This is a genomic window from Roseateles sp., from assembly GCF_965229315.1.
In the GTDB taxonomy this organism is placed as follows: Bacteria; Pseudomonadota; Gammaproteobacteria; order Burkholderiales; family Burkholderiaceae_C; genus Pelomonas.
The window spans coordinates 898,495-1,008,333 of sequence record NZ_CBDDJA010000001.1; the positions used below are offsets into that span (position 1 = coordinate 898,495).

Consider the following 109,839-nt stretch of genomic DNA (forward strand, 5'->3'; position numbering starts at 1 on the left):
AGCTTGACGACCAGCGTGGTCTTCTCGGCCAGCGGCTTGGGGCCGCGCGTCAGCAGCGCGATGACCACGATGGCGATCAGCAGCAGCACGAGCAGGTTCATCAGCGCGCGGCGCGTGCCGTCGAGCAGCCACCAGGCCTTGGAGAAGAGCCAGCCGATGCCGGAGAACAGGGATTTCATCGGGCGTTACCTTGAGGGTTGATGCCCGGCGATTGTGCGGCGCTTCCGCCGTAGCATGCGCCGATCACGGTTTGACGAGACTGCCCATGCTTGCCTGGCCCGGCTGGACGCGACGCATCAACGAGCATTTCCCGCTGCGCTACCTGACCTGGGCGCTGTGCGGCGTGCTCGCACTGTTCTTCGCGCTGAGCTGGACGGCCGGCCTGACCGACGGGCTGCTCGCGGTGCTGTTCCTGGCACTGACGCTGCTGGGCCTGCGCGACGCTTGGCAGCCCCGCCACTCCATCCTGCGCAACTACCCGGTCATCGGGCACCTGCGCTTCCTGTTCGAGTTCATCCGCCCCGAGATCCGCCAGTACTTCCTGGAGGGCGACAACGAGGCCGCACCGTTCTCGCGGGCGCAGCGCTCCATCGTCTACCAGCGTGCCAAGGGCGACCCCGACCAGCGCCCCTTCGGCACCCAGCTCGACGTGGGCGCGCGCGGCTACGAGTGGATCAACCATTCGCTCGCGCCCACGCACCTGACCAGCCACGACTTCCGCATCACCATCGGCGCCGGCCGGCCGCAGCCCTACTCGGCCAGCGTCTTCAACATCTCGGCGATGAGCTTCGGCGCGCTCAGCGCCAACGCCATCCTGGCGCTGAACAAGGGCGCCAAGATCGGCGGCTTTGCGCACGACACGGGCGAAGGCTCGATCAGCGCACACCACCGCGTGCACGGCGGCGACCTGATCTGGGAGATCGGCTCGGGCTACTTCGGCTGCCGCGGCGACGATGGCAGCTTCAGTGCCGAGAAGTTCGAGGCCGCGGCGCGCGACCCGCAGGTCAAGATGATCGAGCTCAAGCTCAGCCAGGGTGCCAAGCCGGGCCATGGCGGCGTGCTGCCGGGGCCGAAGGTGACCGAGGAAATTGCCGCCGCGCGCGGCGTGCCGGCCGGCGTGTCATGCATCTCGCCGTCGCGGCACAGCGCGTTCTCCACACCGGTGGAGATGATGCTGTTCATCGAGCAGCTGCGCACGCTGTCGGGCGGCAAGCCGACCGGCTTCAAGCTCTGCATCGGCCACCCGTGGGAGTGGTTCGCGCTCGCCAAGGCGATGCTGGAGACCGGCATCACGCCGGACTTCATCGTCGTGGACGGCGCCGAGGGCGGCACGGGCGCGGCGCCGCTGGAGTTCACCAACTACGTCGGGGCGCCGCTGCAGGAAGGGCTGCTGCTGGTGCACAACACGCTGGTGGGGCTGAACCTGCGCGACCAGATCAAGATCGGCTGCGCCGGCAAGGTCACCACCGCGTTCGACATCGTGCGCCTGATGGCGCTGGGCACCGACTGGTGCAACGCGGGGCGCGGCTTCATGTTCGCGCTGGGCTGCATCCAGGCCCAGGCCTGCCACACGGGCCACTGCCCCACGGGCGTGACGACGCAGGATGCGCAGCGCCAGCGCGCCCTCGTCGTGCCCGACAAGGCGCAGCGCGTGGCCAACTTCCACCAGAACACGCTGAAGGCGCTGAAGGAACTCGTCGAGGCGGCCGGCCTGTGCCACCCGCGCGAGATCACGGCGCAGCACATCGTGCACCGGCTGGACAAGCACGAGGTGCGGCTGCTGGCCAACCTGCTGCCCTTCGTCGAGCCCGGCGCGCTGCTGCGCGGCGACCTGCCGCACAACACCTTCCGCATCTACTGGCCGCTGGCCAGCGCGCACAGCTTCGCGCCCCAGGGCGCCATCGAACGCACGCCCTCCTGACCGTCTGGCAACCGCCCGCTTGAGGGGGCGCCGCCCAGGCAGGGGCTATGGACTGTGGATGAAAGGTCAAAGCGCGCACAATCCGCTCCGCTTCCTGTCCGCCATGCCCACCGTCTACCTCCTCCGTCAGAGCGCGCCGACGCTGCAACGCACGCGCTCGCTGCTGCTGCAGGCGCCCGGCGTGGAGCTGGCCGGCAGCAGCCATGTGCTGGCCGATGCGCTGACTGAGATCGCGACCCTGGCGCCCGACATCGTCGCGAGCGACCTGCGGCTGGTTGACAGCCATGCGATGCGCGTCGCGCTGGAACTGGGCCGCATGCCCGTGCGCCCGCAGCTGCTGCTGCTGACGCCCACGGCGGACGACCTGCAGCTCTTCGCGGCGCTGAGTGCCGGTGCGAACGCGTACCACGTGGACGACGGCAACGGCCCGGGACTTGTCCAGGCGTTGACGCGGCTGCATGACCGCCGCGCGATGCTCAGCCCGCAGCTGTCGCGCCAGGCGCTGGCCGCCTTCGGCATCGAGCGCAGCCCGCTCGCCACCGCCCGCCAGGCCCCGGCCGCGCTGGACGCCAGCCCCGCCGGCCGCCAGATCGACCAGGCCAGCCGGCATCTGCTGACGCTGCTGTCGCAAGGCCTGCTGCTGGCCGAGATCGCCGCGCTGTGGACGCTGGAAGCCGCCGAGATCGAGCGCCGCGTGTGGCGCCTCGTACGCCTGCTGCACGTGCGCTCGCGCGAACTCCTGATCGCCTGAGCCGGCGGCGCGGCGCCCGGCCCGGGGGGATCAGGCGGCGATGGGCGCCGTGTCGATGAAGCTCTGGCGCAGCGACAGCTTGTCCATGTGGCGCGCCAGGTTCGGGTGCGCCTCGCGCCAGTGGATCTCCGGGAAGCGGAACGCCAGCCAGCCCAGTGCGCAGCCGACGGCGATGTCGGCCAGCGAGAAATGGTTGCCCGAGCACCAGGCCTTCTCGCCCAGGCCCTGGCTCATCGCGGCCAGCCCGGCCGTGACCTTGGTCAGGTGGCGGTCTATCCACGCCGGGCTGCGCTGCTCCGGCGTGCGGTGCGTCCAGGTGCGCTCCAGTCGCACCAGGATGGCGGCGTCGACGATGCCGTCGGCCAGCGCCTCCCAGGTGCGCACTTCGCAGCGCTCGCGGCCGCGCTCGGGGATGAGCCTGCCCACGGGCGACAGCGTGTCCACGTATTCGACGATGACGCGCGAGTCGAACACCGCGCCGGTGATGGAGTCCTGCCCTTCCATGACCAGGCAGGGCACCTTGCCCAGCGGGTTCATCTTCAGGATGGCGTCGCTGCCCCAGACGTCTTCGAGCACGAACTGGTAGTCGAGCTTCTTCTCGGCCATCACGATGCGCACCTTGCGCACATAGGGGCTGGTGAGAGAGCCGATCAACTTCATCGCGGTCATAGATCAACAGGGGTTACGAATGGCGACGATTCTAGCCAGCGCCCCCTGGTGATCCGCCCTTGAAACCGGCCTGTCGGCTCGTGCCGACAACCGTGCAAGCAGGGGTTGCCAGCGCTGCCCGCGGCGGCGAGAGTGTTGGCCGGTCCGCCGCGACAGACGGCGCCGTTCACAGGGAGATCCCATGCAAGACATCGACGACGCCACGACCGCGGCCGCCCAACCGCCGCCGCCCGCGGCAGCCTCACCATCAGCGGCAGCTGCGCCGCGCGTGCTCTGCATCCGGTTCACCGGCTCGGGCAGCGAGTACTTCCGCATCTGGGCGGTCAACCTGCTGCTCATCCTCGTCACGCTCGGGCTGTACCTGCCCTTCGCCAAGGCGCGGCGCATCCGCTACTTCTATGCGAACACGCGGGTCGATGGACAGGCGCTGAGCTTTCACGGCGACGCCTGGAAGATGTTCCGCGGCTTCATCCTGCTGGTCGTGCTGATGGCCGTCTATAGCGGTGCCGGCCACCTGTCGCCCGCGGCCGCGTTCCCGGCCTTCCTGCTGCTGTGCGCGGTATGGCCGGCGCTGTGGCGGGCCTCGCTGCAGTTCCGGCTGGCCAACACGAGCTGGCGTGGGCTGCGCATGCGCTTCGACGGCTCGCTGGCCGGCGCCTACCTGGCCTGCGCACCCAGCTACCTGCCGGCCATCGCGCTGGTCGGCGGCGCGGCGTTGATCGGCCAGGGCAGCGCAGCCGCCGGGTCGGCAGAGGCGGCCGCCGGGCTCACGCCGGCGATGGCGGTGTATACCGTCGGCGCGCTGTGCCTGGTGTTGTTCACGCCCTGGTCGCTGACGCTGTTCAAGCGCTACCAGCACGACGGCTACCGCATCGCCGGCCAGCATGGCCGCGTGAAGCTGTCGGTCGCGAAGATCTACCTGCTGTCGCTCAAGACCCTCGGCGTGGCCGTGCTGCCCATGATCGTGGCGGGCCTCCTGGTCGCCATGGTGGTCGCGCTGACCCGCGGCGAAGGCGGCCCGGAGCGCGCGCTGCTGAGCAACGTGCTGCTCGGCGTCGGCGTGGGCCTGGGCTACCTGCTGATGTTCGCCGTCGTGCTGCCTTACGGCGCGGCGCGCATGCAGAACCTGGCCTGGAACGGCACGCGCAGCGAAGCGCTGGCCTTCATCAGCCGGCTGCGCTTTCGGGACCTGTTCACGCTGACGCTGAAGAACTGGCTGCTGACCGCGCTGACGCTGGGCCTGTACCGGCCCTTCGCGGCAGTGGCCACGGCGCGGCTGCGGCTGGAGGCCGTCAGCATCGGCTGCGACGACGACCCGGCCGACTGGGTGGCAGCCGCTGGCGCCGGCCATGCCGATGCCACCGGGGACATCGCCGGGGACTTCTTCGGCATCGACATGGGGCTGTGATGCACGCCTTGCCACCCCGCCTGGCTGCCGACTGGTTCGACGGCCGCAGCGCCCGGGCGCAACCGGTGCAGGTGTGGCTGGACGGCGCCACGCTGCACTTTGGCGACCAGACCGCGCCGCTCGCGCGCCTGACCTGGCCCGAACGCCAGCGCCACGGCCAGCGCCATATCCTGCTGCCGGGCGGCGGCCTGCTCAGCTTTGCCGACGGCACCGCCTTCGATGCCTGGGCCCTCGCTTCGGGCCGCGGCGACAGCGTCGTCGTGCGGTGGCAGCAAAGCTGGCGGCTGGCCGCGCTGTCGCTGCTGCTGCTGCTGGCCGCACTGGCGGCCGGCTACCGATGGGGCCTGCCATGGGCAGTGGACACGGCCGTCGCCGCACTGCCGCGTTCCGCCGAGCGCGCACTGGGCGAGCACGTGCTCGACGGGCTGGACGCCGATTGGCTCAAGCCCACGCGGCTGTCCGCCGAGCAGCAACGCGAGCTGCAGCAGCGCTGGGCCGCCGTCGTGGCACGCGCCCGGGCCGGTGCACCGGTGGCGTTGCCCGAGTACTTCGAGATCCACTTCCGCGACGGCGGCAAGGCGCTGGGGCCGAACGCGTTCGCGCTGCCGGGCGGCGACATCGTCGTCACCGATGCGCTGGTGGCGTTGCTGGCCGACGAGCCTGACGCGCTGATGACGGTGCTGGGCCATGAACTCGGCCATGTGCAGCATCGCCACGGCCTGCGGCTGATGCTGCATGCGGGCGCGGTCAGCGTTGTCGCGTCCGTCATCGTGGGCGACTTCTCGGCGCTGCTCGCCGCGGCGCCGGCCGTGCTGGCGGGCAATGCCTACTCGCGCGACAACGAGCGCGAGGCCGACTTCTACGCCCGCGCGCTGGCGCGGGCGGGTGGCGTGGACGCGTCGCGCATGGCCGTCTTCTTCGAGCGCGTGGCCAAAGGGCACGCCAGTGTCGACAACAACCCGGTGGCCATCGCCATCTCCACGCATCCGGCCGATGCCGAGCGCGTGAAGTTCTTCAGCGAGAACTGACGCGCGCGCTGAAAACTAGAATTGCGGGTTTTCCACGACCCGCCGGCCCGCCATGACCACGCCCGACTTCAACCCGATCAGCGCGCTGTCGCCGCTGGATGGCCGCTACGCCGCCAAGGTGGCCGCCCTGCGCCCGCTGCTGTCCGAGTACGGGCTGATGCACCGCCGCGTGCAGGTCGAGGTGGAGTGGTTCATCGCGCTGTCCGACGCCGGCTTCAAGGAATTCAAGCCGCTGTCGTCCGCCGCGCGCTCGCGCCTGCGCCGGCTGGTGAAGAAGTTCAGCGAGGCCGATGCCGAAGAGATCAAGGCCATCGAGCGCACGACCAACCACGACGTGAAGGCCGTGGAGTACTGGATCAAGCGCAGCTTCGAGGGCCAGCCTGAGTTGCAGGCCGCCGGTGAATTCGTGCACTTCGCCTGCACCAGCGAGGACATCAACAACACCAGCCACGCGCTGATGCTGAAGGCCGCGCGCGACGAGGTCATGCTGCCGGCGCTGGACGGCATCGTCGCCACGCTGCGCAAGATGGCGCACCAGTTCGCCGCCGTGCCGATGCTCTCGCGCACGCACGGCCAGACGGCCAGCCCGACGACGGTGGGCAAGGAGATCGCCAACGTCGTCGCACGCCTCGTGACGGCGCGCGCGCGCATCGCGGCCGTCAAGCCGCTGGCCAAGATGAACGGCGCGGTGGGCAACTTCAACGCCCACCTGTCGGCCTGGCCCCGGCATGACTGGGAGGCCTTCAGCAAGACCGTCATCGAGAAGCAGCTGAAGCTGACGTTCAACCCGTACACCATCCAGATCGAGCCGCACGACTACATGGCCGAGCTGTTCGACGCGTTCACGCGCGCCAACACCATCCTGATCGACTGGTCGCGCGACGTCTGGGGCTACATCTCGCTAGGCTACTTCAAGCAGCGCACCAAGGCGGGCGAGATCGGCAGCTCGACGATGCCGCACAAGGTCAACCCCATCGACTTCGAGAACGCGGAAGGCAACTTCGGCCTGGCCAGCGCTGTGCTGACGCACCTCTCGCAGAAGCTGCCCGTGAGCCGCTGGCAGCGCGACCTGACGGACTCCACCGTGCTGCGCAACATGGGCGTGGGCCTGGGCTATGCACTGCTGGGCTACGACTCGCTGGCCAAGGGCCTGGGCAAGCTGGAGGTGAACGAGGCCGCGCTGGCCGACGACCTAGACGCCGCCTGGGAAGTGCTGGCCGAGCCCATCCAGACCGTCATGCGCCGCTTCGGCCTGCCCAACCCCTACGAGCAGCTCAAGGAGCTGACGCGCGGCAAGGCCATCACGCAGGAGTCCCTCCGCGCCTTCATCGAGGGCCTGGACCTGCCCAAGGCCGAGAAGGCGCGCCTGCTGAAGATGACGCCGGGCTCCTACACGGGCCTGGCGCAAGACCTGGCCCGCCGCGTCTAGAGACTCAACCGGAACACCCGGGAGGGCTCGTTGTAGCCCTCCAGCTGTTCCTGGCCCTGCTCGGCGAAGCCCAGCTTCAGCAGCAGCGCCACGCTGGGCGGGTTGTCCAGGGCCGTGATGGCCATCAGCGTCGTCCAGCCCAGCGCTGACTTCGCATGCGCCACGCAGCCGCGCGCGGCCTCCAGCGCGTAGCCGCGGCCCTCGTGCTCGGCCAGCAGCGCGTAGCCGAGGTCGGGCTCGGGCAGCGCGGCGCGCTTGAACAGGCCGCACATGCCGACCAGCTCGCCGCTGCCGTCATCTGTGCGCCGCTGCACGGCCCAGAAGCCGTGCCCCAGCTCGCGGTAGGCCTTGAAGAGCCGGCCCTCGGCCCAGGCCAGCGCGTCGTCGACGTTGCGCACGCCGGGGTCGTTGATGTTGCGCAGCCAGCCCGGCTCGTTGACGAGGCGCAGCAGGAAGGGGGCGTCTTGCGGTGTGAATTCACGCAGCGACAGGCGTTCGGTGTCCAGGATATGCATGAGACAAGACAATAACCGGTCATGCTCCAATCCGCCGCCAGCTGCAAGACCGCCGCCTCTTAAACACGCCTTCATGAGCCTCGCGCCCGACTCCAGCGACAACCCCGCGCTCAGCCAGGCCCTGCGTGAACTGGATGTCATCCTGGCCAATGCCGGCGTGGGCATCGTGTTCCTGAAGTCGCGCATGGTGGTGCGCTGCAACCAGCGCTACGCCGAGATCTTCGGCTTCGGCAGCCCCGAGGCGGCTGTCGGCACGCGCAGCACCGAGCTCTACGAGACCGAGCAGGCCGCGCGCAGCCTGGGCGCGCGCGCCTACCCGGTGCTGTCGGCCGGGGAAACCTTCCGCGGCGAGCAGATGATGCGGCGCCAGGACGGCTCGCTGTTCTGGGCGCACCTGACCGGCCGGCTCATCCATGCCGACGACCCGGCCGATGGCTCCATCTGGATCGTCGACGACATCAGCGAGCGCCGCCAGGCCGACGCCGCGCTGGCGGACCTGCACGCCGAGCAGCAGCTCATCCTCGACCATGCGATGGTGGGCATCGTCTTCCTGCGCGGGCGCCGCGTGACGCGCTGCAACCGCGCGTTCGAGCAGCTGTTCGGCTACGGGCCGGGCGAGCTGGACGGCGCCCTCTCGCGCACCTGGTACCTCAGCGACGAGGACTGGAAGGCGGCCGGCGACCGCTGCTACGAGCCGCTGTCTCGCGGCGACTCCTTCCAGGCCGAGATGCTGCTGGGCCGCAAGGACGGCACGACGGTCTGGTGCGAGGTGCGCAGCAAGGCCATCGACCGCAGCGACCTGTCGCGCGGCTCCATCTGGATCACGCAGGACATCACCGCCCGCAAGCGGGTCGAGCACGACCTGGTGACCGCCAAGCACCAGCTCGAAGCGCTGGTGGAGCAGCGCACACAGCAGCTCAGCCAGACCGTCGCCGAACTGGAACTCAAGATCGCCGAGCAGCAGGCCGCGGAGGCGCGCGCCGAACGCCTGGCGCTGTTCGACCCACTCACGGGGCTGCCCAACCGCCACCTGCTGGCTGACCGCGCCAGCCAGGCCATTGACATCGCGCGCCGCGGCGACGAACCGCTGGCCGTGCTGTTCCTGGACCTGGACCATTTCAAGAACGTCAACGACTCGCTGGGCCACCGCGTCGGCGACTCGCTGCTGGGCCAGCTCGCCGCGCGGCTGCGCGGTGCCGTGCGCGAGCAGGACACGGTCGCGCGCATGGGCGGCGACGAGTTCGTGCTGGTGCTGCCGCAGACCGACATCGCCGGCGCCGCCCACCTCGCCAACAAGCTGATGGCGCTGGCCAGCGCGCCGTTCCAGGTCGGCCCGCAGGAGCTGAACGTCACGCCGTCCATGGGCATCGCGATGTTCCCGACCGATGGCGACGACTTCGACACGCTGTGCAAGTGCGCCGACGCGGCCATGTACCGCGCCAAGAAGGACGGCCGCAACGCCTACCGCTTCTTCACGAGCGAGATGCAGGCCCAGTCGGCCCGCGCGCTGCAGCTGGAGAACGCGCTGCGCCGCGCGCTGGAGCGCCACCAGCTCAGCCTGCACTACCAGCCGCAGTTCGCGCTGGACGACGGCGGTGAGCCCCGCATCGTCGGCGCCGAGGCGCTGCTGCGCTGGCAGCATCCGGAGCTGGGCTGGGTGTCGCCGGCCGAGTTCATCCCGGTCGCCGAGAGCTCCGGCCTCATCCTGCCCATCGGCGAATGGGTGCTGCGCGAAGCGCTGTCGCAGCTCAAGCGCTGGGACGCCGCCGGCCTGCCCGAGCTGACGATGGCCGTGAACCTGTCGGCCGTGCAGTTCCGCCACGACAACCTGCCCGAACTGGTGGGCCGCGTGCTCGCCGAGCTGCACATGCCCGCCCGGCGCCTGGAGCTGGAGCTGACCGAGGGCGCGGCCATGGACAACCCGGCCGTCGCCATCACCGTCATGAACGAACTGCACGCCCGCGGCGTGAAGCTGTCCATCGACGACTTCGGCACCGGCTATTCGTCGCTCAGCTACCTGAAGAAGTTCCGCGTCAGCAAGCTCAAGATTGATCAATCTTTCGTGCGCGACCTGACGGAAGATTCGGAAGACCGCGCCATCGTCGACGCCGTCATCCGCATGGCCGAGGCGCTGGGCCTGCAGACCCTGGCTGAAGGTGTGGAGACCGAGGGGCAGCTCGCCTTCCTGCGCCACCAGGGCTGCCTGGCTGTGCAGGGTTACCTGTTCAGCCGCCCGCTGCCCGCTGCCGCCTTCGCCGAATTCGTGCTGTCCCGCACCGCGACTTCAGTTTCCGTCCTTGCCCTGACATGAGTTTCATTGCCCAGCTCCAAACCCAGTCCCACTCGCGCCTGTGCGTCGGCCTCGACCCCGAGCCGGGCAGGCTGCCGAATGGCTGGGCGGGCGACACGTCCAAGATCTTCGACTTCTGCGCGGCCATCGTCGACGCGACCCACGACCTGGCCTGTGCGTTCAAGCCACAGATCGCCTATTTCGCCGCCTGCCGCGCCGAGGACCAGCTCGAACGGCTGATCGCGCACATCCACGACGTCGCACCCGGCGTGCCCGTCATCCTGGACGCCAAGCGCGGCGACATCGGCTCCACCGCCGAGCAGTACGCCCGCGAGGCCTTCGATCGCTACCAGGCCGACGCCGTGACGCTGTCGCCCTTCATGGGCTTCGACTCCGTCGAGCCCTATCTGCGCTACGAGGGCAAGGGCGCCATCCTGCTGTGCCGCACGTCCAACAAGGGCGGCGACGACTGGCAGATGCAGCGCCTGGCCGACGTGCCGGGCCAGCCCCGCCTGTTCGAGCACTTGGCCTTCCTCGCCGAGACGCAGTGGAACCGCAACGGCCAGCTGGGCCTGGTCGTCGGCGCGACCTATCCGGCCGAGATCGCCCGCGTGCGCGAACTCGCGCCCACGTTGCCGCTGCTGGTGCCCGGCGTCGGCGCGCAGGGCGGCGATGCGGCGGCCGTCGTGCAGGCCGCGGGCCGCAGCGCGCCGCTGATCGTCAGCTCCTCGCGTGCCATCCTCTACGCCGGCAGCGGCGCCGACTTCGCCGAGCGCGCCCGCGCCGTCGCCGAAGCCACCCGACAGACGCTCACCTGACATGGCCCGCGCCGGCGAAGACCTCAGCAGCCTCGTCGGGCACGCAGCACCGCCCGAGCAGCAGCGCGAGCGCCTGCACAGCAGCATGCGCTGGGCCGCCTCGCGGGTGTTCCTGCTGGCGTGCGCGCCCGTCTTCGTGCCGGTGGCGCTGCTGCTGTGGTTCACGCGCCAGCCCGGCGAATGGATGGACGGCCTGGCGCCGCCGGCGCTCGCGCTGCTGATCTCGGCACTGGCCCTGCTGCGCCTGGCCCTGCTGTCGCGCTCGACGCGCCACGAGGAGCAGCCGCTGATCGCGCTGGGCATGCTGGCGCTGGTGCTGGCGCTGCCGGTGGTGGCCGCCGTGTCGCGCGACCTGGGCCTGTGGTCCCTCAGCCTGCCGCTGATGAGCCTCATCGTCGCCTTCGCGACCGGGTTGCTGGGCCTGGGTGCGGGCCTCGCGCTGGCGGGCCTCGCCGGCGCCGCGCTGGCGGGCCTGGCCGTGGGCGAGATGCTGGGCTGGGCCACGCATCCGTCGGCATCGTCCAGCCTGGTGCTGCGCGTCATCCTGCAGTTCGGCCTGCTCGGGTCGGGCCTGATCGCCGGGCTGGGGCTGCTGAAGATGGTGAAGCGCTCGCTGGCCGAAGCCGACGAGCGCACGGCGCGATTCCGCGGCCTGCTGGGCATGGCCGTGGACTGGTACTGGGAGATGGACCGCGAGTTCCGCTTCACGCACGTGGCCGAGGAGCGGCCGGGCAACTCGGGCCTGGATTTGAGCTGCCGCATCGGCAAGACGCCCTGGGACATCGACGGCATGGGGCTGAGCGAGGACGAGCTCGACGCCCACCGCGCCGACCTGGAGTCGCACCGGCCCTTCCACGGCATGGTGGCGCGCCGCACCGGCATCGACGGCAGCCCGCGCTGGGTGTCCATCAGCGGCGAGCCGCGCTTCGACGCCCAGGGCAACTTCCGCGGCTATTGGGGCGTGGGCCGGGACGTGACGCACGAGGTCGCCGCCGAGCAGACCGTGCACGCCACCGAGACGCGCTACCGCGAGCTGTTCCGCCGCTCGCCCAGCCCGCTGGTGCTGCACCGCTGGGGCCGTGTCGTCGATGCCAACCCCGCGGCCATGGCCATGTTCGGCTATGCGCAGCGCTCCAGCATGGTCGGCCAGGACCTGTTCAGCCACTACGAACCCGGCGACGACGAGAGCGCGCGCCAGCAGGCCGCGCGGCTGGAGGGCCTGGCGCCCGGTGCGATGCAGCCGATGGCGGAGTACCGGCTGCGCACGCTGTCGCGGCGCCGGCGCCTCGTGCAGGCCACCAGCGTGCGTGTCGAGACCGCGTCGGGGCCGGCCACGCTGACCTTCTTCACCGACCAGACCGAGCAGAGTCGCGCGCAGGACGCGCTGCGCCGCTCGGAAGGCCTGCTGTCGCACCTGGTCGCCACCAGCCCCGATGTCATCACGCTGACCGAGGCGGACAGCGGCCGCTATGCGATGGTCAACAAGGCGTTCGAGGCGCTCACCGGCTGGAACAGCACCGAGGTGCTGGGCCGCACGTCCGAGGAGATCGGCATCTGGCACAACCCGGCCGACCGCACGGCGGTGCGCGAGGCCATCCGCCGCGACGGCATCGCCAACAACATGCCCATCAACTTCCGCCGCAAGGACGGCGGCGCCGTCTCCATGCTGGTGTCGGTCGCGCCCTTCGAGATGGACGGGCAGAACTACCTGGTGCTGTACGCCCGCGACGTGTCGGAGAGCGAGCGCACGCGGCTCGTGCATGGCGCCATCCTGGAGAACGCCTCCATCGGCATCGCGCTGACGCGCGACCAGCAGTTCGTGCTGGCCAACCCGCGCGTGGAGGCGATGTTTGGCTGGGCCCGCGGCACGCTGATCGGCCAGCACGGCAGCGTCGTCTGGCCGACCGTGGAGGACTGGCAGGCCGTCGGCCGCGACCTCGGCGCACGGCTGGCCGCCGGCGAGCAGGTCGAGGTCGAGCGCACGATGCGCCGCCGCGACGGCTCCACCTTCCTCGCCCGGCTGCTGGCGCAAGTCGTCGACCCGGCGCACCCCAGCCGCGGCGGCACGATCTGGATCATCGAGGACGTGACCGAACGGCGCCGCGTCGAAGCGCAGCTCGCGATGGCCAAGGACGAGGCCCAGGCGGCCAGCCGCGCCAAGAGCGCCTTCCTGGCCAACACCAGCCACGAGATCCGCACGCCGCTCAACGGCCTGCTGGGCCTGGGGCGCCTGGCGCAGCAGCCCGACCTGTCCGAGGCCCAGCGGCGCGACTACCTGGACCAGATGATGGACAGCGCCGAAAGCCTGTCCGGCCTGATCTCCGACATCCTGGACCTGTCCAAGATCGAGGCCGGCCGCCTGACGCTGGAGACCCAGCCCTTCTCGCTGCGCGAGCTGCTCGCGTCCATCCGCCTGGCCTACGTCACGCTCGCGCAGGCGCGCGGCCTGGCCTTCACGCTGGAGATCGACCCGGCGCTGCCCGGCTGGGTCTTCGGCGACCCCCTGCGCACGCGCCAGATCCTGTCCAACTACCTGACCAACGCGCTGAAGTTCACGGCCCATGGCGGCATCACGGTCAGCGTGAAGGCGCTGGCCGTCAACAGCCAGGGCAGCGCCGGCGAATGGGTGCGCGTGGAAGTGCACGACACCGGTGCCGGCATCGCGCCGGAGCAGCAGGCGCGGCTGTTCCAGCCCTTCACGCAGGCCGATGAGTCGAGCACGCGCCGCTTCGGCGGCACGGGCCTGGGGCTGTCCATCTGCCGCGAGCTGGCCACGCTGATGGGCGGCGAGGTCGGCATGCACAGCGCGCCCGGCGAAGGCTCCACCTTCTGGGCCGAGCTGCCGCTGCCGGCCGCGCCCGCGCCGCTGACGCACCAGCCGCGCGAGGCGCGCTCGCCCAGCCCGCCGCAGGAGGCGCTGCACGGCCTGCGCGTGCTGATCGCCGAGGACCACCCCGTCAACATGCTGATCGCCGTGGCCCAGCTGGAGCAGTGGGGCATGGAGGTCGCGCAGGCCAGCGACGGCCGCCAGGCCATCGAAGCCGTGCTGGCGGCGGCCAGCGTGGGCAAGCCCTTCGACATCGTGCTGATGGACGTGCAGATGCCGGTCATGGGCGGGCATGACGCGACGCGCGAGCTGCGCAAGCACTACTCGGCCGAGCAGTTGCCCATCGTCGCGCTGACCGCGGCGGCGCTGGTCTCCGAGCGCGACGACGCCTTCGCGGCCGGCATGAACGACTTCCTGACCAAGCCCATCGACACGCCCAAACTGCACCAGACGCTGCTGCGCTTGACCGCCAAGCGCTGACAATGCCGGCTCCACCGAGGAGACCGCGCTTCATGAACGCTTCCGCGCCCCGCAGCTTCAAGTACTACGACTTGATCATGGCGGCCTTCGTCTGCGTGCTGCTGTGCTCCAACCTGATCGGCGCGGCCAAGGCGGCGCAGCTCACGCTGCCGGTCATCGGCACCGTCACCTTCGGCGCGGACCTGTTCTTCTTCCCGATCAGCTACATCTTTGGCGACATCCTGACCGAGGTCTACGGCTACGGCCGTGACCGCCGCGTCGTCTGGGCCGGCTTCGGCGCGCTGCTGTTCGCGGCCTTCATGGCCTTCGTCGTCGTGCACCTGCCACCGGCCAACAACGACTTCATGGCCGTCTACCAACCGCAGCTGGAGGCCGTGTTCGGCAACACCTGGCGCATCGTCGCCGGCTCCATGGTCGCGTTCGCCTGCGGCAGCTTCGCCAACAGCTTCGTGCTGGCCAAGATGAAGGTGGCGACGAAGGGCCGCTACCTGTGGGCGCGCATCGTCGGCTCCACCGTCGTCGGCCAGTTCGTGGACACCAGCCTCTTCTTCCTGATCGCGTTCTCGGGCATCTGGCCCACCGAGCAGCTGCTGGCCGTCATCGTCACCCAGTACCTCTTCAAGACCATCTGGGAAGCCGTCATGTACCCCGCCACCGCCAAGGCTGTCGCGTTCCTGAAGCGCGTCGAGGGCGTGGACCACTTCGACAGCAGCACCAACTTCAATCCGTTCAGCCTCAAGGTTTGAGCACGCCGCCCAGGCTCGCCTGCTGAACGCGGGCCAGCTTGGGGGCCGCCCGGCGCTCGGCCCGCAAATTCAGACCACGACGAAGGGCACTCGGTACCCTTTGTCGTTGACGGTTAGTTGGCTTACAGCCCGCCTCCGCCGCAACCCCTGGACAGGTAGTCGCTGATCAGCTTGAGCTGGTCGGCGTTGGTCTTGCGCGTCCACGCGGGGCCGTGGGCGTAGTCCTTCAGCACGTGGTATTCCACCGGCTTGCCGGCGGCCTTTGCCTTGTCGACGAACAGTTCCGACTGGATCAGCGGCACGGTCTGGTCCCGGTCGCCGTGGTAGACCATGATCGGGATCTCGATCTTGTCGGCCTTGCTCAACGGGCTCAGGCCACGCACGGTGGGCTCCTGCCCGGACTGGAAGTACGGGTTGGTGAAGAACTTCGCCCAGATGCGCTCGATGTCAGACACGCCGGCTCCGGCGATAGCGCATTTGTAGAGGCCGTTGGGTCGCACCGAGGCAGCGAAGGCCGCGTAGCCGCCATACGAGAAGCCGAACATGGCGACGCGCTTGGGGTCGGCCAGTTTCTCGCCGACCAACCATTTGACGCCGTCGTCCTTGTCGTCTTGCATCTTGCCGCCCCACTCGCGGTCGCCTGCGAACCACAGCGTGCGGCCCCATCCCTGCGAGCCGCGGTACTGCGGCTGGAGCACGACGCGACATTGAGACACCAGCATCGGCACCCAGCCCGAACGGTCGTAGTCCATCGTGTCACGCGCCCATGGGCCACCGTGTGGATGGATGACCGTGGCGTAGGGGCCTGGTCCACACAGCTGCGGGTTGGGCACCGTCAGGTAGGCGGGGATGTTCAGGCCGTCGCGTGCCTTGTAGTAGACGAGGCGGGCGGTGCCGAGGGCGCGCCTGTCCACTTCCGGGAACTCCTTGGCCAGCAACTGGATGTTCTGGCCGCGCAGCAGGTAGTGTTCGGTCGGGTAGGTCGAGCCGCTGACGCGGATCAGGTAGGTCGGCGTCTCGCCGGCCACGTACTGCACCACGCGCACGGACACGCCGTCGAAGGAGCGGATCTCAGCGCGGTCGTTGCTGCCCACGCTGCGCAGTTCTTGCTGTATCTCCTTGATGCCGAGTGCTTGAGCGATGCCGCGCACGGCGGACTCCATCTTCGGATTTTCCCAGTGCTCGTCGTTGCCCTGGTGACCGTCCAGCGCGAAGCCGTCGAAGCCCTCGTCATTGGGGGCGTCGTCGTTGCGGAACGAGCGCACGCCGGTCGCGTCGAAGAACTTGTGCTCGAACAGGGTCTCTGCCACCTTGCGGGCGGCGATGTCGTATTCGTACAGGCCGGTGACTTCCCGGCCGACGTTGCTGCGGATGATGGCCGTGCCCGCCTTGGCGCCTGGGGCGACGACGTCGACGACGTCGCGGTTCTTCACATAGCTGCGGAAGTGTTCCTCCCACGTACCGTCCTTGCTGCGGAAGTCGATGGCCGTGAACGCGCCCTGGCCATCGCTGCCCAGGCGCTGCTTGGCCCAGACCAGACCGGCCGAATTGACGAACACGCGAGCATCGGACTCGCTCAGCCGCATGATGCGCGAGGCCTTGGCGGTGCGCAGGTTGTAGCGGTAGATGTCACGGCTGTCGCCGCGCGTGTCGCTTTCCAGGATGACGCTGTCGGGGTCGCCAAGCAGGCGGTTCAGCACCGTGGGGTTGGCCAGTGCCGCCGCCTTCTTGGCGATCTCGGAGCGGGCGATATCGGCAGACGCCATCGGCTCGATCCAGTTCTTGCCCTCGAGGTCGGTGAACAGCAGCTTGTTGATGAAGGTCTTGGTGACCTCGTTGGCGCGCAGGTCGTAGGGCTGCGTCATCTCGACCTGCAGCATGTCGTTCTTCAGGAACGACGCGCTGCGAATCTGCATGCTCGTGGAGCCGATGACCGTCGGCCTGCCCGCCAGCTCGGCCAGCTTCCAGACGACGATGGTGCGTGTGTCGCCCTGGCTCTGGAGGGCGAGCATGTGCTTGCCGTCGGGCGAGATGCGAAAGCCCGTCATGCTGGGGAATTGCGCCAGCGTCTCGAGAGTCGGAACGCGGATGGGCGGGTCGGCGGCCTGCACGGTGTGGCAGGTCGCCAGCGCAGCACCTGCGACGGCGATCAGCCGGCTCAGGGTGTTCAAGTAGCTTTTCATGCGAATCACACTTAAAAAAAAGCCCCGGCAACCCACGGGCTGCCAGGGCATCAGAGCGCTAGGCGATTAGAACGTCTTGGAGACGTTCATGAAGAAGCGGCGACCCAAGTAGTCGTAGCCGCTGTACAGAGGCGCATTGCCGACGCGGTTGGCGAAGCCTTGCGAGATCGTGGGCGGCGTCTTGTCACCGATGTTGCGCACACCAACCGTGGTCTTCCACTTACTCACCGAGTCGCTGTAGGACAGCGACAGCGAGTGCAGGAAGTAGTTGGGCGTGCGCATCTGGTAGATGCTCGTGGCAGGGTCATACGTCGCCGCCTGGGCAGCCGACGTGCTGCGGCGTTGGTAGTACTCGTAGCTCGAAGTCTTACCGACCCATTCCATGCCGTAATAGGCCGTCCAACCCTTCACGGCATAGTTGACGTCAAAGGCACCGGACCAACGCGGGATGCCGACGCGGCCGTTGCTCTCGGTCAGCGGGTCGGTAGTGAACAGCCTGCTGGCTTGCGAGTGGTACTCGGTGGCCGACAGATTCACACGCAGCTTGCCAATGCCAACATCGTTCGTATAGCGGATGTTGTATTCGTAGCCGCGCGCGACGTCGGTCGACAGGTTGATGTAGCTGTTGTTGACCGACAGCGCGTTGGTCGTCGCGTTTCTCGTGACCAAGTTGCAGTAGCCGCCACCCTTGCGGAATGCCGGGTCGTCATAGCACAGAGCCAGGATGCTGGCGGTGCCAATCTGCGCAACGCCGTTGTCGACCTTGACGTCGAAGCGGTCCAGGGCGATGGACACGTCACCCCAGCCGGTCGGCAGCGTCGGTTGCAGGATCACACCCCATGAAGAGTTCTTCGAGGTTTCTGCGGCCAGGCCCGAATCGCGACCACCCTTGGTGATCGAAGTGATGCTCTGGGTTTGCGAGAACGTGGCCGGCAGACCTTCGCTGGCGCAGTTCGTGGCGCGAACCGAGCCCGGGGTGGGCGTGTTGCAGGGGTCGCCCGACTGGTTCAGGAAGCCCGTCGTCGCACCCACGAACTGCTCGAACAGCGCAGGCGCGCGGTAAGAAGTACCGTTGGTGCCGCGCAGCGAGATCCAGCTGGCCGGCGCCCACAGTGCACCGATCTTGTAGGTCGAGCCCGAGCCGTAGGACTTGTAGTCCGCACGGCGCGCGGAGCCGTTCAGCGTCAGGTCCTTGGCCAGCGGCAGATCCTTCAGCAGCGGCACTTCGATTTCGGCGAACACGTCGGTCGCGTTGTCGCTGCCACGGGTCGGCGTGGAAGACGTGAAGTTGTAGATGTTGGCGGTCTGCTGGTCGACGGACGGGGTGTCGTCGATGGACATGCGGCGGAATTCAGCGCCGATGGCGCCCTTCACGTCGCCGTAGGGCAGCTTGAAGAGTTTGCCGGTCGTTGATGCCGACACGATGTCTTCCTTGTACTTCGTCATGCCGGTGAAATTGTCATAGACGAAGCCCAGCCAGGCGGCTGGCAGCTGGCCACCCACGACGGCCGACGTCAGTGCCGGTGCGGCGACGCAACCGTTGGCCGTGTTGGCGCAGGCGAAGCTGCTGCCGCTGGCCACGACATTCATGCTCTGCGACAGGCGGTCCGTGCGGAAGCCGTCAAACACGTACTTGCCCTTGCTTTCGGCGTGCTGGACCGAGATGTCATAGTCCCAGTTGATCTTGGCGAACGAGCCACGCAGGCCGGCCACGGCGCGCGTGAAGTCCACGGCCTGGCTGGAATAGCTGTTGCCGGCGCCGATGAAGGCGCGCACACCGGTGGCTTGGCCGTTGGTCATCAGCGAACCGCCAGCCGCCAGGAAGGTGCTGAACTGCAGGTTCGCCGGGATCAGCGGGCTGCCCTTGGTGTAGTCCATCGACAGCTGGCGGAAGCCGACCTGCGACGAATCGCGCCGGTTGAACAGCAGTTCCCAGTAAGCTTCTGCATCGCCGCCCAGCGCGGGCACGTCGAAGGCGCCTTGGGCGTACAGGTTGTGGTTGCGCACCGGCGACATCACCGTGTTGTTCATCACGCGCGGGTCGAAGGTGTCACGGACGTTCAGGTTGTTGCTGCCGCCGCCCACACCTTCCCAGCCGGCCAGACCAGTGGTCACGGCCGAGTTCGGACGCCAGCGGTTGAAACTGGTGCCCACCGAGCCCGCAGCGCCGACGCCGGTGGTCGTGGCGGTGCCCAGGGTGTTGATGGTCACGCCGTTCGAGCCCGTGCCCGTGATCGGGTAGCACTTGGCCTTGCCGGTCTGCGGGTCGATGAAGTCACCGCTGCCCCAGGCGCCGACGACACCGTTCACGCTGGTGCGCAAGGAATCGGTGTTGCAACGCGTCCAATCACGCTGACCCAGGGTCATGCGCGTGTTCTCGTTGAAGTTGTATGAGACCAGGAAGCGCGAATGGTCGTTGACCATGCCGCCTGCGGCAGAGAAGTTGTAGGCGTTGCCGCCGCCATGCTCGGTCTGAGAGAGCGAGGCGTCGAGGCGGATACCGGTCAGGTCCTTCTTGGTGATGATGTTGATCACACCGGCCACGGCGTCGGAGCCGTAGATGGAGGACGCGCCGTCCTTCAGCACTTCGATGCGATCGACGATGGCGTTGGGCAGCGTGTTCAGGTCAGCCGCGCCAACAGAACCGCGCGTGCCCGAGGGCGACATGCGGCGACCGTTCAGCAGCACCAGCGAGCGCGTCGGGGCAAAGCCGCGCAGGCCGACGGTGTTGGCGCCGGGGCCGCCATCGGTGACGTAGCCGCCGAAGGCGTTGTTGATCTGACCTGCGCCGCCCGTCACTGACGTGCTTTGCAGGATTTGTGCCGTAGAAGTGAAGCCTGCCAGCGCCGCATCTTCATTCTTGATAACCTGGATAGGTGCAGGGGAACTGAACACATCTCGCTTGATGCGAGAACCGGACGTAACGACAACGGTATCCAGCTTCTGCGTGGCTTCATTTTCGCGCGCCGGAGACTCGGCTACCGTAACCGGCTTATTTTCAGCAGCAGTCTGCTGGGCTGCCGCGTTTTGCGTGATGATCAAACCGAGAACAGCCAAGGCGACAGGTTTGCGCACAGGCTTGTAACTGGAGAAATAGTTTTTCATAAAGGCTCCAACAAAAAGAGGCTGCTGAGATGCTTGTGCGCTTCGTTTCGAAGGACGGCAAACCTCAGCAACGAAACTTCATGCTAGGGGGGTGGATCGACCTGAAACTTGCTGTTCCTTGAACATGAGGACATCTCCGGGGCTTTTTGCTCCCAATGCGGGGTCAAATTGTTGCGAAACAGCAACGATCTGCTCTCTCGTACGCGGGCAGCCTTGCGGCTCAGCAAATGAGCTTGTTTCATCATCCCAATAGAAAAATGAAATTTTGTTTCTCATTGCGCGTCTGAAATCTATCCGTAAAAAGCAGGCGCGCACATCGTTGCGATGTCACTGCACATCGCTGAAATCAAGGCATCGAGCAACAAGAAATTCAATATCGGCGTCAGATTGAAGCGACACTGAACTTACGCCAGATGGCGTTGCGTTTAGAGCTCGAAGCCTTGAAGGTAAAAACCTCTAGCTCGCGCGTGAGCAGTGCTGATCCCGAAATTGGCGTGTGATCCAAGTCTCAGATCAGGTCGTCGCTGATGTAACGCTCTGCGTGCCTCGGTTTCTTCAATGCGGCCCAGGTACAGATGGTTGTGGTTTGTGCAGACGTTCCTTTACTTCGAAAATATCGGGATGAGTTTCAATCCTGCATCCGATCTTCTCTTCGCGCTGCTGCCCGACAGCGGCATCGCGCCCGACGGTCCCGACACCGTGGCGCCGCTGGCCGCCGCGCTGCATGCGCAATACCCCAACGCAGTCACGCTGACGCTGCACCCGCCGCTGCGCGACGCCGAAGGCCGCTGCCGCTGGTGGGCGGGCGACGCACCCAGCGCCGACGGCCTGGCTGCCGCGCTGCCGCACCTGAGCCAGCGGCTGCGCGGGGAGGCCGCCAAGCTCGGCCTGCCCTGGCAGCGCGTGGCGCTGGCCGGTGTGGGCGACGGCGCGCTGCTGGCGCTGGAGGCGGTGCAGGCCGAAGCCGCGCTGGCGGGCCGCGTGCTGGCCTTTGCCGGCGGCTATTTCGCCCGTCCCGAGCACGCGCCGCAGGACGTCTGCGTGCACCTGCTGCACGGCCTGGCAGACGAGCGCTTCCCGTACCGCCATGTCGTCGATGCCGCGCAGACGCTCGTGGACCTGGGTGCCGACGTGACCGCCGACCTGCTGCCTCACCTGGACCACGGCCTGCACCCGGCACTGATCGACAAGGCCATGGCGCAGCTGCGCACCTTCATCCCGGCGCGGCTGTGGCGCGAGGCGGTGATCGCGGCGCAAGAGGACGAACGGGCGGCGAGCTGACCCGGCCCGCCGCCGGGTCGATGCCGGCCGCGCCAGCAGCCGGCGCCATTGACGATTACCCTTGGGCCATTGCAGTCAGGGACACGTCAACGGATGGACAACCTCGATCTCAGCGTGCTGCGCACGGCCGCCGGCTGGCGGGCCGAATCGCGCGGCGTCGTGCTGGGCACGATCACGCGCACCTGGGGCTCGGCGCCGCGGCCGGTGGGCTCGCTGGTGGCCGTGCGGGACGACGGACAGATCGCCGGCTCGGTATCGGGCGGCTGCATCGAGGACGACCTGGTCGCCCAGCTGCGCGCCGGCAGCCTGGCCATCAGCAGGCCGACGCCGCTGCGCTACGGCGTCGGCGCGGAGGAGGCGCGCCGCTTCGGCCTGCCCTGCGGCGGCACGCTGGAGCTGATGCTGGAGCCGCTGGGCCCGCAGTCGGCCGTGGACGAGCTGCTGGTGCGGCTGACGCGCGGCGAGCGCGTGCGCCGCACGCTGGACCTGGCCACCGGCGCGGCGACGCTGGCCGACGCGCAGCCCGGCGCGGACATGCTGACGCTGACCGCCACCGAACTCGTCAGCCACCATGGCCCGCAATGGCGGCTGCTGGTCATCGGTGCCGGCCAGATGACCGACTACCTCGCGAAGATGGCGCTGGCGCTGGGCTACGGCGTCACCGTGTGCGACCCGCGTGCCGAGTACGCCGACGGCTTCGACCTGCCCGGCGTGACGCTCACGCGCGACATGCCCGACGACGTGGTCACCGCCTTCCGGCCCGATGGCGCGACGGCCATCGTGGCCCTCACGCATGACCCCAAGCTCGACGACCTGGCGCTGATGGAGGCGCTGGGCAGCCCGGCGTTCTACGTCGGCGCCATCGGCTCGCGCATCAACCAGGGCAAGCGCCGCGCGCGGCTGGCCGAGCATTTCGGCCTGACCGGCGCGCAACTCGACCGCCTGCACGGCCCGGTGGGGCTGGACATCGGCGCGCGCACGCCGCCCGAGATCGCCCTGAGCATCCTGGCCGAGATGACCGCCGTGCGCTACCGCGCCGCAGGCGCGACCGCCGAGACCGGCTGCGCCGTCTGACCGGCCGACGCCGGCGGCGGCGCCGTCACTTCATCGTGTACCCACGCCCATCCATGCAGGCCTCGACGGCGCGGTTGAAGATGCTGGCATCGGCCTGCGCATTGGGTTGCGTCGTGGCCCAGCGGTTGCAGTCGCGGCGGTCGTTCTCCAGCTGCTCGGGCGACTGGCCGTTGCGCGGGTAGATGACCGGTTCGGGCCGCGGCGGCGGGGCGGGCGGTGCCTGCACAACCTGCGCCGTGGCCGCTTCGGGCGGCGGCGGCGCCACCACGTAGCCGTCCGGCACGGGGCGGTAGTACACGCCGTTGGCGTAGTAATAGGGCAGGCCGCCGAGCGTCAGCGTCACATAGGCCGGCGGCAGCACCGGGATGATGAGCCCGAACGACGGCTGCACGACGCGGTAGCTGGACCCATACGGCCGGTACCAGACGCCGCCGTGGAACCAGTAGCGGCCCGGGCCGGCGCCGACGATCGTCGCGCCGTAGGGCACGGCCGGCGCGACGTAGCCGGGCGCAGGGTAATAGTGGTCGTGGTGGTAGCGGCCGTCGAACACCATGCCGATGTTGACGCGGGCGCGCACGTCGGCGTGGGCGGCCGGCGCGGCCAGTGCGGCGCCCAGCGAGAGCAGGGCGGCGGCGGTGCAATGGAGCAGTGTCTTCATCGTCTTCAACCGGAAGCGGCAGATGGTTTTCCAACGCCGCCAGACTGGGCCGCGTGGACTGCGGCGGCGTTGCGGCAACGTAAAGTTCCGGCACCGTCCCCGCCACCCCGCCGCCGCCCATGATCGAACTGCACTACTACCCCAGCAACGCCAGCTTCGCGCCCCACCTGCTGCTGGAGGAAATGGGCATCCCCTACACGCTGCGCGAGGTGGACCGCGCGAACAACGCGCACAAGTCGCCCGAGTACCTGAAGCTCAACCCGAACGGCCTGATCCCGACGCTGGTGGACGGCGACCTGGTGCTGTACGAGACAGCCGCCATCCTGATGCATCTGGCCGACTGCCACCCCGGCTTTGCGCCTGCACCCGGCACGCCGCAGCGCGCGCAGTACTACAAATGGATGGTGTGGCTGACCAACACGCTGCAGGCCATGCTGATCCACTATTTCTACCCGGACCGCATGGCCACGGACGCGGCCGAGGTGAAGGCCCGCGCGGAGGCACAGGTCGCCCCGATGCTGGACCAGCTGGACGCCGAGCTGGCGCGCCACGGCGGCGACTGGTTCCTCGGCGCGCACTTCACGGCCGTGGACCCGCTGGTGTTCATGCTGTGCCGCTGGACGCGCATGCAGGCCAGGCCCGCCAAGACGCGGCCGGCGCTGGGCGCCTACCTGAAGCGCGTGCTCGACCGGCCCGCCACGCAGCGCGTCGTGGCCAAGGAAAAGCTGGCCGACCCCGTCTACTGAAGCTTGGCGCGGGCCGCCGCGCCAGCTCGCAGCGCCGCCCACGCTCAAGGCCAGTGGCGCTGAAAGATCGCGGCCACGTCGGAGTGCTGCTCGACCTGCAGCAGCTTCGCGAAGAACGCCGGCCGCTCGGCCTGCAGGTGGGGCCGCGAGCCTGACCATTTGGACACCACCGCCGCCAACAGTTCCAGCGCACCCGGCGCCGCAGCATGGAAGCCGGCCTCGAACTGGTCCGCGAACAGCCGCCAGTGGTGATGCAGCCGGGCACGCGTGCCGGCGCGGATGCGGGCCTTGTCGTCATCGCTGCAGGGCTCGCACCAGCGCTCGGGGTAGTCGATGACGCTGATGGCCGCGTAGCAGTTGGCGGCGATGTAGACCAGGCCGCGAATGGCCGTCGCGCGGCCTGCGGCGTCCGCGGGCAGCAGGCGGCCGGGCGGCGCCGCGAGGCCCAGGTGGATGAGGATGGCCGCGCTTTCCGTCAACACCAGGCCGTCGTCGAAGACGAGTGTCGGGATCTGGCCCAGCGGGTTCACGCGCAGCAGTGCGTCACGCCCCGGGCCAGGGTTCCAGGATGCCGCGTCGACGGGCTCGAAAGCCTGGCCGGTGCGGGCCAGCGCCGCCTCGACGGCGGCCGACCCCGAACCGCGGGTGCCATACAAAGTCAACATGTCACTGCCTCCCTGTTCGAGCGTGCAAAATCGTCCCACAAGACCATGAGCCCCACGCCTGCCCTGCCGCCACCGCGACGGCCCAACCCCAAGCCGAGCTTCGGCCGTGTCAGCGTGGGCGTGCAGGGCCGCGTGATGGTGTCCATGGCCGAGGGGCCGTTCGACGTGGCGCTGATGGCCGCCGTCAAGCGCGCCATCATGCTCGCCGGCAAGCGGCTGCCGGCCGACCGCCGCTTTGCCGACCTGCTGGAGATCCGCGGCAGCCTGCAGATGGACGTCGACGCGCTGGCGCAGTTGCGCGAGAGCATCGATGCCTTCGCGTCGCGCGGCGTCGTGTCAGTCTCCACCGTCTTCCTCGTGCGTCCGGGCATCGCCGGCATCGAGCGGCTGCCGGCGTTGATGGACATCTGGCGCGCCAGCCGCCCGGTGCGCCGGGCCAGCGATTTCGCCAGTGCCTGGGCGCTGGTCAACGCCGACCTGGCTGCCGCCGGCCTGCCCACTCAGCCGCCGCCGCCCCACCATTCATGACGGCAGTCGCCGGGCTCGGCGCTCGCGGGGGCGTTGGCGATGACCAGCTCATGGCGGTGCCCTTCAGAAGGGCCAGCGGCGTTGGGCGGGGCGCAACTGCTCCCATGCGGCGCCCAGGGCCAGCACGCCGGCATCGTCGAAGCGCCGGCCGATGACCTGAAGGCCGATCGGCAAACCGCCTGGCGTGTAGCCCGCGTTGATGGACAGCGCCGGCTGCTCGCTCATGTTGAAGGGCAGCGTGAACGCGATGTGCTCGAAGGGCCGGGACGGGTCGTGCAATGGGCTGGCGCGATGGGCCGGATAGGCCGGCATGGGCGCCACCGGCGACAGCACGAAGTCGAACGGCGCGCAGGCCGAGACGGCCGCCTCGCGCAGCGCCTGCATCTGGCTGTAGCCGCGGAACACCGTGCCGCCGTCGTAGCCGGCCGCAGGCGCGACCCAGTCGAGGATGTAAGGCAGCACCTTCTCACGGCGCTCGGGCGCGAGGGCCTGCGTGTCCAGCCACGAGCGCATGCGCCAGAAGCGGTCGATGCCATCGGCCATCTCGCGCGTGCTGAACGGGGCCAGCGGCACGACGACGGCGCCGGCCTGCTCGAACGCACGCGCTGCGGCAACGATCGCGGCCGCCACCTCGGGCTGCACGGCCTCGCCCCAGCCGGCGTCCAGCATCAGGCCCACGCGCAGGCCCTTCAGCGTGATGCCCGGCTGCCACGCGAAGCCACCCGGCGGCAGCTGCGTGGGGTCGCGCGCATCGGGCTGCGCCAGCACCGCCAGCATCAGCGCGGCGTCTTCCACGCTGCGCGTCAGTGGCCCGGCGACGCGGCCTGCATAGCCCGGCTTGATGGGCACGCGGCCGTGGCTGGGCTTCAGGCCCACGAGGCCGCACCAGCCGGCCGGCAGCCGGATGGAGCCGCCGATGTCGGTACCCAGGTGCAGCGGCCCGTAGCCGGCCGCGCCCGCGGCGGCGGCCCCGGCACTGGAGCCACCGGGCGTCAGCGCCGTGTCCCACGGGTTGCGCGCGGGCTCGGCGTAGAGGCTGGACAGGCCCGAGCTCAGCATGCCGTAGTCGGGCATGGTGGTGCGCGCCCACGCGATGGCGCCGGCCTCGCGCAGCCGCGCGGCGGGCGGTGCCTCGAAGTCGGCCACCGCGTCGTCGGCCGTCGCCGCCGTGCCGAAGCGCCAGGCGGCGCCGGGCACGGCGATGTTCTCCTTCAGCGTGACGGGCACGCCGTCCAGCGCCAGCGGCGTGCCGGCGCGCCAGCGGGCCTCGCTGGCCCGCGCGGCGGCGAGTGCGCCGTCGGCATCGACGGCGCACAGCGCATGCAGTTCGCCCTCGCGCCGCTGCGCCTGCGAGAGCACCGCCTGCATCACGTCCACGGGCGACAGCTCGCCCGAACGGTAGGCGGCCAGCAACGCCGCCGCACCGAGCCCCGCGATCACTTCTTGAGCTTCTCGGCGGCCTTCAGCATCGCGTCGATATGGCCGTCGGGGTCCATGCTGGCGTGCACGGCAGCGACCTTGCCGTTCGGCGCGATCAGGTAGGACACGCGGTCGGCCATGGTGCCGGGCACCATCTTCAGCGACACGTCGTAGTCCTTGATGACCTTGCCGCCCGCATCCGCGGCGACGGCGAACTTGTTGCGGCAGGCCTCGACGCTGAACTTCTTCAGCGTGTCGATGTCGTCGTTGGACATGCCGATGACGGTGGTGTCGAGCGCCTTGAACTTGTCGGTGGCCTCGGCGAAGTTGTGCGCCTCCACGGTGCAGCCGCTGGTGAAGGCCTTGGGATAGAAGTACAGCACCACGGGGCCCTTCTTCAGCGCCTCGGCGAGCTTGAACTTGAACGGCTGGCCGCCCACGGCGGCGTCGGCCGTGAAGTCCGGCGCCGGCGCGCCGACGGTGAGCGCGGCGTGCGCGGCGGGCATGAGCAGGGCCGCGGCCAGGGCGGTGAACAGGCGTCGGGACATGGCAGACCTCGAGTGGTGGGATGGCGCAGGATAGCCAAGCCTCAATGGCCTGGCTGGCGGGTGGGTCAGGGCTGGCGCAGCAGGCCGTCGGCCAGCCAGCGCTGCAGCAGACCGACGACGGCGGGCGCGGCGGCGTCGGGATCGCCCAGCTCGGCGGCGGCGCGTTCGCACAGCCGCGCGAACGGTGCGCCCTGCGCGACCTCGGCCAGCAGCGCGTCCTCCAGCGGTTCCAGCGCGCGCCAGCGCGTGCCGTCGGCCTGCCGCCAGGCCAGCAGCGTGTGCGCGTGCGGGGCCGGTGCGTCCACCTCGGGGCTGGGCGTGCCCGCGTCGGGGTCCCATTCGCGAAGCAGCTTCCACGCCGGCTCGACGGCATGGGCCAGCGGCACACGCTGAACGCTGGGGTGCAGATGCAGCACCAGGCCGGCCCAGTCGTCGGCGCCCAGCGCGGCCAGCGTGGCGGCGTCCAGCAGGGGCGCGTCGGCCGCGTCGAACGCGCCGCGCAGCGCCCAGTCCATGCGGGCGACATCGACGAGGCTGGCATGCGGCACGAGGTCGTCGCCGGCCGCCGCCATGAAGCCGGCCAGGCCGTCGCCGAACCAGCGGATGGACGGCTGCCGGCTGGGCCGCGCGGCGATGTAGGCCTGGGCCAGCGCGTCGAAGCCGTCGTCGCCCAGCGCGCGCGCCAGCACGGTGAAGTTGTCGGCCAGCGCCTGCGCCAGACGGGCGCGGTAGGCGTGGCGGTAAACGGCCAGGCCGCGCGCGCTGTCGGCAGTCAGCAGGCCCTGTGGTTCGGCGCCGTCGCGGATGGCGGCGGCGAGCATGTGCTGCTGGGCGGCGAGCGTCATGCGGGCAGCGCTGCGGCGATGCGCCGGGCGTGGTCCAGCTCGGCCAGCAGCTCGGGCAACGGCGGGATATGGTCGTCGCGCTCGATCATCGCCGGCACCGCGCCGAAGCGCTGTCGCGCCTGGCGGTACAGCGCCCAGACCTCGTCGCGCACGGGGTGGTCGTGCGTGTCGATGACGATGTCGCCGCGGTCCTCGTGGCCGGCGAGGTGGATCTGGCGGACGACCTCGACCGGCAGGGCGTCCAGGTAGGCGACCGGGTCGAAGCCATGGTTGCGGCCCGACACGTAGACGTTGTTGACGTCCAGCAGCAGGCCGGCGCCGGTCTGCTTCAGCAGCGCGGCGATCCACTCGGCCTCGCCCATCTCGTCCGCCGCGAAGCGCACGTAGCTGGACACGTTCTCCAGCACCAGCGCGCGGCCGAGCAGGTCCTGCACCTGCGCGACGCGGCTGCCCACATGCGCCAGCGCCTCGCGCGTCAGCGGCACGGGCAGAAGGTCGTGCAGCTGACTGTGCGCGTCGGCGCTCCAGCACAGGTGGTCGGACACCCAGCCGGGCTGCAGCCGGTCGGCCAGCGCCTTCAGCTCACGCAGGTAGGCCGCATCCAGCGGCGTGGTCGCGGCGATGGACAGCGACACGCCGTGCATGACCAGTGGGTAGTCGGCGCGGATGCGCTCCAGGTGCGCCAGCGGCGGGCCGCCGGGCACCAGGTAGTTCTCGGAAATGATCTCCAGCCAGTCGGGGCGGCTGTCGGCAGGCACGCCGGCCTCGAAGTCGGCGTAGTGCTCGACGCGCAGGCCGAGGCCAAAGCCCTGGATTCGGTTCATGTCGATCAAACAAAAGGACGTGTGGCCGCAGGCTCACACGTCATCCAGCGGCACCGGCGGAACTGGCTTTGGCTGCGGCATCACATCGCTGCGCGATATGAGCCTGCACCGGAGCGCAAGCGCTCTGCCAGGCCGCCTGGTGCGCCCCCTGGGGCGCCGGCGTCAGCCGGCAGGGGGTCACTTCTCTACTTTTCCGCCCGCCTTGGTGCACTCGTCGGCCGACTTCTTGCTGACCCAGCCCTGGCCCTTGCAGCCGTTCTGGCCCTTGCAGCCGCTGCTGGCGGTCTTGCACTCGGAAGTGCCCTTGCAGGTGTTGACGCCGGAACACTTGACCATGCCGTCGGCCGCGGCCGCCGTCGTGGGGATGGCGGCGGTGGCGAACAGGGCGGCAGCGGCAGCGGCCAGGCCCAGGCTGTTCTTGAAAGATGCGTTCATGTCGTGGTCTCCAGAAAGAGAGGGTGGTTGAGATCGGGGTTCACCACAGGTCGGTGACGGCGGACCGACATCGACTTGCCAACGTGCGTCGGGGCAGAAGCCTCCGCCCTTACAGCCGGCAGGAAGATTCTGATGACCTGCCGTTATGACTGCAATGGCCCCTGGCATTCGTCATGGGCGGGTGCCAGCCGCTAGAGTGCCGCAGCCCGCATCCTGACTTTCCATGCTGAACACCGAAACCCCGAGCACCCGGCATCCCGACCTGGACACATACGCCACGCCCGCCTTGCTGGATGCGTTCATCGACGACCAGCACGCCGCCGTCGCCGCCGTGAAGGCCGCCGCGCCGCAGCTCGCCGCCGCGGTGGACGCCGCGCTGCCGCGCATCCGCGCCGGTGGCCGGCTGCTGTACGCCGGTGCCGGCACGTCCGGCCGCCTGGGCGTGCTGGACAGCGTGGAGCTGTACCCCACCTTCTCGTGGCCGCGCGAGCGGGCTGTGGCCATCATGGCCGGCGGGCCGGGCGCGATGTTCGTCGCCGTGGAAGGCGCCGAGGATGACCGCGCGCAGGGTGCGGCCGACCTCGCCGCGCTGAACCCAGGCCCGGACGACGTGGCGCTGCTGCTGGCCGCCAGCGGCGGCACGCCCTATGTGCTGGGCGCCATCGAGGCCGCGCGCGCGGCCGGCGCGCTGACCATCGGCTTCGCCAACAACCCCGGCGCGCCGGTCGCGGCGCAGGCCGAGATCGGCGTCATCCTCGACACCGGCCCCGAGGTCATCTCCGGCAGCACGCGGCTGAAGGCGGGCACGTCGCAGAAGATCGCGCTGAACACCTTCTCGTCGGCGCTGATGGTGCGGCTCAACAAGGTCTACGGCAACCTGATGGTGGACCTGAAGGCCACCAACGCCAAGCTCGTGAAGCGGGCGCTGGCGTTGACGGTGCGTGCGTCGGGCGCCAGCGAGGCGGAGGCACAAGCGGCGCTGGCCGCCTGCGACAACCATGTGAAGACGGCGCTGGTGATGCTCAAGCTCGGCGTGGGCGCCGATGAAGCCCGCCGGCGGCTGCAGGCCGTGGACGGCAGCGTGAGCAAGGCCCTGGCGACATGAACCGCTCCCCTTGGGCGTGGATTCCCAGCCTCTACTTCGCCCAGGGCATCCCCTATGTCGTCGTGATGACCTTGTCGGTCGTCATGTACAAGAACCTGGGCATCTCCAACACCGACATCGCGCTCTACACGAGCTGGCTCTACCTGCCCTGGGTCATCAAGCCGCTGTGGTCGCCGCTGGTGGAGCTGTTCGGCACCAAGCGGCGCTGGGTGACGGTGCTGCAGTTCTTCGTCGGTGCCGCACTCGCGGGCGTGGCGCTGACCATCCCGACCGACAAGGTCTTCCAGCTCTCGCTGGCGGTGTTCTGGTTGATGGCCTTCGCGTCGGCCTCGCACGACATCGCAGCAGACGGCTACTACATGCTGGCGCTGCCGCAGCATCAACAGGCCGCGTTCGTCGGCGTGCGCTCCACGTTCTATCGCCTGGCCAACATCGGCGGCCAGGGCGGGTTGGTCTACCTGGCCGGCGAGCTGACCGAACGCACCGGCAGCGTCACGCAGGCCTGGAGCCTGGTGTTCTGGCTGCTGGGCGTGCTGTTCGTCGTGCTGGCGGCGTGGCACGGCATCGTGCTGCCGCGGCCCGCGGCCGACGTGCGCGGTGCCGGCCGGGGAGCCGCGCGTGGGCTGGTGGCGGACTTCTTCGCCGTGTTCGCCAGCTTCTTCAGAAAGCCCGGCATCGCCGTCATCCTCGGCTTCCTGCTGCTGTACCGGTTCCCTGAGGCGCAGCTGCTCAAGCTGGCGTCGCCTTTCTTGCTGGACCCCGTCGACCAGGGCGGCCTGGGCCTGTCGACCAAGGCCGTGGGCATCGCCTACGGCACGGTGGGCCTCACGGCGCTGACGCTGGGGGGCCTGGCCGGCGGCTGGGTCATCTCGCGCGTGGGCCTCAAGCGCGCGCTGTGGCCGCTGGTGCTGGCCATGCACGTGCCCAACGTCGCCTTCCTGCTGCTGGCCATGACGCACCCCACCAGCCTGGCCGTCGTCAGCGCCGCGCTGGCGGTGGAGCAGTTCGGCTACGGCCTGGGCTTCACGGCCTACCTGATGTACATGATCCATGTCGCCGGGGGGCCGCAGGAGCCGGCGACGGGCCGCCCCGAGCCGGCTCAGCCCCCCCGGGGGGTGGCACAGCAGGCGCCTGCGCCTGCGAAGCCTGGGGGTCCATCCACCGCGCACTACGCGATCTGCACCGGCTTCATGGCGCTGGGCATGATGATCCCGGGCATGTGGAGCGGCTGGCTTCAGGACCACGTCGGCTACGTGCCGTTCTTCGCCTGGGTGCTGGTGGCGACGATCCCCAGCTTCTTCATGGCTGCGCTCATCAAGGTGCCCGAGAACTTCGGCAAGAAGGCGGACGACAGCGCATGAAAGACCGGTTGCTCAGCCTCGACGCCTTCCGCGGCTTCACCATCGCGGCGATGCTGCTCGTCAACAACCCGGGCGACTGGGGCCATGTCTACGCGCCGCTGCTGCACGCGCAATGGCACGGCTGGACGTTCACCGACTGGGTGTTCCCGTTCTTCGTCTTCATCGCCGGCATGGCCATGACGATCAGCCTGGCGCGCCGCGCGCAGGCCGGGGCCGACAAGACCGCGCTGCTGCTGCAGACCTGGCGCCGCGCGCTCGTCATCATCGGCATCGGCCTGCTGCTCAACCTCATCCCGAACTTCGACTTCGCCAGCGTGCGCATCCCCGGCGTGCTGCAGCGCCTGGGCCTGTGCACGCTGCTGGCCGCGCCCATCGTGCTGTGGTGCAGTGCACGCGGCGTGGCGCTGTGGGCGGCGCTGCTGATGGCTGTCTATGCCTTCATCCAGCTCTGCGTGCCGGTGCCCGACGCCGACGGCGTGGTCCACACCGGCGTGCTGGAGCGCGGCCAGGACGTGGGCGCCTGGCTGGACCGCGCACTGCTGGACGGCCACCTGTGGAAGCAGGCCAGGACCTGGGACCCCGAGGGCCTGCTGTCCACGCTGCCGGCCGTGGCGTCGCAGCTGCTGGGCGTGCTGGCCGGCTACGTGCTGGCGTCGAAGAAGCAGCCCGCCGAGAAGGCCATGACCTGGGTCGTCGCGGGCCTGGCGTCGCTGTGGCTGGGCCAGGTGCTGGACGCCTGGCTGATGCCCATCAACAAGTCGCTGTGGACGCCCAGCTATGTGTTCGCGATGGCGGGCTGGGCCTTGCTCGTGTTCGCCGTCTTCTACTGGCTGCTGGACGCGATGCCGCAGCCGCTGGCCCGCGCGCGCTGGGCGCGGCTGCTGCACCCGTTCGTCGTGTTCGGCATGAACGCGCTGTTCCTGTTCGCGCTGTCGGGGCTGGTGGCCAAGATGCTGTACACCGTCAAGCTCGCCGACGGCCGCTCGCTGGGCAAGGCGCTGTACCAGCCCATCGTGGAGCTGGGCCTGGCGCCACAGAACGCGTCGCTGCTGCACGCCGTCGTGTTCGTCCTCGCCATGTACGCCTTGGCGTGGTTCATGTACCGAAAGCAATGGTTCATCAAGGTATGAAGCGACGCGACCTCCTCAGCCTCACCGCCGTGCCGCTGCTCAGCGCCTGTGCCACGCCGCCCCAGCCGGCCCCCGTCGCGCAGATGGACGTCTTGCCGCCCGCGGTGCCGCTGACGGTCGGGCCCGACGGCGAGATCTCGCACGCGCCGCTGCCGCTGCCCGTGCCGCCCGCGCGCGAATGGCGTGCCGCGTGGATCGCCACCGTCGCCAACATCGACTGGCCCAGCAAGCCGGGCCTGCCCGCCGCGCAGCAGCAGGCCGAGATCCGCAACCTGTGCGACGTGGCCGTGCGCACGGGGCTGAACGCGCTGATCCTGCAGGTGCGCACCAGCGCCGATGCGCTGTACGAATCGAAACTGGAGCCGTGGAGCGAGTACCTCACCGGCACGCAGGGCCAGCACCCCGGCTACGACCCGCTGGCCGTGTGGCTGGCGGAGGCGCGCATCCGCGGCCTGGAGCTGCACGCCTGGTTCAACCCCTACCGCGCGCGGCACAGCACGGCCAAGTCCGTGCTGGCCGACACGCACGTGGGCCGCATCCACACCGACTGGGTCAAGCGTTATGGCGACCAGCTCTGGATGGACCCGGGCGAGACCGCGGCGGCCGAGCACACGCTGGCCGTCGTGCGCGACGTGCTGGCGCGCTACCCCGTCGACGGCGTGCACATCGACGACTACTTCTACCCCTACCCCATCCAGGACGCGGCGAAGAACGACGTCGACTTCCCGGACGAGCCGAGCTGGCAGAAGTACGTCGCCGGCGGCGGCAGCCTGGCCCGCCACGACTGGCGCCGCTACAACGTCAACCGCCTCGTGCAGCGCCTGTACGCGCTGGCGCACGAGGTGCGGCCCGGCACGCGCGTGGGCGTGAGCCCGTTCGGCCTGCCACGGCCCGACCTGCGCCCGCCGGGCATCACCGGCTTCAGCCAGTACGACAAGCTCTACGCCGACGTGGAGCTGTGGCTGCGCGAAGGCTGGCTGGACTACCTCGCGCCGCAGCTGTACTGGCCGCGCGCGCAGACGGCGCAGGCCTTCGAGCCGCTGCTGCAGGCCTGGCGCGCGCTGAACCCGCTGGACCGGCCCATCCACGCCGGCCTGTTCACCAGCCGCATCGACGCCAGCGACAAGAGCTGGCTGCCGGACGAGATCGTCGGCCAGATCGACAGCGTCCGGCGCCTGTCGCCCGGCAGCGGCCACATCCACTTCAGCATGGCCGCGCTGGCGCAGAACCGCCGCGGCATCGCCGACGCGCTGCGCACGGGGCCTTATGCACCGGTGGCTGCGCCGGTATCCGCACCCACGCCCGGCGCCGTGAACCCGGTGCGCTGAGCCGGCGCGCCGCTCAGGCGTCGGCCGCCCGTCCAGGGGGGCGGCCGAGCTTGCGGTAGATCGTGTTGCGGCTGATGCCCAGCTGCTTGGACGCCGCCGAGATGTTGCCGCCGGCGGCCGCCAGCGCGGCGCGGATCATCGCGATCCCGGCCTTTTCCAGCGTCTGCGGCGTCTGCGGCGGCAGCGCGGCGCTCTCGGCCGCCGTGCCGGGCGAGGCCGGGGCAACCAGGCCGGGCCTGCCGCGCTCCAGGTCCTCGATGAAGTCGTCGGGCAGGTGGGCCACCGTGATCTGCCGCTCGCCGCTGGACATGGCCGCGGCCGTGCGCAGCACGTTGGCGAGCTGGCGGATGTTGCCCGGCCAGGTGCAGCGGCGCAGCAGCGCCAGCACCGGCGGGCTCAGCTCGGGCGTGTCCTGCGGGCGCTCCGCGCGCAGGATGCGGCGCGCCACGGCCTCCAGGTCGCTGCGCTCGCGCAGCGCGGGCAGGCGCAGCGCCAGGCCGTTGATGCGGTAGTACAAGTCCTCGCGGAAGGCCTGCGCCTCGATCATGTCGCGCAGGTTGCGGTGCGTCGCGCAGATCACGGCGATGTCCACCGGCACGGCCCTGGGCGAGCCCAGCGGCGTCACGCTGCGCTCCTGCAGCACGCGCAGCAGCCGCGCCTGCAGCGGCAACGGCATGTCGCCGATCTCGTCCAGGAACAGCGTGCCGCCGTGGGCCTGCACGATGCGGCCGGGCGCGCCCTTGCGGCGCGCGCCGGTGAACGCGCCTTCCTCGTAGCCGAACAGCTCCGCCTCAATCAGCGACTCGGGGATGGACGCGCAGTTGACGGCCACGAACGGCTGGCGCGAGCGCGCCGAGTCGTGGTGCACGGCGCGCGCCAGCAGCTCCTTGCCGGTGCCCGTTTCGCCGAGGATGAGCAGCGGGATGTCGCGGTCCAGCACTTGGCGGATCTTGCCGATGACGGTGTCCAGCCGCGCGTCGCCGGTGCGCAGGTACTGCAGGCCGGAGAAGGGCTGCGCGGCGCGCGGCACGGCGGCGTCGCGGCTCACCGGCGCGGCCTGCGGCGGCTCGGGCGCCGCGTCGTCGGCCGCGCCCAGGCCCAGCGCCATGGGGCGCGACGGCCAGTCGAAGCGCGCGGTGGCGTGGAACGGCCGGCCGTCCGGCACGCTCAGCCGCAGCGGCGCGGACATGGGCGCGCGGAAGTGGTCGTAGACGGCGGCCGGCGTGGTGCCGAACAGCGTGGCCAGGCTCTGCGCGCGCAGCGCGGCGCCGCTCAGGCCCAGCTGCTCCAGCGCGCTGCGGTTGGCGCCGACGATGCGGCCGTCCGGCGCGACGACGAGGATGCCTTCGAGCAGCGTGCCGATGAACTCCGCGCGGCCGTGGAAGTGGATGCGCAGCCGGTTGTTGCAGTCGTCGGAGAGCCAGTGGTTCTCGATCATGCTGGCCGACATGCGCACCAGGCCCATGGTGTGCTGGTGGTAGCCGCGGTGGTCGCCGGTCACGTCCAGCACGCCCAGCATGTTGCCGCGCGGGTCGAAGATGGGCGCGGCCGAGCAGGTCAGGAAGCTGTTGGCGTGCATGAAGTGCTCGTGCGCGTGCACCAGCGTGGGCGCCTGCTCGAACAGCGCCGTGCCGATGGCGTTGGTGCCCTTGGAGTGCTCGGCCCAGTTGGCGCCGGGCGCCAGCGCCACCTTGTCGGCGCGCGCCAGGAAGTCGTCGTCGCCGACCGAATGCAGGATGGTGCCCTGCGCGTCGGTCAGCACGATCATGCTTTCGCTGTTGACGATCTGCTGGAACAGCAGCTGCATCACGGGCGCGGCGTGCAGGCACAGGCGCTGGTTGCGTTCGCGCGCCAGCTGCAGGTCGCTGCGCACCAGCGGGCCCGCGTCGCCCGGCTCGCCGCGCTTGAGGCCCAGGGCGGCGCTGCGGCGGTGCGAGCGCTCGATGCAGTCCACGCGGGACGGCTGCATGGCCAGCGCGGCGACAGGCAACGGCCCGCCCGTGCCACCCGGTTCACGGCTCAAAGCATCCATGGTTCTTTCCTGTGCGCCTGCCGTGCAGGCTTGTCTCCGGGGGTGGCGGCCTGGGCAGCCCCGCCGTGGTCGGCGCATGCTGTGCCAAAGCGTTGCGGCTGTCCAGTTGCAGTTTGTGTCGCCCTCGGGCGCGGGCAGTGGCGCCGGGGCACGGCACCGCCGGGGGGCGCTCTAATCGCCGGTCCGCCCGCCGCAGCCCCGCGGCCGGCACAGCAGGAGTACAGATGCAGCAGCCACCCTGGCACGGCCCGGTGCGCGCCTGCGCGTCGGGGTGGGTGATGGCCCTGGCCGCGCCGGTCGCCGCCACGGCGCAGGCCGACGAACCGCAGCGCCTGGCGCCCGTCGTCGTGACGGCCACGCGCAGCGAGGCGGCCGCGTTCGACGTGCCCGCGTCCATCACCCGCATCGGCGCGGATGAGGTGCGTGACGGCCACGCCCTCGTCAACATCTCCGAGAGCCTGGCCGGCGTGCCGGGCCTGCTGGCGCGCGACCGGCAGAACTATGCGCAGGACGTGCAGATCTCGGTGCGCGGCTTCGGCGCGCGCTCCACCTTCGGCATCCGCGGCGTGCGGCTGTACGTGGACGGCATCCCCGCCACGCTGCCCGACGGCCAGGGGCAGATCTCCAACGTCGAGCTGGGCTCGGTGGGCCGCATCGAGGTGCTGCGCGGGCCGTTCTCGGCGCTGTACGGCAACTCGGCCGGCGGCGTCATCCAGGTGTTCACCGAAGACGGCCGCGGCCCACCGACGCTGAGCTTCAACGCCGCCGCCGGCAGCGACGGCCTGCTGCGCCTGGGCGCCCAGGCCCGCGGCGCCAGCGGCCCCCTCGGCTACGTCCTCGGCGTGAGCCGCCTGACCAGCGACGGCTACCGCGACCACAGCGCCACCGAGCGCCGCCTGGGCAACGCCAAGCTCACCTGGCGGCCCGACGGTGACAGCCGGTTCACGCTGGTGGCCAACAGCGTCGCGCTGCCCGAGGCGCAGGACCCGCTGGGCCTCACGCGCGCGCAATGGGCCGCCAACCCGCGCGGCGTCGATGCCTCGGCGCTGGACTACGACACGCGCAAGACCGTCAACCAGACGCAGCTCGGCGTCGTCTACGAGCGCCGGCTGGACGCCGCCAACGCGCTGCAGCTGACGGCCTACGGCGGCCACCGCGGCACCGCGCAGTTCCAGGCCATCCCGCGTGCGACGCAGGCCAGCGCGCTGCACCCCGGCGGCGTCATCGACCTGGCGCGCGACTACCGCGGCGCCGACCTGCGCTGGACGCTGAAGTCGCAGCTGCTGGCCGCCCCGCTGACCGTCATCGCCGGCCTGGCCCACGACACGCTCGACGAGCAGCGCCGCGGCTACCTGAACTACGCCGGCACGCCCGTGGCCGTGCTGGGCGTGCTGGGCGCGCTGCGCCGCGACGAGACCAACACCGTCACCAGCACCGACCCCTACGTGCAAGCCTCCTGGCAGCCGGCGCCCGACTGGACGGTCAATGCCGGCGTGCGCCGCAGCCGCGTGCGTTTCGATTCGGCGGACCACTACGTCGTCGGCGCCAACCCCGACGACAGCGGCCGGGCCAGCTACGGCGCCACGCTGCCGGTGCTGGGCGTCGTCTACGCGCCCGCCGACGCCGTGCGCCTGTACGCCACCGCCGGCCGCGGCTACGAGACGCCCACGCTCAACGAGCTGGCCTACCGCGCCGGGGGCGGCACGGGGCTGAACCTCGGGCTGCAGGCGGCCACCAGCCACAGCGTCGAGGCCGGCGTGAAGCTGCGCTGGGGCGGCGACGGAGGCAGCGACGGCGACAGCGGCGGCGGCGGCGAGGCGACGGCCGCCGTCTTCCAGACCCGTACCGCCCACGAGATCGTCACGCAGACCAACAGCGGCGGGCGCGCCACCTACCAGAACGCCGGGGCCACGCAGCGGCGCGGCGTGGAGCTGGCGCTCGAGCAGCGCTGGGCCCGGCACCTGCGCGCGCAACTGTCGGCCACGGTGCTGAGCGCGACCTACGTGGACGGCTTCCTGACCTGCACGGCCACACCCTGCGCCACGGCCAACATGCCCATCGCGGCGGGCAACCGCCTGCCCGGCATCGCGCGCGGTGCGCTGTTCGCGTCGCTGGGCTGGCTGCCGCCCACCGGCTGGCGCGGCGGCGTCGAGGCGCGCGCGCTGAGCGCCGTGGCCGTCAACGACGCCAACACCGACGCCGTGCCGGCCCACGCGGTGGCCGCGGCCCACGCGGGCTACGTGCTGGCGGCCGGCGCGTGGGCGCTGGGCGGCTTCGTGCGCGCCGACAACCTGTTCGACCGGCACTACGTCGGCTCCGTCATCGTCAACGAGGGCAACGGCCGCTTTTTCGAGCCGGCGCCCGGCCGCACCTGGCTGGCCAGCGTGTCGGCGAGCGTGAAGTTCTGACCGCAGAACCTCCCCTCCGGCAAAACCGGACATCCGAAACCTCAGGACGTTCCCACCCTTGATCTGCGGGGCGCCCCCAAGTCTTTGGGGTGGGCGGGGCCGGCGTGGGCGCGGCCCAATGCCGTGCATCCCAATTTCACGGACACCGCCATGCGCCGACTCCTCACCGCCCTCGCACTGCTGGCCCTGGGCACCGCCCACGCCGGCACCGTCTACACCTCGCTGTCCGCGTGGCAGCTCGCCGTCAGCGGCCCGGTGCAGACGCAGGATTTCTCCGGCTACCCGGCCGGCACCGACCTCACCGGCACGGCCGTGCTGCCCGGCGTCACGCTGAGCAGCAATGCCGGCGCGGTGCAGGTGTGGGTCGGGGCCACGCAGCCGCGCGCGGCGACGTTCGGCAACGCCGCTCCCGGCACCACCTACTACGACGTCACCTACGCGCTGCCCTACCTGGCCGTGGCGCTGGACATCATGGATTTCGAGTCCGACCCGAACCATCCGCTCTCCACGGCCATCGACCAGGGCCTGCTGACGTTCTTCTTCAGCGACGGCAGCAGCCAGAACCTGGCCATCGCCGGCGGCGACGGATCGGCGATCTTCATCGGCATGGTCTCGGACGTCGCCATCACGTCGGTGCGCTTCTACGAGGCCCACGAGGGCAGCGGCAACAACGAGGAGTCGAGCCTCGACAACCTGCGCGTGGCCATGCCCGGCGCCGTCAACGAGCTGCCCCTGCCCGGCACGCTGCCGCTGGCCATGCTGGCGCTGCTGGCCGTGCCGGCAGCTCGCCGCCGCCGCTGAGCCTCAGTCCGGCGCCGGCAGCGGCGTGATCGGCGCCAGGTGCGGCACCTCGTCGTCCGTCCACAGCCGCAGGTGCGCCACGAAGTGCTGGCCCGAGCCGTCCTCCAGCCCGAAGCTGCCGCTGTTGCCGGGCGCCACGTCCAGCGTCATCTGCAGGCCGGCCAGGTACTCGCACTGCGACTCGCTGGCGTACACGGGCACGCCGCACACGTGGCCGAGCTGGCGGTCGCCGGCGTTCAGCTGCAGCTCGTGCACCGCGAAGCACATGGGCGCGCTGCCGGCGCAGCAGCCGTGCGACTGGTAGAACAGCAGCTCGCCGTGCTGGCGGCGCAGCTGGGCGATCAGCGCCTGCGCGGCTTCGCTGGCCTGCACGCGGGGAATGAAATCGGTCATGGCGGCTCCCTCTCGACCCAGCCACAAAAAAGGGCGGCCGATGCCGCCCTGATCTTCGCAGCTCAGCTCAGAAGAAACCCAGCGCGTTGGGGCTGTAGCTGACCAGCAGGTTCTTGGTCTGCTGGTAGTGGTCCAGCATGGCCTTGTGCGTCTCGCGGCCGATGCCCGATTCCTTGTAGCCGCCGAAGGCCGCATGCGCCGGGTAGGCGTGGTAGCAGTTGGTCCACACGCGCCCGGCCTGGATGCCGCGGCCCATGCGGTAGGCGCGGCTGCCGTCGCGGCTCCACACGCCGGCGCCCAGGCCGTAGGGCGTGTCGTTGGCGATGGCCAGCGCATCGGCCTCGTCCTTGAAGGTGGTCACGGCCAGCACCGGGCCGAAGATCTCCTCGCGGAAGATGCGCATGTTGTTGTGGCCCTGGAACAGCGTCGGCTGGATGTAGTAGCCGCCGGCCAGGTCGCCGCCCAGCTGCGCGCGCTCGCCGCCGATCAGCACCTTGGCACCTTCCTCCTTGCCCAGCGCCAGGTAGGTCTGGATCTTGTCCATCTGCATGGCCGAGGCCTGTGCGCCCATCATGGTGTCGGTGTCGAGCGGGTTGCCCTGCTTGATGGCCGCCACGCGCTTGACGGCGCGCTCCATGAACCGGTCGTAGATGCTCTCCTGGATGAGCGCGCGGCTGGGGCAGGTGCACACCTCGCCCTGGTTGAACGCGAACAGCACCAGGCCCTCGATGGCCTTGTCCAGGAAGGCGTCGTCCTGCGCCATCACGTCCTCGAAGAAGATGTTCGGGCTCTTGCCGCCCAGCTCCAGCGTGGCCGGGATGAGGTTGCTGGCCGCCGCCTGGGCGATGACGCGGCCGGTGGCCGTGGAGCCCGTGAACGCGATCTTGCCGATGCGCTTGCTGGTGGCCAGCGGCATGCCGGCCTCGCGGCCGAAGCCGTTGACGATGTTCAGCACGCCCGGCGGTAGCAGGTCGGCGATCAGCTCGGCCAGCAGCAGGATGCTGATCGGCGTGCTCTCCGCGGGCTTGAGCACCACGCAGTTGCCGGCACCCAGCGCCGGCGCCAGCTTCCACGCCGCCATCAGGATGGGGAAGTTCCACGGGATGATCTGGCCCACCACGCCCAGCGGCTCGTGGAAGTGGTAAGCGATGGTGTGGGTGTCGATCTCGCTGAGCGCACCCTCCTGCGCCCGCACGCAGCCGGCGAAGTAGCGGAAGTGGTCCGCCGCCAGCGGGATGTCGGCGTTCAGCGTCTCGCGGATGGGCTTGCCGTTGTCCACGCTCTCGGCGTAGGCCAGCAGCTCCAGGTTCTGCTCGATGCGGTCGGCGATCTTCAGCAGCACGTTGGCCCGCTCGCCGGCCGGCGTGGCGCCCCACTTCGCCGCGGCGGCGTGGGCGGCGTCCAGCGCGCGCTCGATGTCGGCGGCGCCCGAGCGCGCGGCCTGCGTGTAGACCTTGCCGTTGATGGGCGAGATCACGTCGAAGTACTGGCCCTCCACGGGCGGCTGGAACTTGCCGCCGATGAAGTTGTCGTAACGCGGCTTGTAGGCGAGGGGGGCGCCGGGGGTGCCGGGGGCGGCGTAGATGGGCATGCGGTGTCTCCTGAAGGGTTGCCCGGCGTCGTGGCGTGGCGCGGGTCAGCCAAGTCTGCGCAAGCCCCATGCCAGCCGCGGCGCCCGGCGCGCCTTGCCGGACTGTCCCGAAATGGAACGCCCCAGGCACAACGCCGCGACGTGCTGACACACCCTGCTGCGCGCCGGCACAGGCGGCCGGCGGCCCCTCGCGCCCCGGCTACCAGCCCTCCATCCACGTGGTGAGCTGCAGCATGGCCTTGGCGATGTGCTTGTTCACGGCGCTGATGCTAATGCCGTGCCGCGCCGCGATCTGCTCGTAGCTCATGTCGTTCAGCCGGTGCGACAGGAACACGTCGCGGGTCTTCGGGCTCAGGCGAGCCAGGCCCATGCTCAGGCGCGCCAGGCGCTCCCGGCCCAGCACCACGGCTTCCACCGAGGGGGCGAGGTCCAGCAGCACCACGTCTTCCACCAGCAACTGCTCGCCGTGGCTGATGCGCAGGCGGTAGGCGTCGATGGACAGGTTCAGCGCCGTGCGCATCAGGAAGGCCTCCGGCTGCGCCACCGGCTCGCGCGCCTGCTCGTAGCCCGCCAGCCGCACCCAGGCTTCCTGCACCAGGTCCTCAGCCTCGTGCGGGCTGCGGCCCCGTCGCTCCAGCGCGGCGCGGGCGCGCGCCAGCACCGCCTGCCAGTTCCTGGCGACGCCGCCCGACATGGCCGTCAGGCGCCCTGTGCCAGCGCGGCCACCGCCGCGGCCGCCGCCACTTCGCCGAACCGTGCCGGCCGGCTGCGGTCCCACCAGTCGGCCAGCAGGTCGCGGTCGGCGCGCTGGAAAGCCTGCGCGATGAAGTCCGTCGCGGCCGCGTCGCTCGCGAACGGCCCGTGGCGCTTCACCACGCCCGCCATGCGGCCCTGCATCGCCGCGCCCGCCGCCTCCGCCCACGCGAACGCGCGCCGCATGCGCGGCCCGAACGCGCCCGACGCCGCCAGCCCGGCCAGTGTGGCGCGGCGGCGCCTGGGCCTGAAGCGGGCCATGGCGCCGCGCAAGGCCTTGTCATCCGCCGCCAGGGCCCGGATGCGCTCAAGGCCGCGGTCATGCAGGTCCGCGGCGATCTTCTGCGGGCTTGCCGGCCCGTCGTCCCGCCACGCGCCCAGCACGTGGAAGCTGCCGTCCTTGAACAGGCCCAGCGCCCAGAGCCAGTGCGACGTAGCGGTCACATTGCCTTGCCGCACGCGGACGCGCAGGCGGCCGAATTGAACGACCAGGTAGCGGCAGCACAAGGCGTCGCCGAACCAGGCGGTGGGGTCTCGGAGGATGTAGCGCATCGATCACCTCGCTCGGTGTAACGACTTTCGTGACGACGAATTATGCGTCTGTTACGAGACTCGTGACATGCCTTTAGCGGAAAACCCAACAACCACCGTCTTCGGCTGCCGCATGCGCGCCAGACGCGAGGAGTTGGGCTGGTCCCAGGAGAAGGTGGGCGTGCTCATCGGGATTGATGAGTCGAGCAGCAGGGCCCGGATCAGCCGCTATGAACTCGGTGTGCATGAGCCGCCAGTGGCTACGGCAAGACTGATCGCGGATGCGCTTGGTGTCTCGCTGCCCTATCTCTATTGCGAAGACGATTCGGTCGCGGATTTGTTGCTGGCCCTGCATCAACTTCCCGAAGAGCGGCGAGCGCATCAGGCGAAACAGTGGCTGGCAAAGATCGGTTAGATCAAGGACGGCTGCCCGTCTGTCGGGGGTAGTACTTGCGTCAGCTTTAGGCTGGTTGCAGCCGTTCGGATCCGCTAGGCGAGGGGCGGCAATGTGCCCAAAGCTGAAACTGCCGAGCCACACAACAGGCTGTCCGCCAGCCTTCCAGTTTTGGTGGGTTTGATCGCCGCAGCCGCCGGTCCCGGTCATTCGTGTCTGGAGACCGCTGCACAACTGACGTCGGTATGAGTGGCGAGCAGCCGGTGCGGAGAGCATTTCGAGATGCGCAATCGAGATCGCGTTTTCGGGCTGTCATAAGCCATTTCGAGCGTCTGCCCGAGGGCCTTTGGCCCTTCAGGACGGACTACTGCCTGGGCACGGTTGCAGCCGTCCGCTTTGCAGCTTCCTCATCGCCTTGAGCAGGTTCACGCCGAGCGCCGCCCACGCCATCTGTGCCTGCGTCTTGGCCGCTCCGAAGTACCGCGCCCGGCTCAGGTGGAAGCGCCGCTTCATCGTCCCGAAGCCCTGCTCGACCTTGTAGCGCAGCGTGGCGATGGCCCGGTTCATCTGGGTTTGCAAGGGATGCACCGGGTGGCCCCGGCTGCCCTTGAACTGGATCAGATCGCCGATCTTCTTGCCCTTGAGGTACTCGCGGTTGGCCGCACTCGCGTAGCCCTTGTCGGCCAGTACGCCCTCAGGCTGCATACCTTGCTCAATGAGCGCGTCCACGATGGCGGGCAGCTTGTTCACCTCGGCTTCGTTGGCGGGGTGCACTTGCACGTGTTCGACGTAGCCGTCCTCCGTGTCCACCGCGCTGTAGCCGCGGTACCCGAAGAACGCGTCCTTGCCCTTCTTGACCCAGCGCGCTTCGTCGTCGGCGCTGTCCACCACGTCGGCCTGGCCGTCGTCGTCGACCTCGACGTGCTGGTTGGGCCGCGCGGCACTCTCGATGATCGTGGCGTCGATGATGGCACCGCGGCTGCCGGCCACCTTCAAGCCCCGGCCTTCGAGTTGCACGTTGACCCGGCGCAGCAGCACCTGGTCAAGCTTGGCCGTCACCAGGCGGTTGCGGAAGCGGCAGATCGTCGTCGCGTCGGGGAAGCTGCCGTCACCCGGCTCGAAGCCGGTGAACACCATGAAGTCCAGCCGCACCTTCAGTGCATGCTCCAGCTGCGTGTCCGACAGGCCGTGCCACTGGCCCAGCAGCATCAGTTTGAACATGGACAACGGCGTGTACGGCTCAGGGCCGGCGCCATGCGTGGCCTCACGCTTGTACAGACCTTTGAGCTTGTGCGCGATCTCGGCCCAGTCCAGCAACTCATGCAACTTCATCGTCGGCGAGTCCTGGACCAGCGGCTTCGCACCCATCAGGAAGAAGCTGTCCATGCCTGATTTCAGCCGATCTCCCGGCGCCGCGCATCAGGGAAGTTATGCAGCGGTCTCGTCTGGTCGGCTGAGTGACCGTTGCACATCCAGGACCGGACGTTCGTCGAAGCTATCCCTGCGAAGCCTGAGTTTCTGCACCCCAGGCGGCCAACGCAGCTCTGAAGAGCTTCGAGATGGCGCTATCGACCCATGGCAGTCGCAGCCCCAAATGTCGCGGGCGCTATGGATTGATTATTCTTTTGTGAGTTCTGAACATCGGCGATCACCCCGAATCCCCAATGTTCATGCGGGTCGGCGGGTTCGGCAGGGCCGATCACATAGCCGCGCGCAAAGTGCTTCGGCTTCGCCCCGGCGCTGCCTGCAGTAAGGCAGGCCACGCGAACGAAGACGCAGTGCCTGCCCGAGTGCTGTGCAACGGCGTGTCCAGTTCGCCTCGTGCCACCATGCAGCGCAGCACCGGCTTGCGGCTGGCCCATTTCGTGCTCGCATTCCAAGTCTCTTCCAGTCCGAGCCTGGCAAGCACGTCGGCGGCCGTGGCCACATGCTCGGGTCCGCCGCTGTGCGAGGCGCAGGCCAGGGCAGGCTCCTCGTCGGTCAAGTCTCGGCCTCGCCGCTGGCCGAAAGCGGAGGGCCTGCAGCAGGTTGACGGCCGAGCGTGTGAACGCCGGCCGATCTATGTCGCCGAACGCCGTGTGCACGGCGCCCGCGGCGTCGACGATGGCCTGGCCGCCCAAATGGCGGGATTCGACGACGCTGCCGCGCAGGCCCCGATCAGGACGGAATCCTTTCGCGCCAGTTCAGACGCGGAATCCGCAGTCAAGGTACCACTGCCATGTCGATGACTCGAGCATGTGCTCGCTCGGTGAATTGACCTGAATAGGCGGTCTGAAGATCAAAAGTGGCCATGGCCTGTGTCAAGGTAGCTGCCGCCCAGGTAGCGGAATCAAAGCCTGCCGTCGGCACGTCCAGTGACCAGTTTTGCTTAGGCATGAGCTTCAGGTCGTCAGCTACCGCACCTGTCAGAGGGGCTGCCAACTGTTCGACGTCGATTTCCGACCGCTGTCCATGCGTAGCGCGCATGGACAGCTGCTGCGAAACTCTATTCACGTTGTATTCCTCGTCCTCCTTAGGGCCCAAGCCACCGCCACCGGAGTGTCGGAACTCAAGACTAAAAACTTGTTGGCCATTCATGTTTCCGACCATTGTGACATCCCCATTTCCATGGCGGTAGACGTCTATCGTCTCGAAAGCAGGTAATTGCGAGAGTGGAAGTTCGAGGGCGTTCCCACCATATGTGTTGTTTTCAAGCGTGAAACTGCCCCCGCCAGCTAAGGCAGCGCTTTTTTCCCGGACAGCCGCCTCAACCGCGTTTGCATATGCTTCAGCCGATGCAGCATCGCTCCCGGAAATCCTCATCTGAGATGATAGTTCCTGAGAGAGATTCTTCTGAAGTGCCGTCCAATTTATGTCGTGGGACTGGAAATATTGTTTTGATGCTTGGTAGTAGGCTTGAATTTCTGCATTATTCACTCCGCCCCAGTTCATGCCGAATGACGTGCCGACGATGAATTGCCATGCGATTGAATCAGCTTCATTATCGTAAAAGGCATACGATGAGACGTCTCGCGAGTTCGCATTCATCGAGTCGACCCATCGCTGCTTTATCGCATCAGTATGTGTCGCGTGGCCGTACTCGTGATAGAAAAGCCCGCTTAACGCGCTCTTGTAGTCGGATGCTGCAGCGTATGCGCTAACTGCTGCGTTTGAAATATATATTGTTCTATTGGTTGGGTTGAATTCCGTGCGACTGGGGTGGAGTTCCACACTAATGCCGGACCTGGTAAGACCATCAAAGATTACTATTCCAAGTTCGTCTTGTTGTGATACAAGAGTTTCGCGAATCGCTTGGCGTAGCTCAGCAGTATTGGCAAAAGTTGTCATGACGCAAAGAAAGTTTGAAAAACTATGGATGTGATGCAGTTGCGGCGGTTTTCCGCATCTGAATCGGCCTCAATGGAGATATTGTAAGAATCCTGTGCGTTCCCTCCCTTAAAATAGAATCGAGTTGAGCGCCACATAGATAGTTCAGCCGCAATTTCCTTCGGCTTGTCCCCTATGGAGGCGACTGGTACAGGTGGGACGCCAAGGTCAAGATCTTGACGAAGCGCCCTGCGAAATTCGGAGTAGGTAACGCATAAAGATTTCGCTGGGGATAGAATAGCTCTTTGAATTCTTTGCGCCTTGCCAGGATCAAAGATGTCGTGAATCTCAGCAACGTTCGGCTCGAGCAAATCCCCTCGAGTCTTGCGGCAGTTAGAAATTCCTATCTCTCGGCGGTTGCATATGTAACCAGCTCTCTCAAATAGGTCTGATATGGCGGCTGATTGTTGCTTTCGAGCGAGCGATTCCGCCCCACTTATAATAGCTAGCAATTGTTTCTCCTCTTCGCCGCCAATTGCTATTCCGGGAAATGCCATTGCAAAAAATAGCCAATGCTTTACTGGTTGAATTTTCATTGTCTTTCGCGTGAATGTTGATTGCAAGTTCAATTTCGGTAATCGGCGCCTCAGCAGAATTAACAGTTCGGCAGACTCATTTTTGCACTGCGAGCTCATGTCGGCAGTTGCATTTATCAATGTCACAGAATCTCGGTTGGTGTTCATTTTTCTCTCGCGAAATGTTAAGGCGACTTTTGCAATAAATTCCCCGAGAATTTAAGCCGCAGGGCTGGGGTATATTTTATCAAGCCAAATCCGCGCCTAATGTAGCGCTGTCCGCTCCGGTATTTAAACCCGCTCCAAACAGTTACTCGAGTCATCTTTCGGCCACCAAAAGGAAGGTGTTTTAGGCAGGCGGCTGCTGGGGGCCGAGGCGCCTGTTCCCTATGTTGCACAGCTCTATCAGCAGAGCAGAAAGCTAATCGAATCCCGTCTTGGGTTTAGTTGGCGGGCCGCATTAGCAATAGAGTGCCACAGGCGCTATCAATATCGATACCTCATCAGATTATTCATATTTAAGCTGTTCCGTCTTTTGGTCGTTGGACGCACCTCACCGCTCGCCCAAGCTTTCATCGAGATGCTGCTGCACAGGGCTGAGCAGGTAATCGATAACGCGGCGCTTGCCGGTCTTGATCTCAGCGGTGATGTTCATGCCCGGGGCCAGCTTGATGCTCTTGCCGTCGACGTTGATAGCTGCCTGATTGAGCACCAGCGTTGCCGGGAAGATTGCGCCACGCTTCTCGTCCTGCACGGCGTCAGCCGTGATGCTTTGCACTTGCGCCTGCACCGTGCCGTAGCGCGTGTATGGGAAGGTTTCTAGCTTGATGGTGGCCGCCTGATCGCTGCGCACAAAGCCGACGTCCTTGTTCTCCAGCACCACTTCGGCGGTGACTTCGGCGTCGTCCGGCACCAGCACAAGTAGCACCTCTGCTTCCTTGACGACCCCGCCGGTGGTGTGCACGGCCAGTTGCTGCACGGTACCGGCCACGGGAGCCGTCAGCCGCGTGAGCGCATTGCGCTTGTCGGCCTTGGTGCCCTCTTCCGCAAGCTGGCGACCCTTGAGCCCGGCCTGCGCCTCGCGGTCCTTGAGCGTTCTAATAGTTTCTGCCCGGTAGGCGTTGAGGCCTTGCTCGGCTTCATTCAGTGCCGCTTTGGCCTCAAGCAGGCGCGCCTGGGCGGTGGCCAGATCGCGCTCCAGTTCGATGCGTTCACGCATCCGATCCTGGCCGGCATGGCTGGCAACAAAGCCTTGGCTTGCAAGCGAGTTGAAGTCCTTCTCACGCTGCTGTGCCAGTGGCAGCGTCGTCTGGAGCTTGGCGACGTACTGCTCAGCCGTGTCGATCTCGGCCCTGCGCCGTGCTGCTTCGGCGGCGAACTTGGCGAGCTTGGCGCTGATGTCGGCCCACTCGCTTTGCAGTTGTGCCTGGACTTCGGCGCGGTCTGCCGCACTGAGCCCATTGAGCGAGGCTGGGCCAAGGATTGGTGCAGTGCCGCGCGTCAGTGCTGCGAGCAAGGCCTGGGTGCGCAGGGCCTCTGATGTTGCCGAGCTTCGTTCCTCACCCACCCGGGCGCTGTCGGCGGCGGTGAGGGTGCTGTCTAGCTCGATAAGCAGGTCGCCCGCCTTGACCTTGTCGCCGTCCTTCACGTGGATGGCCTTGACGACACTGGTCTCCAGCGGCTGGAGGGTTTTGCTGCGCTGGCTGACGATGATGCGGCCCTCTGCCACGGCGACGATGTCGATATGTCCGAAGCAGGCCCACAGCAGCGCGATGGTGAAGAGCGAGCAGATGGTGATGATGGCCCGGCGAGGGGCAGGATGAGGCGGCGTTTCCTGCAGCGAGATGGCCGACGGCAGGAAGGCTTGCTCGTCGAGCATGCGCCTGGGCCCGGCGAGTTCGTCGCGGCGATCCCAGGCGGCCTTGAAGACGGCGCGATAGCGGGCCAGCAGTTCAAGAACCGGGTGACGCGGGGCCTCTGCGGTTTCCTGCCGGACCGAAGCAGTGGTCGTGCTCATGCCATCGCTCCTGCAGCCGAGCCGTCCTGCATGCGCCAAAGGTGAGCGTAGAGCCCCTTGGGTTTGGCGAGCAACTCATCGTGGTTGCCCATCTCGACGATGCGGCCCTTGTCCATCGCGATGATGCGGTGTGCATGGCGCACGGCGCTCAGGCGGTGGGCAATGATGAAGACCGTGCGGCCCTGGCAGATGACGCGCATGTTCTTTTGGATGATGGCCTCGCTCTCGTAGTCGAGGGCGCTGGTGGCCTCGTCGAAGATCAGGATGCGCGGCTGGCTGAAGAGGGCTCGGGCGATGGCGACGCGCTGGCGCTGGCCACCTGAAAGGCTGCTGCCTTGTTCGCCAACGATGGTGTCGTACCCTGTGGCAGCTCGGTGATGAACTCGTGCGCGCCAGCGAGCTTCGCCGCGTGGATGACGGCCTCCAGGGGAGCAGCCGGGTCCGCAATGGCGATGTTCTCGCGCACGCTGCGGTTGAAGAGCATGTTCTCCTGAAGCACGACGCCGACTTGCCGCCTGAGCTTGGCGGCGTCGACGAGGGCGATGTCTTGGCCGTCGACCATGACGCGCCCACTGTCGGGCACGTAGAGGCGCTGAATCAGCTTGGTCAGCGTGCTCTTGCCGGACCCGCTGCGGCCGACGATGCCAATGACCTCGCCCGGCTCAACGTCCAGGCCGACGCCGTGCAGCACGGGCTGGGCGTCGGGGCGGTAGCGGAAGGTCAGGTTGTCCAGCGTCACGCGGCCCTGCAGGCACGGCAGCGGGCTGACGCTTTGAGGCGGCAGTTCGGTGCGCGTGTTGAGGATGTCGCCCAGGCGCTCCATCGACAGGCCGGTCTGCTGGAAGTCGGTCCACATCTGCGCGATGCGCATGATGGGCTGCGCCACGCGGCCAGCGAACATGTTGAAGGCGATGAACATGCCGACGCTCAAAGCGCCTTCCATCACCAGGTGGGCGCCGTACCAAAGCGTGGCGGCGTTGACGACCTTGCCGATGAGGTTGATGCCCTCATGGCCGTACTGGGCCAGCGTCTGAGTGCGAATTGCCGCGCTGACGTAAGCAGCGAGCTGCTCGTCCCAGCGGCGGGCCATCTGCGGCTCCAGGGCGCTGGACTTGACGGTCTGGATGCCGGTGATGGTCTCAACCAGGAGGGACTGGTTCTCGGCACCGCGGGCGAATTTTTCGTTCAGGCGGCCGCGCAAGACGGGCACGATGCTCAAGGAGAGGATCAGGTACAGCGGCAAGGAAGCCAGCACGATCAGCGTCAGCGGCACGCTGTACGCGAACATGACCGCGATGAAGATGACCGAGAAAAGGACGTCCAGCACCAGAGTCAGGGCGTTGCCGGTGAGGAACTGGCGGATGTTCTCCAGCTCGCGCACCCGAGCCACCGAGTCACCCACGCGCCGAGCCTGAAAGTACACCAGCGGCAGGTTCAGCAGATGTCTAAACAAGCGGGCGCCCAGCTCGACGTCGATGCGACTTGTCGTGTGGCTGAGCACGTAGGAGCGCAGCACGTTCAGCACGCTCTCAAACAGCATGATGACGACCAGGCCAATGACGATGACGTCCAGGGTCTTCATGCCGCGGTGCACCAGCACCTTGTCCATCACCACTTGGAAGAACAGCGGCGAGACGAGCGCGAAAAGCTGCAAGAAGAGCGACACCAGCAGCACCTCGCCCAGCAGCTTGCGATGTTTGACGATGCTTGGAATGAACCAGGAGAAGTCGAACTTCGCCAGTGCGCCAGCAAGGCTCGCCCGGCTGGCCACGAGGATGAGCTCGCCGGTCCATTCAGAAGCGAAGACGTCCAGCGGTTCGATGGTTGGCCGGGCCGCTTGTGCGCCGTCGATGGCGCCAGCTGAAGGGTCCATGAAAAGGACGCGCTGGCCGTCGCATTGCGCCAGTACAACGACGCGGCCGTCATTCATTGTGGCTAACGCCGGCAGTGGGACCAGCGTCAGCCTGCCGCTTGAGCTCTGAGTGGGTTTGGCTTTGAGGCCGAGATGCTTCGCCGCGAGCAGCAGGTCCCGCTGAATGACGAGGTCGTTCTCGCCGAGGCCCAACTCATGACGCAGCGCGTGCGGTTCGGCGGCCACATGGTGCAGGCGGGCAAGGATGCACAAGGCCTGAAGGGCTGCATTGACAACTTGCTGCGGCGCAGCGGCTGCGGATACCGCAGCACCGCTATCGGCCAACACACCATCGCGAGAAGCGAAACGAGCCGCCCCTCGCACTCCCTCGACTGCTGACATTTTGAATGCGCCCTATACCGGGCTTCTGATTCACAACGGCCGCAATGTAGTAGGCGCCACGGCTAAAGGCGACCCCAAAAATTACTACGGGCAACCCCTGTCGCCGATGCAGCGATCACCCTAGCAAGTGCGTCAACGCGGTAGACAACGAACGAGGCCAGATAGGCCAGCGAGAACAGATAGCTCTCTGCGATTAACGATATCGATAGCCGGCCCTCCTTGCTTGGTGGCCGCCAGCGTCGTTATGCATTGCGGCGCAAAAACACATCAGGCTAGCAGCGAAAGCGCAGTCGCCAGGCTCACAGTCTTGGCGATAACAGGATCAACACAGCCGCGGTGTCGGCGCCGGCGGCTGACAGAACGTAGATGTGCTGTAGGGGCGGATCCCCCTTGCATCGGTTAAAGACTTACACCACGTTCAGGGGCATCACCCCGGATGACATCAGGTTCCTCAAGACCGGTCGTTTGAAGCAGGCGGCAGGGTGGCGCGTGAATGACTGATTTGTGCCTGGACCTGGGACTTGGCTCTGGAATGACCGATGGCAGATACACGACGCGCCCCCTCCGTGGTTGATTCCGAAAGTCGTCTATGGGCACATTGCTGACAGCCCGCTCAACAAGCCGAGGGGCGGCAACCGCTGCAAATCCGGCGCTCGCCAAGGCTGCTTCTAGTGAAGTTGTATCGCGCACGAAACCGCGCCTCATTCACGCTGGCGAGCTTGGACGCACCGCACTGCGTGCCACATCTAAGTTGAAAGCGCAGCGCCCGTCACGCCTCTGAATTGCAGGTGCTTCGTTGAACTAAAGGCCGACTTGTGGTGACCGAAGTCACCCGTCACGCAGACTTGGCATGCATGGCTCGTCACGCCCTGTTGTGCGCCTCGCCATGAACTTGCTCCACGTGTCTCCCGCCACCCCACCCACCTACCGCGACCAGCGCTTCGCCCGTCAGGGCAGCATCGCCGCCAGCACGCCGTCGCGGCGCACGAAGTGATGGAACAGTGCGGCCAGCGCGTGCAGGCCGGCCAGCCACATCAGCACGTCGCCCAGCAGGCCGTGCACGTCACCCCAGTCGGCCAGCCCGCCCAGGCGCGAGCCGGCAATCCACGGCAACTGGTCCACCCGCACGCCGCCCAGCAGCGTCAGCGGGCGGCCCTCGCTGCCCAGGGCCAGCAGGGCGGTGGCCGGCAGGGCCAGCAGCAGCGCCCACAGCGCCCCGTGAACCAGGCGCGACAGCGCCTGCATCCACGCCGGCATGTCGAACTGCGGCTTGCCCGGGCGCAGGGCTACCCACAGCAGGCGCAGCAGCGTCAGCGCCAGCACCAGCAGGCCCAGGGACTCATGCCAGACGATGCCCGGCCGCGTGGCCGGGTCCACGCCCTGGCGCATCAGCCGGCTGAACCCGCCCGGGCCCAGGATGAAGGCCACGGTCACGGCGATGGCCGTCAGCCAGTGCAAGGCACGGCTGAGGGGGGCGTAGCGTGGCGCAGTGGGGTGGGCCATGGGGACTCCGGGGGAAGTTCAGGGCATTGTGTCGGTGCGCCAAGGCGCCAGCCCATGACGCGCATCAAGTGAAAGCGCTTGAGGCGCGGGCGCCGCCCCGCACGGCCTGGCCGCCTACAAGCCGCGTGCCGGCCGCCGCATAGATTGAAGCGCTGTCACTTTGAAAGCCTGCCATGCGCGCCCTGTTCGTCACCACCAGTGCCACCCAACTCGCACCCGACCACCCGACCGGCCTGTGGCTGGAGGAGTTCGCGGTGCCCTACCTGGCGGCCATCGAGGCCGGCATCGCCGTCACGGTGGCCTCACCCAAGGGCGGCCAGGTGCCGCTGGACCCGAAGACGGAGCCCAGCGACAAGGAGCGCGACACCTGGGCCCAGCCGCTGGCAGCGCTGCAGCACAGCGTGACGCTGGCATCGGTGCAGGACGAGACGTTCGACGCGGTGTTCATCCCCGGCGGGCACGGCCCGATGGTGGACCTGGCCCAGGATGCGACCCTGCACGCGCTGGTGGCGCGGCACGACGCGGCGGGCCGGGTGATCGCGGCCGTCTGCCACGGCCCGGCGGCGCTGGTGCATGCCCGGCGCGCCGATGGCCAGCCGTTCTTCCAGGGCCGCCGCGCGACGGGCTTCACCAACGCGGAGGAATTCCTGGCGCGGTTGAAGGGCGTCGTGCCCTTCCTGCTGGAAGACGAGATGAAGGCGGGCGGCGCCGATTTCCATTCCGCGCTGTTGCCGATGCTGAGCCACGTCGAGCAGGACGGCAACCTGATCACGGGCCAGAACCCGAACTCGAGCGAGGCCGTGGCGAAAGCGCTGGTGGCGGCGCTGTCGCCACGCTGAAGCGGCTCGGCACGGGCGTGGGGGTTCTTGCCGTGGCGCGCGCTGTTCACGCTTCAGCAACGGCACTGCGCCAAACCCGCCGTCCGAAAGCAGTCGACCGGCTTGTTTTGATGCAGCGAGAGGATCAAAATCGCATCATCATTGATGACGGAGTTGTGTATGCGCACCACCGTGACCTTGGATGACGCCCTCTACGAGCAAGCGCTGGAAGTTGCCGACCCCGACATGGACAAGGCCGACCTGTTCCGCGAGGCGGTCAAGACCTTCGTGCGCGTTCAGGCAGCCAAGCGGCTGGCAGCACTCGGCGGCAAGGCGCCGGCCATGAGCGATGTGCCACGCCGCCGCGACGCCCCCCTCGAATGACACAGGTGCTTGTCGACACGTCGGTGTGGATCGATCACTTCCGGCAGCACAACGCCGACCTGGTTGACCTGCTGGCGCTGGACCGGGTGGCCTGCCACCCCATGGTGTTGGGCGAAATCGCCTGCGGTACGCCGCCCATGCGTGCGCAGAGCCTCGCGGACCTCGCGCGGCTGCCCGCAGCCCAGCAGGCCAGCACGCGCGAAGTGCTGGCGTTTGTTGAGCGCGAACACCTGTTCGGCCTCGGCTGCGGCTGGGTGGACGTCACGCTGCTGGCCTCGGCCCTGATGACGCCGGACACCGAGTTGTGGACGCTGGACAAGCGCCTGGGCGCCCTGGCGGAGCGCTTCGGCGTGATGCACCGGCCGGCGCTGCACTGATTCCGGACGACGCCCGTGCCGCCGGCGATATCACCCGTCACGCAGAGCTGGCATGCTTGGCGCGTCACGTCCCAATCGCCGCCTCACATGCTGCCGCTCCGCTCCACCCATTCAGCCCCGCCCGCCGACCGCGACCAGACCCTGGGTGAGGAAATCGCCAACGCCATCAGCCACGGCCTGGGCGTGGTGCTGGCCATCGCGGCGCTGCCCATCCTGGTGATCCGCGCCATGCACCACGGCGCCGCGGCCGATGTGGCGGCGGCGGCGGTGTTCGCGGCCACGATGATCCTGCTGTACGGCGTGTCCACGCTGTACCACGCGCTGCCCAGCAGCCTGTGGCAGGGCCGCGCCAAGGCGCTGCTGCTGCGCATGGACCATGCGGCCATCTACGTGTTCATCGCCGGCAGCTACACGCCGTTCACGCTGGGCGTGCTGCACACCGGCCCGGGCGTGACGCTGCTGATCGCGGTGTGGGCCGCAGCGGCGTTCGGCGTGGCCATCAAGCTGCTGAACCGGCTGCGCCACCGCCTGGTGTCCACGGGGCTCTACCTGGCGATGGGCTGGGTGGTGGTGTTTGCCGCGGGGCCGCTGATGGCCAACGTGCCGGCCACGGGCCTGGCGCTGCTGGTGGCCGGGGGCCTGAGCTACACGCTGGGGGCGTTCGTCTTCCTGCTGGACAACCGCGTGAAGTACTCGCACTTCGTGTGGCACCTGTTCGTGCTGGGCGGCAGCGTGTGCCACTTCTTCGCGGCGCTCTGGTACGCCTACGGCTGAGGCCGGCGCAGCCGGACAGAATGCACCCCATGCGACACCTGCTGACCGCGCTCTTCGTGGCCCCGCTGCTCGGCTGCGCCGCCCCGGCCCCGCTGCCCACCGTGCCCGCGGTGGACCTGGCCCGCTACGCGGGCGCCTGGTACGAGATCGCGCTGCTGCCCAACCGCTTCCAGCGCCAGTGCGTGGCCGACACGCAGGCGCGCTACCGACCCGACGGCGAGCGGGTCGCCGTGGAGAACCGCTGCCGCACGGCCGACGGCAGCGTGGACAGCATCCGCGGGCATGCCAAGGTGGTGGAGGGCAGTGGCAACGCCAAGCTGCGGGTGACGTTCTTCTGGCCGCTCTACGGCGACTACTGGGTGCTGGCGCTGGACGCGGACTACCGCCAGGTGCTGGTGGGCGCGCCGAACCGGCAGTACGCCTGGGTGCTGTCGCGCACGCCGCAGATGGACGAGGCCGCGCTGCAGGCGCTGCTGGACCGCGCGGCGGCGCTGGGCTTCGACAAGGCGGCCTTCCAGCGCACGCCGCAGACGCAGCCGCTGGACTGACCGCCCCCCGCCATGGCCGCCCCATCGCCCCCCTCGCACCTGGTACCGGCGCAGCCGGGGGCCACGCGGCGCGACTGGCTGTCGGCGGGGTTGTCCGCAGGCGTGGGCCTGGCCGTCGGGCGGGCCGCCCACGCGCAGGCGGCGCGGCCGGTGGTGCCGCTGGCGCTGTCGCTGGCGGTCAACCGGGCAGTGATGGAACCCTTCCTGGCGCGGCTGGCGCAGGCGGCGGAGCTGGCGTGGGACTTGTCGTTCGTGCCCTTCTCGCGGCTGCTGAAGATGGTCGAGCGCGGCGAAGCGCTGGGCTTCGGCGTCGCCTACTCGCCGCAGCGCGGCGAGCGGCTGGCGTTCTCGCAGGTGCTGTTCGCCAGCGGCGTGTGGACGATCAGCCGCCGCAGCCAGCCGGTGGACGCGCGCACGCCGGCCGACCTGAAGGGCCTGCGCGTGTGCGTGGTGCCGGGCCTGGACTACGGCCCCGAGCTGGAGGCGGCGAAGGGCCGGCTCTTCGAGCCGCAGGGCGCCGCGGGCGACTTTGCCAGCCGCCTGCGCATGCTGCAGGCCGGGCGCTGCGACGCGCTGCTGGCCACGCAGCCCAACGACGACGTGCACCTGCTGGAGCAGCGGGTGCGCGACGCCGGGGGCGAGCTGGCGTCGCTGGTGCTGGGCCGGCGGCCCATCGTCGAGCAGCCGGTGCAGATCGCCGTGGCCCGCGGCTGCGACCTGGCCGCCCACCTGCCACGCATCGACCAGGCGCTGCACACGCACGCGGCGCCACTGCGGCGGCTGCTCGAACAGCCCGGCTGAGCGTGCGGCCCGCCGCCGCGACGGCATGTCGGCTGACGAGGCGACCGGGTGTGTGCCGCGCGCGCCTGCGCCGGGGCGATGCGCAGAATGCAGGGTCAGTCACCCTGCGCCGAAGCGCCCGCCCGCCATGTCTGTGCTGAAGCTCTGCCTCGTCGTACTCGCTGCGCTCGTGCTGGGAGGCACGCTGGCCGCCTGCTCGCCCGTGACGGCGCTGAACGCGCTGGCGCCGAGCGACACCTACACACGCACCAGCGTGGCGTACGGCAGCGGCTCGCGACAGATGCTGGACGTGTACCGCCCCACGCGCACGGCGCCCGCGGGCGGCTGGCCGGTGGTGGTGTTCTTCTACGGCGGCTCGTGGAACCAGGGTGAGCGGGGCGACTACACCTTCGTAGGCGAGGCGCTGGCGGCGCACGGCATCCTGACGCTGGTGGCCGACTACCGCCTGTACCCGGAGGTGCGCTACCCGGAGTTCCTGCGCGACAGCGCCGCGGCGCTGGCCTGGGGCCTGAGCCACACGCAGAACCTGGGCGGCAACCCGAAGCGCGTGCACGTGATGGGCCACAGCGCGGGCGGCTACAACGCCGCGATGCTGGCGCTGGACCCGCGTTGGCTGGCCGAAACCGGCCACAAGCCCGCGGAGCTGGCCGGCTTCATCGGGCTGGCAGGGCCGTACGACTTCCTGCCCATCGAGAACCCGGACGCGAAGCCGGTGTTCTTCCACCCCAACTACCCGCCCGGCACGCAGCCCATTGCCTACGCCGGCCCGAACGCGCCGCCCACGTTCCTGGGCGCCGCCAAGGAAGACCGCCTGGTGAACCCGCAGCGCAACACCGTGGGCCTGGCCACCCGGCTGCAGGCCGCGGGCCGGCCGGTGACGGTGAAGATGTACGACCGCGTGAGCCACGTCACGCTGATCGGCGCCTTCGGCCGGCCGCTGCGCTGGCTGGCGCCGGTGCTGGAGGATGTGTCGGACTTCGTCAACCAGCCGCCGCCCTGACGGCACGCTGCACGGCGGCCCGGCCCGAGGGCCGACACTGCGGCGCATGACCCACGACCCCACCGCCCTGCGCGCCCTGTTCCACGCCGCCCGCCACGGCACCGGCCTGGCCGGGCACGAGGCGGCGCTTGAAGATGCTGCCGCCCACCTGCCGCTGCTGACGGCCGCGCTGCGCCTGCATGCGGCACGCGCGGCCGATGCGCAGGTCTACGACCAGCCCGCCGCGTTCGAGGCCTTCATCCGCGGCGGCGGCAACGTGCCGCTGTACGCGCAGGTCAGCGCCGAATTGGCCGCGCAAGCCGCTGGCGCGCGCTCGCTGCTGGACATCGGCTGCGGCGACGGCCACGCGCTTTTCCCGGCGCTGGCCGCGCAGCCACACACTCTGGAGTGTCTGACGCTGGTGGAGCCCGCCAGCGCATTGCTGGCCAGCGCCGTGGCCCGCGCGCAGGCGGAACAGCCCGCGCTGCCGGTGCAGGCGCTGAACGAAGGCCTGGGCGCCTTCGCTGCGCGTCTGCAGCCCGGCGACCGCTGGGACATCGCCCAGGCCACGTTCGCGCTGCAGGCGGTTCCTGAGGACGAGCGCTGGGCCGGTCTGGCGCGGCTGCGGGCGCACGTGGGGCGGCTGGTGATCGTGGAGTTCGACGTGCCGCCGCTCACGCGCGGCACGGACGCGCACCTGCTGTCGCTCGCGGCGCGCTACGAACGGGCGCTGGGCGAGTACGACGGCGCCACGCGCGAGCTCGTCGGCCAGGGCTTTTTGCTGCCGATGTTGCTGGGCCAGCTCGACGAGCAGACGGCCGCCACGAACTGGGAGCACCCGATGCCGCTGTGGCGCGAACGGCTGGCCGCGCAGGGCTGGCGCGTGCAGCGGCTGGAGCGCCTGTGCGACTACTTCTGGGCGCCGGTCTTCGTGCTGGTGGCCGAAGCCGGCTGAGCGGCAGAGGGCGTCAGGCCGCCTGGCGACGGCGCGCGGCGGCGCCCAGCAGGCCCAGGCCGGCCAGCGCGAGGGCGGCGGCGGCAGGCTCGGGCACAGCCGACTGGATGACGAGGTTGTCGATGCCCACGTTGTAGGCGCTGTTGCGCCACTCGATGCGCAGGCCGGTGGTGGAGCTCAACCCCACCAGAAAGCTGGTGGCCGAGGTGTTGCTGACGCCGACATCGCCGCTGTACTGGTAGAGCAGCGCGTTGCTGCCGAGGTCGAAGATCTGCACCTCGGTGCCGCGCGTGGTGTTGGGGTAGGCGCCGAGGTCGAAGCTGACGAGCTGCAGGCCGGCGGGGCCCTGGGCGACGAGGTCGATGCGGGCGTAGGAGTTGGGGCCGTCGCCGCCGTCGGCCCACAGCACGCCGTAGAGGTTGTTGTAGTTCTGCCCCCACCAGCGCAGGCTGGCGTCGCCGGTGGCCAGAGGCTGGCCGTAGCGCACGTCCATCACGCCGGCCACGTCGCCGTAGCCCTGGTTGATCCAGGCGTTGTCGGTGCAGGCCACCATCGCACCGGTGCCGGCGGCGTTGTCGGCACAGATGGCCGGTGCCGTGGGGCCACTGCCGAAGTCGACGGTGTAGGTCTGGGCGGAGGCAGCGCCCGCGGCAAGCCCGGCAAGGCCGGCGATCAGCAGCAGCGTGGTCTTCATGGCGGTCATCCTGTGGGTGAGAGCGCGGATGCTGCGCGGGCCGGGCAGCAGGCACAACCCCCAGGTTCCGGCTGCACGCCCCGCGCATGCAGGGGTCGGGCGATGTCCGGTTCTGCGCGGTCGCGTCGCCGCGCGAACCGGCCGTGCCGGCGTCGTTTTCCGGCGACGCGAGGGCGCGCCACCACGGCTCGGTGCAGGGGGGCTTGACAGACGTGGTAGATTGTCGGGATAGATTCGCGCAAGACCGTTTTTTCTAGGTCTTATCTGCAGCCCCGCTGGCCACCCCCTGGCCCTTCTCGCGAGCGGCTCGCTACAGCAACTCCCCGGTGAGTGTTCTTGAGTGTTTCTGTCTCTGCACGGCAATGACGCCGGCGGAGGGTCTCCATCCATCTCCACGATTCCAAAGGAAACACCATGACCACACAAACCGGCACCGTCAAATGGTTCAACGACACCAAGGGCTTCGGCTTCATCGCCCCCGATAACGGCGGCAAGGACCTGTTCGCCCACCACAGCGAAATCAAGTCCAGCGGCGGTTTCCGCTCGCTCGCCGAAGGCGCCAAGGTCGAATTCGAAGCCACCGAGGGCGCCAAGGGCCCGCAGGCGTCGAACATCCGCACCCTTTGAGCGACACGCTCGCGCCCGTCAAGGCGCCATGAGCGGAGTCCGCTCCCTCAACCCAACCGCAGCCGGCATGTGCCCGCTGCGCGAGATCAAGAAAAACAAGAAAATGCTGAACAACAACAATATCGAAGTGGGCCGCTTTGTCGTGTCCCCCATGACTCAACCGCGGGACGGCGGCGGTTTCACCGCTTCGGTCTCGATCCGATCGGGCCGGGGCATGGCCAGCGTGGACCGCGTCATGTGGTTCACGCCCGAGTTCCGCAGCCCGCAGGCCGCGTTGCACTACGCCAGGTCTGAAGGCCTGGCCTGGGCTCGCTGCCACTGATGGCGCAGGCACGCCGTTCGCCCTGAAAATCGCGAGCGGCACGCCTGAACTGTTTCCCGTCTAGATTCAAGTCATTCAACTCACTTAGGAGCTCACACTTGGCCAAGGAAGAACTGATTGAAATGCAGGGCGTGGTCGACGAAATCCTGCCCGATTCGCGCTTTCGGGTGACGCTGCAGAACGGCCACAAGCTGGTGGCCTACACCGGCGGCAAGATGCGCAAGCATCACATCCGCATCCTGGCGGGCGACAACGTGTCGCTGGAAATGTCGCCCTACGACCTGTCCAAGGGTCGCATCACGTTCCGCCACCTCGACAGCCGCGGCCCGCGCCCCACCGGTACGGGCAACCGCCGCTGATCGACCGGCCGGCCCTTCGCCGGCGCCGGCTGTCATCGTCGACCGTCTCCCCCGACGGCCGCCAGGGTTCGCCTTGGCGGCCGTTGGCTTTTGTGCGGCCGATGCTTCAGCCTGCGTGGGCGGCGAGCACTGCGCGCTGCCAGGCGGCCACCGCGGCCTCGTCGGTCCAGCCTGAGGCGGCGTCGCCGATGACGATCTCCACCATCGCGCCGCCGTCCGGCAGGTGCGACGCCACCGCCCGCGCGCCCAGCCAGAAGCCCTCGCGGCGGGCGACGCCCAGCATCGCGTCGCGCAGCCGGGCAGGCTCGGCGGGCAGGTGCAGCTGGAAGGAATTGACGTGCGGCGCCTCGGGCGCCACACGCCAGCCGGGCTGCGCCGCCAGCCGTGCGGCCAGCGCGCGAGCGCGTTCGCGGTAGGCCGCCATGTGCGGCAACTGGCGGCGCAGGCCGTCCAGGGCCGACAGCACGAAGGGGTGCAGCGTGAACACCTGGCCGGCCAGCCGCGTCTTCCAGGGCGCGAGGTCGGCCACGAAGCCCTCGGGCCCGGCCAGCACGCTGCCCGCGAGACCGCCCAGGCCCTTGTAGAACGACACGTAGACCGAGTCCGCCAGCGCAGCGATGTCGGCCAGCGAGCGGCCGTAATGCGGCGCGGATTCCCACAGCCGCGCGCCATCGAAGTGCAGCCTCACGCCCTCGGTGCGGCACCAGGCGCTGATCGCCGCCAGCTCGTCCCAGCCCGGCAGCCTGAAGCCCGCGCGGCGCAGCGGCAGCTCCACGACGACCACGGCCGGCTTCTCGGGCAGCGCGGCCAGTTCCGCGGCCGTGAAGGGCGTGTCCGGCGCGCCCACGGGCAGGCAGCGCAGGCCCATCAGCGCCTGGGCGGCATCGGCCTCGTCGATGGCGATGTGGCTCTGCGGATGCAGCGCCACCGGCCCGTCGCCATCGCCGCAACACACGCGCAGCGCGGCGAGCTGGGCGGCCACGCCCTTGTGGAAGAAGCTCGCCGCAGGCTTGCCCAGCCGCACGGCCACGTCGGCCTCCAGCGCCTGCAGCACGGCACCGTCGCCGTAGACGTCCAGCGGCTGCGTGGCCTCGGGCAGCTCGGCCAGCGCCAGCAGCGATTCGCGCATGGACAGCGCCGGCCGGTGGCCGTTGAGCCAGCGCGTGCAGCCGTTGCGCAGCTCGATGTCGGCGTGGGAGGGCTGGATGGCGGGCATGTCAATCACCTTTGGAATTTGCGGGGCGGGCGCCGGGCCGCTCCCAAGCCGCCCCGCGCTGGCGATGTGCTTGCCGGTCGAACCGGCAAGCATCGCCGTCCCCTGGGGGGACCGACTCAACCCGTGCGCGTTCAGCGGCGCGGGTGTGGGCGAGGGGCCTCACGCTTCGCAGGTGTGGATTTCGATGGTGGTGTGCACGATCTCCTCGTGCACCGCCAGCCAGTCGCGCACCTGGCGTGGCGTCAGCGCGGCGTCGTGCGTCACCAGGCTGAGCGCGCAGGCATAGGTGGCGCGGCCCACGCGCCAGACGTGCAGGTCGGCGATCAGCGTCTCGCTGGCGGCGCCGCGCGCCGCCACGACCTCGCGGATCTCGTCGACGACGGGGTGGTCCATCTCGCGGTCCAGCAGCACCTTGGCCGTGTCCTGGATCAGCCCCTTGGCCCAGACCGCCACGACGACCGCGCCGACGATGCCCATGACCGGGTCCAGCCAGGCCCAGCCCAGCCACCAGCCGCCCAGCAGCGCCGCGATGGCGGCCACCGACGTGGCGGCGTCGGCCACCACGTGCAGGTAAGCGGACTTCAGGTTGAGGTCCTGGGCGTGGTGGGCGTGGTGGGCGTCGTCATGGCCGTGGTCGCCATGCGCGTGATGCCCGTGGTCGTGGTGATGCGCCTTGCCCAGCAGCAGCGCGCAGACGAGGTTCACCGCCAGTCCCAGCACCGCGATGGCCGTGGCCTCGGGGTAGTGGATGGCCTCGGGCTTGAACAGCCGCTCGACGGAGCCGTAGACCATCAGCGCCACCACGACGAGCAGGAAGATCGCGCTCGCAAAGCCGCCCAGCACCTCGATCTTCCAGGTGCCGAACGCGAAGCGCGCGTCCTGGGCATGGCGGCGCGCGGCGGCGTAGGCGAAGGCGCTCAGGCCGATGGCGACCGCGTGGCTGCTCATGTGAAAGCCGTCGGCAAGCAACGCCATGGAGTTGTAGAACCAGCCGGCGGCGATCTCCACGGCCATCATGGCCGCCGTGATCCACATCACCCGCCGCGTGCTGCGCTCGGCGGCGGTGTTGCCCGTGTCGAAGACATGGTCGTGGCGCCATTCGGCGAGGTCGTGGGTGTGCATGGCGGTCAGGGGCTGTGGGGTGGCGGAATTCTGCGCCCGGCGCATGACGCCACCGCGCGCAAAGGCCCCGCCGGGCGGGGTTCACTAAACTCTCGCCCTTTTTCGTCGCGCGCCCGCGTGAGCGCCAGCCGTCCCCATGCACGCCGCCCCGACCCCGCCCACCGCCTGGGCGCCGCCTCCCCAGGCGGCGGCGGAGCCGTTGGCGCGCCTGCTGATGCTGTGGGGCGTCGCGCCCGCACCGGCCGCGCCCGTGGCCGAGCGGCTGGGCGGCTGGCTGGGCTGGGCCGATGCCATCGGGTTGTCGCAGGTGCTGGCCACCGCGCCGGCCACCACGGTGGATGCCGCCGCGCGCCGCGAGGCCTGCGGCTGGGCGGACGCCGCGCTGCAGCGGCTGCAGGCCGAGCTGCTCGCCGCCTTCGACGACGCGGCGCTGGCGGCCGAGTCCGCCGCGCCCGCGCCCGAGGGCCTGCCGCTGGCCGAACTGCTGGCGCCCTACCGGCTGCACCACGCGCAGCAGCAGCGCAGCATGGCCGCGCGCATCGCCACGCTGCGCGAGCGGCTGCGCCCGCGGCTGGCCGAGGCGTCCGGCGCGCTGGCACGGCTGGCCGAACTGGACCTGCTGTTCGAGCGGGCGCTGGTCGCGCAGGAAAAGCAGCGCCTGGCCGGCCTGCCGGCGCTGCTGACGCGCCGCGCCGAAACCCACCACGGCGCCGACCCGCGCGACTGGCGCCTTCGCTTCTGGCCCGACCTGCAGCGTGCGCTGCGGGCCGAGCTGGACCTCCGACTGCAACCGGTGCTGGGCCTCGTCGAAGCCCTGCACCAGGAAGACGCGGCCACTGCCGCGGCTTGACCCCGATGAACCGTTTCCTGAACACGCTCTACCTCCTGGCCCTGGCCGCCGGCCTTGCGGGCATCGCCGGTGCCGGGCTGGCCGCTTCGCGGCACCACCCGGTGGCGCTGGCGATGACGCTGCTGATCGCCGCGTTCTTCGTGCTGGGCGTGCTGGAGCTGCAGGCCTTGCGCCGCGCCAGCCGCGCGCTGGCCGCCGCGCTCGCCACGCCGGCCGACGACGGCTGGCTGGCCCGCGTGCCGCCGATGCTGCGCGCCGCCGTGCAGCAGCGGCTGGAAGGCCTGCGCGTGGCGCTGCCGGGGCTGGCCCTCGCGCCCGCGCTGTCGGGCCTGCTGGTGCTGCTGGGCATGCTGGGCACCTTCATCGGCCTGGTCATCACGCTGGGCGGCACGGCCCAGGCCGTCAGCGCCACCGCCGACCTGGCGGCGCTGCGCGTGGCGCTGGGCGCGCCGGTGCAGGGCCTGGGACTGGCCTTCAGCGCCAGCGTGGCCGGCGTGGCCGGCTCGGCCATGCTGGGCCTGATGGTGGCGCTGGCCCGCCGCGAACGCGCGGCCGTGGCCGGGCAGCTCGACGCCGCCCTGCTGGGCCCGCTGCGAGCGCTGACCGCCGCCCACCGCCGCGCCCAGGCGCAGCAGGCCGCCGATGAGGCCGCGTCCGAGGCGGCACAGGCCCGCCAGCGCGAGCTGGTGGCGCAGCTGCAGCAGTTCGCGCAGCAGATGGCCGACCAGCTCGCCGCGCAGAACGCCCGCCACGAGGACGCCCGCAAGGCCGCGCAGGCGAAGTTCCACGACGAGACGCGCACGGCCTACCAGGCGCTGGCGGCCAGCGTGGACACGACGCTGCGCGCCAGCCTGGCCGACAGCGCCCGCCTGGCCGGCGCGGCCATCCAGCCCGCCGCCGAGGCCGCGATGGCCGGCATCGCCCGCGAGGCCGCCGCGCTGCACGAGCGCGTCGCCGCCCACGTGGCCGGGCAACTCGGTGCGCTGGCCACGCGCTTCGACGCGGGCCTGGCGCAGATCACCCAGCACAGCGCCGCGGCCGCGGCCGCGCAGGCCGACGGCCTGGCGCAGCAACGCCAGGCCGCGCTGCAGCTGCTGGCCGACACGGGCCAGGCCACGCAGGACGCCGTGCAGCGCCTGGGCGAGCGCTGGGCCACCGAGGCGCAGGCGCTGCTGGCCGCGCTGGGCGAGACCGCCGCGCGCCAGCAGGCTGCGCAGGCCGAGGCCGACGGGGCCCGTGCCACCGCGCTGCAGGCCCAGCTCGACGCGCTGGCCGACCAGTGTGCCCAGGCACAGCAGGCCGCCGCGCAAGCCGCCGAGCGCTTCGCGGCGCAGACGCAGGACCTGCTGGACCGCCTGGCCGCCGCGCAGGCCGCGCAGCGGGCCGCACAGGCCGATCAGGACGAACAGCGCAGCGCACAGTCGCGTGCCGAAGCCCAGGCGCTGGCCGCGCAACGCGCCGCCAGCGAAGCGCTGTTCGCCGCCCAGCGCGAGGCCGCCGAGCAGGCCGCGGCCACCAGCAGCGAGCGCACGCAGCACGCGCTGGCCGAGCTGACCGCCGGTTTCGCGGCGCAGACGCAGGTGGCCGTCGCCGCACTGGCCGACGCGCACCAGCGCCTGCAGTCGGCCCACGCCGCCAACGACGCCGAGCGCCTGGCGGCCTGGCGCACCGAGCTGCAGTCCGCAGGCGCCGCACAGCTCGCGCAGCAGCAGCAACTGGCCGACGGCCTGCTGGGCCACACGCGCGAGCTGGTCGCCCAGGCGCAGGACCAGGCGCAGGCGACGCTGAGCGAGGCCGGCGCGCTGCTGAAGGCCGCGGGCGAGGCGCCGCGCGCCGCCGTCGAGGTGGTGGCCGCGCTGCGCGAACAGCTCGCGCAGAGCCAGGCGCAGGACCGCGCCGCGCTGGCCGAACGGGCCGAGCTGATGCAGACCGTCGCCACGCTGCTGGCCTCGCTGCAGCAGGCGGCGGGCGAGCAGCGCGCGGCCATCGATGCGCTGGTCGGCAGCGCGTCGTCGCAGGTCAGTTCGCTGGCGGCCAGCGCGTCCTCCCAGGTCGATGCACTGGTGGTCGGCTCCGCCACGCAGCTCCAGGCGCTGGGCGAACGCTTCGCCACGCAGGCCGACACGACAGGCCGCACGCTGGCCGACGCCGCGGTGCACCTGGCCGCCAGCGCCGCCGAGATGGGCAGCCTGGGCGAAGGCTTTGGCGCCGCGGTCGAACAGTTCCAGGGCTCGAACGCGCAGCTCGTGCAGCACCTGGCTGCGCTGGAGGAGCGCCTGGCCGGCGCGATGACGCGCAGCGACGAGCAGCTGGGCTACTACGTGGCGCAGGCGCGCGAGGTCATCGACCTGTGCCTGGGTTCGCAGAAAGCCGTGCTGGACGCGCTGCAGGGAGCCGCCGCGCATGGATGAGCCGCTGGAGCTGGAGCAGGACGCCGGCCTTGAAGGCGGGGGCGCCCCGGCCTGGGCCGCGTTCGGCGACCTGATGGCCGGCGTGCTGGGTGCGTTCGTGCTGGTGCTGGCCGCGGCGCTGGTGGGCCAGTTGGACCTGGCCAACCAGCTGGAGGCTGAGGTGCAGCAGCGCCAGGCCGAGCAGCAGCGGCGCGAGGCGCTGGAACGCGCACTGGCCGGGCCGCTGGCGGACTCGTTGAGGTCGGGGCGCATCACGCTGGTGGAAGGCCGCATCGGCATCAGCGGCGCCGTGCTGTTCGCCACCGGCTCGGACCAGCTGCATGCGGACGGCCGCGCGCTGATCAAGAGCCTGGCCGTGCCGCTGCGCACCTACCTCGCGCAGCGCGACGAGATCCTGATGGTCAGCGGCTTCACCGACGACCGCGGCCTCGTCACGGGCAAGGGCGCGCCGAAGTTCGCCGACAACCTGGAGCTGTCGGCCCAGCGTGCACTGACGGTCACGCGCGTGTTGATGGCCGAAGGCCTGCCGCCCGACGCGGTGTTCGCCGCCGCCTTCGGGCCGCAGCAGCCGGTGGCGTCCAACGACGAGGCCGCGGGCCGGGCGCTGAACCGGCGCGTGGAGATCGCGCCCACGCCGCGGCCCAGGCGCGCAGCGGCGTCCGCCCCGGCATGACGGCGCCGGACGATCCGCTCGCCTGGGCCGACGCGCAGGCCGCGGGCGACCCGGTGCAGGCGCGCGTGCTGCAGGCGCTGGCGTGCCGCGCCGCCGCACAGCCACACGGCGCACTGCGGGAACGGCTGGTCGGCCTGCTGGAGCAGCACGCGCGACAGGCGGCTGTCCCGCAGCCGGCGCCCCGGTCTGCACGCGCACCCGGACCGCTGGCCGAACTCGTCGCCCAGCTGCGGCAGGCCCACGCCAGCCCCGAGCTGCGCAACGTCCAGGCCCACCGGCGCACCTGGAGCGACCTGCGCCTGGCGCGCCGGCTGGCCGAGGTGGAAGCACCGGTGCCCGAGACACTGGGCCCGCTGAACAGCCATGTGCTGGTGCGGCGCGCGCTGCAGCAGCTGCACACGCTGTCGCCCGACTACCTGCAGCGCTTCATCGCGCAGCTCGACGGGCTGGCCGCGCTGGCGCCGCTGCAGATGGCGGCCGAGGCCGACGCGAAGCCGGCGCGTAAGGGCACCGCGCGGCGGCGCTGAGCACGGCAGTTCAGCGGCAGCGCGTGATCTGCAGTTCGACGCTGTCGCCGCCTCTTGCAGGCATCGAGTCGGCAGACCAGCGGGGTTGCTCGGGCGGGTCGAGGTGCAGCGCGACCTGCTGCAGGCCCAACCACCATCGCAGGTAGGCCACACGAGCCGCATCATGGTCGGGCTGCTCCGGCCCGTACGCGACGGCCACACAGTCCGTGCGATACAGCCTCCGGGCACCCTCCAGCCGTTGAGACAGGCCTGCACGCGCCTCGGCATCCAGCGTCAGCCCGCCGGGAGCGAACTCTGCGCGATAGCAGACGGGCCGCGAATACCAGGCCATGCCGTAGCTGTCACGCGAATCGCCGCCATGCGGCGATGGCACGCCACCGCCGCCGCACCGGGCCAGTGCTGCAGGACTGGCCAATGCCAGCCCCAGCGAGAGCGCCAGCCACGCGCGCTTCACGCCCACGGCCCCTCGATGAGCGCTCGCGTCTCATCGACGGCGATGCGCCACATCTCCAGCACCTCGGCATCCGGCCGCTCGTAGGCGCCACCGAAGTTCCCGTCGCCGGCCAGCTCGCGCGCCGCGTCGGGCGGCAGCACGGCATAACGGCGGTAGTCCACGGGGGGCTTGCGGCCCTCCGGCTGGGCCACGTCGGCCAGCCGCGTCCAGGGCAGGTTCTCCATCCACGACGCATGGGCCGAGTGCGGGTCGATGCTCTTCACATAGGCCAGCGTCCGCGGCGCGTTCCACCAGTTGTGCAGGCGCACGCGGGTGCGCGGATGTGCGGCCATCCACTCGGCGGCGGCGGCAGCCACGGGCTGGTTGCCGCCATGGCCGTTGACGATGAGGATGCGGCGAAAGCCCTGGTGGTCCAGGCTGTCCAGCAGGTCGGTGACGACGCGCAGCATCGTGTCGACCTTCAGCGTGACCGTGCCCGGGTAGCTCATGAACGACGGCGTGATGCCGAACGGCAGCACCGGGAACACCGGCACGCCCAGCGGCTCGGCCGCCTCCACGGCGACGCGCTCGGCCAGGATGGCATCCACCGCGAGGCTCAGGTAGGCGTGCTGCTCGGTGCAGCCGATGGGCAGCAGGCAGCGGTCGTCGCCGCGCAGGTAGTCCTCGACCTGCATCCAGTTCATGTCGGCGATCTTCATGGCCCCGGTCCTTCGGCGCTTCAGCCCGGCCGCTTCCACGCCATGCCCACCGTGCGCGGTGCCGTGTGCGTGAAGCCGAACTGCGCGTACAGCGCATCGGCCGGCACGTCGGCCAGCAGGCTGACGTAGCCGCTGGGCGGCACGTGCTCGCGCAGCCAGGCGGCGATCTCGCTCATGACGCGCTTGCCCAGGCCGCGGCCCTGGTGCGCCGGCAGCACGGCGATGTCCACCACCTGGAAGGCCGTGCCGCCGTCGCCGATGACGCGGCCCATGGCGATGGGCTGGCCGTCGTGCAGCAGTTGCACGGCGAACAGCGTGTTGGGCAGGCCCTTCGCAGCGGCCTCGGCGGACTTGGGGCTCAGGCCCGAGGCGACCCGCAGGTGCTGGTAGGTTTCGGCGGTGGGCGTGGCGTGCAGCGTGGTGTAGCTCATGGCGCATTCTGGCCGGACCATCACCTGCATTCATACCCGCCGCGCCCTCCGACATGGCATCCGCGGGCACACCCGGGGGTGGCGTGCCGGGTGCACTGCAACAATCCGGTCTTGGCCACGCCTGTCCCACGCATGAAGACCTCCGCCCTCGTTGCCGCCTCCCTGGCCCTGCTGCTGAGCGCCTGCGCCAGCGTGGCGCCCACGCCGCCCGGCTCCGCGCCGGCCACGCCCGGCACCGCCGCCACGCCGGCAGCGGCCACCACGCCCGCTGCCGTCGTGCGCCCGCCCGTCATCGACCGCAGCTACACGTCGCAGAACCAGGACAGCCGCGCGCTCTACATCGTGCTGCACTACACGGTGCTGGACTGGGAGAAGTCGCTGAAGGTGCTGACCACCGGCGGCCAGGTGTCGGCGCACTACCTGGTGCGCGACAACCCGGTGGCCAGCTACGCGCTGGTGGACGAGAACCGCCGCGCCTGGCATGCCGGCGCCAGCTACTGGGCCGGCAACACCAATCTGAACTCGGCTTCCATCGGCATCGAGATCGTCAACCCGGGCTATGTGGACGGCCCCGGCGGGCGCGTCTACGCACCGTTTCCGCAGGCGCAGATCGACGAGGTCATCGCGCTGGTGCGCGACATCCAGAAGCGCCACAACGTGCGGCCCGAACGCATCATCGGCCACGCCGACATCGCGCCCGGCCGAAAGCAGGACCCGGGGCCGCAGTTCCCGTGGAAGCAGTTCGCCGACGCCGGCCTCATCCCCTGGCCGGACGGCCCGCTGGTGGTGTTGAAGACGCTGGAGCACGAGGTCGCGCCGCGCGACGCCGCCTGGCTGCAGGAGCGGCTGGCGCGCATCGGCTACAACGTGTCGCGCTCGGGCCAGATGGACGTGCTGACCCGTGAGGTCATCGCGACCTTCCAGATGAAGTACCGCCCGCGCGACATCTCCGGCACGCCGGACGCCGAGACGGCCGCGCTCATCGAGGTGGCGTCCACGCCCGGCGCGATGCGCGTGGCCGGCGGCGAGACCGAGACGCGGCCGTACACGTCGCGCTGGTAGATGTTCGCCTTCCTGCTCAAACGCCTGGCCACGCTGGTGCCGACGCTCGTCGGCATCACGATCGTCGCGTTCGGCCTGATCCGCCTCGTGCCGGGCGACCCCATCGAGGTCATGATGGGCGAGCGCCGGCTGGACCCGGAGGCGCATGCCGCGCTGGTCAAGCGCATGGGGCTGGATCAGCCGCTGCCGGTGCAGTATGCGGACTACGTGGGCAAGCTGCTGCACGGTGACCTGGGCCAGAGCCTGGTCAGCCGCGAGCCGGTCAGCAAGGAGTTCGCGGCGCTGTTCCCGGCGACGGTGGAGCTGGCGACGGCCGCGCTGATCTTCGCAGTGGGCTTCGGGCTGCTGCTGGGCGTAAGCGCAGGGCTCAAGCGCGGCTCGCTGCTGGACCAGGGCGTGATGGGCATGGCCACGGTGGGCTATTCCATGCCGGTGTTCTGGTGGGGGCTGATCCTCATCATGTTCTTCTCGGTGCAGCTGGGCTGGACGCCGGTGTCGGGCCGCATCGGCATCGAGTTCGACCCCGAGCGCGTGACCGGCTTCATGCTGATCGACGCGTGGCTGTCGGGCGAGGAAGGCGCGTTCAAGTCCGCGCTGATGCACCTGATCCTGCCGGCGCTGGTGCTGGGCACCAGCACGCTGGCGGTGGTGGCGCGCATGACGCGCTCGTCCATGCTGGAGGTGCTGCGCGAAGACTACGTGCGCACGGCGCGCGCCAAGGGCCTGTCGCCCACGCGCGTGGTCGTCGTGCATGCACTGCGCAACGCGCTGATCCCGGTGCTGACGGTCGTGGGCCTGCAGACCGGCAGCCTGCTGGCCGGTGCCGTGCTGACCGAGACCATCTTCTCGTGGCCGGGCATCGGCAAGTGGCTGATCGACTCGATCGGCCGGCGGGACTACCCGGTGGTGCAGGCGGGCATCCTGATCTCGGCGTTGACCTTCATCGTCGTGAACCTGGTGGTGGATGTGCTCTATGGCGTGGTGAATCCGCGCATCCGCGGAGGTGGCCATTGAGCGCCGCCGTCCGCATCCGCGCGTATGCGCCGGCTGACCTGTCCGCCTGCCTGGCGCTGTTCGATGGCAACGTGCCGCGCTACTTCACCATCAGCGAGCGGTCCGAATTCGAGGACTTCCTGCGCGCCGGCCCGCCGGGCTATGTCGTCGCCGAACGGGACGGTCGCGTGGTCGCCTGCGGCGGCTGGTACGCCCGCGATGGCGAGGCGCGCCTGTGCTGGGGGCTGGCGCAGCGCGAGCTGCACGGCCAGGGCATCGGCCGTGCGCTGCTGGACGCACGACTGCAGGCCATCCGTGAAGCGGGCGGCGTGAGCGCGGTGTCGATCACGACCAGCCAGCTCAGCGAGGGCTTCTTCGTCAAGCGGGGCTTCGAGGTCACCGAGCGCGAGGTCGACGGCCTGGCGCCGGGGCTGGACCGGGTGGAGGCCCGACTGATGCTGCAGGAGCACCGCGCATGAGCGCCGTCCTCGACAAACCCATCGAACCGCCCGGCCCGCTGCGCGAGTTCTGGCTGGGCTTCGCGGCCAACCGCGGCGCGTTCATTGCGCTGGTGGTGTTCGCGCTGATTGCCGTCGCGTCGCTTCTCGCGCCGCTGATCGCGCCGCACGATCCCATCGAGCAGTACCGCGACTTCATGCTGACGCCGCCCGTCTGGGCCGAAGGCGGCGGCACGCGCTTTCTGCTGGGCACGGACGAGCTGGGCCGCGACATGCTGAGCCGGCTGCTGCACGGCGGCCGCGTGTCGCTGGGCATCGGCCTGGCCGCAGTCACGCTGTCGCTGGTGCCGGGCGTGATGCTGGGGCTGCTGGCGGCGTTCTTCCAGCGCTGGCTGTCGCCGGCCATCATGCGGGTGATGGATATCGTGCTGGCGCTGCCGGCGCTGCTGCTTGCCATCTGCGTCATCACCATCCTCGGGCCCGGCCTGGTCAACACGGTCATCGCCATCGCCATCGGCGCGCTGCCGGGCTATGTGCGGCTGACGCGTGCCGCGGCGCTGGCCGAGATCGGCCGCGACTACGTGACGGCCAGCCGCGTGGCCGGTGCCAGCGTGTGGCGGCTGATGTTCATCACCGTGCTGCCCAATTGCATGGCGCCGTTGATCGTCAACGCGACGTTGAGCTTTTCTTCCGCCATCCTGGAGACGGCGGGGCTGGGCTTCCTGGGCCTGGGCGTGCAGGCGCCGACGCCGGAGTGGGGCACCATGCTGTCCGCAGCGCGGGACTACATCACGCGGGCGCCGTGGGTGGTGACGCTGCCGGGGCTGACGATTCTGGTGACGGTGCTGGCGATCAACCTGATGGGCGATGGGCTGCGGGATGCGCTGGACCCGAAGTTGAAGAAGGTGGCGTGAATGGGCGGCCTGCCTTTTCGCGGTTATGGGCGGACGCCACGATTGCCGGGACTCGCCCCGGCGGGCGAGTCACTTCTTTGGCCGTCCAAAGAAGTAACCAAGAAAGACGCCCCGACAAAACCGCCCTTCGGGTGCCCTGCGATGCTCAAAGGCCAAGGCCGCGCCGAACTCGCGTCGCTACGCTCTGCTCAAACAAGCGTCGCGAGTCAGTTCTTGAAGTGCGCTTCGCGCACGCCTTGGCCTTCTGCGCTTCTCGGCGGTTTTGAAGGGGGAGTTCCGCAAAGCCCTTCGGCTCGGCTGCGCCGTCGCCTCGATCAATGGGATGGTCGCGTCGCCCGAGCGACGCTGCCTTCTTCGACTCGTGAGCCCGGCGTGCAGCCGCGCGTTGGGCGGTGCGATGCGGGCGGCGCGCCGGCGGTGACATGTCATGTGCGAGAGCGCAGCGGCTCGCTTCTTCCCGCTCGCCGAGTGGCTGTTCCGCGGCGCAGCTCGTGCACGTGGTGCTCGTGTGCGGTTCAGGGCCTCTTCTTTGGTGACTTTCTTCTGGCCCCGCAGAAGAAAGTTACCGCGCTGCCGGGCGCGCATCCCGGCACGGCACTCGCCATCACCCCGCAGTAGCGAGCCCGCATGAGCCTTCTCACGATCAAGAACCTGAAGGTCCAGTTCGGCACCTTCCCTGCAGTCGACGGCGTGGACCTGACGCTGCAAGCCGGCGAACTCCTCGGCATCGTCGGCGAATCCGGCTCCGGCAAGTCCGTCACCATGCTGGCCCTCATGGGCCTCATCGACGCCCCCGGCAAAGTCACCGCCGACGCCATCGAGTTCGAAGGCCGCGACCTGCTGAAGCTGTCGCCGCGCGAACGCCGCGCACTGATCGGCCGCGACGTGGCCATGGTGTTCCAGGATGCGCTGACCAGCCTGAACCCGAGCTACACCGTCGGCGCACAGATCGCCGAAGTGCTGAAGGCCCACCTCGGCCTGCGCGGCAAGGCGGCGAGGCAGCGTGTCGTCGAATTGCTGGAGCAGGTCGAGATCCCCGACGCAGCCAGCCGCGCGAATGCCTACCCGCACCAGCTGTCGGGCGGCATGAACCAGCGCGTGATGATCGCGATGGCCATCGCCTGCGGCCCGAAGCTGCTGATCGCCGACGAGCCGACCACCGCGCTGGACGTGACCATCCAGGCCCAGATCATGGCGCTGCTGCTGAAGCTGCAGCGCGAGCAGGGCATGGGCCTCATCATGATCACGCACGACCTCGCAGTGGTGGCCGAGATGGCTCAGCGCGTGGCCGTCATGTATGCCGGCCAGGTCGTCGAGACCGGGCCGGTGCCGGGGTTGTTCGACGCGCCGCGCCACCCGTACACGAACGCGCTGCTGGCCGCGATTCCCGAGCACAGCGCGGGTGAGAGGCGCCTGTCCGCGCTGCCCGGCATCGTGCCCGGCGCGCTGGACCGGCCCGCGGGCTGCCTGCTCAGCCCGCGCTGCCCGCGCGTGCAGCCGCGCTGCGTGGCCGAGCGGCCGGCGCTGCAGGACGGCGTGCGCTGCTTCTATCCAGTCGAGGAGGCAGCGCATGTCTGAGCTGCTTCTCGAGGCGACCGACCTGGCCAAGCACTACACGGTCAGCCGCGGCCTGTTCAAGCCCAAGGCGACGGTCAAGGCACTGGCCGGCGTCAGCTTCACGCTGAAGCCCCGCAAGACGCTGGCCGTCGTCGGCGAGTCCGGCTGCGGCAAGAGCACGCTGGCGCGGCAGCTGACGCTGATCGAGCCGCCGACGCGCGGCGCGCTGAAGATCGGCGGCACCGACGCCGCGACGGCCGACGCGGCCACGCTGAAGACGCTGCGCCGCCAGGTGCAGATGGTGTTCCAGAACCCGTTCGCGTCGCTGAACCCGCGCAAGACCATCGCGACCACGCTCGCCGAGCCGCTGCTGATCAACACGCCGATGGGCACGCTGGAGCGCCGCGAGCGCGTGGCGGCACTCGCCACCAAGGTGGGCCTGCGGCCCGAGCACCTGCGCCGCTACCCGCACATGTTCTCCGGCGGCCAGCGCCAGCGCATCGCCATCGCGCGGGCCATGATCCTGAACCCGGGCATCGTCGTCGCCGACGAGCCGGTCAGCGCGCTGGACGTGTCCATCCAGGCGCAGATCCTGAACCTGTTCATGGACCTGCAGGACGAGTTCGGCACGGGCTACGTGTTCATCTCGCACAACCTGTCGGTCGTGGAGCACGTGGCCGACGACGTGATGGTGATGTACCTGGGCGCGGCCGTCGAGGTGGGCGCCAAGAAGACGCTGTTCGCGCAGCCGCTGCACCCGTACACCCGGGCGCTGATGAGCGCCACGCCGGCACTGCGCGCGGTGGACCGGCGCGAGCGCATCGTCATCCATGGCGAGCTGCCCAGCCCCTTGAACCCGCCCAGCGGCTGCACCTTCCACAAGCGCTGCCCGCTGGCCGTGGCGCGCTGCAGGGACGAGGTGCCGCTGCTGCGCGCGGTGGACGGCCGCCAGGTGGCCTGTCACGTCGTTTAGGGACGGCGCGGGGCAGGTCATAACGGGGGCACATGCCCTCGCGTCATTCCGTCATGCGCGGAGTGTTGCTTCGGTGCCGACTTTCGCCCCGTGACGAATCGCGTGACAACTGCGCTTCGCAAGAATCTTTGCGATTCGACAGTTGCGGAGACAGAAATGAAATTCAAGTTCACACCGGTGAGCCACGGCCTCGTCTGCCTGCTCGCCGCGATGCAGGGCGCGGCCTTGGCGCAGCAGGCCCAGCCCCAGGACGCCGACAAGCCCAAGACGCAGTCGCTGGAATCGGTCGTCGTGACCGGCATCCGCGCGTCCAACGAGCGCTCGCTGGTCATGAAGCGCGATGCGTCCGCCAACGTGGACGTCATCACCGCGCTGGATGTCGGCAAGATGCCCGACAAGAACCTCGCCGACTCGCTGCAGCGCATCGTCGGCGTGGCCGTGCGCAAGGACTACGACGAGGCCGAGAAGGTGTCCATGCGCGGCACCAACCCGGACATGAGCCTCATCCTGTTCAACGGCCACACTGTCAGCGGCGGTGACTGGTACCTGGCCGACCAGAGCAGCAGCAGCCGCAGCACGTCGCTGAGCCTGATGCCGTCGTCGGTGCTGAACGCGGCCACGGTCTACAAGACCTCGCAGGCCAACATCGCGGACGGCGGCCTGGCCGGCACCGTCAACGTGACGACGCGCAAGCCACTGGACGAGCCCAAGCGCCTGGGCGGCCTGCTGAGCGCCGGCGCCGTCTACGCCGACCTGCCGGGCAAGAGCAGCCCGCAGCTCAACGCCAGCGTCAACTGGAAGAACGACGCCAACACGCTGGGCATCATCGGCCAGGTGTTCGCCGAGAAGCGCTATGTGCGCCGCGACTCCGTGTCGCGCCTGGGCTATGGCGCCAACTCCGGCTGGGACCAGATCAACACGGCCACGATGCTGGGCATCACCGACGCGTCGCTGGCCGGCACCGGCTACAAGGCGTCCGACCTGAACGGCGTGCGCATGCCGGGCAGCCTGGCTTCGGAGTTCGTCGAAGGCGTGCGCGACCGCAAGGGCGGCATGCTGGCGCTGCAGGTGCGCCCGACCGACTCGCTGGACCTGTCCGCCACCGGCTTCTATTCCAAGATGAACGCGGCCAACTTCGGCCGCGCGACGATGGGCGCGCTGAACAGCATGCTGCGCGGCCTGGCCGGCCCGACCGGCGAGACCAACATCTTCACGAACTCCAACGGCCAGCGCGTCTACGCGCAGATCAAGAACCCCGTCATCGTCGAAGAGACCACGCTCTACGGCGACAAGCTCCGGGTGCTGAAGAGCGCCGACATCGTCTTCCCGGACGGCACGACGCCGCAGTACGTCGGCAACTCCGAAGGCTTCTACCGCAGCGGCGCCAGCGCCAGCAGCGGCTTCCTGGACCTGGACGCCAAGTGGCAGGCCAGCAAGGACATGGTGCTGAAGGGCCAGTTCAGCACGACGCGCGGCGTCGGCACGACGGAGATGGACCGCGGCCTGACTTTCGCCCGCTACGGCACCGGCATCTCCTACTCGATGAACGGCCTGCAGGAAGCGCCGGACTTCAAGTACATCGGCGCCGGCACCGGCGCGTCGTCGGCCACGCTGGCCGACGGCAGCGGCTACAAGCTGGTCTCGCGCAGCCTGGCCAACAAGTACAAGACGGTGGATCGCGAGAACAGCATCGCCGTGGACGGCGAGTACACGCAGGAAAGCGGCATCTTCGCGACGCTGAATTTCGGCGTTCGCTATGCCGACCACCGCCGCGACTTCCGCCGCACGATCAAGGCCATGCACGCGGCTTTCAACCCGCTGACGGACACGCCCGATCCGGCCGCCTCCGTGTCCTTCCCGGGCGATTTCGGCGCCTCGCTGGGCGGCGGCAACTGGGAGCGCACCGGCTTCTATTTCCCGCGCGAGTTCCTCGTCAACTACTTCGACAAGGCCATCAAGGAGACGAATTCCGACTTCGAGCGCTTCGTGGCGTCGGAGATCCAGATGCGCGAACAGCAGAGCGCCGTCTACCTGATGCAGAACCTGGAGGGTGAGAAGAACTGGTGGTCGGGCAACATCGGCCTGCGCGTCGTGCGCACGCAGGTGGACGCGCAGGCGCCCACGCCGGTGCCGGCGGGCAAGTGCACGCGCATCGAGCCGGGCAAGACGGTGGTGCCCTGCGCGGCCTACCCGACGGCCATCGTGACGGCCGGCGACGCGGTGAACTACTTCGACGGCGTGCCCTGGAACGGCAACACCGGCACGATCTACTACAAGACCGCCACCAGCAAGCGCTTCGACAACTTGCTGCCCAGCCTGAACCTGCGCTTCGAGCTGACGCCCGAGCTGATCGCCCGCTTCGGCGCCAGCGAGACCATCGGCCGGCAGAACTACAACCTCTACGGCGCCGCCTACGGCTCGCCGAGCTGCAGCACCGGCATCTGCCTGGTGTCGGGTCCGAACCCGGCGCTGAAGCCGATGACCTCGCGCAACACCGATGTGTCGCTGTCGTGGTTCTTCGCCAAGCGCGCGATGCTGTCCGTCAGCCTGTTCGACTCGCTGATCGACGGCTACGCCAAGACCGGCACCGTGCAGCAGGACGCAACCATCGACCTGGCCGACCCGACGACCGGCGCGATGCGCACCTACTACATCACGACGACGGGCCAGCAAAAGGCGCGCATCAAGGGCGTGGAAGTGGCGTACGAACAGCCCATCGGCGCAGGCTTCGGCATCCAGTCCAACGTCAGCGTGGCCGACAACAAGGTCGCCGACGGCCGGCCGATGCCGGGCGTCTCCAAGTACTCCGCCAACCTGGGCGGCTACTTCGAGAACGACCTGTTCAGCGTGCGCCTGGTCTACAACTACCGCGGCAAGTACGTATCCAGCACGACGGCGCCTTCGCCAACGACCAACAGCCAGGGCAACACCGTCATCAACGGCGTCACGATGCCGGCTGCGCCGACGATGGCGGCACCGGTCAGCAACGTCGACCTCTCGATCAACTACAACATCAACGAGCAGTTGCAGTTGTCGTTCAACGCCACCAACCTGACGAACCCGACCCGCGCCCAGTACCGCTACAGCGAACTGGAACAGCAGAAGCTGGACGTGTCCGGCCGCCAGTACTACCTGGAGGCGCGCTACAAGTTCTGACGCCGCTTTGAATAAAAAAGCCGCCCTCCCGAACGGGACGGCGGCTTTTGTGCGTTTGGGAGAGCAGCGTTCTACTTCGGCGTGCGCTTGGAAATCTCGTTGCCGACGACGCCGCCGGCTGCGGCGCCCACCGCCGCACCCGCCGTCGTGCCGGTCAGCACTCCGCCCGCGACGGCACCGACCGTGGCGCCCACGACGGTGCTGGTTTCACGGCCCGACATGCTCGCGCAGCCGGTCATCGCCAGGGTCGCCGCAGCGGCCAACGACAGCAGGGTCACGCGCAGGGCGGAAGTCTTGTCAGAGTTCGTCATGGCAGGCCTCAATTCGGGCGACGCTTGGACACTTCGTTGCCAACGACGCCACCGGCGGCAGCGCCAATCGCAGCACCTGCGGTGGAGCCGGTGACAGCACCGCCGATGACGGCACCGGCGGTGGCACCGACGACGGTGCTGGTTTCGCGTTGGGACATGCCCGCGCAACCGGTCAGGGCCAGCATGGTGGCGGCCACCAGGGACAGCGCCGTCAGACGCCAGTAGGCGGTGCCGGGGCTGGAGATCATGTCGAGCGTGGTCATGGTGTGCTCCTTTCGGGAACGTGTTCGGATGGCTCAACTGTCGTCGCCCGGCACGGCGGGCGGCACCGGCGCACGGGCCGAGCTGATGTCGGACGGCACCTATACCGAGGCGCAGGCCCTGCAATGCAAAGAGCCACCCGAAGGTGGCTCCTGCAGAGGGGAACGGCGGCTCAGCGCGTCATTTCGCGGCGGAGGCGGCGCCGTCGGCCATGCACTTCTTGATGTGGCTCTTGGCGGCGGCGCCATGCAGCTTCTTGTCGGCGGCGGACTTCTCGCAGGCGGCGTTGCCGGGCGCGGAGGCCGCCTCGGCCGCTGCGGCCGGCTTGGCGGCCAGGCAGTCCTTCATGAAGGCCTTGCGCTCATCGCCTTTCTTGCCCTTGGCTTCGGCGTTGCAGGACTTCATCTTGTCTTGCTGTGGCGTGGCCTGGGCACCCAGGGCGAAAGCGGCGCAGGCCAGCAGGATGGCGACTCGTTTCATCGGGAGCTCCTTCATGGGTCAGAGAGGGGATACAGCCGCGCTGATTCCAACACGCGGGCTGACCGGCGCCAAGCCGGGAATCTTCCCGAAGCTGTCGGCGTGCTGTTGACGACACCGGGTGTTACAAGATGCGCCGCGGGTGCGCCATGGCCTCGTGTGCGGCGTGCAGCCGGCGCACCAGCACGCGAATGAAGCCCCGGTCGAAGCGATGCTGGCACTCCGGGCTCAACTGGCCGATGGCGTCGGGCGTGAACGAGATCGTCGTGCACTCGACGCTGACCTTGATGTCCGTGCTGTGGCGGCGCAGGTCGGGGTTGGGCGCCAGGTAGGCCATCTCGCCCACCGAAGTCCCCTGGCCTAGCGTGGCCACCTGCCGCCCGTCACGGAACACCTCCACCTCGCCCTGCGCAATGATGTGGAAGCTGTTGCCCTCCTGGCCGCGCTTGAAGAGCGCATAGCCGACCGGATAGCGCTTCCAGCGCGCACGCCGCACGACCTCCCACAGCTGCACGTCGCCGAACTCGGCGAAGAACTCCAGCGAACGCAGCAGGTTGAAGCGCTCCGAGTCGCGCACCTCGCCCAGCCGGTTCAGCGGCACCTGCTGGCTCGCGACCAGCGCCGACAGCGCCTGCGCGAAGCTGTCCCAGTCCGCGTAGCGTTCGCCCGGGGCCTTGGCCAGCGCGCGCCGCACGACGGCATCCAGCGCTTCGCTGACGCCCTCGCGTTGGCCCACCAGCGGCAACGCCGGCTGGTGGTAGATCTGGTGCATCAGCGCCATCTGGTGGGGCGCGTCGAACGGCGGCTTGCCCGCGACCAGGTGGTACAGCACGGCGCCCAGCGCGTAGATGTCGGCCCTGCAATCCACGTCACCGCCCTCGATCTGCTCCGGCGGCATGTAGGCCAGCGAGCCGACGCGGTGGATCTGCGTCGCGTCGGCGTTCAGGTTCAGCGCCGAGCCGAAGTCGCTGACCTTCACGTCCACGACCTGGCCGCCCGGGTCCAGCACCGCCAGCAGGTTGGCCGGCTTCACGTCGCGGTGGATGACGCCCTGGCGGTAGACATAGCTCAGCGCCATCGCGCACTTGAAGCCCAGCTCGACGATCTGGTCCAGCGGCAGCAGGCGGTCGCTGCGGCAGAAGTGCTTCAGCGTGACACCGGGCACGTACTCCATGACGAGGTAGGGCGCCTCGCCTTCATTCGGGTTCGCCACCGCATCGACGATGGCCACCACGTTGGGGTGGTGCAGTTGCCCGGCCAGCGCGGCCTCGGCGCTGAAGAAGCGGTGGCTGAAGTCGCCGGCCGGCGCATCGGCCGGCGGCGCCCAGGCGCGCATGCGCTTGATGGCGACCTCGCGCCCTTCGCCCGGGCCGTGGAACGGGTCGCGCGCCAGGAAGACGTCGCTGGTCGCCCCTTCGCCCAGGCGTCGCAGCACCTGGTAACGGCCGATGTGGGCGGGCAGATCGTCGGCGGCAGCGGTCACGCGCGGCATGATACGGGCCGCCCCAGGAGGTGCAGCGCCTTGTTCTCCCACGTCTTCATCGGCATCCGCGACTTCGAGCGCGCGCTGGCCTTCTACCGGCCGCTGATGGCGCTGCTCGGTGTGCCCGAGCGGTTCTGCGACCCCGACGGCTGGGCCGGCTGGCAGAGCCACCCGGGGCCACGGCCGCTGCTGGTGATCGGCCGGCCGTTCGAAGGCGAGCACGCGCCCGGCAACGGCCACATGGTGGCGCTGCTCGCCAGCGACCGCGGCCTGGTGGACCGTGCCCACGCGCTGGCCCTGGCGCAGGGCGGCACCTGCGAGGGCGCGCCGGGCCTGCGCCCGCACTACCACCCCCACTACTACGGCGCCTACTTCCGCGACCCCGACGGCAACAAGCTCTGCGTGGCCTGCCACGATGCCCCGTCCCCGTGAGTCGGCGCATCGGCCGCTCGGTGCGTTCAACCCCGGTGGCCCCTGCCTCCTAAAATCGCGTCCATGATCCAAGCCAAGCAGGCGTTGCTCGCCGCACTCGCCGACTCTCTCCAGGACATCGCTCCCGGCTCCAACGCCGTCGCGGCGTTCGAATCCCCCAAGCAGGCCGCCCATGGCGACTTCGCCTGTACGGCCGCCATGCAGCTGGCCAAGCCGCTGAAGGCCAACCCGCGCGAACTGGCCACCCGCCTGATCGCCGCGCTCGAGGCCAAGCCCGCCTTCCAGACCTGGGTACAGGCGCTGGAGATCGCCGGCCCGGGCTTCATCAACATCCGCCTCAAGCCCGAGGCCAAGCAGGCCGTCGTGAGCGAAGTGCTCAGTGCGGGTGCCAGCTTCGGCCACCGCGCCGCGACCGGCAAGCACGTCATGGTGGAGTTCGTCTCCGCCAACCCGACCGGCCCGCTGCACGTGGGCCACGCCCGCCAGGCGGCGCTGGGCGACGCGATCTGCTCCGTGTTCCAGAGCCAGGGCCACGACGTGACCCGCGAGTTCTATTACAACGACGCCGGCGTGCAGATCGCCACGCTGGCCAACTCCACGCAGATGCGCCTGAAGGGCTTCAAGCCCGGCGACGCCGAGTGGCCCGAGGCCTCCTACAACGGCGACTACATCCAGGACATCGCCGACGCCTTCCTGCGCCGTGAAACGGTCAAGGCCGACGACCGCGAGTTCACCGCATCGGGCGACGTCGACGACCTGGACAGCATCCGCCAGTTCGCCGTGGCCTACCTGCGCCACGAGCAGGACCTGGACCTGCAGGCGTTCGGCCTCAAGTTCGACAACTACTTCCTGGAAACCAGCGTCTACAAGGGCGGCCAGTTGGAGGCGGCGGTGCAGCGCATCGTCGACGCCGGCAAGACCTACGAGGAAGGCGGCGCGCTGTGGTTCAAGTCGACCGACTACGGTGACGACAAGGACCGCGTGATGCGCAAGTCCGACGGCGGCTACACCTACTTCGTGCCCGACGTGGCCTACCACGTCAACAAGTTCGAGCGCGGCTACACGCAGTGCATCAACATCCAGGGCACCGACCACCACGGCACCATCGCCCGCGTGCGCGGCGGCCTGCAGGCGCAGAACCTGGGCATCCCGCAAGGCTTCCCGGACTACGTGCTGAACAAGATGGTCACGGTCATGAAGGACGGCGCGGAGGTCAAGATCTCCAAGCGCGCCGGCTCTTACGTGACGCTGCGCGACCTGATCGACTGGACCAGCCGCGACGCGGTGCGCTTTTTCCTCATCAGCCGCAAGGCCGACACCGAATTCACCTTCGATGTCGACGTCGCGCTGAAGCAGAACGACGAGAACCCGGTGTTCTACGTGCAGTACGCACATGCGCGCATCTGTTCAGTGATCCGCAAGTGGGGCGGCGACGTGGGCAGCATCGCCAACGCCGACCTCAGCCTGCTGACCGCGCCAACGGAAGAAGCGCTGATGCTCAAGCTGGCCGCCTACCCCGACATGCTGACCGGCGCCGCCGCCAGCATCGCGCCGCACGACGTGGCCTTCTACGCCCGCGACCTGGCTGGTGCCTACCACTCCTTCCACGCCGCCGAGCGCGTGCTGGACCAGGCGCCCGAACTCACGCGCGCCCGCGTCGCCCTGCTGGCCGCCACGCGCCAGGTGCTGGCCAACGCTTTAGGCATGCTGGGCGTGAGCGCGCCCGAGCAGATGAGCCGCGACATTCCTGAATCCTCGGACACCTCGGAGAGCGAATGAGTTCTGCATCCAAGCCCACGGGCCAGAAGCAACAGAAGGGCGGGTTCGTCCTGGGCCTGATCGTGGGCCTGCTGGTCGGCCTGTCCATCTCGCTGGGCGTGGCGCTGTACATCAACAAGACGCCCATCCCCTTCATGAACAAGGTGCCGCAGCGCACCGCCGAGCAGGACGCGCAGGAAGCCGAGCGCAACCGCAACTGGGACCCGAACGCGCCGCTGGCCGGCAAGGCCGGGCGCAGCGCCAGCGGCGTCGTCAACGCGCCGGCAACGGCAGCCTCCGAGCCCGCACCGGTCGCCACGGCACCGGCACCGGCGCCGGTGGTCACGCCCGCTCCCGCGCCCACCAAGGCCACCGCCAAGGCGGACGCGGCCTCCGCCAGCGCGCCCGCGCCGGCACCCACGTCCGCGGCCGATGCCTACGTCTACTTCGTGCAGGCCGGCGCGTTCACCCGTCCCGAAGAGGCCGAGACGCAGAAGGCCAAGCTGGCCATCCAGGGCTTCACGGCCAAGGTGATGGAGCGCGAGCAGAACGGCCGCACCGTCTACCGCGTGCGCCTGGGGCCCATGGACGCCCGCGACGGCGCCGAAGACCTGCAGCGCAAGATTGAAGGGGCTGGCTTCGAGGCCAATCTCGTTCGTGTACAACGCTGACTCTCCCACCGACCGATCCACCCAAGGAAGCCTGACGCCATGAAGCGCCGCGATTTCTCCGCCCTGTTCGCCACCGCGCCCGTTCTCGGCGCTGCCGGCTCCGCCCTCGCCCAGGGTGGCCCCGTCGAGGGCCGCCAGTACAACGTGCTGGGCACGCCGCTGCCGACGACGCCCGGCAAGATCGAAGTCGTCGAGTTCTTCTGGTACGGCTGCCCGCACTGCTACGCGTTCGAGCCGGCCATCGAGGCCTGGAGCAAGCAGTTGCCCGCCGACGTGGCGTTCCGCAAGGCGCACGTGGCCTTCCGCGCCAACGTGAAGATCCACCAGCGCATGTTCTACGCGCTGGAAGCCCTGGGCAAGGAGGCCGAGGTGCGCCCGGCCATCTTCAACGCAATGCACCAGCAGGGCCAGGCGCTGGACGACCCCAAGGCGCAGGCCAAGTTCCTGAGCGCACTGGGCGTGGACCCCAACAAGTACCAGGAGGCCTACAACTCCTTCGGCGTGGTGACCAAGTGCCAGCAGGCCGAGAAGCTGTCCGAGGCCTACCGCATCGACGGCGTGCCCAGCATCGGCGTCGGCGGCCGCTTCCTGACCTCGCCCGCCCAGGCCGGCGCCGGCCAGCGCATGAACGAGCTGGAGCTGGGCCAGAAGGCACTGCAGGTCACCGACTTCCTGATCCAGCGCGCGCGCAACAAGGCATGAAGCGCCGCGACGCTGCCGTTGCACTGGCCGCGGCCAGCCTGCTGCCGGCCGCGCGGGCCCAGGGCGGACCGATCGAGGGCAAGCAGTACATGCGGCTGGCCCAGACGCTGCCCGGCACGCCCGGCAAGATCGACGTCATCGAGTTCTTCTTCTACCGCTGCCCGCACTGCTTCGCGCTGGACCCGCTGCTGGAGGCCTGGGTGCACCAGTTGCCGGCGGATGTGGCCTTCCGGCGCGTGCCGGTGGGCCAGCAGGCCATGCTGAAGCTGCACCAGCGCATGTTCTACACGCTGGAAGCCATGGGCGCGCTGACACCGGCCGTGCATGCCGGCATCTTCAACGCCTTCCACCGCCAGAACATCGAGGCCAATGACGAGGCCGCCGTGGTCGCGCTGGTTGGCAGGCTCGGCGCGGACACGGCCCGGTTCAAGCAGACCTTCAACTCGTTCGGCGTGCAGACCAAGGTGTCGCAGGGCCAGAAGCTGGCCGAGGCCTGCGGCGTGGACAACGTGCCGGCGCTGGTCATCGCCGGGCGCTGGCGCACCGGCCCCGGCATGGGCGCCGCACCCGGCCTCAGCGAGCAGGTCCATGGCCAGCAGGCGCTGGCAGTCGCGGACGCGCTCATCAAACTGGCGCGAAGCGGCAAAGTTTCCTGACGGCCTGCGGCTGGTACCCAGGCAGCAGAGGACGGTGGGCCCATAGAATGGCTTGCAACTTCCGTGCCGCCATGCCTTCGCGTCTCCTTCCCCTGCTCATCGTGCTCGCCGCCGTCGCCGCCCACGCGGAGAAGGCCGACCGTCTCAAGCCCATGGTCTTCACGCAGGACAAGCAGGGCCGCATCGACAGCGTGAACCAGCGCACCGAACTGCTGGGCAACGTCATCATCACGCAGGGCAGCCTGATGCTGCGTGCCGAGAAGGTGGACGTGCGCGAGACGCGTGACGGCTACCACCAGGCCTTCGCCAGCGGCACGGCCGGCAACCCGGTCAGCTTCCGCCAGGCACGCGATGTGCCCGGCGAGTCCATCGCCGGCACGGCCGACCAGCTCGAATACGACACCCGCACCGAAACCGTGCGCTTCATCGGCAACGCCAACGTGCGCCGCATGCGCGGCACCACCGTGGCCGACGAGGTGACCGGCGCGGTCATCGTCTACGACAGCCGCACCGAGGTCTTCACGCTGGAGGGCGGCAGCGCCTCGCCCAACCCGAACGGCCGCACCCGCATCGTCATGATGCCGCGCGCGCAGCCGGGCGACGCTGCGGCGCCGGCCTCATCGGCCCCGGCGGCCGCGCTGCCGCTGCAGCCGTCCACGACGCTCACACCGCCGCGCAAGGCGCCATGAGCACCGAGGACTCCAAGGGCGGCCTGCCCCAGGCGGCGTGCGGCAGCCGGCTCGAAGCCGAGGGGCTGGCCAAGACCTACGGCGTGCGCAAGGTCGTCAAGAACGTCCATCTGCGCGTCGACTGCGGCGAGGTCGTGGGCCTGCTGGGCCCCAACGGCGCCGGCAAGACCACGAGCTTCTACATGATCGTGGGCCTGGTGCGTTCCGACGCCGGCATCATCCGCATCGACGGCGCCGAGGTGCAGCGCCTGCCCATCCACCAGCGCGCGCGGCTGGGCCTGTCCTACCTGCCGCAGGAAGCCTCCATCTTCCGCAAGCTGACCGTCGAGCAGAACATCCGCGCGGTGCTGGAGCTGCAGCAGGACGAGCGCGGCAAGGCCTTGTCCAAGGGCCGCATCGATGAGCTGCTGAACGGCCTGCTGCACGACCTGTCCATCGAGGGCCTGCGCGATAGCCCGGCGCCGGCGCTGTCGGGCGGCGAGCGCCGCCGTGTCGAGATCGCCCGGGCCCTCGCCACGCAACCGCGCTTCATCCTGCTGGACGAGCCGTTCGCGGGCGTGGACCCCATCGCCGTGCTGGAGATCCAGCGCATCATCGGCTTCCTGAAGAGCCGTGGCATCGGCGTGCTGATCACGGACCACAACGTGCGCGAGACGCTGGGCATCTGCGACCGCGCCTACATCATCAGCGAGGGCGCCGTGCTGGCCGAAGGCACGCCCGACGAGATCGTGGCCAACGCCGATGTGCGCAAGGTCTATCTCGGCGAAAACTTCCGGATGTAGCGGATGACCTGCCCCTCGCCCATCCTCGCGTCGCTGAACGCGAGCGAGTCTGGTCGGTCTTGCAGACCGCGCAGCCGACGGAGCGTCTGCTCTTCGGAAGGCACAAGAAGTCCTCAGGACTTCTCGTGTCCGGCCTCAGTCCCCGCGGGGACGGCGATGCTTGCGGCGTTGAGCCGCAAGCACATCGCCATGGCGGGCCGGCTTGGGAGCGGCCCGGCGCTCGGCCCGCAAAGAGCCAGGTCGAGTAGCGCGCCATGAAGCAGACGCTGCAGGTCCGCCTCAGTCAGCATCTCGCACTGACACCCCAGCTGCAGCAGTCCATCCGCCTTCTGCAGCTCTCCACGCTGGAGCTGCACCAGGAAGTCGAGCTGATGCTGGCCAGCAACCCGTTGCTGGACACAGAGGAAGAGTTCATCGTCAGCGCGCCGGAGCTGGCGACGAACGCGCCCGCCGAGTCGGGCAGCGAGAGCAGCAGCGAGGCCGACACCGGCACGGACAGCGGCGACGGGCCCGAGCTGCGCGCCGAGGACTTCGGCGGCACCGAGCGCGAGGACTGGGAGAACGGCACCGAGCGCGACGATTTCGACGGCATCCGCGAGCTGCCAGGCAGCGCGCCGTCCAGCGGCGACGATGGCGAGCGCGAGAGCCAGGAGTTCGCCGAGACGACGCTGGCCGAGCACCTGACGCAGCAGCTCGCCGGCCTGAGCCTGTCGCCCGAGGACCGCATGGCGATGCAGGTGCTCATCGAATCGCTGAACGAGGACGGCTATCTCGAAGACACGCTGGAGGAGATCGCCGAAGCGCTGGGCAGCGATGCCGACGAGCGTGAGGAACTGCTGGACCGCCTGCGCATCGCCATGTGCCTGCTGCAGAGCCTGGAGCCGGCCGGCATCGGCGCGCGCAACCTGTCGGAGTGCCTGGTGCTGCAGTTGCGCGCCCTGCCCAAGAGCGCAGCCCAGGTCGTCGCCATCCTCGTCTGCAAGGGCCACCTGGAGCTGCTGGCCAAGCGCGACATGCGCCGCCTGATGAACGAGACCGGCGCCGACGAGATCCTGCTGCGCGAGGCGCAGGCGCTGATCACGCAGCTCGAGCCCAAGCCGGGCCGGCGCTTCGCACAGGGTGCGGCGGCGGCCGTCGTGCCCGATGTCATCGTGCGCAGGGTGGGCCGCGAATTCCGCGTGATGCTCAACCCCGAGGTCGCGCCCAAGCTGCGCATCAACGAGCTGTACGCCAACGCACTGCGCGCCACGCGCGGCGGCATCAGCAACTCGCCGCTGGGCGGGCAGCTGCAGGAGGCGCGCTGGTTCATCAAGAACATCCAGCAGCGCTTCGACACCATCCTGCGCGTGAGTACCGCCATCGTCGAGCGCCAGCGCGGCTTCTTCACGCATGGCGCGCTGGCGATGAAGCCGCTGGTGCTGCGCGAGATCGCTGACGAACTGGGCCTGCACGAGTCCACCATCTCGCGCGTGACGACGGCCAAGTACATGGCCACGAGCTGGGGCACCTTCGAGCTGAAGTACTTCTTCGGCTCGGGCCTGTCCACGGAAGCCGGCGGCGAGGCGTCCAGCACCGCGGTGCGGGCGCTCATCAAGCAGTTCGTCGCGGCCGAGGACATCAAGAAGCCGCTGTCGGACAGCGCGCTCGCCGCGATGCTCGACGAACAGGGCATCCAGTGCGCGCGGCGCACGGTGGCCAAGTACCGCGAGGCGATGAAGATCGCGCCGGCGAACCTGCGCAAGGCGCTGTGAGCGCGACCCGCACCCCGGAGCGGCACGCCCCATGAACGGAGCTTGAACCATGGCTTTGGCTGCCCATCACCCGTCCCTGCTGATGTCGCTGGGCATCGTCGCGCTGGTGGTCTGGCGCGTCTATGCGCGCGTGCGCCGCATGGTCGGCCGCCAGAAGCTCTCGCGCGTGCGGCCGTGGCTGACGGTCGCCATCTTCCCGCTGCTGCTGGCCCTGCTGGCGCTGGGCTCGCTCAGCCACCCGCTCAACCTGGCCGTGCTGGTGGCGGGTGCTGCGCTGGGTGGCGGGCTGGGCCTGTATGGCCTGCGGCTGACGACGTTCGAGGTCACGCCGCTGGGCCGCTTCTACACCCCCAGCGCGCACCTGGGCATCGCGCTGTCGCTGCTGTTCGTCGGCCGCGTGGTGTACCGACTCACGCAGTTCTACTTCGTCGTGGACCCGGCCGCGCCGTCACCGGCGGACTTCGCCCGCAGCCCGCTGACACTCGCCATCTTCGGCATGCTGGCCGGCTACTACGTCGCCTACGCCATCGGCCTGATCCGCTGGTCCCGCAGCCTCGCCGCGGCCCCTTCGGAGCCTGTTTGAACATCACCCCGCCCAGCGTCTGCGTCCGGGACACCGGCACCTCGCGCGGCCGCGGCGCCTATGCCTTGCGCGCGCACGCGGCCGGCGAGACCGTCGAGCTGTGCCCGGTGATCCTGTTCAACGGCAGCTTCGCCTCCGTGCCCGGCGAGGTGCGCCAGATCCTGTTCAACTGGGGCGTGCTCGCCGGCACGTCGGCCATGCACTGCCTGGCCCTGGGCTACGGCAGCATGTACAACCACGAGAACCCGGCCAACATGCGCTACGAGGCCGATGTGGCAAAGCGCGGCCTGCGCTTCGTGGCGGTGCGCGACATCGCCGAGGGCGAGGAGCTGACGGTGAACTACAACGCCATCGGCGGTGGCCACGAATCGGCCACGGACAACTGGTTCAACGGCCACGGCATCGAGCCGTACAGCCCCGTCTGAAGGGCCTGGCCGGACGCGGTCACTCGGACGCGTCGCTCCCGCTGCGCTGCAGCGGCGGCGGCAGCGCATCGCCCGCCTGGCGGCGCCGGAACAGCGCGGCGCGGGCGAGCACGATGGTCGTGACCGGTGCGGTGATGGACAGCACGATGATGATCAGCCACACATGCAGCGCGAGGCCGCCGCCACGGGTGCTGAAGTGCACGATGGACGCGAGCGTGACGATCCAGGCCGCGAGCGTGGACACCAGCGCCGGCGCATGCATGCGCAGGAAGAAGTCCCTCAGTCGCACCAGACCCAGCGCCGCGACCAGCACGACCACGCCGCTGCACAGCAGCAGCACCGACACGATGATCTCGCTCAGCGGCGGCATCAGACGACTTCTCCACGCAGCAGGAACTTGGCCAGCGCCACCGAGCTGACGAAGCCCAGCAGCACCATCAGCAGCGCGCCCTCGAAATACATCTCGCTGTCGTAGCGCACGGCCAGCACCAGCATCACCAGCATGCCGACCACGTAGATGAAGTCCAGCGCCAGCACGCGGTCCTGCGCGGTCGGGCCGCGGAAGACGCGCAAGGTGCCGAGGATCATCGCCACCGCATACAGCCCCAGCGTGACGGTGATCGCGGTGGACAGCAGGGCGCTCATTCGAAGATCTCCTTCAGCGGATGTTCGTAGTCGGCCTTGAAGTGGGCGATGAAGGCCGCCTCGTCGTCGAGGTCGAAGATGTGGATCAGCAGCGCACTGCGGTCGGCCGCGAGTTCGCTCCAGACGCTGCCCGGGATGACCGCGGTGATCATCGCCAGCGCGGCCAGCGCGTGCTCGTCGCGCAACGTCAGCGGCACCCGCACGAAAGTGCCTTGCGGCGGCCTGGCGCCCGAGCGCACGATGCCAGCGGCAACCTTGAGGCCGGACCACACGACGTCGCGGCCGACGCGCAGGATCAGCCGCAGCAGCACGCCCGGCCGCTTCAGCGGCACGGGCCGCGGGCGCAGCGGTGCGAGCAGCAGCGGGATGGCGACGGCGGCGACCCCGCCCAGCAGCGCCTGGCCGAGGCTGAAGCTGCGCGTCAGCAGCAGCCAGCCGGCGAACAGCGCGAGCGACAGCCAGGGTGCAGGCAGCAGCTTCATGGCGCGCCGCCCTCGCCGCGGACCACCGGCTGCGCGCCCATCACGGCGTTGATGTACAGCTCGGGGGCATGCAGCGCCTCTCCCGCCGAGCGGGTGTAGTCCAGCACCGACCCGGCATGCAGCACCATGGCCACGGCGCCCGCCAGCAGGCCGGCGATGGGCAGCGTCTCGGCGACGCGCAGCCGCAGCGGCGGGCGGTCCTGGACGGTCCAGAAATGGCGCATGCCCACGCGCATCAGCGCCACCGCGGCGCACAGGCCCGAGACGATCAACAGCGCGAACAGCATCCAGGCCGCGCCCGTGCGCAGCTCCAGCAGCGCCGTCAGCATCGCCAGCTTGGCGACGAAGCCCGACAGCGGCGGCAGCCCCGCCGTCACCATCGCGCAGACGGTGAAGGTGACGCCCAGGAAGGCCAGCGCCGCCGGGATCGCGCGGCCGACGAGCACCTGCTGGTCGTCGTCGAGGTTGGCATTCGCCGACACGTCGGCGTCGAGGAAGCTGGTCAGCGCGATGTCGCCGTCGTCGACTTCGGCCGGGTCGGCCGCTGCCTGCCGCGAGCGCTCCAGCAGCTCCACCAGCAGGAACATCGCGCAGCCGGCCAGCGTGGAGCTGCCGAGGTAGAACAGGGCGCCACTGCTGAGGGCCGGCGCGTCGAAGCCGATGGTCGCGATGAGCGTGCCTGAGGACGCGATGACACTGAACGCGGCCAGCCGCGCCAGTTGCTGCGAGGCCAGCATGCCGATCGACCCGAACATCAGCGTCGCCAGCCCGCCCCAGACCAGCACCTCCCCGCCGAAGCCGGCGGAGGCACCCGCGCCTGCGGGGAAGCACAGCGTCCACAGCCGCAGCACCGCGTAGACGCCGACCTTGGTGAGGATGGCGAACACGGCCGCTGCCGGTGCGCTGGCGGCGGCGTAGGCGGGCGGCAGCCACGAGTTCAGCGGCCACAGCGCCGCCTTGGCGAGGAAGGCGATGGCCAGGATGGCCGCGCCCGCATGCAGCAGGCCGCGGTCGCTCTCGGGCACCAGCGGCAGCTTCTGCGCGATGTCGGCCATGTTCAGCGTGCCGGTGACGCCGTACAGCACGGCCACGCCGACGAGGAACAGCAGCGACGCGACCAGGTTGATGGCGATGTAGTGCAGCCCGGCGCGCACGCGCGGCGCGCCGCCGCCGTGCAGCAGCAGGCCGTAGCTGGCCGCCAGCAGCACCTCGAAGAAGACGAACAGGTTGAACAGGTCGGCCGTCAGGAAGGCGCCGTACAGGCCCATCAGCTGCAGCTGGAACAGCACGTGGAAGTACACGCCCGCCTGCTGCCAGCGCGCCAGCGCGTACAGCGCGGCGGCCAGGCCGACGGCACCGGTCAACACCAGCATCAAGGCAGACAGCCGGTCCGCGACGAGGACGATGCCGAACGGCACCGACCAGTTGCCCGGCAGGTAGACGCCGAAGGCCGCCGGCCCGCGCACGTCCACGCCTTGCAGCAGCAGCACCGCGATGACGAGGCCCAGCGCCGCGGAGACCACGTTGGCCGCGGCCTTGAAGCCGCGGCTGCGGTCACCCAGCAGCATCAGCGCCGCCGTGGCCAGCGGCAGCAGGACGGGCAACACCAGCAGGTGTTCGAGCGCGATCAAGGCGCCTCCTCCTGGCCGTCCACGTGGTCGCCGCCGGACAGGCCGCGCAGCGCCAGCAGCACGACCAGGAACAGCGCCGTGGTGGCGAAGCCGATGACGATGGCCGTCAGCACCAGCGACTGCGGCAGCGGGTCGCTGTAGTTGACGAGGTCCGGCGTCAGGCCCGGCCGCACGATGGGCTCGCGGCCGATGGCCAGGCTCCCCACGCTGAAGATGAAGAAGTTGATCGCATACGACAGCAGCGACAGGCCGATCAGCACCTGGAAGGTCCGCGGCCGCAGCACCAGCCACACGCCGGCGCCACCCAGCACGCCGATGGCGATCGAAACAATGAATTCCATCAGTGCGCTCCCGCTTCCGAAGGCGTGGCCACCAACAGCTGCCGGCGCCGTGCACGCAGCGACTGGTGGGCGATGGCCGTCAGCAGCAGCAGCGTGGAGCCCACGACCACCGCGAACACGCCCAGGTCGAACAGCGCCGCCGTCGGCAAATGGACGTCGCCCACCAGCGGCCACGTGACATGCGCGGTGTGCGTGGTCAGAAAGGGATAGCCCAGCGCCAGCGCGCCGGCCCCCGTGGCCAGCGCCACCAGCAGGCCGATGGCGATCCAGCGCGTGGGCAGCAGCTCCATGCGCGCCTCCACCCAGCGCGTGCCGCTGACCATGTACTGCGCGATGAAGGCGATGGCCAGCACCAGGCCGGCCACGAAGCCGCCGCCCGGCTCGTTGTGACCGCGCATGAAGAGGTGAAACGCGAACAGGCCCGCCACCGGCAGCAGCAGGCGCACCAGCACGGCAGGCACCTCCAGGTAGGGTGGCAGGAAATGGTCGCCATCGGCATCGGGGTCGGTCAGGTCGGCACCGGCGGCGACCTGCTGCTGCGCCGTACGGTCCACCGTCTCGCGCGCGGGGCGGAAGCGCCGCAGCAACGCGTAGACCGTGAGGCCGACGATGCTCAGCACCGTGATCTCGCCCAGCGTGTCGAAGGCGCGGAAGTCCACCAGCATCACGTTGACGACGTTGGTGCCACCGCCCCGGGGTAGCGCCTCGGCGATGAAGAAGGGAGAGATGGACAGCGGCGCGTGGCGCGTCAACAGCGCGAACGACAACGCCGACAGGCCCGCGCCTATGCCCACCGCCAGCAGGAGGTCGCGGCGGCGGCGCCAGCGGTTGCGCGCGAGCGCGGGCGGGGCGTCCTGCTCGCGCCGATGCGGCAGCCAGCGCAGCCCGAGCAGGAACAGCACCAGCGTGACCACCTCCACCGCCAGCTGCGTCAAGGCCAGATCGGGTGCGGAGAACCACGCAAAGGTGATGCACAGCGCCAGGCCCACGACGCCCAGCATCGTCAGCGCGGCCAGGCGATGGAACTTGGCCTGGTAGGCGGCACCCAGCGCGCAGGCCCCGGCCACGCCCCACAGCAGCACGAACTCCGGCGTGGCAGGCACGCGGGCGCGGTCGCCCCAGCTCAGCGGCACGATCAGCGACGACGCGACGCCCGCCGCGGTGGCGATGAACAGCATCGCGAACAGCTGCGGTTGCAGCCGCTTGGTGCTCAGGTGCAGCACGAGGCGGCGCGCGCCGTCCGACGCCAGCGCCATCGCGCGCTCGAACAGGCGCTTGCCGTTCAGGCGCTGCAGCAGCGGCACACCGTTCATCTGCTTGAAACGCTCGGCGAAGCGCAGGTAGACGAGCAGCCCGCCGGCCATCGCGACGAGGCTCATCATCAGCGGCGTGTTGAAGCCGTGCCACAGCGCCAGGCTGTACTCGGGCAGCGTGCCGCCCACCACCGGCCGCGCAGCGGTTTCCAGCAGCGGCCCGACCGACCAGCCCGGCAGCGTGCCGACGACGACGCAGGCCAGCACCAGCAGCTCCACCGGCACGCGCATCCAGTGCGTGGGCTCGTGCGGCTGGCGCGGGCAGTCCACCGGCGGGTGGCCGAAGAACACGTCATGGCCGAAGCGCAGCGAGTAGACGACCGCGAAGATGCCGGCCAGCGTGGCCGCGGCCGGCAGGCCGTACTCGATGGCCGGGTGCGCGCTGACGAACACGGTCTCGGCGAAGAACATCTCCTTGGACAGGAAGCCGTTGAGCAGCGGCACGCCGGCCATCGCCGCGCAGGCCACGATGGCCAGCGTGCCGGTGATGGGCATGAAGCGGAACAGGCCGTCCAGCCGGCGCATGTCGCGCGTGCCGGTCTCGTGGTCGATGATGCCCACCGACATGAACAGCGACGCCTTGAAGGTGGCGTGGTTCAGCATGTGGAAGACCGCCGCGACAGCCGCGACGGGGCTGTTCAGGCCCAGCAGCAGCGTGATCAGGCCCAGATGACTGATCGTCGAGTACGCGAGCAGCCCCTTCAGGTCGTTCTGGAACATCGCCACGTAGCTGCCCAGCAGCAGCGTGACGAGCCCGGCACCGCCGACCGTCCAGAACCACACATCCGTCCCGGACAGCACCGGCCACAGCCGCGCCAGCAGGAACACACCGGCCTTCACCATGGTCGCCGAGTGCAGGTAGGCCGACACCGGCGTGGGCGCGGTCATCGCATGCGGCAGCCAGAAGTGGAAGGGGAACTGCGCGCTCTTGGTCAGCGCGCCCAGCAGGATCAGGCCCAGCGCCAGCGGGTACAGCGCGTGGGCCCGCACGACGTCGCCGGCCGCGAGCACCGCGTCCAGCTCGAAGCTGCCGACGATGTGGCCCAGCACCAGCACGCCGGCCAGCAGCGCCAGGCCGCCGGTGGCCGTGACGGTGAAGGCCATGCGGGCGCCGCGGCGGGCGTCCTTGCGGTGCGTCCAGTAGCCGATCAGCAGGAAGGAGAAGACGCTGGTCAGCTCCCAGAACACGACCAGCTGCACCAGGTTGCCCGACACCACCACGCCCAGCATCGCGCCCATGAAGCCCAGCAGCAGCGAGTAAAAGCGCGCGGCCGGGTCCTCCGGCGACAGGTAGTAGCGCGCGTAGATGATGACCAGCAGCCCCATGCCGGTGACCAGCATCGCGAACATCCACGCGAAGCCGTCCAGGCGCACGACGATGTCGATCCCGAGCGCCGGCAGCCAGGCCAGCCGTTCGGACACGACCGCACCTGCACTCACTTCCGGGTACAGCAGTGCCAGCGGAATCACCAGCGCCAGCGCCGTCAGGGCCGCCCACAGCGACTCGGCATTGCGGGCATTGGTCGGCAGCAGCGCGGCGACGGCGCTGCCGAGGAACGGCAAGATCAGGAGCAGCAGCAGGGACATCGCGGGGCAGTCTACTTTCTCGATGCGGCAGGCCTGGCCGACGCGCGCCCGCGGGCCGGTCGGCCGGCGACAATACGGCCCGTGAGCCTGCCCAACAAACTGTCCCTGTTCGTGTCCTGCCCCGGCGGCGTCGAACCCCTGCTCGAAGAAGAACTGAAGCGCTTCCTGCCGCCCGGCGTGCGCAGCAAGGTCGAGCCCCTGCGCGGCGGTTGCGGCCTGGTCGGCACGGCCGAGGACGTGCTGCGCATCAACCTCGAAAGCCGGCTGGCGCAGCGCGTGCTCGTCGAGCTGATCGAAGGCCCGTACCGCCATGAGGAAGACCTGTACGCGCTGGCCCGCCGCGTCGACTGGCGCGACTGGATCACGCCGCGCGAGACGATCCGCGTCGACACCATCGCCCAGCGCTCGCCGCTGAAGAGCCTGAACTTCACGACGCTGCGCATCAAGGACGCGATCTGCGACCAGTTGCGCGAATTCACCGGCGAGCGCCCCAGCGTCGACACGCACTCGCCCGACCTGCCGGTGCTGCTGCATGTCGGCCCCGAGCGCGCGGCGATCTATGTCGACACGTCCGGCGAGCCCCTCTTCAAGCGCGGCTGGCGCGTCGACAAGGGCGATGCGCCGCTGAAGGAAACGCTGGCCGCCGCGATGCTGGCCGCCGCCGGCTGGCGCGGCACTGCTGAAACGGGAGGCGCGCTGCACGACCCCTGCTGCGGCTCCGGCACCATCCCCATCGAGGCCGCGCTGATCGCCTGCGACTCCGCCCCCGGCCTGCTGCGCCGCTTCGCCTTCGAGCGGCAGATCCCGTTCTCCACGCCGGCGCTGAAGGCCGCGTGGGGCGAGATGGCTCAAGCGGCGCGCGCCCGCGTGCACGCACCAGCCGTGCCCATCTACGCCAGCGACGTGGCCTTCCGCATGGTCGACTTCGCGCGCCGCAATGCCGAGCGCGCGGGCGTGGCGCAGTACATCCAGTTCAACGGCGGCGACGCGCTGGAGCGGCCGGCGCCGCAACTGCCTGAGGGCATGGCGGGCAGCATCGTCATGAACCCGCCCTATGGCGAGCGCATCGAGGTGCGTGGCAAGGCCGCGATGACCCGTGACGCCGGCGGCAGCGAGGAGCGCGATGCCGGCGACGATTTCTTCCCGCGGCTGGCCGCGCACTGGAAACGCCAGTACACCGGGAACCCGGCCGGCTGGACGGCCTGGATGCTCAGCCCCGACATGAAGCTGCCCAGCAGGATGCGGCTGAAGGAATCGCGCCGCGTGCCGATGTGGAACGGCCCCATCGAGTGCCGGCTGTTCCGCTTCGACCTCGTCAAGGGTTCGGCACGCAAGCCGGCCGAGGATGGCGGGGCTGCGTGAGCTGATCGCCGCGGCGCTGCTGGCGCTGGCTGCTGCGGCTGCCGTGGCGCAAGCCGCGCCCTGCACGCTGGTGTTCGGCCAGGGGCGCAACCTGCCGGCGCGCGACGGGCCGGACTGGGACGGGCTCAACGCCCGCTTCAACGCCGGCGTCACGGGCACGCTGGAGGCCGCGGGCCGGCGCGTCTACGCGATGACGGCGTCCAGCGAGCAGGTGGACCCCGAGGCCGCCGGCCTCGCGCTGCTGCAGCAGGCCGACCGGCTGGGCTGCGGCACGCTGGTCGAGACGGCCGTGTTCGACGACGGTCAGGACACGCTGGTGCTGCGCCTGCGCGTGTACCCGCTGCTGCCGCAGATCGGCGACGGCGGTGCCATCGTGGGCCTGCGCATTGGCACGCCGCTGTTTGTCACGCAGCGCGACCTGGGGCTGGCCGCGCTGCAGCGGCTCAAGCCCGAGCCGTTGGCGCAGCAGATGGCGGCCGAATACCTTCAGCACGACCGGCGCTGAGCCATCACACGCCGCCGCGCGTGAGGTCAGGTCAACGCGAGCCAGGACAGCACGGCCAGCGGCGCGGTATCGGCGCGCAGGATGCGCGGGCCCAGGCTGACGGCCGCGAAGCCGCGCGCACGGGCCGCCTCTTCCTCGGCATCGCTCAGGCCGCCCTCGGGGCCGCTGAGGAACAGCGCCCGCGGCTGCGCAAAGGCGGCCAGCGGCTGCGCGGCGCTCGGGCTCAGCAGGCCGCGCCATTCATCGTCGGCCGGCGCAGGCAGTGCCGCCAGCCAGGCGGCCAGCGGCTGCACCGGCTCGACACGCAAGGGCACGGTGCGGCCGCTCTGCTCGGCCGCGGCGACGGCCACGCCCTGCCAGTGCGCGCGCTTCTTGTCGGCACGCTCGCCGGCCAGGCGCAGCACCGAGCGCTCGGACACCAGCGGCTGCAGCGCCGCAGCGCCCAGCTCGGTGGCCTTCTCGACGATGAAGTCCATGCGGTCGTTGGCCGGCATGACGACGGCCAGCGTGATGGCGCGCACCAGCTCGCGCTGCGGCTGCGTGGCGGCCAGCAGTTGCACGCGCACCTCGCTGCGACCCATGGCCGTGACCTCGGCCTGCCATTCCGGGCCGCTGCCGTCGAACAGCGTCAGCGCATCGCCGGGCTGCAGGCGCAGCACCTGCACGTGGCGCGCGGCACCGGGCGGCAGCGCGATCTCGCCGGGCTGGACGAGCGGGGTGTCGACGAAGAAGCGGGGCAAGGCGGCAGACAGAAAACGGGCGGGCCCCGAGTGTCCCTCAGCGCAGGCCCAGCGACTGGCGCACGGCGGCGGCCACGGCGTCGCCCTTGGCCTTGTGCACGCGTTCGACGAACTGCAGCGCCAGCGCCTGCAGCGCGGCCAGGCTGTCGCAACGTTCGACCTCCAGCGCGAACGCATAGCCCTTGAACGGGCCCAGCAGCTTGGCTGCGTCGCCACTCAGATAGGTGTACAGCGCGGCGCGGTCCGCCATCGTCGAATCGGCGGCGAAGCCGACCGGCGCGGCAGCAGTCGCGGCGACGGGGGAGGCCGTGCCTTGCGGGGCGATGAGGCCGTGCTGGCGCAGCGTGTCGAGGTCGGCGGGCGTCGCACCCGTGACGAGGCGCAGCCATTCACCGGCCGGCTTGCTCGCGTCCAGCACGAGCAGCAGGTTGCGCGCGGCGCGCGACAGCGGCAAGGTGCGCGCACGGATTTCGGCGCGGCCGGCATCGGTCTTGGAATGCAACAGGTCCAGCACGGTGTCAGGTCTCGCCCGCGAGCGGGATCACCGCGCGCAGGTGTTGTCGGGGGTCAGGCGTTCAGCTCTTGTCCCGCAACTCCCTGCGCAGAATCTTGCCGACCGGGGTCTTGGGCAGTTCGGTACGGAACTCGACAATCTTCGGACGTTTGTAGCCGGTCAGGTTGGCTTCGCAGTAAGCACGAACGTCCGCTTCCGTGACATTCGGGTCTTTCTTCACGATGACGACCTTCACGGCCTCGCCGGCCTTCGCGTCCGGCACGCCCACCGCGGCGCATTCCAGGATGCCGGGCATCATCGTCAGCACGTCCTCGACCTCGTTCGGGTACACGTTGAAACCGCTGACGAGGATCATGTCCTTCTTGCGGTCGACGATCTTGAAGTAACCGCGTTCATCGACGGTGCCGATGTCGCCGGTGCGGAAGAAGTTGTCGGCCGTCATGACCTTGGCGGTCTCGTCCGGGCGCTGCCAGTAGCCGGCCATGACCTGCGGGCCGCGGATGGCGATCTCGCCGGGCTGGCCCATGGGCACTTCGTTGCCGTCGTCATCCAGCAGCTTGAGTTCGGTCAGCGGCATGGGCAGGCCGATGGTGCCGCTGTAGGCCGTGCTGTCGGCGGGGTTGCAGGTGGCCGACGGCGAGGTCTCGGACAGGCCGTAGCCCTCGACGATGGGGCAGCCGGTCTTCTCCAGCCACAGCTTGGCCGTGGCCTGCTGCACGGCCATGCCGCCGCCCACCGAGATGACCAGCTTGCTCCAGTCCACCGTGCCGAACTCCGGATGGTTGGCCATCGCCATGAACAGCGTGTTGACGGCCGGGAAGCTGTGGAAACGGTGCTGCGCCAACTCCTTGAACATGGCCGGCAGGTCACGCGGGTTGGGCACCAGCACATTGGCGCCGCCCATGTGCATGGACAGCATCATGTTCGTGTTGAAGCCGAAGATGTGATACAGCGGCAGCGCACAGATGGTGACGACCTGCTCGCCGCGCGGGATCTTCTTGAGCGCCGGCTGGTACCAGGCTTCGCTCTGCAGGATGTTGGCGACGAGGTTGCGGTGCAGCAGCACGGCACCCTTGGACACGCCGGTGGTGCCGCCGGTGTACTGCAGCACGGCGATGTCGTCCGGGCCGAGCTTGGGGGCCTTGTAGGTCAGGCTGCGGCCCTTGGACAGCGCATCGTTGAACTTGACGGCACCCGGCAGCTCGAACGCCGGCACCATCTTCTTCACCTTGCGCACGACGTAGTTGACGATCAGACCCTTCAAGCCCAGCATGTCGCCCATCGCCGCCAGGATGATGTGCTTGGTCGGCACGCTGCGGATGACCTGCTGCAGCACCGAGGCGAAGTTCTCGATGATGACGATGGCCTTGGCGCCGGAGTCCTTGAGCTGGTGCTCCAGCTCGCGCGGCGTGTACAGCGGGTTCACGTTGACGACCACATAGCCCGCGCGCAGCACGGCCGCCACGGCGACCGGGTACTGGAACAGGTTGGGCATCATCAGCGCGACGCGGTCGCCCTTCTCCAGGCCCAGGCTCTGCAGGTAGGCGGCGAAGGCGCGCGACGCCTCGTCCACCTGCGCGAAGCTGATGCGCTTGCCCATCATCAGGTAGGCCGGCTTGGCGGCGTTCTTCCTGAACGACGTGTCCAGCAGGTCGACCAGGCTGGGATAGATCGACGTGTTGATGTCGCGAGGCACCTCGGCCGGGTATTGCTTCAGCCAGATCGGCTCCATGCCTTGTCTCCTTCTGTGTTTCGGCGATTCTGGCCCATCACCGGCGTGACGCCGCTCAGGGGATTCGATATCGCACCCCGGGCGGGGCCATGCGGGTCGCGCCACGGGGTCGCGCACACCCGCCGCCGCCACGCCGAGCCGGCGCGGTCATCGGGCCCCTGGCGGGCTCAGGGGCCGTCGCTGCCCAGCTCCACGACGAACGCCAGCCCCAGCTTGCTGAACTTCAGCGCATGGTTGGCGGTGCCGCCGAAGTTGGCGATGGTGTCGTTCACCGTGTGGATGTTGCGGTTGTCCGTGGCGAAGCTCGCCTCGAACGGGAACGAGGCCGGGTAGCCCGCCGCATGCCAGGACGCGTGGTCCGAGCAGCCGTAGCCGCAGACGTCGTAGCCCACCGACAGCTCGGGCAGGTAGGTGGCGGCCAGGTTGGCCACGAAGGTGTTCTGCGCGGCGTTGGTGTAGTCGGTGTAGATCCACAGGTCGGTCGCGCTGCCCTGGTAGGCCGTCATGTCGAGCTGCATCACGCCGACGACCTTGGTGCGCTCGTTGCCCAGGTTGGCCACGATCTGCTTGCTGCCCAGCAGGCCGGCTTCCTCGCCCGCGTAGGCGATGAAGCGCAGCGTGCGCTTGGGCTGGTAGTTGCTGGCCAGCAGCACGCGGATCACTTCCGTCATGCTGGCTACGCCGCTGGCATCGTCGTCGGCGCCCGGGGCGCGCACGGTCTCGACATTGCCGCTGACGATGGAGTCCAGGTGGCCGCCCAGCACGATCACTTCGCGCCCGTTGCCGGTGCCCAGGATTTCCATCATCACGGACTTCTGCTGGAAGTTGGTGCCGGTGTGCGCGATCTGCGTGACGCGCACGTCGCGGCGCGCCTCGCCCATCGCCGCCCACTTCGTGGCCAGCCAGTTCGACGCGGCCGCGCCGTGCGAGCTGGTGTGGCGGCGGTTCTGGAAGTCGGACAGCGACTGGATGGTGGCGAGGATGTTGCTCGCCTGCATCTGCGGCAGCATCGCGTTCACCGCGGCCTGGTTGTCGATGACGTAGCTGGGTGCGATCGTGGGCTCGGGCGTGGCCTGCAGGCGGGTCAGCGTGGCCAGCGCCTCGGCCGCCGACGCGTGCTGGATGAAGCCGCCGCAGCGGCGCAGCTCGTCGTGCACCGCGTCCGTCAGCACGGGCAGGTCGGCGTCGTCCACCTCCATCGCGTAGACCTTCTCGCTGCCCTTGACCAGCGCGGCGCGCTTGCCGCGTGCGGCCGGCATGTTGACGTCGACGCTGCGCACCGACAGCTCGCGGGCCTGCGGCGCGCTGCGCACCAGCAGCGCGTGGGCGCGCTCGCCGATGGTGATCCACGTGGGCGCGGCCAGCGCCGGTGTGCAGGCCAGCAGCGTGAAGGCGGCCAGCGCCAGGGGCCGCAGCCCGGAGTGAAGCGAGATCGACATGGGGGCTCTCCTGATCCTCGAATGGGGGCGCGGCCTTCATTCGGACCGCAGGGGCCGCCACTGTGCCACGGGGCCGGGCCGGCGTGCGTGGGGGATAACCGCCTGTTCAGGCGAGGCGGAGGAGGCGCCGAACCAGCGCCGCAGCCCTCACTCCACGGCCTTGAGCATGTCCTCGACGACCTTCTTCGCATCGCCGAACACCATCATGGTCTTGTCCATGTAGAACAACTCGTTGTCCAGGCCCGCATAGCCGGCGGCCATGGAGCGCTTGTTGACGATGATGGTCTTGGCCTTGTAGGCCTCAAGGATGGGCATGCCGTAGATGGGGCTGCCCTTCACGTGCGCGGCCGGGTTCACGACGTCGTTGGCGCCCAGGATGATGGCCACGTCCACCTGGCCGAACTCGCCGTTGATGTCTTCCATCTCGAAGACCTGGTCGTACGGCACCTCGGCCTCGGCCAGCAGCACGTTCATGTGGCCCGGCATGCGGCCCGCCACCGGGTGGATGGCGTACTTGACGCTGATGCCCTTCTCGGTGAGCTTGGCCGCCAGCTCCTTCACCGCATGCTGGGCGCGCGCCACGGCCAGGCCGTAGCCCGGCACGATGACCACGCTCTCGGCATTGCCCAGCACGAAGGCCGCGTCGTCGGCGCTGCCGCTCTTCACGTTGCGCTGCTGCGCCGCGCCTGCGGCGACCGTGCCCGCTTCACCGCCGAAGCCGCCCAGGATGACGTTGAAGAACGAGCGGTTCATCGCCTTGCACATGATGTAGCTCAGGATCGCGCCCGACGAGCCCACCAGCGACCCCGAGATGATCAGCATCGGGTTGTTCAGCGAGAAGCCGATGCCCGCCGCCGCCCAGCCCGAGTAGCTGTTGAGCATGGACACGACGACCGGCATGTCCGCGCCGCCGATGGGAATGATGAGCAGCACGCCCAGCAGCAGGCCCAGCAGCACGATGAGACCGAAGTCGATGGGCGACTGCGAGTGCCAGAAGCCGAACACGAAGAAGGCCGACGCCAGGCCCAGCAGCGCGTTCAGCGCATGCTGCCCCTTGAACACCACCGGCGCGCCCTGGAACAGGCGGAACTTGCTGCCGCCCGACAACTTGCCCCAGGCGATGACCGACCCCGTGAACGTGATCGCGCCGATGAAGGCGCCCAGCGCCAGCTCGATGCGGTTGCCGCCCGGGATGGGCGCCAGCGCCCGCGCCGCCACGCCGTCCTCCGGCGCGATGGCCGCCAGCGCGGCATCCAGCGGCGGCGTGATGCCGAACGCCGCCGGCTCCGCCACGGCCGCCACGGCGATGGCCACGGCGGCCAGGCCGATCATGCTGTGGAAGAACGCGACCAGCTCGGGCATCTTGGTCATCTCGACCGTCTTGGCCTTCCACGCGCCGAAGCCGCCACCGACGACCAGGCCCAGCAGCACCCAGGCCAGGCCCATGCCGATGGAAGGTCCAGCGGCGAGCTTGATGATCAGCGCGCCGGTGGTCAGCACGGCGATGGCCATGCCGGCCATGCCGAACAGGTTGCCGCGGATGGACGTCGTCGGGTGCGACAGGCCCTTCAGCGCCTGGATGAAGCAGACGCTGGCGACGAGGTAGAGCAGCGTGACGAGATTGAGGCTCATGCCTGGCCCTCCTTGGCGGTCGCGGGCTTCTTGTCCTTCTTCCTGAACATCTCCAGCATTCGCCGCGTGACGAGGAAGCCGCCGAAGATGTTCACCGCCGCCAGCGCCACGGCCAGCACGCCCATGCCCTTGGCGAACGGCGTCTCGGTCAGCGCCGCGGCCATCATGGCGCCGACGATGACGATGGCCGAGATGGCGTTGGTGACGGCCATCAGCGGCGTGTGCAGCGCGGGCGTCACCGTCCAGACCACGTGGTAGCCCACGTAGATGGCCAGCACGAAGATGATGAGATTGATGATGGTGTGGTCAACCAGTTCCATGGTCATGCCCTCGTGACTTGGCCGTCTTGCGTGACGCGGCAGGCCGCGACGATGTCGTCATCCAGCGGCACGTTGAACGTGCCCTCCTTGGTGATGACGAGCTTCAGGAAGTCCAGCACGTTGCGGGCGTACAGCGCCGACGCATCGGCCGCGACCAGCGCCGGCAGGTTGGTCTCGCCGACGATGACGACGCCGTGCTTCACGACGGTCTTGCCCGCTTCGGTCAGCGGGCAGTTGCCGCCCGCCCCCTCGCCCTTGCCCGCGGCGATGTCGACGATGACCGAGCCCGGCTTCATGCTCTTCACCATCTCTTCGGTGACCAGCACCGGCGCCGCACGGCCCGGGATCAGCGCGGTCGTGATGACGATGTCGGCCGCCGCCACGCGCTTGGCGACCTCGGCCTTCTGGCGGTCCAGCCAGCTCTGCGGCATGGGCCTCGCATAGCCGCCCACGCCCTCGGCCGCTTCCTTCTCCTCGGCCGTCTCGTAGGGCACGTCGATGAACTTGCCGCCCAGCGACTCGACCTGCTCCTTCACCGAGGGCCGCACGTCGCTGGCCTCGATGACGGCGCCCAGCCGCTTGGCCGTGGCGATGGCCTGCAGGCCCGCGACGCCAACGCCCAGGATGACCACGCGCGCCGCCTTCACGGTGCCGGCCGCCGTCATCAGCATCGGGAAGAAGCGCTGGTAGCGGTCGGCCGCGATCATCACGGCCTTGTAGCCGGCGATGTTGGCCTGGCTGGACAGCACGTCCATGCTCTGCGCCCGCGTCGTGCGCGGCGCGGCCTCCAGCGCGAAGCTGGTCAGCCCGGCCCCGGCGATGGCCGTGAGGCCGTCGCGGTCGAAGGGGTTGAGCATGCCGACCAGCGCGCCGCCCGCCTTCATCAGCGGCAGCTCGTCGGCGCCCGGTGCCCGCACCTTCAGCACCAGCTCGCTGCCCAGCGCGGTGGCCTGGTCGACGATCTCGCAGCCCACCGCCTCATAGGCGGCGTCGGTGACGCTGGCGGCCACGCCGGCACCGCGCTCGATGCGCAGCGTGTGGCCCTGGGCCTTGAGCTTCTTGGCCGTTTCGGGCGTGACCGCCACACGGGTTTCTCCGGCTGCGCGTTCGCGCGGGACGCCGATCTGCATGAAATCTCCTCCTGGGGCAGGGGTGCGCGGCAGCTTACACAATGCCTGCGCCTGCCCACTTCGGGAATGCGAGAGGAAGTCTGATGGATCGGTTCCGCCCCAGCGTCACTGTCGCGGCCGTGATTGCCCGCGCCGGCCGCTACCTGCTCGTCGAGGAGGAGACCCCCGAAGGCCTGATGCTGAACAACCCCGCCGGCCACCTGGAGCAGGGCGAGAGCCCGGTCGAAGCCGTCGTGCGCGAAGCGCTGGAGGAGACGGCGCGGCACTTCGTGCCCGAGGCCTTCCTGGGCGTCTACCTCGCGCGCTTCCTGCGGCCGGCGCGGTCTGAGGACGTCACCTATGTGCGGCTGGCCTTCAGCGGCTCGGTGGGCGAGGCCATCGCCGGGCGCGCGCTCGACCAGGGCATCCAGCGCACGCTGTGGATGAGCGAAGCGGAACTCGCGGCCTGCACTGACCGCCACCGCAGCCCGCTGGTGCTGCAGTGCGTGCGCGACCATGCGGCCGGGCGCCGCCTGCCGCTGGACGCGGTGAATGCACACCCGTCGCTGCATCAGCCCTCGGTGAAACAGGCCTGAAGCCCCTGCGGGACAATCCGGAACATGAGTTCCGCCAAGAAACATCGAGTCGTCGTCGGCCTGTCCGGCGGCGTGGACTCGGCCGTGACGGCCCACCTGTTGAAGCAGCAGGGGCACGAGGTCATCGGCATCTTCATGAAGAACTGGGAAGACGATGACGACGACGCCTACTGCTCGACGCGCCAGGACTTCCTGGACGCCGCGTCGGTGGCCGACTTGCTGGGCATCGAGATCGAGCACGTCAACTTCGCGGCCGAGTACAAGGACCGCGTCTTCGAGAGCTTCCTGCATGAATACCAGGCCGGCCGCACGCCCAACCCGGACGTGCTGTGCAACGCCGAGATCAAGTTCAAGGCCTTCCTGGACCATGCGATGCGGCTGGGCGCCGAGAAGATCGCCACGGGACATTACGCAAGAGTCCGTGAACTCGACGGCGAGTTCCAGCTGCTCAAGGGCCTGGACCCGCTGAAGGACCAGAGCTACTTCCTGCACCGGCTGACGCAGGCGCAGCTGAGCAAATCAATGTTCCCGGTCGGCGACCTGCCCAAGACCGAGGTGCGACGCATCGCCGCCGAGATCGCGCTGCCGAATGCGAAGAAGAAGGACTCGACCGGCATCTGCTTCATCGGCGAGCGGCCCTTCCGCGAGTTCCTGAACAAATACCTGTCGCACCAGCCCGGTCCCATCAAGGACGAGCGCGGCCGCAAGCTGGGCGAGCACGTGGGCCTGAGCTTCTACACGCTGGGCCAGCGCCAGGGGCTGGGCATCGGCGGCGTGAAGGAGAAGGGCACCCCGCGCGGCGGCGGCGAGCACGCGCCGTGGTTCGTGGCGGCCAAGGACATCCCCAGCAACACGCTGATCGCGGTGCAAGGCCATGACCACCCGTTGCTGCAGAGCCCGGCGCTGGTGGCCGACGACCTGAGCTGGATCGCCGGCCACGCGCCCGCCACCAGCACGGCCGCCGCGAAGACGCGCTACCGCCAGGCCGACGCCCCCTGCAGCGTCGGCTTCGATGCGAGCGGCCGGTTGATGCTGCGCTTCCCCGATCCGCAATGGGCCGTGACGCCGGGGCAGAGTGCCGTCGTCTATGACGGTGACGTGTGCCTGGGCGGCGGCGTCATTGCAGCCGCGCTGAGCTGAGCCGATGACGAAGTTCGACCGGCTGCTGGCACGCCTGGCGGAACCCGGCGTCGTGCTGCGGCTGGCCGCGCTGGTCGTCTGCGCGATGGAGCTGGTCAGTGCGGGCTCTGCACTGCTGGGCGCGCGCACCGAGCCCTACGACGGCCTCGTTGCCTGGGTGTGGCGCCAGTTCGGCGGCGACGTCAACGACCGCCTGCTGCTGCTGGTCTGCGTGGCGCTGCTGCTGGCCTTCGTGGCGCTGATGTGGCGGCTGGCCCGGCAGGGCCAGGTCGCGGCCGCCGTGAACCAGCGGCTGGCCTGGCTGCTGCTCGTGGACCTGCTGGCCTTCGGCGTGACGCCGGGCCTGCCCTTCCTCGTCACGGCGCTGGCGGCAGTGCTGCTGCCCGCGCGGCTGGCACTGGGCTTTGCCGCCGCCCAGGTGATGCTGAACACCGGCATGTACCTCTATGCCTCGACGACGGCCTGGCTGGACCAGTTCGGCATGCTGAGCTCGATGCTGGCGCTGCACGGCCTGGCCTTCGGCCTGGGCCGCATGGCCGCGGCCGAGGGCGAGAAGCGCCGCTGGCTGCAGGCCATGCTGGCCGAGCGCCTGTCCGGCGAGCAATTGCTGGCCGAGCAGATGCGCTACAGCGAGCGCATGCAGATCGCCCGCGAGCTGCACGACCTGATGGGCCACCACCTGACGGCGCTGAACCTGCAGCTGCAGCTCGGCGGCGCGCTGCTCGCTCGGTCGGACGCCGGTGGCGCCGGCCAGGCGATGGGCCGTGCCGAGAGCGTGGCGGCGCAGCTGCTGGCGGACGTGCGCGAGGCGGTGTCGCAGCAGCGCAGCTCGCAGCGCATCGACCTGTCGGCGGCGCTCGACGCGCTCGCGGAGGGCATCGCCAGCACGCGCATCGACCTGACGCTGGACGACGCCGCGCGCGACCTGGGCCCGCGCGCCGCGCACGCGCTGTTGCGCTGTGTGCAGGAAGGCGTGACGAACAGCGTGCGCCACGCCGGCGCGCGCCGTGTGCGGGTCGAACTGCACGGCATCGGCGAAGAGGGTCAAGAAGGGGATGAGATCGCCGTCAGCATCGACGATGATGGGCAGGGCGCGCCGAACTGGCACGAGGGCCGCGCCGGCAATGGCCTGTCCGGCATGGCCGAACGCATGGCCGAACTGGGCGGGCAGATGCGCGTGACGCGCACGAGCCCGGGGTTTCGAATCGAGCTGAGATGTCCGCGATGGGTGTGATCAAGATACTGCTGGTCGAGGACCAGCAACTGGTGCGCGAGGGCCTGAAAGGGCTGCTGGCGCTGCACGACGAGTTGAAGGTGGTGGGCGAGGCCAGCGACGGCGCCGAGGCGCTGGAGTGGCTGTCCGCCATCTCCGCCGACGACGCCGCCGACACCATGCCCGACGTGATCCTGTCCGACATGCGCATGCCCCGGCTGGACGGCCTGGGCCTGATCCGTGCGCTGGCCGCGCGCGCGCTGCGCCTGCCGGTCATCCTGCTGACGACCTTCGACGACACGACCGCCTTCGACGAGGCGGTGCGCGCCGGGGCCAGGGGCTTCCTGCTGAAGGCCATCAGCCCCGAGACGCTGGCGCAGTCGCTGCGCGACGTGCACGCGGGCGGTACGGCGCTGCGGCCGTCGCTGACCACGCGCATGGAGGCCAAGGGCGGCGAGCGCGCCTTCACGGCGGCCGACCATCCCGACCCGCTGAGCCCGAAAGAGCTGCAGGTGCTGCGGCTGGTGGCCAGTGGCCGCTCCAACACCGAGATCGCCGGGCTGCTGGGCAACAGCGAGGGCGTCATCAAGAACCACTGCTCGGCCATCTTCTCCAAGATGGGCGTGCGCGACCGCACGCAGGCGGTGCTGCGCGCCATCGACCTGGGCTGGATCTAGCGCGGGCCGGGCGCTCCCAAGCCGCCTGGCACATCGCCGTCTGCCCGGTAGACCGTCCGAGGTGCCCTTCGAACGAGCGGCCTCATTTCGCCGGCTGCGCCAGGTGCAGCACCCAGTAGCGCTGCAGCTGGCCGGGGCCGCTGACGCAGGCCAGGCCGAACTCCTGGAAGTCGGCCAGCATCAGGTTCTCGCAGTGCGCGGGGCTCGCCAGCCACTGGGCCAGCACCTCGTCCAGCGAGTCCGGCCCGCCGGCAAGGTTTTCACCGGCCAGGCGCATCGCATAGCCCACCTCGCGCAGCCGCACCCGCAGCGAGGCGCCGGCGGCGCCGAGATGGTCCACACGGTCCCGCGCGGCCAGCTCCCGCGCGTAGCGTTGTGCCGACTCGGCCAGCTGCGGACTGGCGCGCAGCGCCTGCACAGCGGGCCAGACCCTGCCGCCGCATGGCTGGGCCTGCGCGCGCAGGGTGTTCAGCGCCGCCTGGGCCGCCTCGCCCGCCGGCTGGCAATCCGGCTCGGCGACCGCCAGCGAGGCGAACAGCAGCAGGGGCAGGCATGCGCGCATGGCGGCATCGTAGTGGGGTCTCCCAAAGGGCGCCGCAACCGCTGACACGGACTGCCGTGCAGTTGCCAAGCCGCACGCGTCGCCTCACCATGGCCAGCATGACACCGCTTCAGCATCTGATGGCCATCGCGCTGACCGCCTCTGCACTGGCAAGCTGCGCGCAAACCACGCCGCCCGAACCCGAAACGCAATCGCAGCGCCTCGCGCGCGAGCTGCGTGAACTGATCGGCCCGGCCGCGTGCACGGCCGACAGCCAATGCCGCAGCCTGCCCGTGGGCGCCAGGGCCTGCGGCGGGCCGGCCGGGTATTGGGCCTGGTCGACGCAAGGGGTGGACGAGAAGCGCGTGGCCGACCTCGCGGCGCGCCAGGCCCAGGCAGCGCAGCGCGAGATGGCATCCAGCGGCCTGCGCTCGAAATGCGCGGCGGCCGTCGACCCTGGCGTGGCCTGCGTGGCCAACCGCTGCCAGACCCGTCCGCTGGCCGGCGAACCCAGGCCGGTACGGGCGCCGGCCGCTGCGACCCCGGACGGCGCGGGGGCCGTTGAGCGGGTGAACCCGCAGGCCATCGAGATGGATCGGCCCTTCCTTTTGCGGCATGGCGGCACCGGGTGGTTGGCCGAAGCGGCGTTGGCGGTGGGTTTCGCCGGTGTGGAATCCGACTCGCGCTGCCCCAAGGGCGAGCAATGCGTCTGGGCCGGCCGTGCAGCCGTGCGCATCTGGCTGCGCCAGGGCAACGGCGACAGGGAAACGCGTCTTCTGCAGACGGCGCCAGGCGCTGAATCGACGACGCGCGTCGGCGACCTGGCGCTGAAGATCGTCGACCTGTCCCCTGTTCCCGTGACAGGCCGGGGCATCGCCCCCGAAGCCTACGCCGTGACGCTGTCGGTCAGCCGAAACAAGTCCGCCGAGTCCGCCCGCTGAGCCTGTGAAGGCTGGCAACGCACCCCTAGTTCGAACCCAGGGAGAAGCCTTAGTGGGTTTCCCGCCCCGTGGATCAGGGGTGCTGGCGACGTGCCGCTGTGAAACCATCCGGACACGAACCACATAGGTTCTTTACCTATCTTGCTACGGGGAAATCGGAATGAATTCCATTCGTCAACTGACCACCGCACTGGCACTGGGCGTCATGTCCGTGTCGGCCTTTGCGGCCTCGACGGTGTACACGTCGTCGTCGTCCTTCCTGTCCCAGGTCGCACCTGGCGCCTACACGGAGACCTTCAACGGCTTGTCCACGCCAGCAGCCGGCGCAGTCGCCTTCAGCGGTGGTGGCTTCTCGTACAGCCTCTTCGCACCCAGCGACCTCTACGCGTCCGGCGACTTCATCGGCACCAGCCAGATCGACGAGGCGCTGACCATCAGCTTCCTCAGCGGCAACGTCTACGCCGTGGGTGGCAATTTCTTCGCCACCAACATCGCCGACGCCTTCCAGGCCGTGCAGATCAGCCTGAGCCTGAGCGACGGCACGACCGTCAGCTTCACGCCGACGTCGCTGGCCGACAGCTATCGCGGCT

General features: G+C 69.5%; 106 protein-coding genes and 2 pseudogenes (2 of these 108 cut by a window edge). 60 read left to right on the forward strand and 48 right to left on the reverse strand.

What is annotated here, in order from left to right; all coding sequences use genetic code 11:
* Positions 1–179, reverse strand: partial view of a signal peptide peptidase SppA gene (gene sppA / locus ACO07H_RS04150; RefSeq protein WP_422011412.1) — the beginning only. 1,693 nt of this gene lie to the left of the window's left edge; 179 of the gene's 1,872 nt are visible here — the first part of the coding sequence; the start codon lies at positions 177–179; the stop codon falls past the left edge of the window.
* Positions 180–265: 86 nt separating this feature from the next.
* Here sppA and ACO07H_RS04155 point away from each other — a divergent pair, with 86 nt between their 5' ends.
* A complete protein-coding gene (locus ACO07H_RS04155) occupies positions 266–1,921 on the forward strand; it encodes an FMN-binding glutamate synthase family protein (RefSeq protein ID WP_422011414.1) in 1,656 nt (551 codons plus the stop codon).
* Positions 1,922–2,024: 103 nt separating this feature from the next.
* Positions 2,025–2,672 (forward strand): hypothetical protein, encoded by a 648-nt coding sequence (locus ACO07H_RS04160; protein WP_422011416.1) that lies wholly within the window; start codon positions 2,025–2,027, stop codon positions 2,670–2,672.
* A gap of 30 nt (positions 2,673–2,702) precedes the next feature.
* Here ACO07H_RS04160 and ACO07H_RS04165 read toward each other — a convergent pair whose 3' ends face one another.
* The gene (locus ACO07H_RS04165) at positions 2,703–3,332 is read right to left on the reverse strand and encodes a glutathione S-transferase family protein (RefSeq protein ID WP_422011418.1); all 630 of its coding nucleotides are present in this window, start codon (positions 3,330–3,332) and stop codon (positions 2,703–2,705) included.
* Between the two features lie 190 nt (positions 3,333–3,522).
* On the opposite strand from ACO07H_RS04165, the gene ACO07H_RS04170 reads away from it, so the two are divergent.
* Genes ACO07H_RS04170 through purB form a run of 3 tightly spaced genes read left to right on the forward strand, consistent with a single transcriptional unit; the run spans position 3,523 to position 7,206 of the window.
* Entirely contained in the window at positions 3,523–4,749 is a 1,227-nt protein-coding gene (locus tag ACO07H_RS04170; protein ID WP_422011420.1) for a YjgN family protein, read from the forward strand.
* Positions 4,749–5,777: a M48 family metallopeptidase gene (locus ACO07H_RS04175; protein WP_422011422.1), complete on the forward strand. Its 1,029-nt coding sequence runs from the start codon at positions 4,749–4,751 to the stop codon at positions 5,775–5,777. The genes ACO07H_RS04170 and ACO07H_RS04175 overlap by 1 nt, the downstream gene beginning before the upstream one ends.
* Before the next feature lie 52 nt (positions 5,778–5,829).
* Entirely contained in the window at positions 5,830–7,206 is a 1,377-nt protein-coding gene (purB, locus tag ACO07H_RS04180; RefSeq protein WP_422011424.1) for an adenylosuccinate lyase, read from the forward strand.
* Here the strand turns inward: purB and ACO07H_RS04185 are convergent.
* Complete coding sequence (locus ACO07H_RS04185) at positions 7,203–7,721, reverse strand: GNAT family N-acetyltransferase (protein WP_422011426.1); 519 nt, start codon at positions 7,719–7,721, stop codon at positions 7,203–7,205. The genes purB and ACO07H_RS04185 overlap by 4 nt on opposite strands.
* 73 nt (positions 7,722–7,794) lie before the next feature.
* Between ACO07H_RS04185 and ACO07H_RS04190 the strand changes: the two genes are divergently transcribed.
* Genes ACO07H_RS04190 through ACO07H_RS04205 form a run of 4 tightly spaced genes read left to right on the forward strand, consistent with a single transcriptional unit; the run spans position 7,795 to position 14,882 of the window.
* Complete coding sequence (locus tag ACO07H_RS04190) at positions 7,795–10,032, forward strand: putative bifunctional diguanylate cyclase/phosphodiesterase (RefSeq protein ID WP_422011428.1); 2,238 nt, start codon at positions 7,795–7,797, stop codon at positions 10,030–10,032.
* Positions 10,029–10,829, forward strand: a complete 801-nt coding sequence (gene pyrF, locus ACO07H_RS04195; protein ID WP_422011430.1) for an orotidine-5'-phosphate decarboxylase — start codon at positions 10,029–10,031, stop codon at positions 10,827–10,829. The genes ACO07H_RS04190 and pyrF overlap by 4 nt, the downstream gene beginning before the upstream one ends.
* Before the next feature lies 1 nt (position 10,830).
* On the forward strand, positions 10,831–14,136 hold the full coding sequence (locus ACO07H_RS04200) for a PAS domain S-box protein (protein ID WP_422011432.1): 3,306 nt from the start codon (positions 10,831–10,833) through the stop codon (positions 14,134–14,136).
* Positions 14,137–14,138: 2 nt separating this feature from the next.
* Positions 14,139–14,882: a queuosine precursor transporter gene (locus ACO07H_RS04205; protein ID WP_422011434.1), complete on the forward strand. Its 744-nt coding sequence runs from the start codon at positions 14,139–14,141 to the stop codon at positions 14,880–14,882.
* Positions 14,883–15,004: 122 nt separating this feature from the next.
* Here the strand turns inward: ACO07H_RS04205 and ACO07H_RS04210 are convergent, their stop codons facing one another.
* Together ACO07H_RS04210 and ACO07H_RS04215 are read right to left on the reverse strand one after the other, a co-directional pair.
* Positions 15,005–17,053, reverse strand: coding sequence for an alpha/beta hydrolase family protein (locus ACO07H_RS04210; protein ID WP_422011436.1), 2,049 nt, complete (start codon positions 17,051–17,053; stop codon positions 15,005–15,007).
* A 78-nt stretch (positions 17,054–17,131) separates the two neighbouring features.
* The gene (locus ACO07H_RS04215) at positions 17,132–20,170 is read right to left on the reverse strand and encodes a TonB-dependent receptor domain-containing protein (protein ID WP_422011438.1); all 3,039 of its coding nucleotides are present in this window, start codon (positions 20,168–20,170) and stop codon (positions 17,132–17,134) included.
* Between the two features lie 621 nt (positions 20,171–20,791).
* Here ACO07H_RS04215 and ACO07H_RS04220 point away from each other — a divergent pair.
* Positions 20,792–21,451 (forward strand): esterase, encoded by a 660-nt coding sequence (locus ACO07H_RS04220; protein WP_422011440.1) that lies wholly within the window; start codon positions 20,792–20,794, stop codon positions 21,449–21,451.
* A 93-nt stretch (positions 21,452–21,544) separates the two neighbouring features.
* Positions 21,545–22,525 (forward strand): XdhC family protein, encoded by a 981-nt coding sequence (locus tag ACO07H_RS04225; RefSeq protein ID WP_422011442.1) that lies wholly within the window; start codon positions 21,545–21,547, stop codon positions 22,523–22,525.
* Between the two features lie 25 nt (positions 22,526–22,550).
* Here the strand turns inward: ACO07H_RS04225 and ACO07H_RS04230 are convergent, their stop codons facing one another.
* Complete coding sequence (locus ACO07H_RS04230) at positions 22,551–23,183, reverse strand: DUF6515 family protein (protein ID WP_422011443.1); 633 nt, start codon at positions 23,181–23,183, stop codon at positions 22,551–22,553.
* Between the two features lie 119 nt (positions 23,184–23,302).
* Here ACO07H_RS04230 and ACO07H_RS04235 point away from each other — a divergent pair, with 119 nt between their 5' ends.
* Positions 23,303–23,929 (forward strand): glutathione S-transferase family protein, encoded by a 627-nt coding sequence (locus ACO07H_RS04235; protein WP_422011445.1) that lies wholly within the window; start codon positions 23,303–23,305, stop codon positions 23,927–23,929.
* 44 nt (positions 23,930–23,973) lie between these two features.
* Here the strand turns inward: ACO07H_RS04235 and ACO07H_RS04240 are convergent, their stop codons facing one another.
* The gene (locus tag ACO07H_RS04240) at positions 23,974–24,594 is read right to left on the reverse strand and encodes a glutathione S-transferase family protein (RefSeq protein ID WP_422011447.1); all 621 of its coding nucleotides are present in this window, start codon (positions 24,592–24,594) and stop codon (positions 23,974–23,976) included.
* A 45-nt stretch (positions 24,595–24,639) separates the two neighbouring features.
* Here ACO07H_RS04240 and ACO07H_RS04245 point away from each other — a divergent pair, with 45 nt between their 5' ends.
* Positions 24,640–25,122, forward strand: coding sequence for a hypothetical protein (locus ACO07H_RS04245; protein ID WP_422011449.1), 483 nt, complete (start codon positions 24,640–24,642; stop codon positions 25,120–25,122).
* Between the two features lie 63 nt (positions 25,123–25,185).
* On the opposite strand, the gene ACO07H_RS04250 is transcribed toward ACO07H_RS04245, so the two are convergent.
* The 5 genes from ACO07H_RS04250 to ACO07H_RS04270 form a co-directional block, all read right to left on the reverse strand.
* Positions 25,186–26,559, reverse strand: coding sequence for an amidase (locus tag ACO07H_RS04250; RefSeq protein WP_422011659.1), 1,374 nt, complete (start codon positions 26,557–26,559; stop codon positions 25,186–25,188).
* Complete coding sequence (locus ACO07H_RS04255; protein ID WP_422011451.1) at positions 26,559–27,089, reverse strand: peroxiredoxin; 531 nt, start codon at positions 27,087–27,089, stop codon at positions 26,559–26,561. The genes ACO07H_RS04250 and ACO07H_RS04255 overlap by 1 nt, the downstream gene beginning before the upstream one ends.
* Positions 27,090–27,154: 65 nt before the next feature.
* A complete protein-coding gene (locus ACO07H_RS04260; RefSeq protein WP_422011453.1) occupies positions 27,155–27,934 on the reverse strand; it encodes a putative DNA-binding domain-containing protein in 780 nt (259 codons plus the stop codon).
* Positions 27,931–28,758, reverse strand: coding sequence for a DUF692 domain-containing protein (locus ACO07H_RS04265; RefSeq protein WP_422011455.1), 828 nt, complete (start codon positions 28,756–28,758; stop codon positions 27,931–27,933). The genes ACO07H_RS04260 and ACO07H_RS04265 overlap by 4 nt, the downstream gene beginning before the upstream one ends.
* A gap of 177 nt (positions 28,759–28,935) precedes the next feature.
* Positions 28,936–29,193 (reverse strand): hypothetical protein, encoded by a 258-nt coding sequence (locus ACO07H_RS04270; protein WP_422011457.1) that lies wholly within the window; start codon positions 29,191–29,193, stop codon positions 28,936–28,938.
* Positions 29,194–29,416: 223 nt separating this feature from the next.
* Between ACO07H_RS04270 and ACO07H_RS04275 the strand changes: the two genes are divergently transcribed.
* The 4 genes from ACO07H_RS04275 to ACO07H_RS04290 are packed head-to-tail and all read left to right on the forward strand — an operon-like array spanning position 29,417 to position 34,117.
* Positions 29,417–30,298, forward strand: a complete 882-nt coding sequence (locus ACO07H_RS04275; protein WP_422011461.1) for an N-acetylmuramic acid 6-phosphate etherase — start codon at positions 29,417–29,419, stop codon at positions 30,296–30,298.
* Positions 30,295–31,659, forward strand: a complete 1,365-nt coding sequence (locus ACO07H_RS04280; RefSeq protein ID WP_422011463.1) for an MFS transporter — start codon at positions 30,295–30,297, stop codon at positions 31,657–31,659. Before ACO07H_RS04275 ends, ACO07H_RS04280 begins: the two co-directional genes overlap by 4 nt.
* Positions 31,656–32,789, forward strand: a complete 1,134-nt coding sequence (locus ACO07H_RS04285) for an acyltransferase family protein (RefSeq protein WP_422011465.1) — start codon at positions 31,656–31,658, stop codon at positions 32,787–32,789. Before ACO07H_RS04280 ends, ACO07H_RS04285 begins: the two co-directional genes overlap by 4 nt.
* Positions 32,786–34,117, forward strand: coding sequence for a family 10 glycosylhydrolase (locus ACO07H_RS04290; RefSeq protein ID WP_422011467.1), 1,332 nt, complete (start codon positions 32,786–32,788; stop codon positions 34,115–34,117). The genes ACO07H_RS04285 and ACO07H_RS04290 overlap by 4 nt, the downstream gene beginning before the upstream one ends.
* A gap of 13 nt (positions 34,118–34,130) precedes the next feature.
* On the opposite strand, the gene ACO07H_RS04295 is transcribed toward ACO07H_RS04290, so the two are convergent.
* Positions 34,131–36,149, reverse strand: coding sequence for a sigma-54-dependent Fis family transcriptional regulator (locus ACO07H_RS04295; protein ID WP_422011469.1), 2,019 nt, complete (start codon positions 36,147–36,149; stop codon positions 34,131–34,133).
* Positions 36,150–36,373: 224 nt separating this feature from the next.
* On the opposite strand from ACO07H_RS04295, the gene ACO07H_RS04300 reads away from it, so the two are divergent.
* Both ACO07H_RS04300 and ACO07H_RS04305 read left to right on the forward strand, forming a co-directional pair.
* A complete protein-coding gene (locus ACO07H_RS04300; protein WP_422011471.1) occupies positions 36,374–38,557 on the forward strand; it encodes a TonB-dependent receptor domain-containing protein in 2,184 nt (727 codons plus the stop codon).
* 150 nt (positions 38,558–38,707) lie between these two features.
* Positions 38,708–39,358 carry a hypothetical protein gene (locus ACO07H_RS04305; protein WP_422011473.1) on the forward strand — a complete coding sequence of 217 codons (651 nt, stop codon included), beginning with the start codon at positions 38,708–38,710 and terminating at the stop codon, positions 39,356–39,358.
* 3 nt (positions 39,359–39,361) lie between these two features.
* Here ACO07H_RS04305 and ACO07H_RS04310 read toward each other — a convergent pair whose 3' ends face one another.
* The 4 genes from ACO07H_RS04310 to ACO07H_RS04325 form a co-directional block, all read right to left on the reverse strand.
* Entirely contained in the window at positions 39,362–39,751 is a 390-nt protein-coding gene (locus ACO07H_RS04310) for a DUF779 domain-containing protein (RefSeq protein ID WP_422011475.1), read from the reverse strand.
* Positions 39,752–39,818: 67 nt separating this feature from the next.
* Positions 39,819–41,342, reverse strand: a complete 1,524-nt coding sequence (locus ACO07H_RS04315; RefSeq protein WP_422011477.1) for an aldehyde dehydrogenase family protein — start codon at positions 41,340–41,342, stop codon at positions 39,819–39,821.
* Between the two features lie 199 nt (positions 41,343–41,541).
* The gene (locus ACO07H_RS04320; protein ID WP_422011479.1) at positions 41,542–42,036 is read right to left on the reverse strand and encodes an RNA polymerase sigma factor; all 495 of its coding nucleotides are present in this window, start codon (positions 42,034–42,036) and stop codon (positions 41,542–41,544) included.
* 5 nt (positions 42,037–42,041) lie between these two features.
* Positions 42,042–42,647: a hypothetical protein gene (locus tag ACO07H_RS04325; protein WP_422011481.1), complete on the reverse strand. Its 606-nt coding sequence runs from the start codon at positions 42,645–42,647 to the stop codon at positions 42,042–42,044.
* A 67-nt stretch (positions 42,648–42,714) separates the two neighbouring features.
* Between ACO07H_RS04325 and ACO07H_RS04330 the strand changes: the two genes are divergently transcribed.
* On the forward strand, positions 42,715–43,041 hold the full coding sequence (locus ACO07H_RS04330) for a helix-turn-helix domain-containing protein (RefSeq protein WP_422011483.1): 327 nt from the start codon (positions 42,715–42,717) through the stop codon (positions 43,039–43,041).
* Between the two features lie 333 nt (positions 43,042–43,374).
* Here the strand turns inward: ACO07H_RS04330 and ACO07H_RS04335 are convergent, their stop codons facing one another.
* The 7 genes and pseudogenes from ACO07H_RS04335 to ACO07H_RS04365 all read right to left on the reverse strand — a co-directional run bounded on the left by ACO07H_RS04335 (position 43,375) and on the right by ACO07H_RS04365 (position 52,675).
* On the reverse strand, positions 43,375–44,406 hold the full coding sequence (locus tag ACO07H_RS04335; protein WP_422011485.1) for an IS5 family transposase: 1,032 nt from the start codon (positions 44,404–44,406) through the stop codon (positions 43,375–43,377).
* Positions 44,407–44,719: 313 nt separating this feature from the next.
* Positions 44,720–45,170, reverse strand: a pseudogene (locus tag ACO07H_RS04340) (asparaginase).
* A gap of 52 nt (positions 45,171–45,222) precedes the next feature.
* Positions 45,223–46,347, reverse strand: coding sequence for a hypothetical protein (locus tag ACO07H_RS04345; protein ID WP_422011488.1), 1,125 nt, complete (start codon positions 46,345–46,347; stop codon positions 45,223–45,225).
* Positions 46,344–47,069, reverse strand: a complete 726-nt coding sequence (locus ACO07H_RS04350) for a hypothetical protein (RefSeq protein ID WP_422011490.1) — start codon at positions 47,067–47,069, stop codon at positions 46,344–46,346. Before ACO07H_RS04350 ends, ACO07H_RS04345 begins: the two co-directional genes overlap by 4 nt.
* 385 nt (positions 47,070–47,454) lie before the next feature.
* Positions 47,455–48,918: an HlyD family type I secretion periplasmic adaptor subunit gene (locus ACO07H_RS04355; RefSeq protein ID WP_422011492.1), complete on the reverse strand. Its 1,464-nt coding sequence runs from the start codon at positions 48,916–48,918 to the stop codon at positions 47,455–47,457.
* Positions 48,915–51,172, reverse strand: a pseudogene (locus ACO07H_RS04360) (type I secretion system permease/ATPase). The gene ACO07H_RS04355 and the pseudogene ACO07H_RS04360 overlap by 4 nt, the downstream one beginning before the upstream one ends.
* 948 nt (positions 51,173–52,120) lie before the next feature.
* Positions 52,121–52,675, reverse strand: coding sequence for a cytochrome b/b6 domain-containing protein (locus ACO07H_RS04365; protein WP_422011494.1), 555 nt, complete (start codon positions 52,673–52,675; stop codon positions 52,121–52,123).
* A 173-nt stretch (positions 52,676–52,848) separates the two neighbouring features.
* Between ACO07H_RS04365 and ACO07H_RS04370 the strand changes: the two genes are divergently transcribed.
* From ACO07H_RS04370 to ACO07H_RS04405, 8 genes are all read left to right on the forward strand, one after another.
* Positions 52,849–53,514 (forward strand): type 1 glutamine amidotransferase domain-containing protein, encoded by a 666-nt coding sequence (locus tag ACO07H_RS04370; protein WP_422011496.1) that lies wholly within the window; start codon positions 52,849–52,851, stop codon positions 53,512–53,514.
* Between the two features lie 159 nt (positions 53,515–53,673).
* Entirely contained in the window at positions 53,674–53,877 is a 204-nt protein-coding gene (locus ACO07H_RS04375; RefSeq protein WP_422011498.1) for a type II toxin-antitoxin system VapB family antitoxin, read from the forward strand.
* Complete coding sequence (locus ACO07H_RS04380; RefSeq protein WP_422011500.1) at positions 53,874–54,254, forward strand: type II toxin-antitoxin system VapC family toxin; 381 nt, start codon at positions 53,874–53,876, stop codon at positions 54,252–54,254. The genes ACO07H_RS04375 and ACO07H_RS04380 overlap by 4 nt, the downstream gene beginning before the upstream one ends.
* 87 nt (positions 54,255–54,341) lie before the next feature.
* Positions 54,342–55,028 carry a PAQR family membrane homeostasis protein TrhA gene (trhA, locus tag ACO07H_RS04385; RefSeq protein ID WP_422011502.1) on the forward strand — a complete coding sequence of 229 codons (687 nt, stop codon included), beginning with the start codon at positions 54,342–54,344 and terminating at the stop codon, positions 55,026–55,028.
* Between the two features lie 29 nt (positions 55,029–55,057).
* Complete coding sequence (locus ACO07H_RS04390; RefSeq protein ID WP_422011504.1) at positions 55,058–55,576, forward strand: lipocalin family protein; 519 nt, start codon at positions 55,058–55,060, stop codon at positions 55,574–55,576.
* A gap of 12 nt (positions 55,577–55,588) precedes the next feature.
* The gene (locus tag ACO07H_RS04395) at positions 55,589–56,377 is read left to right on the forward strand and encodes a substrate-binding periplasmic protein (protein ID WP_422011506.1); all 789 of its coding nucleotides are present in this window, start codon (positions 55,589–55,591) and stop codon (positions 56,375–56,377) included.
* A 127-nt stretch (positions 56,378–56,504) separates the two neighbouring features.
* Complete coding sequence (locus ACO07H_RS04400) at positions 56,505–57,377, forward strand: alpha/beta hydrolase (protein WP_422011508.1); 873 nt, start codon at positions 56,505–56,507, stop codon at positions 57,375–57,377.
* A 46-nt stretch (positions 57,378–57,423) separates the two neighbouring features.
* Positions 57,424–58,311, forward strand: a complete 888-nt coding sequence (locus tag ACO07H_RS04405) for a class I SAM-dependent methyltransferase (RefSeq protein WP_422011510.1) — start codon at positions 57,424–57,426, stop codon at positions 58,309–58,311.
* 13 nt (positions 58,312–58,324) lie between these two features.
* Here the strand turns inward: ACO07H_RS04405 and ACO07H_RS04410 are convergent, their stop codons facing one another.
* The gene (locus ACO07H_RS04410) at positions 58,325–59,005 is read right to left on the reverse strand and encodes a PEP-CTERM sorting domain-containing protein (protein ID WP_422011512.1); all 681 of its coding nucleotides are present in this window, start codon (positions 59,003–59,005) and stop codon (positions 58,325–58,327) included.
* A gap of 414 nt (positions 59,006–59,419) precedes the next feature.
* On the opposite strand from ACO07H_RS04410, the gene ACO07H_RS04415 reads away from it, so the two are divergent.
* The 3 genes from ACO07H_RS04415 (at position 59,420) to infA (ending at position 60,313) form a co-directional block, all read left to right on the forward strand.
* Positions 59,420–59,632, forward strand: a complete 213-nt coding sequence (locus ACO07H_RS04415; RefSeq protein WP_422011514.1) for a cold-shock protein — start codon at positions 59,420–59,422, stop codon at positions 59,630–59,632.
* A 28-nt stretch (positions 59,633–59,660) separates the two neighbouring features.
* On the forward strand, positions 59,661–59,954 hold the full coding sequence (locus tag ACO07H_RS04420; protein ID WP_422011516.1) for a hypothetical protein: 294 nt from the start codon (positions 59,661–59,663) through the stop codon (positions 59,952–59,954).
* A gap of 98 nt (positions 59,955–60,052) precedes the next feature.
* Positions 60,053–60,313: a translation initiation factor IF-1 gene (infA, locus tag ACO07H_RS04425; RefSeq protein ID WP_422011518.1), complete on the forward strand. Its 261-nt coding sequence runs from the start codon at positions 60,053–60,055 to the stop codon at positions 60,311–60,313.
* Between the two features lie 106 nt (positions 60,314–60,419).
* Here the strand turns inward: infA and ACO07H_RS04430 are convergent, their stop codons facing one another.
* The gene (locus tag ACO07H_RS04430) at positions 60,420–61,529 is read right to left on the reverse strand and encodes a threonine aldolase family protein (protein ID WP_422011520.1); all 1,110 of its coding nucleotides are present in this window, start codon (positions 61,527–61,529) and stop codon (positions 60,420–60,422) included.
* A gap of 159 nt (positions 61,530–61,688) precedes the next feature.
* On the reverse strand, positions 61,689–62,651 hold the full coding sequence (gene dmeF, locus ACO07H_RS04435; protein WP_422011522.1) for a CDF family Co(II)/Ni(II) efflux transporter DmeF: 963 nt from the start codon (positions 62,649–62,651) through the stop codon (positions 61,689–61,691).
* A gap of 136 nt (positions 62,652–62,787) precedes the next feature.
* On the opposite strand from dmeF, the gene ACO07H_RS04440 reads away from it, so the two are divergent.
* Genes ACO07H_RS04440 through ACO07H_RS04455 form a run of 4 tightly spaced genes read left to right on the forward strand, consistent with a single transcriptional unit; the run spans position 62,788 to position 67,112 of the window.
* A complete protein-coding gene (locus tag ACO07H_RS04440; protein ID WP_422011524.1) occupies positions 62,788–63,501 on the forward strand; it encodes a DUF3348 family protein in 714 nt (237 codons plus the stop codon).
* Between the two features lie 5 nt (positions 63,502–63,506).
* Positions 63,507–65,912 carry a hypothetical protein gene (locus ACO07H_RS04445; protein ID WP_422011526.1) on the forward strand — a complete coding sequence of 802 codons (2,406 nt, stop codon included), beginning with the start codon at positions 63,507–63,509 and terminating at the stop codon, positions 65,910–65,912.
* Positions 65,905–66,585, forward strand: coding sequence for an OmpA family protein (locus tag ACO07H_RS04450; RefSeq protein ID WP_422011528.1), 681 nt, complete (start codon positions 65,905–65,907; stop codon positions 66,583–66,585). Before ACO07H_RS04445 ends, ACO07H_RS04450 begins: the two co-directional genes overlap by 8 nt.
* Positions 66,582–67,112, forward strand: coding sequence for a DUF2894 domain-containing protein (locus ACO07H_RS04455; RefSeq protein ID WP_422011530.1), 531 nt, complete (start codon positions 66,582–66,584; stop codon positions 67,110–67,112). The genes ACO07H_RS04450 and ACO07H_RS04455 overlap by 4 nt, the downstream gene beginning before the upstream one ends.
* Positions 67,113–67,122: 10 nt before the next feature.
* Here ACO07H_RS04455 and ACO07H_RS04460 read toward each other — a convergent pair whose 3' ends face one another.
* Genes ACO07H_RS04460 through ACO07H_RS04470 form a run of 3 tightly spaced genes read right to left on the reverse strand, consistent with a single transcriptional unit; the run spans position 67,123 to position 68,695 of the window.
* Positions 67,123–67,572 carry a hypothetical protein gene (locus ACO07H_RS04460; RefSeq protein WP_422011532.1) on the reverse strand — a complete coding sequence of 150 codons (450 nt, stop codon included), beginning with the start codon at positions 67,570–67,572 and terminating at the stop codon, positions 67,123–67,125.
* The gene (locus ACO07H_RS04465) at positions 67,563–68,264 is read right to left on the reverse strand and encodes a creatininase family protein (RefSeq protein ID WP_422011534.1); all 702 of its coding nucleotides are present in this window, start codon (positions 68,262–68,264) and stop codon (positions 67,563–67,565) included. Before ACO07H_RS04465 ends, ACO07H_RS04460 begins: the two co-directional genes overlap by 10 nt.
* A 20-nt stretch (positions 68,265–68,284) precedes the next feature.
* Complete coding sequence (locus tag ACO07H_RS04470; RefSeq protein ID WP_422011536.1) at positions 68,285–68,695, reverse strand: GNAT family N-acetyltransferase; 411 nt, start codon at positions 68,693–68,695, stop codon at positions 68,285–68,287.
* A gap of 132 nt (positions 68,696–68,827) precedes the next feature.
* Here ACO07H_RS04470 and ACO07H_RS04475 point away from each other — a divergent pair, with 132 nt between their 5' ends.
* The 7 genes from ACO07H_RS04475 (at position 68,828) to ACO07H_RS04505 (ending at position 77,808) form a co-directional block, all read left to right on the forward strand.
* Positions 68,828–69,757, forward strand: a complete 930-nt coding sequence (locus tag ACO07H_RS04475) for an N-acetylmuramoyl-L-alanine amidase (RefSeq protein ID WP_422011538.1) — start codon at positions 68,828–68,830, stop codon at positions 69,755–69,757.
* On the forward strand, positions 69,758–70,771 hold the full coding sequence (locus ACO07H_RS04480; protein WP_422011540.1) for an ABC transporter permease: 1,014 nt from the start codon (positions 69,758–69,760) through the stop codon (positions 70,769–70,771).
* On the forward strand, positions 70,768–71,229 hold the full coding sequence (locus ACO07H_RS04485; protein ID WP_422011542.1) for a GNAT family N-acetyltransferase: 462 nt from the start codon (positions 70,768–70,770) through the stop codon (positions 71,227–71,229). The genes ACO07H_RS04480 and ACO07H_RS04485 overlap by 4 nt, the downstream gene beginning before the upstream one ends.
* A complete protein-coding gene (locus ACO07H_RS04490) occupies positions 71,226–72,122 on the forward strand; it encodes an ABC transporter permease subunit (RefSeq protein WP_422011544.1) in 897 nt (298 codons plus the stop codon). Before ACO07H_RS04485 ends, ACO07H_RS04490 begins: the two co-directional genes overlap by 4 nt.
* Before the next feature lie 627 nt (positions 72,123–72,749).
* A complete protein-coding gene (locus ACO07H_RS04495) occupies positions 72,750–73,700 on the forward strand; it encodes an ABC transporter ATP-binding protein (protein ID WP_422011546.1) in 951 nt (316 codons plus the stop codon).
* Complete coding sequence (locus ACO07H_RS04500; RefSeq protein ID WP_422011548.1) at positions 73,693–74,652, forward strand: dipeptide ABC transporter ATP-binding protein; 960 nt, start codon at positions 73,693–73,695, stop codon at positions 74,650–74,652. The genes ACO07H_RS04495 and ACO07H_RS04500 overlap by 8 nt, the downstream gene beginning before the upstream one ends.
* 156 nt (positions 74,653–74,808) lie before the next feature.
* Complete coding sequence (locus tag ACO07H_RS04505) at positions 74,809–77,808, forward strand: TonB-dependent receptor (RefSeq protein WP_422011549.1); 3,000 nt, start codon at positions 74,809–74,811, stop codon at positions 77,806–77,808.
* 71 nt (positions 77,809–77,879) lie between these two features.
* Here ACO07H_RS04505 and ACO07H_RS04510 read toward each other — a convergent pair whose 3' ends face one another.
* From ACO07H_RS04510 to ACO07H_RS04525, 4 genes are all read right to left on the reverse strand, one after another.
* Complete coding sequence (locus ACO07H_RS04510; protein ID WP_422011551.1) at positions 77,880–78,119, reverse strand: glycine zipper 2TM domain-containing protein; 240 nt, start codon at positions 78,117–78,119, stop codon at positions 77,880–77,882.
* Between the two features lie 8 nt (positions 78,120–78,127).
* On the reverse strand, positions 78,128–78,382 hold the full coding sequence (locus tag ACO07H_RS04515; protein ID WP_422011553.1) for a YMGG-like glycine zipper-containing protein: 255 nt from the start codon (positions 78,380–78,382) through the stop codon (positions 78,128–78,130).
* 178 nt (positions 78,383–78,560) lie between these two features.
* A complete protein-coding gene (locus ACO07H_RS04520) occupies positions 78,561–78,860 on the reverse strand; it encodes a PsiF family protein (protein WP_422011555.1) in 300 nt (99 codons plus the stop codon).
* Positions 78,861–78,981: 121 nt separating this feature from the next.
* Positions 78,982–80,349: a serine/threonine-protein kinase gene (locus ACO07H_RS04525; RefSeq protein ID WP_422011557.1), complete on the reverse strand. Its 1,368-nt coding sequence runs from the start codon at positions 80,347–80,349 to the stop codon at positions 78,982–78,984.
* A gap of 30 nt (positions 80,350–80,379) precedes the next feature.
* On the opposite strand from ACO07H_RS04525, the gene ACO07H_RS04530 reads away from it, so the two are divergent.
* The 10 genes from ACO07H_RS04530 to ACO07H_RS04575 all read left to right on the forward strand — a co-directional run bounded on the left by ACO07H_RS04530 (position 80,380) and on the right by ACO07H_RS04575 (position 88,789).
* Positions 80,380–80,772, forward strand: coding sequence for a VOC family protein (locus tag ACO07H_RS04530; RefSeq protein ID WP_422011559.1), 393 nt, complete (start codon positions 80,380–80,382; stop codon positions 80,770–80,772).
* A 63-nt stretch (positions 80,773–80,835) separates the two neighbouring features.
* On the forward strand, positions 80,836–82,551 hold the full coding sequence (gene argS / locus ACO07H_RS04535) for an arginine--tRNA ligase (RefSeq protein ID WP_422011561.1): 1,716 nt from the start codon (positions 80,836–80,838) through the stop codon (positions 82,549–82,551).
* Positions 82,548–83,201: an SPOR domain-containing protein gene (locus ACO07H_RS04540; protein ID WP_422011563.1), complete on the forward strand. Its 654-nt coding sequence runs from the start codon at positions 82,548–82,550 to the stop codon at positions 83,199–83,201. Before argS ends, ACO07H_RS04540 begins: the two co-directional genes overlap by 4 nt.
* 39 nt (positions 83,202–83,240) lie before the next feature.
* Positions 83,241–83,903, forward strand: coding sequence for a thiol:disulfide interchange protein DsbA/DsbL (locus ACO07H_RS04545; RefSeq protein WP_422011565.1), 663 nt, complete (start codon positions 83,241–83,243; stop codon positions 83,901–83,903).
* Entirely contained in the window at positions 83,900–84,559 is a 660-nt protein-coding gene (locus ACO07H_RS04550; RefSeq protein WP_422011567.1) for a thiol:disulfide interchange protein DsbA/DsbL, read from the forward strand. Before ACO07H_RS04545 ends, ACO07H_RS04550 begins: the two co-directional genes overlap by 4 nt.
* A 71-nt stretch (positions 84,560–84,630) precedes the next feature.
* A complete protein-coding gene (gene lptA, locus ACO07H_RS04555; protein WP_422011569.1) occupies positions 84,631–85,248 on the forward strand; it encodes a lipopolysaccharide transport periplasmic protein LptA in 618 nt (205 codons plus the stop codon).
* Positions 85,245–86,030 (forward strand): LPS export ABC transporter ATP-binding protein, encoded by a 786-nt coding sequence (gene lptB, locus ACO07H_RS04560; protein WP_422011571.1) that lies wholly within the window; start codon positions 85,245–85,247, stop codon positions 86,028–86,030. Before lptA ends, lptB begins: the two co-directional genes overlap by 4 nt.
* Positions 86,031–86,284: 254 nt before the next feature.
* Positions 86,285–87,781: an RNA polymerase factor sigma-54 gene (locus ACO07H_RS04565; RefSeq protein ID WP_422011573.1), complete on the forward strand. Its 1,497-nt coding sequence runs from the start codon at positions 86,285–86,287 to the stop codon at positions 87,779–87,781.
* Between the two features lie 49 nt (positions 87,782–87,830).
* Complete coding sequence (locus tag ACO07H_RS04570) at positions 87,831–88,364, forward strand: hypothetical protein (protein WP_422011575.1); 534 nt, start codon at positions 87,831–87,833, stop codon at positions 88,362–88,364.
* Positions 88,361–88,789: an SET domain-containing protein-lysine N-methyltransferase gene (locus ACO07H_RS04575; RefSeq protein ID WP_422011577.1), complete on the forward strand. Its 429-nt coding sequence runs from the start codon at positions 88,361–88,363 to the stop codon at positions 88,787–88,789. The genes ACO07H_RS04570 and ACO07H_RS04575 overlap by 4 nt, the downstream gene beginning before the upstream one ends.
* A gap of 19 nt (positions 88,790–88,808) precedes the next feature.
* Here the strand turns inward: ACO07H_RS04575 and mnhG are convergent, their stop codons facing one another.
* The 6 genes from mnhG to ACO07H_RS04605 are packed head-to-tail and all read right to left on the reverse strand — an operon-like array spanning position 88,809 to position 94,788.
* The gene (gene mnhG / locus ACO07H_RS04580) at positions 88,809–89,159 is read right to left on the reverse strand and encodes a monovalent cation/H(+) antiporter subunit G (RefSeq protein ID WP_422011579.1); all 351 of its coding nucleotides are present in this window, start codon (positions 89,157–89,159) and stop codon (positions 88,809–88,811) included.
* Entirely contained in the window at positions 89,159–89,434 is a 276-nt protein-coding gene (locus tag ACO07H_RS04585; protein ID WP_422011581.1) for a K+/H+ antiporter subunit F, read from the reverse strand. The genes mnhG and ACO07H_RS04585 overlap by 1 nt, the downstream gene beginning before the upstream one ends.
* Positions 89,431–89,916, reverse strand: coding sequence for a Na+/H+ antiporter subunit E (locus tag ACO07H_RS04590; RefSeq protein ID WP_422011583.1), 486 nt, complete (start codon positions 89,914–89,916; stop codon positions 89,431–89,433). The genes ACO07H_RS04585 and ACO07H_RS04590 overlap by 4 nt, the downstream gene beginning before the upstream one ends.
* Positions 89,913–91,547: a monovalent cation/H+ antiporter subunit D gene (locus ACO07H_RS04595; RefSeq protein ID WP_422011585.1), complete on the reverse strand. Its 1,635-nt coding sequence runs from the start codon at positions 91,545–91,547 to the stop codon at positions 89,913–89,915. Before ACO07H_RS04595 ends, ACO07H_RS04590 begins: the two co-directional genes overlap by 4 nt.
* Positions 91,544–91,888 (reverse strand): Na+/H+ antiporter subunit C, encoded by a 345-nt coding sequence (locus ACO07H_RS04600; RefSeq protein ID WP_422011587.1) that lies wholly within the window; start codon positions 91,886–91,888, stop codon positions 91,544–91,546. The genes ACO07H_RS04595 and ACO07H_RS04600 overlap by 4 nt, the downstream gene beginning before the upstream one ends.
* Positions 91,888–94,788 carry a monovalent cation/H+ antiporter subunit A gene (locus ACO07H_RS04605; RefSeq protein ID WP_422011589.1) on the reverse strand — a complete coding sequence of 967 codons (2,901 nt, stop codon included), beginning with the start codon at positions 94,786–94,788 and terminating at the stop codon, positions 91,888–91,890. Before ACO07H_RS04605 ends, ACO07H_RS04600 begins: the two co-directional genes overlap by 1 nt.
* An 81-nt stretch (positions 94,789–94,869) precedes the next feature.
* On the opposite strand from ACO07H_RS04605, the gene ACO07H_RS04610 reads away from it, so the two are divergent.
* Together ACO07H_RS04610 and ACO07H_RS04615 are read left to right on the forward strand one after the other, a co-directional pair.
* Entirely contained in the window at positions 94,870–96,150 is a 1,281-nt protein-coding gene (locus tag ACO07H_RS04610; RefSeq protein ID WP_422011591.1) for a THUMP domain-containing class I SAM-dependent RNA methyltransferase, read from the forward strand.
* Positions 96,134–96,655: a hypothetical protein gene (locus tag ACO07H_RS04615; protein WP_422011592.1), complete on the forward strand. Its 522-nt coding sequence runs from the start codon at positions 96,134–96,136 to the stop codon at positions 96,653–96,655. The genes ACO07H_RS04610 and ACO07H_RS04615 overlap by 17 nt, the downstream gene beginning before the upstream one ends.
* A gap of 26 nt (positions 96,656–96,681) precedes the next feature.
* On the opposite strand, the gene ACO07H_RS04620 is transcribed toward ACO07H_RS04615, so the two are convergent.
* The 7 genes from ACO07H_RS04620 to ACO07H_RS04650 form a co-directional block, all read right to left on the reverse strand.
* On the reverse strand, positions 96,682–97,395 hold the full coding sequence (locus ACO07H_RS04620; protein WP_422011594.1) for a 16S rRNA (uracil(1498)-N(3))-methyltransferase: 714 nt from the start codon (positions 97,393–97,395) through the stop codon (positions 96,682–96,684).
* A 37-nt stretch (positions 97,396–97,432) separates the two neighbouring features.
* Positions 97,433–97,909, reverse strand: a complete 477-nt coding sequence (locus ACO07H_RS04625; protein WP_422011596.1) for a hypothetical protein — start codon at positions 97,907–97,909, stop codon at positions 97,433–97,435.
* A gap of 61 nt (positions 97,910–97,970) precedes the next feature.
* Complete coding sequence (locus ACO07H_RS04630; RefSeq protein ID WP_422011598.1) at positions 97,971–99,641, reverse strand: long-chain-fatty-acid--CoA ligase; 1,671 nt, start codon at positions 99,639–99,641, stop codon at positions 97,971–97,973.
* A gap of 167 nt (positions 99,642–99,808) precedes the next feature.
* Positions 99,809–101,080, reverse strand: coding sequence for a M20/M25/M40 family metallo-hydrolase (locus ACO07H_RS04635; RefSeq protein WP_422011600.1), 1,272 nt, complete (start codon positions 101,078–101,080; stop codon positions 99,809–99,811).
* A 147-nt stretch (positions 101,081–101,227) separates the two neighbouring features.
* Positions 101,228–102,712 carry an NAD(P)(+) transhydrogenase (Re/Si-specific) subunit beta gene (locus ACO07H_RS04640; RefSeq protein WP_422011602.1) on the reverse strand — a complete coding sequence of 495 codons (1,485 nt, stop codon included), beginning with the start codon at positions 102,710–102,712 and terminating at the stop codon, positions 101,228–101,230.
* Positions 102,709–103,032 (reverse strand): NAD(P) transhydrogenase subunit alpha, encoded by a 324-nt coding sequence (locus tag ACO07H_RS04645; protein WP_422011604.1) that lies wholly within the window; start codon positions 103,030–103,032, stop codon positions 102,709–102,711. The genes ACO07H_RS04640 and ACO07H_RS04645 overlap by 4 nt, the downstream gene beginning before the upstream one ends.
* 2 nt (positions 103,033–103,034) lie before the next feature.
* On the reverse strand, positions 103,035–104,162 hold the full coding sequence (locus tag ACO07H_RS04650) for a Re/Si-specific NAD(P)(+) transhydrogenase subunit alpha (RefSeq protein WP_422011606.1): 1,128 nt from the start codon (positions 104,160–104,162) through the stop codon (positions 103,035–103,037).
* An 83-nt stretch (positions 104,163–104,245) separates the two neighbouring features.
* Between ACO07H_RS04650 and ACO07H_RS04655 the strand changes: the two genes are divergently transcribed.
* The 4 genes from ACO07H_RS04655 to ACO07H_RS04670 are packed head-to-tail and all read left to right on the forward strand — an operon-like array spanning position 104,246 to position 107,767.
* Positions 104,246–104,737, forward strand: a complete 492-nt coding sequence (locus tag ACO07H_RS04655) for an NUDIX hydrolase (protein ID WP_422011608.1) — start codon at positions 104,246–104,248, stop codon at positions 104,735–104,737.
* A gap of 24 nt (positions 104,738–104,761) precedes the next feature.
* On the forward strand, positions 104,762–105,877 hold the full coding sequence (gene mnmA, locus ACO07H_RS04660) for a tRNA 2-thiouridine(34) synthase MnmA (RefSeq protein WP_422011610.1): 1,116 nt from the start codon (positions 104,762–104,764) through the stop codon (positions 105,875–105,877).
* A gap of 4 nt (positions 105,878–105,881) precedes the next feature.
* Positions 105,882–107,111 (forward strand): sensor histidine kinase, encoded by a 1,230-nt coding sequence (locus ACO07H_RS04665; RefSeq protein WP_422011612.1) that lies wholly within the window; start codon positions 105,882–105,884, stop codon positions 107,109–107,111.
* Positions 107,102–107,767 carry a response regulator gene (locus tag ACO07H_RS04670; RefSeq protein WP_422011614.1) on the forward strand — a complete coding sequence of 222 codons (666 nt, stop codon included), beginning with the start codon at positions 107,102–107,104 and terminating at the stop codon, positions 107,765–107,767. The genes ACO07H_RS04665 and ACO07H_RS04670 overlap by 10 nt, the downstream gene beginning before the upstream one ends.
* A gap of 82 nt (positions 107,768–107,849) precedes the next feature.
* Here ACO07H_RS04670 and ACO07H_RS04675 read toward each other — a convergent pair whose 3' ends face one another.
* On the reverse strand, positions 107,850–108,329 hold the full coding sequence (locus ACO07H_RS04675; RefSeq protein WP_422011616.1) for a CAP domain-containing protein: 480 nt from the start codon (positions 108,327–108,329) through the stop codon (positions 107,850–107,852).
* Positions 108,330–108,448: 119 nt separating this feature from the next.
* On the opposite strand from ACO07H_RS04675, the gene ACO07H_RS04680 reads away from it, so the two are divergent.
* Together ACO07H_RS04680 and ACO07H_RS04685 are read left to right on the forward strand one after the other, a co-directional pair.
* Positions 108,449–109,249: a hypothetical protein gene (locus tag ACO07H_RS04680; protein WP_422011618.1), complete on the forward strand. Its 801-nt coding sequence runs from the start codon at positions 108,449–108,451 to the stop codon at positions 109,247–109,249.
* Positions 109,250–109,409: 160 nt separating this feature from the next.
* Positions 109,410–109,839: the 5' portion of a PEP-CTERM sorting domain-containing protein gene (locus ACO07H_RS04685; RefSeq protein ID WP_422011620.1), read on the forward strand. It continues 173 nt past the right edge of the window; the window shows 430 of its 603 coding nt (coding positions 1–430); its start codon is at positions 109,410–109,412; the stop codon falls past the right edge of the window.

Coding starts and splice junctions, on each gene's coding strand:
- ACO07H_RS04155 (WP_422011414.1), top strand. CDS start 266: ATGCTTGCCTGGCCCGGCTGGACGCGACGCATCAACGAGCATTTCCCG.
- ACO07H_RS04160 (WP_422011416.1), top strand. CDS start 2,025: ATGCCCACCGTCTACCTCCTCCGTCAGAGCGCGCCGACGCTGCAACGC.
- ACO07H_RS04165 (WP_422011418.1), bottom strand. CDS start 3,332: ATGAAGTTGATCGGCTCTCTCACCAGCCCCTATGTGCGCAAGGTGCGC.
- ACO07H_RS04170 (WP_422011420.1), top strand. CDS start 3,523: ATGCAAGACATCGACGACGCCACGACCGCGGCCGCCCAACCGCCGCCG.
- ACO07H_RS04175 (WP_422011422.1), top strand. CDS start 4,749: ATGCACGCCTTGCCACCCCGCCTGGCTGCCGACTGGTTCGACGGCCGC.
- purB (WP_422011424.1), top strand. CDS start 5,830: ATGACCACGCCCGACTTCAACCCGATCAGCGCGCTGTCGCCGCTGGAT.
- ACO07H_RS04185 (WP_422011426.1), bottom strand. CDS start 7,721: ATGCATATCCTGGACACCGAACGCCTGTCGCTGCGTGAATTCACACCG.
- ACO07H_RS04190 (WP_422011428.1), top strand. CDS start 7,795: ATGAGCCTCGCGCCCGACTCCAGCGACAACCCCGCGCTCAGCCAGGCC.
- pyrF (WP_422011430.1), top strand. CDS start 10,029: ATGAGTTTCATTGCCCAGCTCCAAACCCAGTCCCACTCGCGCCTGTGC.
- ACO07H_RS04200 (WP_422011432.1), top strand. CDS start 10,831: ATGGCCCGCGCCGGCGAAGACCTCAGCAGCCTCGTCGGGCACGCAGCA.
- ACO07H_RS04205 (WP_422011434.1), top strand. CDS start 14,139: ATGCCGGCTCCACCGAGGAGACCGCGCTTCATGAACGCTTCCGCGCCC.
- ACO07H_RS04215 (WP_422011438.1), bottom strand. CDS start 20,170: ATGAAAAACTATTTCTCCAGTTACAAGCCTGTGCGCAAACCTGTCGCC.
- ACO07H_RS04220 (WP_422011440.1), top strand. CDS start 20,792: ATGAGTTTCAATCCTGCATCCGATCTTCTCTTCGCGCTGCTGCCCGAC.
- ACO07H_RS04225 (WP_422011442.1), top strand. CDS start 21,545: ATGGACAACCTCGATCTCAGCGTGCTGCGCACGGCCGCCGGCTGGCGG.
- ACO07H_RS04230 (WP_422011443.1), bottom strand. CDS start 23,183: ATGAAGACACTGCTCCATTGCACCGCCGCCGCCCTGCTCTCGCTGGGC.
- ACO07H_RS04235 (WP_422011445.1), top strand. CDS start 23,303: ATGATCGAACTGCACTACTACCCCAGCAACGCCAGCTTCGCGCCCCAC.
- ACO07H_RS04240 (WP_422011447.1), bottom strand. CDS start 24,594: ATGTTGACTTTGTATGGCACCCGCGGTTCGGGGTCGGCCGCCGTCGAG.
- ACO07H_RS04245 (WP_422011449.1), top strand. CDS start 24,640: ATGAGCCCCACGCCTGCCCTGCCGCCACCGCGACGGCCCAACCCCAAG.
- ACO07H_RS04255 (WP_422011451.1), bottom strand. CDS start 27,089: ATGTCCCGACGCCTGTTCACCGCCCTGGCCGCGGCCCTGCTCATGCCC.
- ACO07H_RS04260 (WP_422011453.1), bottom strand. CDS start 27,934: ATGACGCTCGCCGCCCAGCAGCACATGCTCGCCGCCGCCATCCGCGAC.
- ACO07H_RS04265 (WP_422011455.1), bottom strand. CDS start 28,758: ATGAACCGAATCCAGGGCTTTGGCCTCGGCCTGCGCGTCGAGCACTAC.
- ACO07H_RS04270 (WP_422011457.1), bottom strand. CDS start 29,193: ATGAACGCATCTTTCAAGAACAGCCTGGGCCTGGCCGCTGCCGCTGCC.
- ACO07H_RS04275 (WP_422011461.1), top strand. CDS start 29,417: ATGCTGAACACCGAAACCCCGAGCACCCGGCATCCCGACCTGGACACA.
- ACO07H_RS04280 (WP_422011463.1), top strand. CDS start 30,295: ATGAACCGCTCCCCTTGGGCGTGGATTCCCAGCCTCTACTTCGCCCAG.
- ACO07H_RS04285 (WP_422011465.1), top strand. CDS start 31,656: ATGAAAGACCGGTTGCTCAGCCTCGACGCCTTCCGCGGCTTCACCATC.
- ACO07H_RS04290 (WP_422011467.1), top strand. CDS start 32,786: ATGAAGCGACGCGACCTCCTCAGCCTCACCGCCGTGCCGCTGCTCAGC.
- ACO07H_RS04295 (WP_422011469.1), bottom strand. CDS start 36,149: ATGGATGCTTTGAGCCGTGAACCGGGTGGCACGGGCGGGCCGTTGCCT.
- ACO07H_RS04300 (WP_422011471.1), top strand. CDS start 36,374: ATGCAGCAGCCACCCTGGCACGGCCCGGTGCGCGCCTGCGCGTCGGGG.
- ACO07H_RS04305 (WP_422011473.1), top strand. CDS start 38,708: ATGCGCCGACTCCTCACCGCCCTCGCACTGCTGGCCCTGGGCACCGCC.
- ACO07H_RS04310 (WP_422011475.1), bottom strand. CDS start 39,751: ATGACCGATTTCATTCCCCGCGTGCAGGCCAGCGAAGCCGCGCAGGCG.
- ACO07H_RS04315 (WP_422011477.1), bottom strand. CDS start 41,342: ATGCCCATCTACGCCGCCCCCGGCACCCCCGGCGCCCCCCTCGCCTAC.
- ACO07H_RS04320 (WP_422011479.1), bottom strand. CDS start 42,036: ATGTCGGGCGGCGTCGCCAGGAACTGGCAGGCGGTGCTGGCGCGCGCC.
- ACO07H_RS04325 (WP_422011481.1), bottom strand. CDS start 42,647: ATGCGCTACATCCTCCGAGACCCCACCGCCTGGTTCGGCGACGCCTTG.
- ACO07H_RS04330 (WP_422011483.1), top strand. CDS start 42,715: ATGCCTTTAGCGGAAAACCCAACAACCACCGTCTTCGGCTGCCGCATG.
- ACO07H_RS04335 (WP_422011485.1), bottom strand. CDS start 44,406: ATGGACAGCTTCTTCCTGATGGGTGCGAAGCCGCTGGTCCAGGACTCG.
- ACO07H_RS04345 (WP_422011488.1), bottom strand. CDS start 46,347: ATGACAACTTTTGCCAATACTGCTGAGCTACGCCAAGCGATTCGCGAA.
- ACO07H_RS04350 (WP_422011490.1), bottom strand. CDS start 47,069: ATGAACACCAACCGAGATTCTGTGACATTGATAAATGCAACTGCCGAC.
- ACO07H_RS04355 (WP_422011492.1), bottom strand. CDS start 48,918: ATGAGCACGACCACTGCTTCGGTCCGGCAGGAAACCGCAGAGGCCCCG.
- ACO07H_RS04365 (WP_422011494.1), bottom strand. CDS start 52,675: ATGGCCCACCCCACTGCGCCACGCTACGCCCCCCTCAGCCGTGCCTTG.
- ACO07H_RS04370 (WP_422011496.1), top strand. CDS start 52,849: ATGCGCGCCCTGTTCGTCACCACCAGTGCCACCCAACTCGCACCCGAC.
- ACO07H_RS04375 (WP_422011498.1), top strand. CDS start 53,674: ATGCGCACCACCGTGACCTTGGATGACGCCCTCTACGAGCAAGCGCTG.
- ACO07H_RS04380 (WP_422011500.1), top strand. CDS start 53,874: ATGACACAGGTGCTTGTCGACACGTCGGTGTGGATCGATCACTTCCGG.
- trhA (WP_422011502.1), top strand. CDS start 54,342: ATGCTGCCGCTCCGCTCCACCCATTCAGCCCCGCCCGCCGACCGCGAC.
- ACO07H_RS04390 (WP_422011504.1), top strand. CDS start 55,058: ATGCGACACCTGCTGACCGCGCTCTTCGTGGCCCCGCTGCTCGGCTGC.
- ACO07H_RS04395 (WP_422011506.1), top strand. CDS start 55,589: ATGGCCGCCCCATCGCCCCCCTCGCACCTGGTACCGGCGCAGCCGGGG.
- ACO07H_RS04400 (WP_422011508.1), top strand. CDS start 56,505: ATGTCTGTGCTGAAGCTCTGCCTCGTCGTACTCGCTGCGCTCGTGCTG.
- ACO07H_RS04405 (WP_422011510.1), top strand. CDS start 57,424: ATGACCCACGACCCCACCGCCCTGCGCGCCCTGTTCCACGCCGCCCGC.
- ACO07H_RS04410 (WP_422011512.1), bottom strand. CDS start 59,005: ATGAAGACCACGCTGCTGCTGATCGCCGGCCTTGCCGGGCTTGCCGCG.
- ACO07H_RS04415 (WP_422011514.1), top strand. CDS start 59,420: ATGACCACACAAACCGGCACCGTCAAATGGTTCAACGACACCAAGGGC.
- ACO07H_RS04420 (WP_422011516.1), top strand. CDS start 59,661: ATGAGCGGAGTCCGCTCCCTCAACCCAACCGCAGCCGGCATGTGCCCG.
- ACO07H_RS04430 (WP_422011520.1), bottom strand. CDS start 61,529: ATGCCCGCCATCCAGCCCTCCCACGCCGACATCGAGCTGCGCAACGGC.
- dmeF (WP_422011522.1), bottom strand. CDS start 62,651: ATGCACACCCACGACCTCGCCGAATGGCGCCACGACCATGTCTTCGAC.
- ACO07H_RS04440 (WP_422011524.1), top strand. CDS start 62,788: ATGCACGCCGCCCCGACCCCGCCCACCGCCTGGGCGCCGCCTCCCCAG.
- ACO07H_RS04445 (WP_422011526.1), top strand. CDS start 63,507: ATGAACCGTTTCCTGAACACGCTCTACCTCCTGGCCCTGGCCGCCGGC.
- ACO07H_RS04450 (WP_422011528.1), top strand. CDS start 65,905: ATGGATGAGCCGCTGGAGCTGGAGCAGGACGCCGGCCTTGAAGGCGGG.
- ACO07H_RS04455 (WP_422011530.1), top strand. CDS start 66,582: ATGACGGCGCCGGACGATCCGCTCGCCTGGGCCGACGCGCAGGCCGCG.
- ACO07H_RS04465 (WP_422011534.1), bottom strand. CDS start 68,264: ATGAAGATCGCCGACATGAACTGGATGCAGGTCGAGGACTACCTGCGC.
- ACO07H_RS04470 (WP_422011536.1), bottom strand. CDS start 68,695: ATGAGCTACACCACGCTGCACGCCACGCCCACCGCCGAAACCTACCAG.
- ACO07H_RS04475 (WP_422011538.1), top strand. CDS start 68,828: ATGAAGACCTCCGCCCTCGTTGCCGCCTCCCTGGCCCTGCTGCTGAGC.
- ACO07H_RS04480 (WP_422011540.1), top strand. CDS start 69,758: ATGTTCGCCTTCCTGCTCAAACGCCTGGCCACGCTGGTGCCGACGCTC.
- ACO07H_RS04490 (WP_422011544.1), top strand. CDS start 71,226: ATGAGCGCCGTCCTCGACAAACCCATCGAACCGCCCGGCCCGCTGCGC.
- ACO07H_RS04495 (WP_422011546.1), top strand. CDS start 72,750: ATGAGCCTTCTCACGATCAAGAACCTGAAGGTCCAGTTCGGCACCTTC.
- ACO07H_RS04500 (WP_422011548.1), top strand. CDS start 73,693: ATGTCTGAGCTGCTTCTCGAGGCGACCGACCTGGCCAAGCACTACACG.
- ACO07H_RS04505 (WP_422011549.1), top strand. CDS start 74,809: ATGAAATTCAAGTTCACACCGGTGAGCCACGGCCTCGTCTGCCTGCTC.
- ACO07H_RS04510 (WP_422011551.1), bottom strand. CDS start 78,119: ATGACGAACTCTGACAAGACTTCCGCCCTGCGCGTGACCCTGCTGTCG.
- ACO07H_RS04515 (WP_422011553.1), bottom strand. CDS start 78,382: ATGACCACGCTCGACATGATCTCCAGCCCCGGCACCGCCTACTGGCGT.
- ACO07H_RS04520 (WP_422011555.1), bottom strand. CDS start 78,860: ATGAAACGAGTCGCCATCCTGCTGGCCTGCGCCGCTTTCGCCCTGGGT.
- ACO07H_RS04525 (WP_422011557.1), bottom strand. CDS start 80,349: ATGCCGCGCGTGACCGCTGCCGCCGACGATCTGCCCGCCCACATCGGC.
- argS (WP_422011561.1), top strand. CDS start 80,836: ATGATCCAAGCCAAGCAGGCGTTGCTCGCCGCACTCGCCGACTCTCTC.
- ACO07H_RS04540 (WP_422011563.1), top strand. CDS start 82,548: ATGAGTTCTGCATCCAAGCCCACGGGCCAGAAGCAACAGAAGGGCGGG.
- ACO07H_RS04545 (WP_422011565.1), top strand. CDS start 83,241: ATGAAGCGCCGCGATTTCTCCGCCCTGTTCGCCACCGCGCCCGTTCTC.
- ACO07H_RS04550 (WP_422011567.1), top strand. CDS start 83,900: ATGAAGCGCCGCGACGCTGCCGTTGCACTGGCCGCGGCCAGCCTGCTG.
- lptA (WP_422011569.1), top strand. CDS start 84,631: ATGCCTTCGCGTCTCCTTCCCCTGCTCATCGTGCTCGCCGCCGTCGCC.
- lptB (WP_422011571.1), top strand. CDS start 85,245: ATGAGCACCGAGGACTCCAAGGGCGGCCTGCCCCAGGCGGCGTGCGGC.
- ACO07H_RS04565 (WP_422011573.1), top strand. CDS start 86,285: ATGAAGCAGACGCTGCAGGTCCGCCTCAGTCAGCATCTCGCACTGACA.
- ACO07H_RS04570 (WP_422011575.1), top strand. CDS start 87,831: ATGGCTTTGGCTGCCCATCACCCGTCCCTGCTGATGTCGCTGGGCATC.
- mnhG (WP_422011579.1), bottom strand. CDS start 89,159: ATGCCGCCGCTGAGCGAGATCATCGTGTCGGTGCTGCTGCTGTGCAGC.
- ACO07H_RS04585 (WP_422011581.1), bottom strand. CDS start 89,434: ATGAGCGCCCTGCTGTCCACCGCGATCACCGTCACGCTGGGGCTGTAT.
- ACO07H_RS04590 (WP_422011583.1), bottom strand. CDS start 89,916: ATGAAGCTGCTGCCTGCACCCTGGCTGTCGCTCGCGCTGTTCGCCGGC.
- ACO07H_RS04600 (WP_422011587.1), bottom strand. CDS start 91,888: ATGGAATTCATTGTTTCGATCGCCATCGGCGTGCTGGGTGGCGCCGGC.
- ACO07H_RS04605 (WP_422011589.1), bottom strand. CDS start 94,788: ATGTCCCTGCTGCTGCTCCTGATCTTGCCGTTCCTCGGCAGCGCCGTC.
- ACO07H_RS04615 (WP_422011592.1), top strand. CDS start 96,134: ATGGCGGGGCTGCGTGAGCTGATCGCCGCGGCGCTGCTGGCGCTGGCT.
- ACO07H_RS04630 (WP_422011598.1), bottom strand. CDS start 99,641: ATGGAGCCGATCTGGCTGAAGCAATACCCGGCCGAGGTGCCTCGCGAC.
- ACO07H_RS04635 (WP_422011600.1), bottom strand. CDS start 101,080: ATGTCGATCTCGCTTCACTCCGGGCTGCGGCCCCTGGCGCTGGCCGCC.
- ACO07H_RS04640 (WP_422011602.1), bottom strand. CDS start 102,712: ATGAGCCTCAATCTCGTCACGCTGCTCTACCTCGTCGCCAGCGTCTGC.
- ACO07H_RS04645 (WP_422011604.1), bottom strand. CDS start 103,032: ATGGAACTGGTTGACCACACCATCATCAATCTCATCATCTTCGTGCTG.
- ACO07H_RS04650 (WP_422011606.1), bottom strand. CDS start 104,162: ATGCAGATCGGCGTCCCGCGCGAACGCGCAGCCGGAGAAACCCGTGTG.
- ACO07H_RS04655 (WP_422011608.1), top strand. CDS start 104,246: ATGGATCGGTTCCGCCCCAGCGTCACTGTCGCGGCCGTGATTGCCCGC.
- mnmA (WP_422011610.1), top strand. CDS start 104,762: ATGAGTTCCGCCAAGAAACATCGAGTCGTCGTCGGCCTGTCCGGCGGC.
- ACO07H_RS04665 (WP_422011612.1), top strand. CDS start 105,882: ATGACGAAGTTCGACCGGCTGCTGGCACGCCTGGCGGAACCCGGCGTC.
- ACO07H_RS04670 (WP_422011614.1), top strand. CDS start 107,102: ATGGGTGTGATCAAGATACTGCTGGTCGAGGACCAGCAACTGGTGCGC.
- ACO07H_RS04675 (WP_422011616.1), bottom strand. CDS start 108,329: ATGCGCGCATGCCTGCCCCTGCTGCTGTTCGCCTCGCTGGCGGTCGCC.
- ACO07H_RS04680 (WP_422011618.1), top strand. CDS start 108,449: ATGGCCATCGCGCTGACCGCCTCTGCACTGGCAAGCTGCGCGCAAACC.